Source organism: Micromonospora sp. NPDC047134 (assembly GCF_040643455.1).
Taxonomy (GTDB): Bacteria; Actinomycetota; Actinomycetes; order Mycobacteriales; family Micromonosporaceae; genus Micromonospora.
In genome coordinates, this window is record NZ_JBEYUI010000015.1 from 1 (window position 1) to 114,447 (window position 114,447).

Genomic DNA, 114,447 nt, shown 5'->3' on the forward strand with positions numbered 1-114,447 from the left:
GCTTCCGCAACCCCGAAAACCAGCGATTACGCACCCGCACCGCGACAACCCGACGCCACCGCGGACACCTCAACCCCGCCTAACTTCGAAGAGCCGTGATGAGTCAGCTCTGCCGCGCGCCGACAGGTCCGGCCGACTCATTCCTGTTGGAAGGACCGCAGTGTCGGCGTGCATCGAGCGGTCGACTTCCTGGAGATCCAATGCCGGCTCCAGGTGTCCCGCCCGGGTACGTATTTTCTCGCCGACTTCCACAAGTCGAACAACATCCCGTAGATCGTGGCGAACTTGATCGCAAACGGGCGCCCGGGCTGCTCCGGCGATGTCGATCTCGCATTCGCCCGCAGTGGATTCGGCCACCGGCCCACTGCCGGCCCGGCGGCGAGGCCTGCCTGGCGGGCGACCGCGACGAGCAGCCCTAGGATCACTGTGCGCGCTCGGCCGCCAGACTGACCGCCTGCCGGTTGCGGCGATCCCGACCGAAGCGATGATGTAGCCAGCAAACCAGCCTGGGGACACTAGGCCGACCAGGAATTCCCGCCAACGGAGAGGCCGGAAGTCGAAACAACCCAATGGGCGGAGTCGACCCTCCGTCAGGGCCCTGGGAACGGAACGTGACAGAGAATTGCCGTATTGGCCCATTCTGCGCAATACGACATCTTTTGGTACCAACCGGGCCCAAGTCGCTCTAGATTCGGCAGCAGCACAAGCCGAATAGAGCTGGGGGTCGAAATGAACTCGCACGAATGGGCGTGAGTCCTGCTTCTCGATGAGAAGCAGGCGCAGTACGCTTGCGGAGCGCAGCCCCTCGGTGACGAATGGGGATGACGGTTGACTTCGCAAGACCGACAGACCGGGACCGATCGGCGGCTACGGCCGCTAGTCGGTCTCGTCGTCGTTATGGCCGCAATCGCCGGCGCCGTCTCGGTCGCCCACCTGCCCAACTACGGCGCCCTGAGGGCCACCCTCCTCTGGCCCGTACTGATCACCCTGGTGGCGCTCGGCTTCATCTTCAAGGTCCGGATCCGGATCCGCTCCACCAACCACCACATCGCCTGGACCGAGACGGCGATCGTGATCGGCCTGGTGGTGGCACCCCCGTCCGTGGTCATCCTCGCCACCGGCTTCGGCGTGGCGATCGCCACCACCCTGATCCGGCTCCCGCCGATCAAACAGTTCTTCGGCATCGGCAAGAACATGCTGGTCGCCACCGCCGCCAGCCTGGTCCTCCAGCTGTTCCAGTGGCCCCCGACGAACTCCGACATCGCCAGCACCATCGTCCCGCTGACGGCCGCCTACCTCGCCGCCGTACTGCTCGACGAGTTCGTCACCCTGCCGGTCATCGCGATGGCCACCGGCACCTCGCTGGGAAAGTTGTTCCGCGAGGACTGGGGCCTGCGGCTGGCCGCCACCGTCACCCGCCTGGTCGTCATCATCGGCACCGTCCTGATGATCAAGACCGACATCCGGATGCTCCTCGCCGTACCCCCGCTGGTCCTCTGCCTGCACCTGCTCTACCTGGCCCGGGTCCGCACCCGCACCGAGCAGCAGGCCTGGCAGCGCCTCGCCCAGACCACGGACGCCCTCAATGTCGTCAAGCTGGACGAGGTCCTCACCACCGCGGTCACCCGGGCCGCCGAACTCTTCTCCGCCGACGAGGTGGAGGTGGAACTCCGCGACGACGCCCGGCTGGTCCGGGGCAGCAGCGAGGGGATCAGCTACGACGGCCCCACCACCGAGGCCCCCGCCACACCCGGCACGGTCGTGCCCGCACCCCTGGAGGGACACGACCGGTCCATCGACGTGGGTGAGCTGCGGCTGCGCTTCCGGGGCACCGTGCAGCTCAACGAACGGGAACGCTACACCCTGCGTACCTTCGCCTCGGCGCTGTGCACCGCGGTGCGCAACGCCCAGGCGTACGCCGAACTCGCCCGGGTGGCGCAGGCCCACGCCCACGCCGCCGCCCACGACGCGCTGACCGGGCTGGCCAATCGGCGGCAGCTGCTCGACGAAGGCAACAAACAACTGCACCAGCGGCACGCCGACGGGGTCACCGCCCTGGTCCTCATCGACCTCAACCACTTCAAGGAGGTCAACGACACCCTGGGGCACGCCGCCGGTGACCAGATGCTGATCCAGGTGGCCGAACGACTCCGCGCCGCAGCCAGCACAGGCGACCTGGTCGCCCGGCTCGGTGGCGACGAATTCGCCGTACTGCTGCGCACCCTGCCCGCCCCGGCGGTGGCCGCACCCCGGGCCGAGACCCTGCTGGCGGCGCTGCACGAACCCTTCCACATCGAAGGCCTCCAGATCAGTGTCGAGGCCAGCGGCGGTATCGCCGTCGCGCCGGCCGCCGGCGGGATGGTCGAATTGCTGCGCCGCGCCGATGTGGCGATGTACCAGGCCAAACGGGCCGGGCAACGGGTCGCCACCTACGCATCCGCCCGGGACACCGCCGACCTGGGTCGACTGGCCCTGGGCGGAGAACTGCCCCGCGCCGTCGCCGACCAGGAATTCATCGTCAACTTCCAACCCATCGTCGACCTCGGCACCGGCGAGGTGATCGCCGCCGAGGCACTGGCCCGCTGGCGGCACCCCGCCCACGGCATGATCGACCCACTGCGGTTCCTGGAGACGGTCGAACGATCCGGGCTGCTCCCCGCCTTCGCCGAGGCGATCCTCGACCAGGCACTCATCGCCGCCGGCACCTGGCGCGACGCCGGCTTCGACGTACCGGTGGCGGTGAACGTCTCCCCCCGCAGCCTGCTGGACGCCCGATTCCCCGGAGCCGTGCTGGCCCGGCTGCGCGCCCACGACCTGCCCCCGGACCGGCTGATGCTGGAACTCACCGAAACCCTCACCCTCAGCCAACTCGACGTGGTCGACCAGGTCCTCACCCGGCTACGCGACTCCGGCGTACGCCTGGCGCTGGACGACTTCGGGACCGGCTACTCCTCCCTGTCCCTGCTCTCCCGGATCCCGGTCCACGAACTGAAGATCGACCGCAGCTTCGTCACCGCCATGGAATCCTCCACCGAAGCCGCCGCCATCGTCCGCTCCACTCTCGACCTGGGCCGAAGCCTCAATCTCGCCGTGGTCGCCGAAGGGGTGGAACGGGAGCCGCAGCGCCGCGCCCTCTGGGAACTCGGCTGCGTCGCCGGTCAGGGACACCTCTTCGCCCGCCCACTGGCCGCCGGGGCCCTGCTGGCCACCCTGCAACGCGGCACCGCCGGCCGTCCAGGTCACCTGGCGACCGCACTGCACGACGCCGGCGCGGTGGTCCGGCTGGCACCCGGACGCCGTCAGGGTGGCCGGGGCCGGCCACCAGCCGGCCTGACACACTCACCCGGGTGAGTATCGCCACCGCCATCCCCTCCCGCCCGAAATGGTGGCACCGTCTCGACTCCACCGGCGGAGGCCTCGGCCTGGACCTCGGCCTCTACGCCGTCTCCGCCGCCTTCGCGGCAATCACCGCGGCAACCTCCACCCTGGTCACGCACCGACACTGGGGCGGCCTGGCCGCCCTCGGCTACCTGACCGCCGCCCTCCTGGCCACCGGCCAACTCCTGGTCCGTCGCCGGCGCCCCGACTCCGCCCTTGCCGCAGGGTCGGCCCGCTGGCTGGTCACCGGACTGGCCTGGGCCACCACCGCACTGCTGCCGCTGACCTGGCAGAGCATCCAGCGGGCAGCCGGGCGCACCGACCGGGCGCAGGAGGAGGTGCTGGTCGTCGAGGACTCCGGTCGTCGCCTGCTGGAGACCGGCACCCCGTACCTGGGCCCCGACTCGATCGCCGCCCTGCCGCCGGGCGAACAACTGCTCGGCTACACCCCGTACCAGCCGGGCATGGCCCTGTTCGGGCTGCCCCGCGCGCTGCACGAAGCCTGGTGGACCGACGCCCGGGTCTGGTTCACCCTCGGCACCGCCCTGGCCCTGATCCTGGCCCTGCGTCTGCTGCTGCGGCCCACCCCCACCGGGCCGACGGGCGATCCGGCCACCCTGCTGCGTGCCGTGCAGGCCGCCACCGTACTCCCGGTCTGTGCCCTGACCCTGGCCACCGGCGGGGACGACCTGCCCGTCCTCGCCCTCTGCCTGCTGGCCCTGGCCTTCGCCGCCACCGCCCGACCCGGCTGGGCCGGCATCGCGGTCGGGGCGGCCGGTGCCCTCAAGCTGTTCGCCTGGCCGGTCGCCGCGGTGCTGGTCATCTGGGGCCTCACCCGACGTGCCGGCCTGCGAGTCGCTGCCGGCGCGTTCGGGCTGCCCGCCCTGGCCCTGCTACCCACCCTGCTGGTCGACCACGAAGCCCTCGTGGAGAACGTGCTGCGCTTCCCCCTCGGACACGGCCTGGTGGCCAGCCCCGCCCAGTCACCCTTCCCCGGATACCTGATCGCGGCCAACGTACCGGCCGGTCGCCTCGTCGCCGCCGCGCTGCTGGTCGCGGCCGGCCTGGCCATCGCCGTCCGACTCGCCCGCCACCCACCCCGCACCGCCCGCACCACCAGCCTGATCTGCGGGTACGGGCTACTCACGGCGATCCTGCTGATGCCCACCACCCGATTCGGCTACCTGCTGTATCCGATCGCATTCCTGGTCTGGGCCCTGGCACTGGACCCTCCCCGGATCCGGCAACCGGCGGACGAAGAGGCCCCACGAGGCGTACACCTGAGAACATGAGCACCTACCGCGACCGCAGCGACGCCGGTCGGGCACTCGCCGAGCGGCTCACCGCACTGACCGGCCGAGCGGACGTCACCGTGCTCGGCCTGGTACGCGGCGGAGTGCCGGTCGCCCGGGTCGTCGCCGAACGCCTCGGCGCCCCGCTGGACGTGCTCGTGGTCCGCAAGCTCGGAATGCCCTGGGCACCCGAGGTGGCCTTCGGCGCCCTCGGCCCAGGCGGGGTACGAGTGCTCAACGACCCGGTCGCCCGCCAACTGAACGCCGAGGACATCGCCGAGGTCCAGCGGCAGGAGCAGGCGGAACTCGACCGCCGGGAACAGCTCTACCGCGCCGGCCGCCCACCACTGGACCTGACCGGTCGTACGGCTCTGATCGTCGACGACGGCCTAGCCACCGGGGCGACCGCCCGAGCCGCCGTCCAGGTCGCCCGGCAACTCGGCGCCCGCCGGGTCGTCCTCGCCGTGCCGGTCGGCGCCCAGGAAGCCTGCGAGCTCCTCAACGCCGAGGCCGACGAGGCGATCTGCGCCCGGCGACCAGCCGACTTCGGTGCGGTCGGGGCCTACTACGACGACTTCCACGAGATTTCCGACGAGGAAGTCACCGAGGCGCTGACCGCCACCGCATGAGCCGACCAGGTACCTTCGATTCATGAGCCTGACCTGTCCCAAGTGCCGCGGAGACATGCGCCAGTACGAGCGCAGCGGCGTCGTCATCGACCAGTGCGGCGAGTGTCGGGGCATCTTCCTCGACCGCGGTGAGCTGGAGAAGCTGTTCGAGGCCGAGGCCAACTGGAACGCCCAGCAGACCCCGCCCGCGCCGCAGCCCACCCAGCGGGTCACCCCGCCGGGCGGTTACCCGCCGCCCCCGCCCGCCCCGCACCAGCCGGGCTACGGCGCGGTGCCCCCGCCCCCCGGCTATCCCGCGCCCGCCCCCATGTACGGCCAGGGGCAGCAGCACTACGGCTACCACGGGCACTACCGGCGTAAGAAGCGCAAGAGCTTCCTCGACGACATGTTCGGCTGAGCCAGCCCACGACCTCCGCTCCGGTGCCGGATCAGACGGCGCCGGAGCGGGGGCGCTGTAGGCAGGAAGTCCTGGCCGCCTCGACGGCCCGCAGGTCAGACGATGGCCATGTCCACAAAGCGCGACAGGTGCAACTGGGCCGCCACCGTCACCGTGTCGGTCGGGCCATTTCTGTGCTTGGCAACAATGAAATCCGCCTCCCCCGCCCGCGGCGACTCCTTGTCGTAGTAGTCGTCACGATGCAGCAGGATGACAACGTCGGCGTCCTGTTCGATCGAGTTGTGAACGGCAATTCCGTTGGCGACAAAATTGTGCGTACCCAGCACGGTCGCGTCAAAGACCTCCTGCTCGCCGATCGGTTCGATGGATACGATCTCGTCCCAGAAGATGTCGTTGGTGGCGTGCAGGTCGAGATCGACTGCGTCGAGCACCTGGGCGATGCTCGCCAGCCGTGAGCGGCTCGGTGATCTCTTCCACATCGCACTACCGCAAAACTGTGTGCCAACCGCCCTGGCAAACTCGCGATGGGTCATGCCCCGGTCAACGAGGATCTCGCGGACTCGTTCCCAGACCTCGCGGGGCACGGTGTCGACGTTCGTGTTGCTGTTCGTCAACTCCAAGGCAGCGAGCAACCGCCCACAGTTGATCGATCGATTTCCGTGCACACCAATTTCACGCAGGAACCGCAGTTGATCGTCCCGCCCAGAGACATCGAGCGTGTACTGAGTGCGGTGACGTGCCACCGGTACGGCCTTCAAACGCGCGGTAATGCCATACCGAAGCAACAGTCGAGAGACATCCTCAAGCAGTCGTCGACTCGTTGACGAGTAGTAGATTCGGCCACCGCGCCCGGACTTATTGACGTGAACGCACCCATCGGTGGCCCACAAATGCCGGACAAACAGTGTCACCTGTTCCTTGGGCAGGCTGAATACCTGCTGCGGCACGAACTTTTCGTGCGACCTGAGCCCGAAGAGACCGAAACCGTCAAGCCATTCAGCAATCGGATTGCGTCGGCCCCGGGCAAGCCGATAGGGAGCAGGTAGCCGCAGGGTGGTGACCCGAGCCGCCGGATAGTCATCCCGGACAGCCGTGACGCCGAAGTGCTTGGCCGCCTCGGCGACCGCCTGCAGGTTGGCTTCGTCAACGCTGGCATATCGCACCGGCTGACGCTGGACGAACGACCCGTCACCGAGCAGGTGAGCAAGCAGGATCACCTCCGGTTCAGCCATAGGTCGAACGCTCAACGGTGGCGGTAGGTGTCGAGGCGTGGCGAGACGCGTACCCGCGGTCAACTCAGCGAGCGGCATCCAGCCGGCGAAGGTGAGAAACGGGTGGTTGGCCGTCGCGTCGATCTCTTTGCCCGACGCCAGCTTCATCCGGAACACCGGTCGGCGTCCACTCGGGAAAACGTGCGTCATCGTGCGTGGGGTGTATCGCAGGCTTTCGTCCAGCGCCCAGACGGGCACATCTCTGGCCCCCTGCGCCAGAAGCTGACCGAGAGTGACTTCGGAGTTGTCGTCGGCGCGGATGAGTCGGGTTTCGGCCGTCAGGCAGCCCGATTCACGCAGGTCGGACAGCTGTGGCCGCTTGTCGGTGCGTTGCTCCGGGCCACGGTTCAGCTGGCTGACCGCGATGACCGGGCACTCGACCTCCTTGGCCAGCAGCTTCAGTCCCCGGGACAGGTCCGCGACCTCCTGCTGCCGGCTCTCGGTGCGCTTCGGTGAGGTCATCAGCTGGAGGTAGTCGACCACGATCAGCTTGAGGTCGTGTCGCTGCTTGAGGCGGCGGGCCTTGGCCCGGATCTCCATCAGGTTCATGCTGGGGGTGTCGTCCACGAACAGCGGAGCCTCGCTGATCTCGCCCATGCAACGGGCCAGCTTGGTCCAGTCGTCGTCGGAGAGCTGCCCGCTGCGCAACACGTGCAGAGGCACCCGGGCCTCGGCCGAGAGCAGTCGCATGACGATCTCGACCTTGCTCATTTCCAGCGAGAAGATGGCCGCTGCCTGATTCGCCCTGATGGCAGCATTCCGGGCGAAGTCCATGCTCGCGGTGCTGTTGTGAGTGGGAATCATCGACCGACCGGCCAGGTACAGATGGTCCTCGTTGTCGACCGTCACGCACCGCACCGGGACGCTCGGCACCGGGCGCACGTCCACGATGTAGCGGGACCGGGTACCCGCGCGACCGACCGCAGATCGGCGCGTCGCGTGCGACTCGCGCTTCCGGGTCAGCCGGAACACCTCGTCCGAGGTCGAGAAGTTCAGCGTGAAAGCCGTCGAGCTCTCGGGAGTGCGACCGCTGACTCGCCTACGGTTGATCGAGCATCGATAGCCCAGGCTGACGACGAGCTCGTACACGTCCGCGGCCATCCGCTCCGAGGTGGTGGTGTATTGGACGGGTCCGGCCGGCGCGACGGTACCGTCGGTGTCGAGCAGTCCGGCCAGCAACTGCCGTCGCTGCTCCTCCGATGCTCGGAGGTAGGGCTGCGGAATGTGCTTGTCGTTCAGGACACCTGCGGCTCGGAGCAGGCCGGTGATCGCGGTTCCGCTTCCCGGGGTGACCAGGAAGCCATCGGCTTCGACGTACTGGGCGATCTCCGGGTCCGCCGACGTGAACCGGGCACCTGCGGAGTGCCCGTCACCCAGCCACACCCCAAGGGTGTACGGGGGGATCGGCAGATCCTCGCGGGCCGGCAGGGACAGCGGCCGAGCATTGTCCACCGCGTGGTTCGCGCGCCCGTCAGCCGGATGCCGCAGGGTCGCGGCGATGTGCTCGGTGGTGACGGCCCGAGGGTGTGCCACCGTCGTCTCGCTGTTCATGAGCCGATTCACCCGGCTCAGGTGCGCGTCGAACAACGCGTGGGCGCTGTAGGCGTCAACCGTCCGACGCCAGGGCCTGCCGTTGCGGGAGTACTGACGTTCGACCGTGCCGGCGACCCCGACCTTGGCAGCCACGACGTGCAGGATGTTCCGGAACTCGGAGCCGGCGATCTCCACGGCCTCCCGGTAGGTGACGAGTCGGTCCGGGGCGGCGACGACGGCCCGGTGTACGGCTACCGCCTTGGACGGAGCGTCCCACTGGTGACGCGGCCGGAGCTCATTCTGGCGGCGCGAGGCCCTGGTGGTCGTCGTCCACAGGTGCTCGGCATCGGCGACGATGACCGAACCGTCGGAGAACTCGACCTCGTAGCAGGGGCGACCGTGGCGGACCTCGAAGGCGTGTGTGACGGTGGTGGGTCGGCCGTCCGCACCGATCAACTGATCGCCGACCTGCACCTCGCCCATCGTCGTCCAACCGGTCGGAGTCGGCAGGGGTGTGTCGAGGGCGAGTGCCTTTCCGAGACCAGGTCGGCCCGCCACGATGATCAATTGGCCGGCGTGCAGGCCGTTGAGCAGTCGGTCCAGGTCGGTGAAGCCGGTGGGTACCCCGGTCATCACCCCGCCCTGGGCGCCGACGGCCTCGATCTCGTCGAGGGTCGGCTGGAGCATGTCGGCTAGTACGGCGAAGTCCTCGCTCACCCGCCGCTCGGTGACGTCGTAGACGGCCTGCTGGGCCAGGTCGACGATGTCGTCGACGTCTCGGCTGCCGCCGCTGGCGGTGCCGTAGCCGAGCTGGACGATGCGGGTACCCGCCTCCACCAGGCGCCGCAGCACGGCGCGCTCGCTGACGATCCGCGCGTAGTAGGCCGCGTTCGCGGCCGTGGGCACGCTGGCGATCAGGGTGTGCAGGTAGGGCGCGCCACCGACGCGGGCAAGGTCACCGGAGTCCGCCAGGGCCGCCGCCACGGTGATCGCGTCAGCGGGCTCACCGCGGCCGTAGATCTCCAGGATTATGTCGAAGATGGTGGCGTGCACCGGCCGGTAGAAGTCGTTGGTCTTGAGGATCTCGACGACGTCGGCGATGGCGTCCTTGGACAGCAACATGCCGCCCAGAACGCATTGTTCGGCGGCGATGTCCTGCGGCGGGGTCTTGTCGAAGTGGCCGTCTGATTGCGGCGGGCCGGATGATGGACCGCCCCTGAACGGCTCTGTCCGCATGTCGTCGGTGACCGACACTGGCCCCCCTCCACTGCGTCGGTGCGGCTCCGGGCAGGCTCGCCCGGGGTACCACCAAGGTTGACGTCCGCGTCGATCGGGGGCCATCGGGCGGGCGGCTGGGGCCACCATACGGAACCCGAGGTCAGGCACTCAACCGCAGCGGTGGACGAGCCTCGGGACAACCTGTGGACACCGGTGGGCAGAGCTGTGCGCAGGTTGTGCACAGGGTGTGGATAACCGTTGAAGATCCTCCCGTACATCCACTCTGAGCTGCACAAATGCAATCCACAGCCTGTGGACAAGAATTTCCGGGTAGGGCTTTGTCCCGATACTCCCGTAGGATCGGTGCCTACGGCTACACCTGGACAATCGGTGGCCTACGGCTACACCTGGACAGCGGATTGCACTTTCGGTTGAGAAGGGTCACGCTCCGGCCGTGAGTTACCGGGACTGGGCACGCGGGGAGGATGGCCCGCGTGAGCGACGGCCGGCCGCGTCGTGGGCCGATCCCGTCGAGAGCGGTCCGGAGGATCGCTACGACTCCGCCGTCGAGCGTTACCGCACCCCGAGCCGCCGCCGGGCCATCGAGCGTGGGCAGGAGGAGCCGGCCGAGCCGTACCTGCCGCGATGGGCGCTGGAGTCGGGCGTACGCAGCGTAGACGGTGGCGGCCGGCACGCCGCCCCGGACGACGATGACGCCGACGACGAGGCCGGTCCCCGCGATGCGGGCAGTCGTCGTACCCCGGAGACCACCGGCCGTGGCCGGCGGGCCGCTCGTTCGGCGGAGCGTGACTTCCCGTTCGCCGCTCCGGAGTCCTCCTCGGATCACATCCGGGAGTGGCGGTTCGACCGACCCCAGGACGACGGGTACGTCGGCAGTCGGCGGGCGGCCGACGATGACCCGGTGTCCGGTGTGGCGCCGCGGAGCCGGCCCCGTCGGGCCCAGTCCCGGCACCGCCAGGTGACCTGGTCGGACCTGCCCGAGGAGAGTGAGCAGCCGACCGGCTCAGAGCCGACCGCCACGGAGCCGGCGCAGCGTCGTCGTCGCGCCCCGGAGTCCGCTTCCGCCCCGGCGGTGGATCCGTGGGAGCGGGCGGCGGAGCCGTGGGAGCGCCGGGCCAGATCGGAAGGCGTACGGCCTGCGGTCGATCCCTGGGACGCTTCCGGTCTGCATGCCTGGCACCAGCCTGCCGAGGCCGGTATCCGGGGGGAGCCGACTTCCGCCGACCCATGGGACGCCGACAGCACCAATCAGTGGCTGCGGACCTCCGGCTCGGATCAGTGGCTTGAGCCGGACCAGACGGGTCAGTGGGAGGGTGCGGCGGCCGAGACCGACCAGTGGGATCGGCGGCGTGGCGGGACCCGGTGGGAAGGGTATTCCGGGCCGGATCAGTGGGACCGTACGCAGCCTCCGGGTTCGCGAGCCACCTCGGGTGCCGGGCAGTGGTCCTGGGCTGAGCCAGAGCCGGAGCCGGCGCAGGAGGGTTTCTGGCCGGGCACCCGGTTGGCCGGTGACGATCCGCGTTGGGTGGAGGCTAGTGCCTCGGCACCGAGATCGCCGGTCGTCGGGTACACCGCGCCTCGTCCGCGTACGGCTGCCCGGCCGCGCCCGGTCGCGGCGCCTGCGCCTCGGCAGACGGGTATGGCCTCGGTACGGCGGCGCATCGAGGCGGTCGGTACCGGCGGGTGGAGCCGGCGGCTGGAAGACGACCTGCTGGACCCGGATCCCGGGGCGCCCTGGCTGCCGCTGCTCTACACCGCGGGCTGCTATCTGCTACCCGCAGTGGTGATCTTCATCTGGCTGCTGACCTTGGATGGTGCGCCGCCCACGGGCTGTGTGACCGACATCAGCGGCGGGGGTTGCGAGTCGCCACGGGCCCGGGCCTTCGGAGCGATGGTGGCGGGAACCCCCCGCTTCGGACTGGCGTTGGTGAGCAGTCTGGTGGTCGCCATGTTGTTGCGGCGGGTCGGTACCACCTGGAAGCCGACGACGGTGGCGCTAGCGGCGGCGGTGGTCGGTGGCGGCCTCTCCACGGTGTTGATCAGCGCGGTGACCGGCCAGCCCATCGGCTGAGGGGCCGCCGCACCGGCGGACCCGGGCTTGCCTCGCGCCGCCGATGGTGCGCTCAACGTGACCGGGCCTGCACCGTGCTGGTGCAGGCCCGGTCAGTTGCCGTCTTGCGGGGTCAGCCCTGCACGACGTTGAGGTTGAACGTGGCGGTCACCTCGGGGTGCAGCTTGATCCGCACCGGGTGCGACCCGATCGACTTGATGTGACCGGACACCTCCAGCCGACGACGGTCGAGCGACGGGCCGCCGGCCGCCTTGACGGCGTCGACGATCTCGGCCGGGGTGACCGAGCCGAACAGCCGACCGCCCTCGCCGGCGCGGGCCTTGAGGTTGACCTTGAGTGCCTCGAGCTGGCCCTTGACCTCGTTGGCGTGGCCGAGGTCGCGGATCTCCCGGGCCGAGCGGGCCCGCTTGATTAGGGTGACCTGCTTCTCGGCGCCCTTGGTCCAGGCGATCGCGAAGCCCTGCGGAAGGAGGTAGTTACGGCCGTAGCCGTTCTTGACCTCCACGATGTCGCCCGGGGCGCCGAGCCCGGACACTTCCTGAGTCAGGATGATCTTCATGTCGGCACCTCCTCTCAGCGGGCCGTCGCCGTGTACGGCAGCAACGCCATCTCACGGGCGTTCTTGACCGCGCGGGCGATCTGCCGCTGCTGCTGCGAGGTGACGCCGGTCACCCGCCGAGCGCGGATCTTGCCGCGGTCGGAGATGAACTTGCGCAGCAGCGCGGTGTCCTTGTAATCGATGTAGGTGATCCCGTCCTTGTCGAGCGGGTTCACCTTCTTCTTCGGCTTGCGCAGTGCCGCAGCCTTCGCCATTGCTCTTGCTCCTGGTTTACGATCACGGGCGCTCGGCGCCATTAGAACGGTGGCTCCTCATCGAAGTTGCCGCCACCCGAACGTGAGGGTGCCGGTGCGGCCGAAGCCCAGGGGTCGTCGAAGTTGCCTCCGCCGCCGCCCTGGCCACCACCACCGCCGCCGCCGAAGCCGCCGCCACTGCCACCGGAGCGGGACATCTTCTGCACCTTCGCCGTGGCGTAGCGCAGGGATGGGCCGATCTCGTCGACCTCCAGCTCGATGACGGTGCGCTTCTCGCCCTCGCGGGTCTCGTAGGACCGCTGACGCAGCCGGCCCGACACGATCACGCGGGCGCCGCGCTGAAGCGACTCCGCCACGTGCTCCGCGGCCTGACGCCAGACGGTGCACGAGAGGAACAGCGGCTCGCCGTCCTTCCACTCGCCGGAGGCCTTGTCCATGAACCGGGGCGTCGAAGCGACCCGGAACTTGGCGACCGCGGCCCCGGAGGGGGTGAACCGCAACTCGGGGTCATCGGTCAGGTTGCCGATGACCGTGATGGTGGTGTCTCCTGCCATGACCATCTCCTCGCGCACTCATACGTATGCCGTACAGGTTCTCAGAACCCTCCGACAGCACGGATGAGGCTGATCCGGGTGGGGGCTGGGTGGATTGCTTAGCGCATCTCCGGCCGGATGACCTTGGTGCGCAGCACGGACTCGTTGAGCCGGAGCTGACGGTCCAGCTCCGCCACGGCCTCCGGCGTCGCCTGAAGATCGACGACGGCGTAGATGCCTTCGGCCTTCTTGTTGATCTCGTACGCGAGGCGCCGGCGGCCCCACACGTCGGTCTTCTCCACCGAGCCACCCGCGGTCCGGATCACGTTCAGGTACGTGTCGAGCGACGGGGCGACGGTGCGCTCCTCGAGGCTGGGGTCGAGGATCACCATGATCTCGTAATGACGCAAGACTTACTCACCTCCTGTGGGCTATGCGGCCACGGTCCTTCCGTGGCAGGAGGTCGTGCGTCGTGGCCCGCCCCGACCAGGGGAACCCGATGCGGGAGCGGACAACCTGACCAGAATACCCGGCCCAGACGATCACCAGCCGCGAGGTGACCGTGCACAGCGAGCCGGGGGTCCGGGTCGACGTCGCTGTCGACCCGGACCCCCGGTTCAGATGACCGCGAGGCGCCTCGTCCGCATTCCTTGGGTGGGACCTGGGGAGGAACGACCACACCGATGAGGTTGGACCGGAGACGCCCCGCGGAGCTTTATCATGTTGTTATCTGACGTTATCGCTGAAGTCAGTGCTTCGCAGGCGAAATCCCAGAATTACCGACAAATTCCTCTACCGCCGGTCGTCGATGCTCGCCACCGACCAGATTGCAGTTGTCGACATCCACCGGGATCAACGACTCCGGTCAGCCACGGTGACGCGATCCGGTGGTGGGTCACCATGCCTGTCAGGTACGCGACGTAGGCTCCCCTGCATGCGTATCGGAGCCCACGTCGATCCGACCGACCCGCTGGCGGAGGCGACTGCCCGAGCGGCCGACGCCGTGCAGTTCTTCCTCGCCGACCCCCAGGGTTGGAAGGCGCCACAGCCGCGTGACGATGCGGAGCGACTGCGCACCGCCGAGGTCGAGGTCTATGTGCACGCGCCGTACGTCATCAACGTCGCCACCGGCAACAACCGCATCCGGATTCCCAGCCGCAAGTTGCTGCTCGCCCACGCCAAGGCGGCGACGGCCATCGGCGCCAAGGGCCTGGTGGTGCACGGTGGGCATGTCAACGCCGGTGACGACCCGCAAACCGGCTTCGACAACTGGCGCAAGGCCCTGGCCTACGCCCAGGAGGCGGGCGGCTTCGGGCTGCCGGTGCTGATCGAGAACACCGCCGGCGGTGAGAACGCCTGCGCTCGACGGCTCGATGCCCTGGCCCGGTTGTGGGACGCCGTCGGTGACCACGAGGTCGGCTTCTGCCTCGACACCTGCCACGCCCACGCCGGTGGCGAGGAACTCCTCGACCTGGTGGATCGGGTCAAGGCCATCACCGGGCGGATCGACCTGGTGCACGCCAACAACTCCAAGGACGGCTTCGGGTCCGGTCGGGACCGTCACGACAACCTGCGCGGCGGGACGATCGACCCGCAACTGCTGGTGGCCGTGATCCGGGCCGCCGGAGCCCCGGTCATCGTGGAGACCCCGGGCGGCACCACCGGGCAGAGCGATGACATCGCCTTCCTGCGCACCCAGCTCGACCCGGAGACGGCGGTGCGATGACGACGGACCAGTCCTCCTCCGGCAGCCCACGGCCGACCGCCGGTGACGATCCGCTCCGCAGAGATCCCGCCGAGGGGCGGCCCGACACCGAGTCGGTAGCGGATACGTCGACCTCCGGTGGCGAGAAGCCGGCCCAGGTCGACCCGGACCCGAAGCAGCCGAAGTCCGATCGCACGGCAGCGCAGCCCGCCAACGGCAACGGCCGCAAGCCTGCCGACAAGTCGGGCGAGGCGAAGACGGGCAAGGGCGCCAGCCCCACGGCTTCCTCGGACGCCGGTGCGAAGAAGGCCTCGGGGCAGCCGGCCGGCAGCACGGACCAGGCCGGCACGAGCAACGAGCCGATCCCCGGTGCGGCCAGGAAACCAGGACCCGGTGACAGCGCGGAGCCGCCGACCGGCAGGGGCAAGAAGCCGACCGGCGACGGCGAGAAGCCCGCAACCGGCAAGGACAAGCCCGAAGACGACGCGGCCAGCAAGGACAAGAAGCCCGAGGACGATGCGGGCAGGAAGCCGGGGACCGACGAGGGTACGAGCGACGGCAAGGCCGAGGACAAGGATCCGTGGGCCGCGTTCGGGCCCGCCCCCGAACCGAGGCCGAGATGGTACGGGCGGCTGGCCCGCCGGTCCGGTCGGCTCCTGATCCACGAGTGGACCCTGGCCGTACTCGGCTCTCTGGCGTTGGCCGTGCTGATGACCTGGCCGACCCTGCGCTATCCCCGTCACACCCTGCCCCACGACTACTGGGACCCGAGCCTGCAGGCCTGGCAGATGGCCTGGTCGGGGCAGGCCCTGCGCACCGACCCGGCCCAACTGTGGCACTCCAACGCCTTCTTCCCGGAGCGGTGGAGTTTCGCCTTCTCCGACACCCTGCTCGGCTACGCGCCGGCTGGGCTGATCGGTAGCGGGCCCGAGGACGCCCTCCTCCGGTACAACATCATGTTCGTGCTGGCCCACGCGCTGGCCACCTTCGGTGCGTACGTGCTGGCGCGTCAGCTCGGTGCGGGCCGGATCGGTTCTGCGGTGGCCGGGGTCAGCTACGCCTACGCCCCCTGGCTGTTGTCCCAGGCGGGACACCTGCACGTCATCTCCAACGGAGGCATTCCGTTGGCCCTGGCCATGCTGGCCCGGGGGCACGGTTGGTCACTGCGGCACGGCTACCGACCCGAACACCGGCATGAGGGCTGGGTCTACACCGGCTGGTTGGTCGCCGCCTGGCAGTTGAGCCTGGGCTTCGGCATCGGCCTGCCGTTCGCGTACGTCCTCGCGGGCACGGTCCTCGTGGCCCTGCTGATCTGGTTCGCCAAGCGGATCTTCTGGCGGGTCAAGCGACCCTTCGGTCAGCGGCTGTTCGCGGCCGACCTGATCGGCGGGCTGATCTTCGCCGGGGTCGGTGTGCTGCTGGCCATGCCCTACTTCACGGTGGCGCAACTGCATCCCAACGCCGAGCGCAGCATCGACGACATCGCCGCCTTCTCGCCGCCGGCCAGCAGCTTCGTCACCGCCCCGGGGGAGTCCCGCATCTGGGGTGGGCTGCACGAGGGAGCCCGGGCCATCCTGCCGTGGCACCCGGAGATGACCCTGCTGCCCGGCTTCGCGCTCTACGCGCTGGCCCTCGGTGGCCTGTTCTTCTCGATCTGGACCATCCGGCAACGGCTGTTCCTGCTGGCCGGGGTCCTGGTGGCGATGATCCTGTCGATGGGCACCCGGTTCTTCGGCGGCGACTTCACCTACGGACCCCTGTTCGAGTACCTGCCCGGCTGGAACGGCATCCGTACCCCCGGTCGGCTGATGCTCTGGGCCACCCTGCTGCTCGGGTTGCTGGCGGCGGGTGCGGTGAGCGCCTTCTCGCAGCGGGTGCGGGAGGTCTACGCCGAGCGGATCCCGTCCTGGCCCAGCCCGTGGCTGCGGCTGGCCACCCTGCTGCCGTTGCTGCTGGTCATCGTCGAGGGCACGAACACCACCCCGCATCCGGTGGTGCCGAAGCAGCCGGCCGCCATGCGGACCGTCGACGGCCCGTTGCTGGTGCTGCCCAGCAGCCAGAACCACGACCAGCCGGTGATGCTGTGGTCCACCACCCGGTTCCAGGACGTCGTCAACGGCGGCAGCGGGTTCACCCCTCGCCAGCTCAACGACGTCCGCCAGGTGACCATGACCTTCCCTGACCAGACCAGCGTCGACTACCTGCGCACCCTAGGCGTACAGAATGTGCTGGTGCTGCGCGAGGAGATCGCTGGTACGCCGTGGGAGGTCAGTGTCGACGCGCCCCTGGACGGGTTGGACATCACCCGCGAGGAGATGGGCTCCGTCGTCCTGTTCCGGCTCTGAGGCTCCGGGGCACCCCGGCGGGGTGCCCCGGACGCTCAGGTCGTCGGGACCGGGGTGGGCGTCACGGCCGCCGGGGCCTCTCTACGCTGGCGAAAGCGGTCGAGCCAGGGCGCGTCCGGGGTGCCGTCGAGGAGACCCCCGTCGGGGTCGTCGGCGTAGTTGCGGCGTACGGCGTCCTGCTCGGGGTGCAGGATCTCCCGGACCACGAGTACGCACAGGGCCACCACGGTGCCCAGGCGCAGGCTGGCGGCCAGCACGAACACCCCTTCCGGGATGACCGGGGTGCTGGTCGCGGAGCCGAGCAGTTGGCCGTAGAAGGCGACGAAGTAGCCGACCTCGGCGATCTGCCAGGCGATGAAGGCTCCCCACTTGGGTCGGGCCAGCACCAGCAGCGGCAGCAGCCAGAGCACGAACTGCTGCGACCAGACCTTGCTGAAGATGAGGAAGGCGGCTACCACCAGGAAGGCGAGTTGGGCCAGGCGGGGCCGGCGCGGTGCGAGCAGGCCCAGGGCGCCGATGGCCAGACAGGCCAGCCCGAACAGCGCGTACGACAGGTAGTTCAGGGTGGGGATGTTCGCGTCCAGCCACTGGAAGGGGCCGATGGCGGCCGGGTCGCCGAACTTGCCGTCCAGGTAGCGGGCGATGTACCAGAGGGTTCCCCAGTCGATCGGGCGCTCGGTGTTCAGTTCGAAGAACCGGTTCCAGTTCTCCCGGTACGGAATCGCCGCCGGGAGGTTGACCAGCACCACCGTCACCGCCGCGGTGATGATGGGCACCACGGCGGCCCACACCCGGTTGGCGCGGATGGCCAGCACCAGAATCGGCCCCAGGATGAACAGCGGCCACATCTTCGCCGCACCACCCAGCCCTATCAGCACTCCGGACAGGGCCGCGAGTATCAGCCCGGAGCGGCCGTCGCGGGTACGCGCCCAGACCAGCAATCCCAGGGCGGCCAGGCCGATGGCCAGGAAGTCCCAGTTGACGGTGGCGGTGAGCAGCAGCGCGGGGGAGAGCGCGAACAGCGCCGCGTCCCAGGGTCGTCGGCGGCGCAGTGACAGCAGCACCATGACGGTGGCCAGCGCCAGGGCACCGAGCACGAGTGCGTTGAGGTTGTAGAACCACTGCCCCTGGTTGATCTCCGGGTTGCCTTCACCGGCGGCGTGCACCGGCAGCCCCAGGGCACCCATGAAGTACCCGGTCAGCACGGGGTACTCGACGGGGTGGTCCCGGTAGGGCACGGCGCCCTCGTTGAGCCGTTCGGCGTAGTAGAGCGCCAGCACGTCCGTGTAGCAGAACCGGGTGTACTGCTCGTTGTCCGTCCAGGCACCGTCCTGGCAGGGCGATTTCTGTACCCAGTGCAGGACGAGGGTCAGGCAGGTCAGCGCCAGGACGATCCGTACCGCGTTCCAGAACCGCCCGCCGCGTTGGCGGTCGCGGCTGACGGCGTGGTCACCCAGCGGACCGCCGATCAGGCCGGACAGCCCGCGAACGAAGCCGTCGGAGCGGGACGGGTGGTCGATGGCATCAGGTTCATCGATGCCCGGCGTCGACTTCGTGCTCATGACCGTGCATCCTGCCGTATCAGTTGCCCGGGTAGAAGCCGAAACCGCCCCGACATCACAGATCGCCGTCCGGCCGCCGGTATGACCCTTGCCGGAAACCGCCGTGGGCGGCCGGACAGGTGTCCGGCCGCCCACGGGTCGAGATGCCTAATCCCGATCTGTCGATCTCGTTGGTGGCAGCAGCCCGCCACCCCCACCACCCGGTCGGGTGTCGCCAGGGCCCCCGGGCAGGGGGTTGGTCGGGGTGCCACCGTTGTCCCGGCCGCCGCCCCGGTTGTCGCCGCCGCCGTTGTTGCCCCCGCCCAGCCGGCAGAGGAAGTCCGTCGGCTCGCAGTCGGGCTCCTCGTTCTCCGGAGGGGCGGGCCGGATGCCGTTGCCGGCCTCCTCGTCTCCGATGCCGGTGATGCTGGGCAGGTCGGAGGGTTCGTACCCCTTGAGGGCCTGCTCCATGTACCGCTTCCGCAGCTGGGCGGGCAGGCTGCCACCGCTGATGTTGCGGCCGTTCCCGTCGACGATGGCCCGCTTCTTGGTGTCGCGGCTACCGATCCACACCGCCGTGGCGACGTTCTTGTCGTAGCCGACCATCCAGGCGTCCTGGTTCTTGCCGGTGTCGCCGAGCTGCCAGGTACCGGTCTTGCCGGCCAGGGGACGGTTCTGCACGCTGGCGTTGTTCTTGCCCGGGATCTCCTTGAGCACGGCGGTCACCTCATCGGCGACCTCCGGACGGATCACCTGCTGCGGCTTGAGCTTCTCGCCGGTGCCCGGCACCTTGTCCCACTTACCGGTTGCCTTGTTCAGCTTCTCCACCGTCCGCACGAAGTGCGCCTTGTTGTACTTGCCGCCGTTGGCGAGGGTGGCTAGACCGTTGGCGTGGTCCAGCACGGTGATCCCGTACTGGCCGTAGGCGACCACCCGGTCGAAGTGCTTCGGCGCGAGGTCCTCCGGCTTGTTCTTCATCAGGTCGAAGGGCTTCGACTTGTCGTCCCACATCGTGCGGACGCCGGCCCGTCGGGCCATGTCGACGATCTTGTCCGCACCGATCTTGTCCGCGATGTGGAAGAACGGAACGTTGTACGACTGGATCGTCGACTGCTCCAACGAGCACCACTTGTCACACTGCCCGCGCAGGTCACGGTTGGCGTTGCCGATCTGATCCTTGTAGCCCTCCGGCTTGAACGGCGTGGCGTCCCAGTGCGACTTGACCGAGATGCCGGCGTCGACGGCCGCCGCCAGGGTGTAGACCTTGAACGTCGAGCCCGGCGGGTGGCCGCCGACCAGGTTGCCGTTCTGGTCGGTGTTCATGCCCGCGTAGTCATAGTCCGCGCCGCTGTTGCCGCCGTAGTAGGCCAGCACCCGGCCGGTCTTCGGGTCGACCGAGACCACCGCCGGCATGAGGTTCTTCGGCTGATCGGCCAGGAAGGCGCCCTTACGGCCGACCTGGGCGACCTCCTCCAGTGCCTTCTGCATCTTCGGGTCGATGGTGGTGGTGATCCGGTAACCGCCTTCGCGCAGTTCGTTCACGCAGGTCGGCTTGCCCTCTTCACCGGTCTCGGTGCAGATGCCCCACTCGGCCATCTCCTTGCGGACATAGTTGATCACGTTGCCGCGCGGGGAGGCCACACCGAAGCCGTTGTCCTTCTTGACCTTCTGGACCTTCGGGTACTCGGTCGGGCGCTCGGGCTTACCCGGCACACCCAGCCAGCCCTCGTCGACCATGCCGTTGATCACGTACTCCCAACGGATCTTGGCTTCGGTCGGGTTGACCTCCGGGTCGAACCCCTTGTGACCGGCGCTGGCCACGGGCTGCTTGATCAGGGCGGCGAGCACTGCTGCCTGCGCCACGTTCAGCTTCTTGGCGGTGGTGTTGAAGTAGGTCTGCGCCGCCGCCTCGATGCCGTACGCCCCGCGACCGAAGTAGATCACGTTGAGGTAGTTCTCCATGATCTCGTCTTTGGTGAACTGGTCGTTCAGCTTCGAGGCGAGGATCGCCTCCTTCACCTTCCGGGAGTAGCTGACGTCCTGGAGGTTCTCGTAGGCGTTGCGGGCGTACTGCTGGGTGATGGTCGAGGCACCCTGCTTCTCGCCGCCGGAGAGGTTGTTCCAGGCGGCCCGGGCGATGCCCTTGTAGTCCACACCCGAGTGCCGGTAGAAGTTCCGGTCCTCGGCGGCGGCGACGGCATCGCGTACGTGCTGGGGGATGTTCTCGATGGTGACGAAGGTGCGGTTCTCGTTGCCGAGCTTGGCCACCAGGGTCTTGCCGTCCTTGGCGTAGACCGTGGTGGACAGCGGCAGCGGGATCTCCTTGGGCAGCACCACGTTCGTCGAGTAGTAGGTGAATCCGACGACGCCGATGCCGGCCAGCATGATGAAGACCGCGAAGCTGGCGATCAGCAGGTTCATCCGCTTGCGCCGACGGGCCCGGACGCTCGCCTTCGGGTCGCGCCCACCCCGTCCGAGACCGCCGGGTCCACCCGGACCACCGGGACCGCCTGGCCCACCCGGGCCACCGGGGCCACCGGGGCCACCGACGCTGGCCCGCGCCACCGCGGCCCGACCGCCCACCGAGGCCGAACCGACACTCGCCCGCCCGGCCGGGGCCGCGCCCACGGCGGCGGCTCCTACCGAGGCCCGGCCCGCCGGCCCGCCGTGCGCCGGCGAGACCGGCACGGAGGCCCGACCGGCCCAACCCGGCGCCGGTGAGACCGGCACGGAGGCCCGACCACCGGGAGCGGGTGAGACCGGCACGGAGGCCCGACCACCCGGAGCCGGTGAGACCGGCACCGAGGCCCGACCCGATCCGGAGCGACCGACCGAGGCCGAACCGGCGGGTCGACCCGGCGGCGGTACGCTCGCCGAGCCGCCGACAGAGGCACGCCCGCCGACCGAAGCGCGAGCCGAATCGCCCGCACCGTCCGGTCCGGTCGACCAGTGGACTCCGCGCGGGTCACCACTCGGGCCGCGGTACGCGTCGTCCGCCTGCCCCGGGTCGTCCTGGCCCGGTATCCGGGCCCGGCCGCGCGAGGAGCTGGGATCACCGTACGAGTTCATTCCTCACACCCTGCCGTCGCAGTGGGGCGCTGTCGCGCCGCCACCGGTTTGCCGTGAGATGCGACACCCGCGCGCACGGCACGGGGGTGCCGTGGAGCGGGTATCAGATCCGAATCATTCGGACCATTCGCACTTATGAGCTGTCGGTGACCCCGGCCAGTTATCTCACGGCCGGAGTCGGCCGATCGCGCTCGAATCACCGTTGGGCCTCTCGCCTTCGCCGAGCATTCGCGCCAGCAGCGGCGGCTACCCCACCGGCCGCTTCCTGCTCCGCCTCGCTGTCGGTCAGTCCGTCCCGCCCGAGCAGGTACTGCTCCACCAGATGGTTCCAGTCACAGCCGAGGCACACCTCCACCACGAACACCTGGAACTCACGCAGCGTCATCGCCAACATCGACAACTCGGCCACCGTCCGGGCCTGGCCGGCGGACTGCTTGAGTTCGTCGCCGTAAATGTAGTGGACGAGGGTGAGGTTCTCGCTTCGGCAGATCGGACACCGCTGGTCGGTGGGCTCGCCGTGGAACCGAGCCGCGTTCTTCAGGTAAGGAGAGGCGTCGCAGAGGTCATAGGTGCCGACCCGACCGGCGACGAGTTCACGCAGCAGCGCTCGCCTCCGGAGCGAGTAGTCGACCACCTGCCGCTGCGTACGCATGCGGCAAAGGGTACGCGGTCTCGTCAGACGAGGCGACCACCGTCACGATCTGTGATCGGCACACCTCGGATACGAGGGTTTACCGGAAGGGGTTTGCCCCAGTCGAACCGAGACGCTACGGTGCGATGTATCGGTCCGATACATCGTGTGGTTAGCGATCCACGCACAGGGTAATGGGGAGGGTGGCCCGATGCTCGAGCTGGCCATCCTCGGCCTCCTCCAAGAGGCACCCATGCACGGCTACGAGCTGCGCAAGGAGCTCACCGCCAAGCTTGGGGCGATCCGGGCAGCTATCAGTTACGGCTCGCTCTACCCCACCCTGCGCCGTCTGCAGGCGGCAGGCTGGATCACCGAGGCCGCCGAGACACCCGCCACCGCCGAGGAGGTTCCCGCGCTGACCAGCCGACGAGGTCGGGTGGTCTACACCATCACCGCGGAGGGCAAGGAACGCTTCGCCCAGCTCATCGCGCAGACCGGACCGGAAACGTACGGCGACACCGGATTCGGCGTGCATTTCGCGTTCTTTTCCCGAACCGACCAGGCGACCCGACTGCGCATCCTGGAAGGTCGCCGCCGCACGATCGAGGAACGTCGTGAAGGACTTCGCGACATGCTGGGCCGAGCGGCCGAGCGCCTCGACGCATACACGCTGGAGCTGCAACGCCACGGCCTGGAGGCCTGTGAGCGTGAGGTCCGCTGGCTGGAGGAGCTCATCGCCAACGAGCGCTCCGGCCGTGCCCCGACGGTCCCGAACGACGGGACGGCCGGCGGCCGACGAGAAGACAACAGCCCGCCTCCGCCTGGAGAGTCCAGGAAAGAGCGGCCGTGACAGAGAAGAAGGAGGCACACGCGATGGGCTCCGTCCGCGTCGCCATCGTCGGTGTGGGTAACTGCGCCTCGTCCCTCGTGCAGGGCGTCGAGTACTACCGGAACGCCGACCCGAACGACCGCGTCCCGGGTCTCATGCACGTCACCTTCGGCGACTACCACGTCTCGGACGTGCAGTTCGTCGCGGCGTTCGATGTCGACGCCAAGAAGGTGGGCATGGATCTCGCGGAGGCGATCGTCGCCAGCGAGAACAACACCATCAAGCTCTGCGACGTGCCGCCGACCGGCGTCACCGTCCAGCGCGGCCCGACCTTCGACGGTCTCGGCCAGTACTACCGCGAGATCGTCGAGGAGTCGGACGCCGAGCCGGTCGACGTGGCCAAGGCGCTGCGTGACGCCCAGGTCGACGTGGTCGTCGCCTACCTGCCGGTGGGTTCCGAGGACGCCGCCAAGTACTACGCCCAGGCCGCGATCGACGCCGGCTGCGCGTTCGTCAACGCCCTGCCGGTCTTCATCGCCTCCGACCCGGAGTGGGCGCAGAAGTTCACCGACGCCGGTCTGCCGATCGTCGGTGACGACATCAAGAGCCAGGTCGGCGCCACCATCGTGCACCGGGCCCTGGCGAAGCTCTTCGAGGACCGCGGTGTCGAGCTGCTGCGCACGTACCAGCTCAACTTCGGCGGCAACATGGACTTCATGAACATGCTGGAGCGCAACCGCCTGATCTCGAAGAAGATCTCGAAGACCCAGTCGGTGACCTCCCAGGTGCCGCACGAGATGGCCAAGAGCGACGTGCACATCGGCCCGTCCGACCACGTGCCGTGGCTGGACGACCGCAAGTGGGCCTACATCCGCCTGGAGGGTCGCTCCTTCGGTGACACCCCCCTCAACGCCGAGCTCAAGCTCGAGGTGTGGGACTCGCCGAACTCGGCCGGTGTCATCATCGACGCGGTCCGCGCCGCCAAGATCGCCCTGGACCGGAAGATCGGCGGCCCGATCCTGTCGGCCTCGTCGTACTTCATGAAGTCCCCCCCGGTGCAGTACGCCGACCACGACGCGCACGCCGCCGTCGAGGCGTTCATCGCCGGCGAGATCGAGCGCTGACCCGCTGAAGTAACAGCACCGCCGAGGGCCGGGTCCGCATGGACCCGGCCCTCGGCGTTTCTCGCCTCAGCTCGACTCCGCCAGGTACGGCGACAGCCGCATCGCCAATTCCTCCGCCGAATCGACCTCGCCACTGGTCAACGCCATCCGCTCCTTGGCTGGCATGTTGAACGTGAGACCTGATCGGCTGCGGAAGACCCTCATCGCGGCCCAGGCGCAGCGGTCCTCCCCATGTAGATCTTGGTACGGGGATGCCCCTCTGGGGGCAGTTTCGTACCAAGATCCGCAAGAAGGACAGTTAGGACCAGGTGAGGGGGAGAGCGACCGCAGCCTCCAACTCCAGGAGCTTGATTTTGCGGGGTAGGCCGCCGCCGAAGCCGACCAGCTTTCCGCCGGCGCCGATGATGCGGTGGCAGGGCACGATCACCGGGATCGGGTTGCGGTTGCAGGCCGCACCGACCGCGCGGGCCGCGCCCGGGTCGCCGAGCCGCCGGGCCACCTCGCCGTAGGTCAGCGTTTCGCCGTACGGGATGCGGGTCATCTCCCGCCACACCGCCCGCTCGAATTCTGAGCCGCCGGGCACCGTCACCGGCACACCGAAGTCGGTCAACTCTCCGGCGAAGTACGCCCGTAACTCCGCCACGGCCTGCCGAGCCACCTCACCGGTTGGCTCGGTCGTGGCGTTCTCGACCGGGCCGAAGCGGGTTCCGCACACGCTTCCCGCACCGGTAGCCACGGAAAACGCCCCGATGGGCGAGTCCATCACTGTCCACCGCACATCCCTATCATCGCTCATCCGCCCTCACCCCCGCCCATCTCAGGCGCGGCGGGCTGGGCGCGGGCGGGTGGGGAAGAAGGGGGAACGCCCGCCGGAGCTCCCTCAAGGGGTCGCTCCGGCGGGCGCCGGCGTGCTGCTGTGGATCAGGCGGTGGAGACGGTGAAACGCTCTCCGGTGCCCAGTCCCAGACCAGGAGACGACCACTTGATCGTCTTGTTCGAGATCAGCTTGCTGGTGCCGGACGACCCGGCGGAGACCGCCTGTTCGTCGCCCGCGGCCATGATGAAGACGGTTCCGTCGATGTTGTAGTTGACGAAGGCGTACGTCTCCCAGAGGCCCCGCGACTTGCTGGTGGCGATCAGCGGCTTGGTGCCCTTGCTCGCCGCGGTCACGTACCTGCTGTTGGAGTGGGCACGGATGCTGAAGAAGCCGTCGCCCTGGCTGATGACGTCGAACTTCGTCGACTTGGTGACCGTCTTGCTGCTGGCGACCAGCGGCTTGGTGCTGCTGGCGGCCACCACGTACTTGCCGTTTGCCTTCGACTTGATGCTGATGATCGGCGGCGCCGCGTCGATGGTGAACTTCTCGTTGGTGCCGATGGAGGTCTTGCTCGCCATCATCGACGACTTACCGGAGCTCGACGCGGTGACGTACTTATTGTTGATCTTGGACTTCAGGCTGACCGTGCCGTCGGTGTGGTGAACGAGCGTGAACTTCGCCGACGTGACGATCGTCTTGTGGCTGGCGATCAGCGGCTTGGTGCCGTTCGACGGCGCCACCACGTACCGCCCGTTTACCCGGGAGCGCAGTGCGACCAGGCCGCTGCCCGCATCGACGAAGTCGAACCGCTGCGCGGTCCCCATGCTCGACCCGTTGTTGACCAGCGGCTTGGTGCTGCTGGCGGCGGTGACGAACTTGCCGTTGGAGCGGGCCTTGAAGCCGTGCGAGAAACGCGTCGGCGCGATCGAGCCGACCGTCAACAGCCGGTCGATCGAACCCTTGGTGTCGTAGACCCCACCGGCGAGCCCGGTGGTGACGATGCGGTCGCGCACCTGCTTCGGAGTCCAGGACGGGTTGCTGTGCAGCAGCAGTGCCGCAGCGCCCGCCACATGCGGGGCGGCCATCGAGGTGCCGCTCGCCGTCGCGCTGCCGGTGTTGTTGCTGTGCCGCGCCGAGACGATGCTCGCGCCAGGAGCGAACACGTCCAGGCACTTGCCGTAGTTCGAGAACCAGGTGCGCATGTTGATCCGGTCGGTGGCACCCACCGTGATCGCGTCCGGCACCCGAGCCGGCGACACCTGGCAGGCGTCCATGCCTTCGTTGCCGGCGGCGATCGAGTAGGTGACGCCAGCGGCGATCGAGCTCTTGATGGCGTCATCGAGCACCTGGTCCGGCCATCCGCCCAGGCTCACATTGGCCACCGCCGGCACGCCCTTCTCCTGGGCGTCGTTGGTCACCCAGTCGACGCCCGCGACGACTCCCTCGGTGTCGCCATTGCCGTCGCAGTCGAGCACCCGCACGGCGACGAGCTTGACGCCCTTCGCCACGCCGTACTTCGTGCCGCCGACCGTGCCGGCCACGTGCGTGCCGTGACCGTTGCAGTCCTGGGCGATGTCGTCGTGGTCGACGTAGTCGTACCCGTGGCTGGCCCGGCCGCCGAAGTCCTGGTGGTCGATGTTGATACCGGTGTCCAGGACGTACACGGTGACGTTGCTGCCCGTGTTCGGGTACTTGTAGCTGTTGTTCAGTTTGGGCGAGGACTGGTCGATCCGGTCCAGGCCCCAGGACGGCGGGCTGCTCTGGGTGCCGCTGGCCGAGACCCGGCGTACCGGCTCGACGCGGGCCACGGCGGGGTTCTTGGCGAGCTTCTCCGCCTGCTTCGCGTTCATGGCGACCGAGTAGCCGTTGAGCGCCTTGCCGAACACCCGCCTAACGGTGCCACCGTTGGCCTTGGTGAGCTTCGAGGCGGCGGCCCGGGCGCTGCTGTAGCCGACCTTCTGGTCCTTCAGGACGACGATGTAGCGGTCCGGCACCACATTGGAGCTCGCGCTGCCGTGGACCTGGGACCATGACGGCTCGGCGGAGGCGGCACCGGCGGAGACGACGGTGAGGATGGACGAGGCGGTAGCGAGAGCAAGCCCTGCTACCGCCGAGCGGCGCAGTACGCCACGACGCTTCACTGGATGAACTCCCCGTGCGTCATCGGACACACCTATGGGCGGCCCGGACGGATAGTGGATCGTCCCGCTTCGACGGTCGAACAAAAGCGGACGTGCCAACATCATGTGACATCGACGCCACTGAAGGCGTCAGCCGTTCGGTCGAAACGTTGGCGTCTCGGCGTATCGACCGTCACCCGGCAAACCCCACAGTGGAGCGATCCGTCAGCCGAGGATGCCCTCGTCGCGTGCCCAGCGCAGCAGTTCGACCTCGGCCGTGTCGCGGTCCAGGGGCCCGCGTTCCAGGCGCAGGTCCTTCAGGTGCTTCCAGGCCCGCCCGACGATCGGCCCCGGCGGTACGCCGAGCAACTCCATGATCGCGTTGCCGTCCAGGTCGGGGCGGACCCGGGCCAGGTCCTCCTCGGCGGCGATCCGGGCGATCCGCTCCTCCAGGGCGTCGTAGTCCGCCGCCAACTGGGCCGCCTTGCGCCGGTTGCGGGTGGTGCAGTCCGACCGGGTCAGCTTGTGCAGCCGGGACAGCAGATCACCGGCGTCGGTGACGTACCGGCGGACCGCCGAGTCGGTCCACTCGCCCCGGCCGTACCCGTAGAAGCGCAGGTGCAGGGCGACCAGGGCGGTGACCTTGGCGGTGATGTCCTTCGGGTAGCGCAGGGCCTTCATCCGGGCTTTGGTCAGCCGGGCCCCGACCACCTCGTGGTGATGGAAGCTGACCCGGCCGTCCGACCCGACCGCCTTGGTGGCCGGCTTGCCGACGTCGTGCATCAGGGCCGCCATCCGCAGGATGAAGTCCGGCCCGTCCTGCTCGTACGAGATGGCGTTGCGCACCACCGTGAGGGTGTGCTCGTAGACGTCCTTGTGCTGGGCGTGCTCGTCGATCTCCAGCTTGAGGCCGGTCAACTCGGGCAGGAAGCGCTCGGCCAGCCCGGTGTCGACCAGCAGCCGCAGGCCGGTGATCGGGTCGGCGGCACAGAGCAGCTTGGTGAACTCGTCCCGGATCCGCTCGGCGGTGATCCGGTCCAGGTCGGCCGCCATCCGGGTCATCGCCGCGTACACGTCCGGGTGGACCGCGAAACGCAGCTGGGCGGCGAAGCGGGCGGCCCGCAGCATCCGCAGCGGGTCGTCGCCGAAAGACTCGGCCGGGGTGCCCGGGGTACGGACCACCTTCGCGGCCAGGTCCGCCAGGCCGCCGTGCGGGTCGGTGAACCGGTGATCCGGCAGGCTCACCGCCATCGCGTTGATGGTGAAGTCCCGCCGCCGCAGGTCCTCGGTCAGGCTGGTGCCGTACTCGACCACCGGGTTCCGGCTCACCTGGTCGTACGACTCGGCGCGGAAGGTGGTGATCTCCAGCCGCAGGCCGTCGCGCTGGCAGCCGATGGTGCCGAACTCGCGGCCGGTCTCCCAGATGGCCTCGGCCCAGCCGCGCAGGATGCCCAGGGTCTGATCCGGGTGCGCGTCCGTGCAGAAGTCGAGATCCTCGCCGAGGCGGCCGAGCAGGGCGTCGCGTACCGAGCCGCCCACGAGATGCAGTTCGTGACCGGCGGCGGCGAACCGGCGGCCCAACTCGTCGGCGACCGGGGAGACCCGGAGCAGTTCGGCGACGGCGTTGCGCTGAGCGGCGCTGAGTTCGCGGCGGTCGGTGGCGTGGGATGCGGCGGCGTCGGACATCGGATCAGCAGCCTATCGGTCCTGAGGGGCATCTCCTCCGCCGGGCGCGGGTAACGGGCCGAGGTTGACTAAGGTCTGTGGCGTGCGGGCCGGTGCCGGCTCCGGCCTATCCCCTTGGAGGCACAGATGAGCGGCGGGCTCTACCGCAGCGCCAACGCCCAGCAGGGCGGTGCGCCCGGCGGCCGGCCGGGTGACGGCGCGACGTTCATCTCCGCCGATCCCCTCAACCAGCCCGCCGCCGAGTCGGTCGCCCCACCCCCGGAGCAGGTGGCCGAGAGCAGCGCCGCGACCAACAGCGCGGTCATGGCCATCGGCAGCCTGGTCAGCCGGGGTACGGGTTTCCTGCGTACCTTGGCGATCACCGCCGCGCTCGGTTCGGCGATCGGTGACGCGTACACCACCGCTCAGATCCTGCCCGGGATGGTGTACGAGTTCCTGCTCGGCGGCATCCTCACCAGCGTGCTGATCCCGGTGCTGGTGCGTCGGCGCAAGTTCGACCCGGACGGCGGCCAGGCGTACACCCAGCGGTTGCTCACCCTGGCGGTGGTCGCCCTCGGCGCGGCGGCCCTGCTGGCGGTCGCCATGGCACCGGTGCTCACCTGGTTGTACGCCAGCGACGAGGCACCGGCCGACTACCAGGCGCTGGTCACCTCCCTGGCCCGGTTGATGCTGCCGATGATCTTCTTCACCGGCCTGAGTGCGCTGATCAGCGCGGTACTCAACACCCGGGGGCACTTCGCCGCCCCGATGTGGGCACCGATCCTGAACAACATCGTGGTGATCGCCACCGCCGGCCTCTACATCGCGATCTTCAGCACGGACATCCTCGCCCCGGACGAGATGACCACCGGGCGGATCCTGCTGATCGGCGGCGGCACCCTGCTGGGGGTGGCCGTCCAGGCCGCCGGGTTGCTGCCCGCCCTGCGCAAGGTCGGCTTCCGGTGGCGGTTCCGGTTCGACTTCCGGGCCCTGGGGCTGGGCGAGCTGGGCCGGCTGGGCGCCTGGATGTTCTGTTACGTGGCGGTCAGCCAGATCGGGCTGATCGTGGTGTTCAACCTGCTGAGCCGCACCAGCGGGCAGGCCGCCGGGGCACTGATCTACAACAACGTGTTCCTGTTGCTGATGATGGCGCACGGCATCATCGCCGTCTCGATCATCACCGCCCTGATGCCCCGGATGAGCGCCGCCGCCGCAGACGGCCGGTTCGCCGACCTGGCGGCCGACCTGTCCCGGGGCACCCGCACGGTCTCCGCGGTACTGGCCCCGATCGCGATCTGCTACGCCGTGCTGGCCACCCCGATCGCCTTCACCCTGTTCCGGTGGGGGGCCTTCACCGACGAGAACGCCCGGGCGACCGCCCCGGTGCTGTTGTTCGCCGCCTTGGCGCTGGTGCCCTTCGCGGTGAGTCAGCTGTTCACCTTCGCCTTCTACGCGCTGCCGGACACCCGCACCCCGGCTCTGATCAACATCCCGGTGGTGGCGCTGCGGGCGCTGGTGCAGATCGGACTGTTCGCGGCCTTCTCGGCCAGCTTCGCGGCCTCCGGGATGATGATCGGCAACACGATCTCGTACCTGGCCGCCGCGATCGCCTCCGCCTGGCTGCTGCGGCCGAAGGTGGGTCGGATCGGGCTGGGCGGCATCGTGCGCACCCTGGGGAGGGTGGCGGTGGCCGCCCTCGGTGCCGCCCTGGTCGGCCTGCTGGTGGTAGCTCTGCTGCCCGGTGGCGACACGCCGACCCGCCTGGAGGCCCTCGTCCAACTGGTGGTGGGCGGCGCGGTGATCGGTGGTACCTATCTAGGTCTGGCGATGGTCCTGCGGATCTCCGAGATCACCGATGTGGTCGCCATGGTCCGGCGCCGACTCGGACGCTGATCGCCGGATATTCACCGAGCGTGATCGAGGATCACCAGGCTGGGGATGGGCCTGTGGATAACTCCGCGCGTCGCCGCTCAACTACCGGATCGGCCTGTGGATAACCAACCGGAAGTCGGAGTGTGGTCGGCCGATCGACGGGAACCCCGCGGAGACCTGACCCACCGCCTACTGCCTGTCCCGCCCCGGCGACGGCTGGTTGTCGGCGGCCTCTAGATTGGCTGGTACATGTACCAGCAACGTGGCTGACATCGGTCGCAACCGGACGAGTACGCCCTACTGGGGACTCCCCTGTTGGTCACGGCGGGAAGATGACATGTCGGGGAGACGGCCAACCCAGGTAAGGTCGCTCTCGACGGGTACGGCAGGCACCGGCTCGCGTCGGAACCGGTCGCCCCGTGCCAGACGAATGCGGAGCGGGAAGTCACATGCCCAGCAGCGCGGGTCCATCGATCGACAAGATCACCGAGGGAGGACGGGTGACCCAGGTCGGCGAGGGTCAGGACGCGGACGAGACCACTCCGCCCGTCATGACCTTCGGTGCTCCGACGACCGGTGAGGTCCTCGCCGAGCGTTACGAACTGGTCGAGCACATCAACAACGACAGTGCCGGCCGGTTGGTGTGGCGTGGGGTCGATGTCGTGCTGCGCCGTCCCGTAGCGGTCGTGATGCGCTACCCGGGTGGCGATTCCGCCACCGAGATGCTCCAGGCCGCGGTCGCGGCCAGTCGGGTCATCCACCCCAATCTCGTCGGGGTCTACGACGCGATCGACGAGGCCGAGCGGGCCTACGTGGTACGCGAGTGGGTCGATGGCCAGTCGCTGCGGGAGCTGGTCTCCGACGGCCCCCTGGACGCCGCGCGGGCCACCGCGGTCGGCAACGCCGTCGCCAGCGCTCTGGCGGCCGTGCACGCCACCGGCATGGTGCACGGCAACGTGCACCCGGGCACCGTGATGATCAGCGATGACGGCCGGGTGGTGCTGGCGGACGCCCGTACCGACGGCGCCGACAGCCAGGAGAACGACGTCCGAGCGGTCGGCGGCCTCCTCTACTTCGCCCTGACCGGCTACTGGCCGCACACCGAGGCTCCGCTGCGGGGCGCCACCGCCGGGCACGGCCGGGCGGGGATCCCCGACGCGGTGCGGGACGCCAACGGTACGGCGGCGGCTCCCCGTCAGGTCCGGGCCGGGGTGCCGGCCTACCTGGACGACCTCACGATGGACCTGCTCGACGCCGACATCGCCCCGCCCTCCTCGGACGTCCTGGCGGCCGAACTGGCCCGGCTCGACGTGCCCGAGGACGACTACCTGGACACCCACGGTCCGCTGCGCTTCGCCGCCGAGACCGGCGAGGAGCCCTCGCCCCTGGCCGCCGCCGGGGGCCGAAAGGTCGCCCTCGGCATCGCGGGTCTGTTGGCGGTAGCCCTGGTGGGACTGCTCATCGGCATCAGCACCCTCGGCGGCGACGAGGACGAGCCGCAGACCAGTCCGGTCGCCGCCCCCAGTTCCAGCGCCCCGCTGAGCGAGGAACCGGCGCCGCCGCCGGTCCGGGATTTGAAGATCAGTGCGGCCCGGATCATCGATCCGGACAGCCGGGACCGGGCCGAGGTCCGCGACGCCGAGAAGGTGTTCGACGGCGACAAGGACGAGGGCTGGTCCACCCAGACCTACCGTGGGGCCAGCAACTTCGGCAACTACAAGCGCGGCATGGGGGTCTGGATCGACCTGGGTGGCGAGCACACCATCAAGTCGGTCCAGGTGAACCTCTCCGACACCGGGGCCTCCGCGGAGCTGCTCACCGGCACCATCGACCAGCCCTCGACCAACAAGGGCGACGACGAGATCCTCAAGGCGTACAAGAAGAACCCGATCGGTCAGCCCTTCGAGGCGCACGACGGCACGACGATGACCTTCAACGGCTTCGACGCCGACAAGAAGTACCGCTACCTGCTGTTCTGGATCACCGACCTGCCCCCGAACGGCAGTGGCTACAAGGTCGGGGTCAACGAGATCACGGTCCAGGGGTCATGAGCCGGGTCCGACCGGACCGGTGCCCCGACCGGGCCTGACGATGGCGACGGCGAGGGGCGGTGCCGGTTCCGGCCGGACGGGTGCAGCGGCGGTGGACGCGACGGTCAACGACCTCGACCTGCTGCGCGCCCATGTGGCCGGTGATCGCCATGCCTTCGGTGTGCTGTTCCAACGGCACCGGGACCGGCTCTGGGCGGTCGCCCTGCGTACCCTGGGCGACCGCGAGGAGGCCGCCGACGCCCTCCAGGACGCCATGCTGTCGGCGCACCGGGCGGCCGACCGGTTCCGCGCCGACGCGGCCGTCACCACCTGGCTGCACCGGATCGTGGTGAACGCCTGCCTGGACCGGATCCGTCGGCGTCAGGCCCATCCGACCGTGCCGCTGCCCGACGGCACCCGGGAGCCGCGTGAGGGGCACGGCACCGGCGGGGTCGAGCCGGCCGCACCCGTACGCGACCACGACACCGCCCTGACCGTCCGGGCGGCCCTGGCCACCCTGCCGGTCGAGCAGCGGGCCGCGCTGATCCTGGTGGACGTGCAGGGCTACCCGGTGGCCGAGGTGGCCCTGATCCTCGGCGTGGCCGAGGGGACGGTCAAAAGTCGGTGCGCCCGCGGTCGGGCCCGGCTGGCGGTACTCCTCGGCAACCTGCGAACCGGGAGTGACGAGCCGGCCCCGGAAGTGCCGGCGGTCACCGGAGGGAACCCGGGAGCCCGGCGGGGCGTCCGATCGGGGTCAGGACGGTCCTGGGGGCCGGATGTCGACCAGGAGGAAGCGTGACTGCCGAGGAGTTCAGCGAGGTCGACCACGACCTGCTCGCCGACTACCTCGGCGGTGCCCTGGAGGGCACTCCGGAACAGGACGAGGTGGCCCGGCTGATCGCCCAGGATCCGTCCTGGGCTCAGGCGTACGCCCTGCTCGCACCGGCCGTCGCCGAAGTCCGCGCCGATCTGCTGGGCTGGGGCGAACCCACCCTGACCATGCCGGTCGACGTCGCCGACCGGATCCTCGCCGCGCTGGACGCCGCTGAGCTGCCGGCCGGCCCTGATTCACCGGCCCCGGACCTGCCGGGCACGGAGGTGGACCACGCCGGAGGTGGGCTGCCGCCTCTGGTGCCGGCCCAGCCGCTCGGTGGCCGCCGTCCGGAGGGTGCACCGCGACCTGGTCGAGACCGCACGGCCACCCGGCCGGGTCGGCGAAGCCGCCGCTGGGCCCGGATCGCCGGGCCGGTGGCCCTGGCTGCCGCGGCGGTCGTCGGCCTGGGGGCCCTGCAACTGGCCCGGCCGGACTCCGGCGGAGACACGACGGCGGACACCGCGCTGAACGAGCCGGTCACCAGCCCGTACGTCCACGAGGGCCAGGAGGGTCCCGAGCAGGCCGCAGCCGGTGCCGAACCACACCGCGCCCCGGTCACCCAGGGCACCCCGCAGCGGTACACCGCCCGGGACTACACCCCCCAGGAACTGACCCAGGAGCCGGAGGCGAGGATCAGCGCCTTCGCCGGTACCGCAGCGCCGGACGCCGGTGACGAGCGGATGGCCGGTCCGGCCGACCTGGCCCGGCTCGACGACCAGTCGGCGCTGGCCGCCTGCCTGGCGGACATCGGCACCGAACACGGTGCCCGGCCGTTGGTCTTCGAGGACATCGAGTACGCCCGCTTCCAAGGGCTCCCGGCGCTGGTGGTCCGGTTCGTCGACGCCTCCGGTGCCCGCTGGGCGTGGGTCAGCGGTCCCGAGTGTGGTATCGCCGGGTCCGGCTCGGACAGCCGCTATCGGACGCGGGTAGGGTGAGTCCGCGGCCGCCGAGAACTTTGGTCGCCCCCGTGACGCGACCCACCGGATGACCGGCTCGGGAATCTCCGGTTCCTACGATGACGTTCTGCAAGTCAGTTGCCGCCGCGTCGGCACTCGGCTCGACATCGGCACATCCGCCGGTGCCGACTAAGTCAACACGATTGGGAGACGGCAGTGGACGAGGTCCGCAACCTCATCATCATCGGCTCCGGGCCGGCCGGCTACACCGCGGCGGTCTACGCCGCCCGGGCCAACCTCAAGCCTTTGATCATCGAGGGCGTCCAGTCCGGCGGCGCGCTGATGACCACCACCGAGGTGGAGAACTTCCCCGGCTTCGCGGACGGCATTCTCGGCCCCGAGCTGATGGACAACATGCGCAAGCAGGCCGAGCGGTTCGGCGCGGAGTTCCTCACCGATGACGTCACCCGGGTCGAGTTGACCGACACCGGCCACCCGGGCGCGGTGAGCACGGTCTGGGTCGGCGAGAGCGCCTACCGGGCCCGGGCGGTCATCCTCGCCACCGGCTCCGCCTGGCGTCCGCTGGGCGTACCGGGTGAGCAGGAGTACCTGGGCCACGGCGTCTCCTCCTGCGCCACCTGCGACGGCTTCTTCTTCCGTAACCAGCACATCGTGGTGGTCGGCGGCGGTGACTCCGCGATGGAGGAGGCCGACTTCCTCACCCGTTTCGCCGAGTCGGTGACCATCATCCACCGCCGGGACTCCTTCCGGGCCAGCAAGATCATGGCCGAGCGGGCGCTGAGCAACGACAAGATCAAGGTCGAGTGGAACACCGTGGTGGAGGAGATCCTCGGCGCGGACGGCAAGGTCACCGGAGCCCGGGTCCGCAATGTGCACACCGGCGAGACCAAGGTGCTCGACGTCACCGGCGTCTTCGTGGCGATCGGCCACGACCCCCGCAGCGAACTGTTCCGCGGGCAGGTGGCGATGGACGACGAGGGGTACGTGAAGGTCGAGGCACCGAGCACCCGGACCAACATCCCGGGTGTCTTCGCCGCCGGTGACCTGGTCGACCACACCTACCGGCAGGCCATCACCGCAGCCGGCACCGGTTGCGCCGCCGCACTCGACGCAGAACGCTTCATCGCCACGCTGCCCCAGGGCTGAACGAGACACACCGAAGCAGGAGGAGCCAAAAGTGGGAGCAACCAAGTCGGTCACCGACGCTAGTTTCGTTGTCGACGTACTCCAGTCCGACAAGCCGGTCTTGGTGGACTTCTGGGCCGAATGGTGCGGACCGTGCCGCAAGGTGTCGCCGCTGCTGGAGGAGATCGCCGGTGAGATGGGCGACCAGGTCAGCATCGTCAAGCTCAACATCGACGAGAACCCGGAGACGGCCCGCGCCTACCGGGTGATGTCGGTGCCGACCCTCACCGTGTTCAAGAACGGCCAGCCGGTGCAGTCGATCGCCGGCGCCAAGCCCAAGGGCGAGCTGGTCAAGCTGATCCAGTCGGCCCTCTGAGCTTCGCAAGCCCCGTCGTCTCGACCCCGTGTCCGGTCCGCCGGAACGGGGTCGAGGCGTTTTGCATCCCTGCGGATCGCCAGCGCATAACCTCGAACCGGGAGGCCGCCGGAGGCCGGTGACCACCTGGTCCTCGTCACGGTGCAGCCACCGCCGTCAGGCCTGGCCAGCCACCGACCGTACAGAGGGGGTCGTGCGTGCGTCCGATCCGTCCCGGTGACCGGGGACCCGCGGTGATCGAGATCCGTGCGGTACTCACCGGCCTGGACCTCCTCTCCAAGACCACCGGCCCGTACGACGACGAGTTCGACGCCGCCACCGAGCGGGCGGTACGGGCCTTCCAGCAGTCCCGAGGGCTCAGCGTCGACGGTCGGGTCGGTGCCGAGACCTGGCGGGCCCTGGACGCCGCCCGCTGGCGCCTGGGGGCCCGCACCCTCTACCACGCGGTGCCGGTGCCGCTCACCGGTGAGGATGTCCGGTCGCTGCAGGAACGACTCCTGGAGATGGGGTACGACGCCGGCCGAGCCGACGCCATCTACGGCATCCGTACCTCCCGGGCGGTGGCCCAGTTCCAGCGGGAGGTGGGGTTGACCCCGGACGGCACCTGCGGCCCGCACACCATGGGGGCGCTACGCCGACTCGGCCGCAAGGTGGTCGGCGGTCGACCCCAGTGGCTGCGCGAATCCGACGCCATCCGGCAGTCCGGTCCCACCCTGGTCGGCCGGACGGTGGTCATCGACCCGGGCCACGGCGGCACCGACTGCGGGGTGGTCGTACCCGACGGGCCCCTGCGGTGGACCGAGGCGGACCTGATGCACGACCTGGCCAGCCGGCTCGAGGGTCGGCTCGCCGCCTCCGGGGTCCGGGTGCAGCTCACCCGGGGGCCGGCGCCGGAGACCTGCCTGCCCGACATCGACCGGGCGCATCTGGCCAACTCCCTCGGCGCGGACGTGTTCGTCTCCCTGCACACCGACGAGCACCCCAATCCGGCTGCCGAGGGGGTCGCCACCTACCACTACGGCACCGACAACGGGGTCACCTCGGCCACCGGGGAACGGCTGGCCGGGCTGGTGCAGCGGGAGATCGTGGCCCGCACCGGGCTGCGGGACTGCCGTACCCACGCCAAGGCGTGGGACCTGCTGCGACTCACCCGGATGCCGGCGGTACGCATCGAGGTCGGTTACCTGACCTCACCGACGGATCGCGCCCGGCTGATCGAACCCCGGTTCCGGGACACCCTGGTCGAGGCGATCGTGGCGGGGGTGCAACGGATGTATCTACCGGACGAACGGGACGTACCGACCGGATCCCTCGATGTCAGTGAACTGCGGGCCGCCGTGGCCGCCGGAAACGTGGTCGACTGACCGCCGCCGTCCATGGCCCTCAGACGGTGGTCGAGCGGGTGGCCGGGGTGGGGCGTACCGGGCGCAGCAGGGACTCCGGGCTCATCGAGCCGAGCAGCTTCTCCAGCGCGTATTCCACGTCTGACTTCCAGCTCAACGCCGTCCGCAGTTCCAGACGCAGGCGGGGATAGCGGGGGTGCGGCCGGACGGTCTTGAAGCCGACCGAGAGGAAGAAGTCCGCAGGGGCGACGCAGGCACCCGCCGGGTCGGCCGCGTCACCGAACTTGGCATCGCCGAAGGCCTCGATCGCCTTGATCCCCCGCTTGGTCAGATCACGGGCGACCCCCTGCACCAGCATCCGGCCCAGCCCGCCGCCGGCGAAGGCGGGAACCACGTTCGCCGTCATCAGCAGCGCCGCGTCGGCGGAGACCGGCGAGGTCGGAAACGCCATCGAACGGGGCACGTACGCCGGTGGGGCGTACATGACGAACCCGGCCGGCATCCCGTCGACGTAGATCAGCTTGCCGCAGGAACCCCACTCCAGCAGGGTCTGCGAGACCCAGGCCTCCTTCTCCAGGCCAGGGTCACCAGCCGCACAGGCACGGTCGGCGGAAACCGGATCCAGCTCCCAGTAGACACATTGCCGGCACGGACGGGGCAGGTCCTCCAGGGTGTCCAGGGTCAGGCTGACCAGACGTCGCGACATTGAGTGCTTCCCCACACTAGGCTCGGCAATGGGACCGGCTCGGACGCCACTCCGCCGCATCCCCGCCCCGACGAGCGATCGTACGCCGCCGATCGGCGACGCGGGAGAGGACAGCTGAACGCCCACCTCAGGGCGGTTGCAGGCCGGTCCGGTATGTGGACGGGCGAAGAATCACACGAGCCGTCGGCGCTGTCCGGCGGCTAGGATCGGCACTCGGCGCGCCGTGCCGCCATGGTCGCCGCAGTCCCGGGTATCCGGGGCGGGAGCCGTCTGCGCAGCATCGAGGTGATGTCATGACCGGCACGACACTCGACGATTACACCGACCGGTACGCCCGCCGGGTGCGGGGGATGACCGCCTCGGAGATCCGGGCCCTGTTCGCGGTCGCCAGCCGACCGGAGGTCGTCTCCCTGGCCGGTGGTGCCCCGTACATCGCCGCGCTGCCGCTGGACGCGGTGGGTGAGATGCTCGGCCGGCTCAGCAGCGAGCACGGGGCCACCACCCTCCAGTACGGCATCGGCCAGGGCACCCTGGACCTGCGCGAGCGGATCTGCGAGGTGATGTCCCTCTCCGGCATCGACGCGGCCTGCGGGGCTTCACCGGACGACGTGGTGGTGACCGTCGGAGGGCAGCAGGCTCTCGACCTGGTGGCCCGACTCTTCCTGGACCCGGGTGACGTGGTACTCGCCGAGGGACCGACCTACGTCGGCGCTCTCGGGGTCTTCCAGGCCGCCCAGGCGCAGGTCGTGCACGTACCGATGGACGAGGACGGGCTGATCCCGGAGGCCCTGGAGACGGCCATCGCGGAGCAGGCCCGGGCCGGTCGGCGGGTCAAGTTCCTCTACACCATCCCGACCTACCAGAACCCGGCCGGAGTGACGCTGACCGAGGAGCGCCGGGAGCGGGTGCTGGACATCTGCGAACGGGCCGGTCTGCTGGTGGTCGAGGACGACCCGTACGGTCAGCTGGGTTTCGAGGGGTCGGCCCCCGCACCCCTGCGGGCCCGGCGCCGCCACGGGGTCTTCTACCTCAGCACCTTCTCCAAGACCTTCGCCCCGGGGCTGCGGGTGGGCTGGATCCTGGCCCCACACGCCGTACGCGACAAGCTGGTCATCGCCAGCGAGGCCCAGATCCTCTGCCCCAGCGCGTACGCGCAGGCGGCCGTCAGCACCTACCTGAGCACCATGCCCTGGCGTGAGCAGCTCAAGGTCTACCAGGAGGTCTACCGGGAACGGCGGGACGCGATGCTGGCCGCCCTGGCCGACCTGATGCCGGCCGGGACCAGGTGGACCAAACCGGCCGGTGGCCTCTTCGTCTGGGCCACCCTGCCGGACGGGCTGGACTCGAAGGCGATGATGCCGCGGGCCATCGCCGCCCGGGTCGCCTACGTGCCGGGCACCGGTTTCTACGCCGACGGCAACGGGGCCAGCAACATCCGGCTGAACTTCTCCTTCCCACCCCCGGAGCGGATCCGGGAGGGGGTGCGCCGGCTGGCCGGCGTGATGGAGCAGGACATCGCCATGCGGCGGGTGTTCGGCACGGTTGGCGGGCCGGGCACCCGGCGTGGCCAGGCCGGCTCGGACACCCCGGGACCCGACTTGGCATGATGCCCGACATGGGTGCTGCCGCTGCCGAAGGAACTGACGTGTCCGGTCCCACCGCCGAAGACCTGCACGTGGTCGTCCTGGCCGGTGGCCTGTCGTACGAACGGGACGTGTCGCTGCGCTCGGGCCGCCGGGTGCTGGACGCCCTGCGGTCGGTCGGGGTACCGGCCGAGTTGCGCGACGCCGACGTGGCCCTGCTGCCGGCGCTGGCCGCCGATCCGCCGGACGCCGTGGTGATCGCCCTGCACGGGGCCACCGGGGAGGACGGCTCGCTGCGCGGGGTGCTCGACCTCTGCGGGATCCCGTACGTCGGGTGTGACGCCCGGGCCTCCCGCCTGGCCTGGGACAAGCCCTCGGCCAAGGCCGTGCTCCGGGAAGCCGGCATCGCCACCCCCGACTGGGTGGCCCTGCCTCACGACCGGTTCAGCGAGTTGGGCGCGGTGGCGGTGCTGGATCGCATCGTCGACCGGCTGGGGCTGCCGCTGATGGTCAAGCCCGCCCAGGGCGGTTCCGGCCTCGGCGCCGCCGTGGTCCGGGACGCGGGGTCCCTGCCGGCCGCCATGGTCGGTTGTTTCGCGTACGACCCCACCGCCCTCGTGGAGCGCTACGTGCCCGGCATGGACGTAGCGGTCTCCGTCATCGACCTGGGCGACGGGCCCCAGGCTCTGCCGCCGGTCGAGATCGTGCCGCGCAACGGCGTCTACGACTACGCGGCGCGCTACACCGCCGGCCGGACCACCTGGCACACCCCCGCGCGACTGGAACCGGCCGTCGCCGAGGCGGTGGGCGAGGTGGCGCTGGCCGCCCACGCGGCCCTCGGGCTACGCGACCTCAGCCGGGTGGACCTGATCGTCGACGCGGCCGGACAGCCGCACGTCCTGGAGGTCAACGTCTCCCCGGGGATGACGGAGACCTCGCTGCTGCCACTGGCGGTGCAGGCGGCCGGGCTGGACTTCGGCCGGGTGATCGGGTCCCTGGTCGCCCGCGCCGCAACTCGCCGCTGACCCCTCCACAGCACCTGGCCACGGGCGCCAGCTACAGCGTGGGCTCTTGGGCCAGCTCGACGGTCCCCCTAGCCCTCCGGAGTACCCGGTTGCGTGCCCGCTCGGTCTGGATGATTCCTGGCACCGCTAGCGCACGCTTGCTGGGCGTTCGCGCACGCCTAGGGGTGCCGTTGCCTCACGCCTGCGGGTGCCGTTGACTTCACGTCGTTCGTTCACGGCCTGCGGGCCGGAGGTTGCTCACGCCTGCGGGCCGGGGTCGCTAAAGGCGGCCGGCCGGGTTTGCTCACGCCTGCGGGCCTGAAGTCGCTTTCTTACTCCCAGCGGTAGGCCCGGTCGGGGTCGCCGCATCGGCCTCCTCGGTCGGCAGTTCTTCCGGCTCGGCCGGGACTTCCTCAGCGTCGGACCCAGCCTCCTGTTCCGGGATGCTGCGCTGCGGTGGCAACGCCTCGGCCGCCTCGGCCGAGGGGGTGGTGGCCGGCGCCTCGGTAGCGGGCTCGACCACTCCGCCCGGCGCATCGGGAGGCTCCGCGGTCTCCCCGATGGCGTCCAGCAGCGACCCGCCTTCGGTCGGTTCACCCTTGGCCGGGGCGGACTGCGCGGCGAGGCTGGATGGGGCCTGCCACTGAATTCGGGGCGGCTCGGCCAGCGGACGTCCACCGAACTCCGCCAGCCAGGCGGCCACCAGGGCCAGGTTCTCCCGCCACTTCTCCTCCGAGATGGGCGGCAGGATCGAGTCCCAGAGGGAGAGGAAGGTTCCCCGCAACTGGAGCCGCCCGTACGGACGGGCGAGGAACCACATGTGCAGGTGAGCCGAGCCGTCTCCCCAGCGGTTGACATGGACCCGAGCCACCCCGTCCAGGGACCGGATGGCGCGTTCCAGTCGGACGGTCATCACCCCCAGCTCGGCGGCGAGGAGGTTGGGCAGGTCCCCCAGGTCCAGGTGGGATCGGGATTCCAGGATGAGAACCATCGGCAGGCCGGTAGGGCGGTCCATCGCACGTACGCGCCACCGCTCACCGACCCAGATGTAGGCGTCGTCCGGCGCCTGGCAGGCGGTGCATTCCCGGTGCGCCTCGCCCTTGCGGGGCGGCTCTACCGGAACGGGATCGTCGAGGCGTTTGACCCGCAGGTCACCCTCGAAGGGGAAGGACGGCCAGTGGGTGAAGTCCGGAACTGAGGGAGGGGTGTCGGGCACGAGGCTGACCCTAACCGAGTCCGGCACCCCTGTCCCCACCCGAATCGAGTTCGCCTCAGCCGGTGGTCTCGGTGTCGACTCGGGCCGCCCCTGGCCGTTGTCCCCAGGGATATCCACAGGCTGTCCGATGGTCTCGGCAGACCGGCAAGCCCTGCCTCAACAAGGGCTTTCGGTAGTTGTTCCACGTGAAACGGCGCCGGGCTGTGGATAACGGGTGTGGATAACATTTCCGGGTCTGGACGACCTGTAGGGGCGACATCCGCCCGGATCCGGAGGCCCGTTTCACGTGAAACCGAGCACCGGCTCGATGCGATTCTTGGGCGCCGGGGAGACCGATCGTCGTCCCTCCTGCGACGCCCGCTGACGGAGTGCCGACCCTTCTAGGTAACGCGGGTGTCTGGCTGGTGACGACCCGCCTGGGACGGCGGACGTGAAAGAGGCCGACCAGCCTCCGGTCCCGGCCACTCCACGAGAGCTAGGCCGTTCTGCGGGCAAGCAGTTCGACAGGGATCGTGGCCGACAGGTCACCTGCGCGCGACGGCGGGCCGCCCTGCGGTCTCGCGGTGGTCCCGGCGGTGACCGCCGGATCGTGGCCGCTGGTCGCCCTGGGGCCACCCGAACGATGGTCCGGCATTCGAACCCCACCCCACTGCCTTCACTCAGCCTGGCTCCCGCTCAGGCCGCCAAAGCCAGCTTCATGTCCTGGGTGGGCACATGCCCGTCGTCGATAGGGCCTGACTCCCGTTCACCCCTGGCTCTTACACCCCCTGGCCCCACTCTCGGCCTGCCGGCGGTCTCCGCCGATGGGGCCCGACGGAGACCGCCCTGGCTCCCGCTGAGCCTTGGCCTCACTTCCTCTAGCAACCCATGTCCAGCCCGGCACACCACTCGACTGTCCGCCCCGCACCTACGCACCCGGCGTTGGTGGCTTGGCCCGGCACGCCCCTCAGTGAGACGCCCGATCGGCAACTCCGAGACTGATCAGGTTCGGCACGGTCCGCATGCGGTGCTCCGGTGGCCTCCGCCGCGAACCTGCTGGCCCGCCCTCGGCTGAGGAAGGAGCCTTCCGGCGCCCAGGCGACGACCTCTGCGGCGTTTCACGGGAAACGGGCCCGGAACGGTTTCACGTGAAACTGGCCCAGCAGAACGGCCGCACCTTCCGAAGAAGATGCGGCCGTTGTCGGGGGGTCGTCGCCCCTCAGCCCTCCGGCTGATTCCGGTCCACCCCGATGAGGTCGACGATCCGCTCCAGGTCGTCGACCGTGGCGAACTCGATAGTGATCTTGCCCTTGCTCCGGCCGATGTCGACCTTGACCCGGGTGTCGAAGCGATCGGAGAGCCGGTCGGCCAGATCATTCAGCCCGGGGGCGTGCGGCTTGGCCCGACGCTTGGCCGGCTCCTTCTTCCCGGTGCCCTCGCTCAGCGAGAGCGCGACGATCTCTTCCGTCGCTCGTACCGACAGGCCCTCGGCCACGATCCGCAGCGCCAACTGCTCCTGGGCCTCGGAGTCCTCCAGACTCAGCAGCGCCCGAGCGTGCCCCGCCGAGAGCACCCCGGCGGCTACCCGGCGCTGCACCGGTGCCGGCAGGTTCAGCAGTCTGATGGTGTTGGAGATCTGCGGTCGGCTGCGGCCGATCCGGCGGGCCAGCTCCTCGTGGGTGGCCCCGAACTCCTCCAGCAGCTGCTGATAGGCCGCGGCCTCTTCCAGCGGATTCAGATTGGCCCGGTGGATGTTCTCCAGCAGTGCGTCCCGGAGCATCGCATCGTCGCGGGTGTCCCGGACGATCGCCGGGATGGTCTCCCGCCCGACCGCCTGGGCTGCTCGCCAGCGCCGCTCGCCCATGACGAGTTCGAACTTCTCGTCGTCGAGTTGCCGGACCACGATCGGTTGGAGGAAGCCGACCTCCCGGATCGAGGTCTTCAGCTCCTCCAGGGCCTCCTCGTCAAAGACCTGCCGGGGCTGTTTCGGGTTGGGCACGATCGAGTCGACCGGGATCTCGGCGAAGCGTGCGCCGGGCACCGGGCTCAGGATCGGATCAGGGGCGATCGCCGGAGCCGGCGACAGCACCACAGGTGCCATCTCGACGGCCTGCGCCGCGCTCGCTTCGGCCGGGATCACGGCAGAACCAGCACCGGCATCCGGTGCCGGTCCGGTCGGAATCAGGGCCCCCAGGCCCCGTCCCAGACCGCCCCGAGGACGGTTCTTCATGCCACGCCTCCCAGCGCCTCATCCGCACTACGCATTCCGGCTCACCGGCTCCTTGACGCCCCGCTCGGCGATCTCCTGAGCGGCTTCGAAGTAACTCGTCGCCCCCCGCGATCCGGGATCGTAGGTCATCACCGACTGGCCGTAGCTGGGCGCCTCGGAGACCCGGACGTTACGGGGGATGACCGCCTGCAGCACCTTGTCACCGAAGTGGTTCCGCACATCCTGCTCGACGGCGTCGGCGAGCCGGGTACGCCGGTCGTACATGGTCAGCAGGATGGTGGACACCTCAAGCCGCGGGTTGAGGTGTTGGCGTACCAGATTGATGTTGTTGATCAGTTGGTTCAGCCCTTCCAGCGCGTAGTACTCGCACTGAATGGGAATGAGAACCTCCTGGGCGGCCACCAAGGCGTTCACCGTCAACAGGCCCAGCGACGGCGGGCAGTCGATGAAGACGTAGTCGAAGTGCCCGGGGTAAGCGTCGATCGCCCGGGCCAGCCGGGACTCGCGGGCCACCACGGAGACCAGTTCGATTTCCGCGCCGGCCAGGTCGATCGTGGCCGGTACGCACCAGAGGTTCGGGATGCCCTCGACCCCCTGTGCCACCTCCTCCAGGGGCACGCTGTTGATCAGACAGTCGTACACGTCCGGCACCCCGGTGTGGTGCGGAACGTTCAGCCCGGTGGAGGCGTTGCCCTGCGGGTCGAGGTCCACCACCAGTACCCGGTTGCCGTGCAGGGCCAGCGCCACTGCCAGGTTGACCGTGGTCGTGGTCTTCCCCACGCCGCCCTTCTGGTTGGCGACGCACATCACCCGGGTCCGTTCCGGCCGAGGCATGGTCACCTCGCCACTGGGATTCAGGATCTGCACGGCGCGCATCGCCTCCATAGCCAACGGTGGGTCATCCTCTTCGCGCGTCGGGGTTTCACGTGAAACGTACGCGGCCTCGGGTGCTGCCGGCTCGTAGGGGCCGGCGGGCGTGTCGGACGCAGGCCGAGGGTCCGGCACGGGCTGGTACGAGGGTGCCGCCTCGAAACGTGCCGAGGCCGAGGTGTTTCGACGGATCGGAATCACCCGCGCCTCCGGGGTGGCATTGCCCGGGCGAGCCGCTGAATCCGGCCCCTCCCGACCCGCCTCTCCGCTGCGCGGCCACGGCGCATCCGCTGGGGACTCCTCCGCGTGAGGGTCTGACGGGTTCGACCCGGCCCCGGAGGACCGCCAACCCGGGTATTCGGTTTCACGTGAAACAGGGTCACCAGCGGACCCGGTCACGCGCGGATCGTCATACCTGCCGTCGTCATGCACCTGTCATCCCTGCCCGCTTCGGATGGTCGGTCCGCACCCGTCAGCCGGGCCACTCGCGTTGTCTCGCAGAGGTGTCGCCCGGCAGGAGGGGCAGGCCAAGAGAAGATCCATCGCCGCCCGCTCCAACACTATCGACGCGCGGCCAGCCTACGGCCCATGGGCGTGGCCGGTCCATGTTGGGTTCGCAACCCGCCGGATTACACCCACATTGACCGCTGCCCGGCGGGGAACATGAGCCCCGTTCACCGCTGCGGGCGGGACCTCTTTCCCCGGGCCTTCTTGACCGCAGCACGGGCCGCAGCACCCACCAGACGGTCTCGCGCGATCTCGACCACCACGGTGGGCGGGTCGATGATGCCCTCGCCGCACCGGTGCAGCACGGGCTCCGCCCCGCCCAGGCGATGCACCGCCGGAGCGTGTTCGACGATCTCCTCTGCCGCCGAGGCGCCCTTGAGGGCCACCAGCCGGCCACCCAGCACCGCCAGCGGCAGGCACCAGGCGGCCAGTCGGTCCAGGGGCGCCACCGCACGGGCGGTCACCACGTCGGCCTGCAACGGGTCGGGTCCCGTCGCGGCCTCCTCGGCCCGACCTCGCCGCACCTCAACGTCCAGCCCCAACTCCTCCACCGCCTCGGCGAGGAAGGCGGTGCGACGGGCCAGTGGTTCCAGCAAGGTCACCCGCAGGTCGGGACGGGCGATGGCGAGCACCAGCCCGGGCAGTCCCGCCCCGGACCCCACGTCGATCACGGTGGCGCCGTTCGGAATCAACTCACCCACCACCGCGCAGTTCAGCAGATGCCGGTCCCAGATCCGAGGTGCCTCGCGGGGCCCGATGAGGCCGCGTACGACACCGTCGGTGGCCAGCAGTTCGGCGTACGCGGCAGCCAGATCGAGCCGATCACCGAAGAGTCGCCCGGCCGCCCCGGCCAACTCCGGTGGCAACACCGCCACAGCCGGGTCGGGCGAGGCAGGGTGTCCGGGCCGGACAGCCGGCGGCCCGGGCGGCGTGCCACCCGGGCCGGTCGGGACACCCTGGAGGTCGTCTCGGTTCACCCGCTCAGTCCGCGGGGCGGACGACGATCCGCCGGTTGGGCTCGACACCTTCAGACTCGCTCTCCACCCCGTCGATCGCGTTCACCACGTCGTGCACGCACTTACGCTCGAAGGCGGACATCGGCTCCAGCCGCACCGCCTCGCCGTGCTCCTTGACCTTCTCGACGGCGTTACGCGCCACCGCGGCCAGTTCCTTGCGCCGGCCGGCCCGGTAGCCACCCACGTCGAGCAGCAGTCGGCTGGGTGACCCGGTCTGCCGGAAGACGGCCAGTCGGGCCAACTCCTGGAGGGCTTCGAGGGTGGCACCCCGCTGACCGACGAGATTCTGCAGGCGGCCGCCGACCACCTCGACCACCGGTCGACCACCGGACACCAACTCGTCGATGTCGCCGTCGTAGTCGAGGATGTCGAGGAGCCCCTCGACATAGTCGGCTGCGATCTCACTCTGCCGGAACAGGTCGCCCTCACTCTTGGACGGCGCCGCCTCGGTCGCCTCAGGCTCGCCGTCTACCGGAGCCGCCGCAGTCGGCTCCTCGTCCGTGGGCTGGTCGGCGCGGGGGATGCTGGTGTCGGTCACGGTTCATCTCCGTACTCGCTCGGCCGGACCTGCGGTCCGCTGGTTCCCCGGGGCCGGCGGGACCTCGCCGGTGCCCACGGGCACGTCTGTAGGGGCAGTCTCGCCCCTCCACCGCGACCTGCGCGGCGCTTCCCGCCTGCGGCGCCGGCCTCTCGGCGGCAGCACGTCACGCGACGGGCCGTCACCGGCTTCCCGGCGACGGCCCGGAGGGTTCAGCCCTGCCGCTTGGCGGGGCGGCCCTTCTTCGGGTTGGCCGGCTTGGCCCCCGGCTTCGGGCCGGCGACCTTCGGCGCGGCCGGCTTGGTCGGCTCCGGGGCGGGCTTGCTGCGGCCGAACAGGCCGGTGGTCTTCGCCGGCTGCTGCTTGCCGGTGCCCGGCTTGCTGGTAGCGGTCACCGGCGGGGGAAACTTCCGCAGCACCCACTGCTGCTGGCCGAGGGTGAAGAGGTTGTTGGTGACCCAGTAGATGATCACACCGATCGGGAAGATCGCGCCGGAGACCAACAGGGACAGCGGGATGCCGTAGAGCATCAGGCGCTGGATCATCCGCTGCTGGGGGTCCTCCGCCCAGCCCGTCTTGAGGATCATCTGACGGCTGGTGAGGTAGGTGGTGCCCATCATCACCAGCACCAGCACACCGGCCATGATCTTGACGGTGGTGCCGTTGGCCCCGAGCTGGGCCAGCTCCGCCGCCGTGGAGCCGAACTTGCTGGCGATCGGGGCGGTGAACAGGGTGGCGTCCGAGGCGCTGTTGAACTGCTCGACCGTCCAGCCGTAGATGTCCTTGTTGGTCTTCCCCGGATCCGGGTTCAGCCGGCGCAGCACGTGGAAGAGGCCGAGGAAGACCGGGATCTGGAGGAACATCGGAAGGCAGCCCATCAACGGGTTGGCCTTTTCCTTCCGATAGAGCTCCATCATCTCTTTCTGGAGCGTCTCCCGGTCACCCTTGTGCTTCTCCTGCAGGGCCTTCACCTGCGGCTGAAGCGCCTGCATCGCCCGCTGCGACTTGATCTGCTTGACGAAGATCGGGAAGAGGATCACCCGGACGGTGACCACCAGGAAGATGATGGCCAGGATCCAGGACCAGTTGGTGCCGATGACCGTGGTGTCCGGAACCCCGATGGCGTCCCAGGCCGAATGCCAGGCCAGCAGGATCCACGAGATCGCGTAGTAGATCCAGTCGAGACTAAACACTCAGGCTCCAGTCACGTCGGCAGCTCGGCGGTCGCCCGGCTCCGGTACCGGGTCGTATCCACCAGGATTGAATGGATGGCAGCGCGACAGTCGCCGGACCGTCAGCCCGGCTCCCCGAAAGGCGCCGTGTCGGGTGACCGCCTCCAGGGCGTACGCGCTACAGGACGGGTAGAACCGACAGCGGGCCGGCAGTGCCGGACTTATCCACCGACGGTACGCGATGATGGGCAGGGCCAACATCCGGGCACCGAGGCTGGTCGGCGGGCCCACCGGCGGCTGGGTGCTCACCGTCGCCGCCCCCGGCTGGTCCGGGCGGCGCTCAGAGCGTCGTCCAGGTCGGCACCGAGGCGCTGGTAGGTGGCCTCCGCGGCGGCCGGCAGGGCCCGTACGACGAGGGTGCTCCCGGGCGGTAGGTCCGCCAGCCGCTCCCGGACCAGATGCCGCAACCGGCGACGGACCTTGTTCCGGACCACCGCCGGCCCCACGGCCTTGGAAACCACGAAACCGGCACGGGACACCGGCGCGGAGTTCTCCTCCGTGCCACCCCGTGCCGGTTCCGGCGTTACGTCTGGTGTGCCTCCGGTAACCGCCGGTAGTGTCAGATGCACCACCAGGGTGCCTCGACCAGCCCGACGGCCACCGCAAACCGCTGCGGCGAAGTCGCTGCTGCGCCGCAGTCGATGCGCGGCTGTCAGCACGACTGCCAGTTCCCCGGGAGCGGGCCCGGTCGGCCTCAGGCCGACAGGCGGGCGCGACCCTTGGCGCGACGGGTCGAAAGGATGGCGCGGCCGGCCCGGGTGCGCATACGCAGCCGGAAGCCGTGGGTCTTCGCGCGCCGGCGGTTGTTCGGCTGGTAGGTGCGCTTGCTCACGTCAGGCTCTCCGTTGTCGGACGGCCACGGCATCAGTCGCCGAGGTCATGGTGGGCCAGGCCGCCGCGTGGCGGCCTCGATCGGTGCTGCCCGGACGGGTGCGACGAGCGCACACTCCGCGACATCTCAGGAACGTCGGGAGCCCTCACAGGCAGCGAGCACCCATCACCCTAGCAGAGGGCGTGAGAGCAGCCCCTCCAGCGTAGGTCGGGGTGCAATGACCGTCAAACCAGCGGGACCCGTACGGTCACCTGGGACGAAGGAGGACCGAAGGGGCTGTTTTCACTGATGCCGACAAGGTGCCAGGCGCGTCGACGGTTGATGATGCGGCGACATCGCTGTTACCGTGCCCGATTGCGGTCAGCGTCTCCAGGTCCGGGATGTCGCCGGCAGGGCAAGACCGGACACGGTGGTGAATCGTTCGGCACGGTGAACCCCGCTTCAGCACCCGGCCATGGCAGGGGGTAGGTCCGACCCACGCCCGGCAGGCGGCCACAATCGGTCGGTACACAGGCTGTGGATAACTTGTGGAGAACGACCGGGTGGGACGACGGGTGGGCTACCGGTCACACCTGCCCGGCACTGGGCCTCCCGGATGGCCGGGGGGACAGCGGCATCCGGGAGCAGAGGCGAGGGGGTGGCACGACGGTGGCCGGTACGACCGACCTTGCCGCGGTGTGGACGGCGACCACGGATGAACTCGCCGACGAGATCATCTCCGCGCAGCAGCGGGCGTACCTGCGGTTGACCCGGTTACGGGCCATCGTCGAGGACACCGTGCTGCTGTCCGTGCCCGACGCCTTCACCCGAGATGTGATCGAGTCGCGGTTGCGGCCGGCCATCACCGAGGCTCTCACCCGCCGACTCGGTCGACCGATCCAGGTGGCGGTCACCGTTCGGCTGCCCGAGGACGGCCGTACCGAAGGCACGGTCTACCGCAGCGCTCCGGAGCCGGGCGCGGGAGCGCACGACGGCGGCCCGGTCGACTTCGACGGCCCCGCCGCGCCGGACGCGCCGACCGAGGACCGCCAGCAGCTGCCGCTCATCCCCGAGCAGCACCACCCCCACCGGTTCGATCGCCCGGCACCGGAGGCCCCCCACCCCGCCGACGCCACCGCCGGCCCGCGTACCGGTCCGCCCGTGGCCGAGGGTCAGGAGACCCTCTTCGGTACGGCCTTCGTAGAGCCGAGCCGGCCGGGTGACGCTCGGCGGCCGGCCCAGCGACTCGGTTACACGGAACAGGCCAGCCGAGTGGATCCGCCGCCCAGCGGCCCGCACGGATTCAGCGGCCGGTACGGCGAGCCTCCCCGCGACCAGCACCTGATGCGCCCGATGCCGGGCGACGGCGGCACGGACAGCGGTCCCGGTCGTAGTGGCCAGGATCACCGCTCCCGCGACGACCGGCGGCTGCCGGCCGGTGCGGACAGCGGCGGTAACCGGCTCAACCCGAAGTACATGTTCGAGACCTTCGTCATCGGCTCGTCCAACCGCTTCGCCCACGCCGCCTCGGTCGCGGTGGCCGAGTCACCGGCGAAGGCGTACAACCCGTTGTTCATCTACGGCAGCTCCGGGCTGGGCAAGACCCACCTGCTGCACGCCATCGGGCACTACGCCACCACCCTGGGCAACGCCCGCTCGGTCCGGTACGTCTCGACCGAGGAGTTCACCAACGACTTCATCAACTCCCTGCGGGACGACAAGACCAGCGCCTTCCAGCGCCGCTACCGCGACGTCGACATCCTGCTGATCGACGACATTCAGTTCCTGGAGAACCGCGAGCGGACCCAGGAGGAGTTCTTCCACACCTTCAACACCCTGCACAACGCCAACAAGCAGATCGTGATCACCTCGGATCGCTCGCCGAAGCAGCTGGCGACCCTGGAGGACCGGCTGCGGACCCGCTTCGAGTGGGGCCTGCTGGCCGACATCCAGCCGCCGGACCTGGAGACCCGGATCGCGATCCTGCAGAAGAAGGCGGCGCAGGAGCGGCTGTACGCCCCGCCGGACGTGCTGGAGTTCATCGCCTCCCGGGTTTCCAACTCGATCCGGGAGTTGGAGGGGGCCCTGATCAGGGTCACCGCCTTCGCCAGCCTGACCCGCTCCAGTGTCGAGCTGTCCCTGGCCGAGGAGGTGCTGCGGGACTTCATCCCGGACGGCGCCGGCCCGGAGATCACCGCCGACCAGATCATGGTCTCCACCGCCGACTACTTCGGTGTCAGCCTGGAGGACCTGCGGGGCCACTCCCGCTCCCGGGTGCTCGTCAACGCCCGCCAGGTAGCCATGTACCTGTGTCGCGAGCTGACCGACCTGTCGCTGCCCCGCATCGGCCAGGCCTTCGGTGGCCGGGACCACACCACCGTCATGCACGCCGACCGGAAGATCCGCCAGCAGATGGCCGAACGGCGCTCGCTCTACAACCAGATCGCCGAGCTGACCAACCGGATCAAGCAGAACACCTGAGAGACGTACGTCTCCACAGCAGCCCGGCCGGGACCACCCGGCCGGGCTTTCTGGTGCCGCAGAGTTGACTCTCGACGAGGTGTAGACCACAGCATCGAGGCCGTGACCCCACAGGCGCCCACTCGTTGTCCACAACTCCTCGCCCACAGGCTGTGGATAACCACGCGCTGCATATGGCCGGTTACCCACAGGCTGTGGAGAAAAGCTGGGGACAAGGTTGTGGACGCCTGTGGACGCCTGGGGACAACCGCTCGCTCTGTCCACCGCCCAGGACCCCCCTGTGGGCAACCTGTTGAAGGTTCTGGGGAAAACGAGCCTGATCCGCTCCACCCCGATCCACAGGGCTGGGGAGAAAGTCGGTGGATAACCGGTGGATAACCAGTGGACGACGGTGGACAACTGGGGACGCGGAGAGCACCTGTGGACGAAGCAGCAGGTTGTACCCCGGGTTGTCCACAAGAAACCCACCGGCCCGCAACGCTCTGACCAGGGCAGACGAGAGTTCTCCACAGTTTGCACAGGTGCGATGAAGACGATGGGTTATCTCTTCTAAAAGAACGAAAACCAATCATCACCGTTGGACTTCCTGTGGATCGTCTCGATTGCTGCCGCAGACCGCGTCAGCATCGACACGATCCGCGGGGTCGGACACACAGCCGATACCCTCGCGCCCTAAGGTGCGAGGGGTACCGCACGCCAGGCGGGTCAGTGGGCAGCGGCCGGCATGAGAGAGTTGACGACGTCGACGTCGACGCGGAGGCATTGATGAAGTTCCGAGTGGAGCGCGACGCGCTCGCCGAGGCCGTGGCCTGGACCGCCAAGAGCCTGCCCAACCGGCCGTCCGTGCCGGTGCTGGCCGGCGTGATGCTCCGTGTCACCGACGGCACCCTGCAGGTTTCCGGCTTCGACTACGAGGTCTCCAGCCAGGTGACCGTGGAGGTGCAGGGCGACGCCGACGGCGCCGCGCTGGTCTCCGGCCGCCTGCTGGCCGAGATCACCAAGGCCCTGCCCGGCAAGCCGGTGGACATCGCCGCAGTGGGGGCACACCTCGAACTGGTCTGCGGCAGCGCCCGGTTCACCCTGCCCACCATGCCGGTGGAGGACTACCCCACCCTGCCGGAGATGCCGGAGAGCGCCGGCACGATCGACGCGGCCGCCTTCGCCGCAGCCGTCGCCCAGGTGGCCATCGCGGCCAGCCGGGACGAGACCCTGCCGATGATGACCGGGGTCCGGGTCGAGTTGTCCGGTGGCACCCTGTCCATGCTCGCCACCGACCGCTACCGCCTGGCGCTGCGCGAGATGGAGTGGAACCCGGACGACCCGCAGATCAGCATCAACGCCCTGGTGCCGGCCCGCACCCTCAACGACACCGCCAAGGCCCTCGGGCCGCTGGGCGGCCAGGTCACCATGGCCCTGTCCCAGGGCTCGGCCGGCGAGGGGATGATCGGATTCTCCGGCGGCACCCGGCGCACCACCAGCCGGCTGCTCGACGGGGCCAACTACCCGCCGGTGCGCTCGCTCTTCCCCGCCAGCCACAACGCCGAGGCCCGGGTGCCGGTGAGCACCCTCATCGAGGTCGTCAAGCGGGTGGCCCTGGTCGCCGAACGCACCACCCCCGTACTGCTCAGCTTCAGCGCCGACGGGCTGGTCGTCGAGGCCGGCGGCACCGAGGAGGCCCGGGCCAGCGAGGCCATGGAGGCCACCTTCACCGGCGAACCCCTGACCATCGGTTTCAACCCGCAGTACCTCATCGACGGGCTGTCAAACCTCGGCGCCCAGTTCGCCGTACTGCAGTTCGTCGACGCCTTCAAGCCCGCGGTGATTTCCCCTGCCGGCGAGGATGGCGAGCTCATCGGTGGGTACCGGTACCTCATCATGCCGATCCGCGTATCCCGCTGATCGCAGAGCACCAGCACCCCACGAAAGGTAACCACGAGATGCAGCTCGGCCTGGTAGGCCTCGGTCGGATGGGCGGCAACATGCGCGAGCGACTGCGCGCCGCCGGACACGAGGTGGTCGGTTTGGACCACAACGCGGAGCTGAGTGATGTCGCGAACGTCGCGGAACTGGCCGAGAAGTTGGCGGCCCCCCGCGCGGTCTGGGTGATGGTGCCCGCCGCCGTCACCGACGCCACCATCGACGAACTGGCCGAGGTGCTCGGCGAAGGCGACATCATCATCGACGGCGGCAACTCGCGCTTCAGCGACGACGCCCCGCGCGCCGAACGCCTCAACAAGCGCGGCATCGGCTACGTCGACGTGGGGGTCTCCGGGGGTGTCTGGGGCCGGCAGAACGGCTACGGCCTGATGGTCGGCGGCTCCGAGGAGCACGTCGAGCGACTCATGCCGATCTTCGAGGCCCTCAAGCCCGAGAGCGAGTACGGCTTCGTGCACGCCGGTCCGGTCGGTGCCGGCCACTACGCCAAGATGGTGCACAACGGCATCGAGTACGGCCTGATGCACGCCTACGCCGAGGGCTACGAGCTGATGACCGCCTCCGAGCTGGTCACCAACGTGCCCGGGGTGATCAAGTCCTGGCGGGAAGGCACCGTGGTGCGCTCCTGGCTGCTGGACCTGCTCGACCGGGCGCTCGACGAGGACCCGGAGTTGGCCCAGCTGACCGACTACACCGAGGACACCGGCGAGGGCCGCTGGACGGTCGACGAGGCGGTCCGCCTGGCCGTACCCCTACACGTCATCACCGCCTCGCTGTACGCCCGGTTCGCCTCCCGCCAGGAGGAGTCGCCGGCCCTGAAGGCCGTCTCCGCACTGCGCCAACAGTTCGGCGGCCACGCCGTACGCAAGCGCTGACCGGCACCCGGCCCCCGTGTACGTCCGCCGGCTCGAACTGGTCGACTTCCGCTCGTACGAGCGGATCGGTGTCGACCTCGAACCGGGACCGAACATCCTGATCGGCGCCAACGGGGTCGGCAAGACCAACCTGGTGGAGGCGCTCGGCTACGTGGCGACCCTGGACTCCCACCGGGTCGCCACGGACGCGCCACTGGTCCGGATGGGTGCCTCCACCGCGGTGATCCGGTGCGCGGTCGTACACCAGGGTCGGGAACTGCTCGTCGAACTGGAGATCGTGCCCGGTAAGGCCAACCGGGCCCGACTGGGCCGCTCCCCGGCCCGCCGCGCCCGCGACGTGCTCGGCGCACTACGGCTGGTGCTCTTCGCCCCGGAGGATCTCGAACTCGTCCGGGGCGACCCCGCCGAACGCCGCCGCTACCTCGACGACCTGCTGGTGCTGCGCCAACCCCGCTACGCGGGCGTACGCGCCGACTACGACCGGGTGGTCAAACAACGCAACGCCCTGCTGCGTACCGCGTACCTGGCCCGCAAGACCGGCGGCACCCGCGGCGGGGACCTGTCCACCCTGGCCGTCTGGGACACCCACCTGGCCCGACACGGCGCCGAACTGCTCGCCGGCCGACTGGAACTGGTCGCCGCGTTGACCCCACACGTCGCCAAGGCGTACGAGGCGGTCGCCGCCGGGCGCGGGGCGGCCACCATCGCCTACCGGCCCTGTATCGAGCTGACCGAGCCGATCACCGACCGGGAGAACCTCGCCAAACTGCTCGCCGCCGCCCTGGAGCAGCAACGTTCCGCCGAGATAGAGCGGGGCACCACCCTGGTCGGCCCGCACCGCGACGACCTCACCCTCAGCCTCGGGCCGCTACCCGCCAAGGGGTACGCCAGCCACGGCGAATCATGGTCGTACGCCCTGGCGCTGCGGCTGGCCGGCTACGACCTGCTGCGCGACGACGGCATCGAACCCGTACTCGTCCTCGACGACGTCTTCGCCGAACTGGACGCCGGCCGCCGGGAACGGCTCGCCGAACTGGTCAGCGGGGCCAGTCAACTGCTGGTCACCTGCGCGGTCGCCGACGACGTACCCGAGGCCCTCCGCGGCGCTCGGTACGAGGTGGCGGAGGGGACGGTACGACGTGCCGGATGAGTCGAAACACCCCGCCGAGGGCGGCGACCGGACACCGGGCGGGACTCCCGAGGTGCCGGAGGGGGTGTCCGGGCCGGAACTGGCCCGGGCGGTGCTCGACGCGGCCAAGGCCCGCCGGGCCGCGGCCGCACGCCCCCGCCGCCGTACCACCGACGGGGCCGGCGGTGAACGGCGGCTGCGCGGCTACTCCGGCCCCGGACCGGACCCCCGCGACCCCCAACCCCTCGGTGCCGTGCTGAACCGACTGGTCAAGGCGCGAGGTTGGCAGCAACCGGCCGCCGAGGCGACCGTCTTCGGGGCCTGGGAACGGGTCGTCGGAGCGGAGGTGGCCCAACACAGTCGACCGGTCAAGCTGGAGAACGGCGAACTGACCGTGGAGGCCCGGTCCACCGCCTGGGCCACCCAACTGCGCCTGCTCGCCGGCTCCCTGCTGCAACAGATCGGCCGTGAGATCGGCCACAACGTCGTACGCAAACTGCACATCCACGGCCCGGCCGCGCCCTCCTGGTCCCGGGGACCCCGCCGGGTACGCGGCCGAGGCCCCCGCGACACCTACGGCTGACGGCCTACGGCTGGACCGCCCGGCGCGGCGCCGCCGAGTCCGCGTACACCGCGAAGCCCCGGTCCGCGCAGCGCCGGTAGAAGGCCGCCACCACACTCAGCTCCGCACAGGTGAAGGTCCACTGGGGTGCGGCCCCGCTGTCGTCGCGCAGCGCCTCCAGCCGACTGTCCAGCCAACGCAGCTGCTGCTCGGCCAGACGACCGTCGGCCAGCAGCGAGCGCAGCACCACCCCGACGGACTCGAAGCTGACCGCCTCACCGTGCGGCCGGTGCGCGGCGACGAACCGCTCGATGCCGCCGGCGATCCAGGCGCACCCGTCCGGGTCGATGACCGGATCCTCGTCCTCCGCCGCCGCCTCGGTGGCGTAGAGCACCCCGTCCAGACCGAGGATCAGATCCACCACCTCGGTGTACGCGGTCGCCCGGACGGTGCCGGTCTTCGCGATCAGTTCCGCTAGCGCGGCGGTCGGCGCCGAGATCCCCGGCACATCGACGATGTCGCCGAAGTCGACGAACTCGGCCGGTGCGACCGGGTCGTAGAAGCGGCCGGTCCGCGGCCACTGGACCGCGACGTTGTCCAGCCCCATCTGGTGTCCACCTCTCACATGCACAGGTCGAGTCTGATCGGGTCGATCGTCCGGTTCCGGCCCAGAAAGATCAAGGCCGACCGTTGACCCTGGTGCCGGAAAAAGCCCGCCGTGGACGGTACCGGCTCCGGGTCGGGGAGTGTCGGACCCCCGGCCTGCATCGCCGTCACGCGGCAGATCGGCTGATCATGCCTTGGCGTGTAGGGGGAGTCGCAGACGGCGCGGTTCGGCCCGCTACGTGAATCTGAGCCCGCGCGAAGGGGTGCCGAGTGGTGGTTCTATCGCCCCCGCACAGTAAGATTGGCGTGAGACGAAGACCCGGTGCGGAGCGACGCTTCGTGGGCCCGGTGCGGGCCGGCGAAACTTGTCCGACTCGGGTCGAGCCGATCGCGATCCGCGGGCAACCGCGGCGACCGGCGCGTTCGACCCGTACTCCGGAATTGTCCCAGGTACCGGTCCGCGCGCCGACGTCGCGCCCTGTCCGCCGAACCCGCGTCCGACGTGCCTGACGGCACGCTCGGGTGCGAGAAAGTGGCCGAGGGTGGCAGCGCAGGAAAATCAGCAGTACGGGGCCGAGTCGATCACCGTCCTCGAAGGGCTGGAGGCGGTCCGCAAGCGGCCCGGTATGTACATCGGCTCGACCGGCGAACGCGGTCTGCACCACCTGGTGTGGGAGGTCGTCGACAACGCGGTCGACGAGGCGATGGCCGGATACTGCGACACCATCGACGTCGTGCTGCTCGCCGACGGCGGGGTCCGGGTCACCGACAACGGCCGGGGCTTCCCGGTCGACCTGCACCCCAAGCTGAAGAAGCCCGGAGTCGAGGTCGCGTTGACCGTGCTGCACGCCGGCGGCAAGTTCGACGGCAAGGCGTACGCCGTCTCCGGCGGCCTGCACGGCGTCGGCGTCTCCGTGGTGAACGCGCTCTCCACCAAGATGGCCGTCGAGATCCACAAGGACGGCTTCGTCTGGCGGCAGCAGTACGACCACTCCAAGCCCAGCACCCTGGAGAAGGGTGAGCCCACCGACCGCACCGGCTCGGCGGTCTCCTTCTGGCCCGACCCGGACGTCTTCGAGACGGTCGACTTCGACTTCCAGACCATCTACCGGCGCCTTCAGGAGATGGCCTTCCTCACCCGCGGCCTCACCATCCACCTGCTCGACGAGCGGGTCGCCGAGGACGAGGACGGCAAGCCGCGCGAGGTCACCTTCAAGTACGACGGCGGCATCGCCGACTTCGTCCGCCACCTCAACGCCTCGAAGACCCCGATCCACAAGACCGTGATCGAGTTCGGTTCCGAGGAAGAGGGCATGTCCCTCGAGATCGCCATGCAGTGGAACGAGTCGTACGGCGAGTCGGTCTACACCTTCGCCAACAACATCAACACCCACGAGGGCGGCACCCACGAGGAAGGCTTCCGGGCCGCGCTGACCAGCGTGGTCAACCGGTACGGCGCCGACAAGAAGCTGCTCAAGGGCGATGAGAAGCTCTCCGGTGAGGACATCCGCGAGGGCCTGGCCGCGATCATCTCGGTCAAGCTGACCAACCCGCAGTTCGAGGGTCAGACCAAGACCAAACTCGGCAACACCCCGGTCAAGAGCTTCGTCCAGCGGGTCTGCAACGACCGGCTGGTCGACTGGCTGGACCGCAACCCCGCCGAAGCGAAGATCATCATCACCAAGGCCTCCCAGGCCGCCCGCGCCCGCATCGCCGCCCAGCAGGCCCGCAAGCTGGCCCGCCGCAAGTCGCTGCTGGAATCCGGCTCGATGCCCGGCAAGCTGGCCGACTGCCAGTCCACCGACCCGCGCGAATCCGAGGTCTTCATCGTCGAGGGCGACTCGGCCGGCGGCTCGGCCAAGCAGGGTCGCGACCCGCGTACCCAGGCGATCCTGCCGATCCGCGGCAAGATCCTCAACGTGGAGAAGGCCCGGATCGACCGGGTGCTGAAGAACAACGAGGTCCAGGCGCTGATCACCGCCCTGGGCACCGGCATCCACGACGACTTCGACATGGAGAAGCTGCGCTACCACAAGGTGGTGCTGATGGCCGACGCCGACGTCGACGGCCAGCACATCCAGACCCTGCTGCTGACCCTGCTGTTCCGGTTCATGCGGCCGCTCGTCGAAATGGGCCACGTCTACCTGGCCGCCCCGCCGCTCTACAAGATCAAGTGGAACAAGAAGGGTGACGACGCCCAGTACGCCTACTCCGACCGGGAGCGCGACGGGCTGATCGCACTGCGCCAGCAGAAGAAGCCGAACGCCAAGCCGGACGACATCCAGCGGTTCAAGGGCCTCGGTGAGATGAACTACCCGGAGCTGTGGGAGACCACGATGAACCCGGCCACCCGTACCCTGCGCCGGGTCACCCTGGACGACGCGGCGACCGCCGACGAGTTGTTCAGTGTGCTGATGGGTGAGGACGTCGAGGCGCGCCGCTCATTTATCCAGCGCAACGCCAAGGACGTCCGCTTCCTGGACATCTGACCGGCCCGGCGGCCGGCCTGAGTCGATCCCGCGCCGGCCGTCGATCCACAGAGTTATCCACAGCTTGGCCGCTATCCACAGCTGTTATCCACAGCACAAGTACGACTCTGAGTCTGATAAGGGTAAACAGTGACCGAATCTCCCGAGTCCACACCCAACGAGCCCGAGGTCCCCGAGGCGCTGGCCGCCGTCGTCTCGCACGACCGGATCGAGCCGGTCGGGCTTGAGGTGGAGATGCAGCGCTCCTACCTCGACTACGCGATGAGCGTGATCGTCGGTCGGGCGTTGCCGGACGTCCGGGACGGGCTCAAGCCGGTCCACCGCAAGATCCTCTACGCCATGTTCGACTCGGGCTACCGGCCCGACCGCGGCTACGTGAAGTGCTCCCGGGTCGTCGGCGACGTGATGGGCCAGTTCCACCCGCACGGCGACTCGGCCATCTACGACGCCCTGGTCCGGATGGCCCAGCCCTGGTCGCTGCGCTACCCCCTGGTCGACGGCAACGGCAACTTCGGTTCGCCGGGAAATGATCCAGCTGCGGCGATGCGTTATTGTCTGACCGGAGATGTCCGTATTCGTACTGTCGACGGCAGTGTGCGGATCGGGGACGTGGTCCCGGGCGCAGCGCCGAGCAGCGAGACCGACATCGACCTCAAGGTCCGCGACCGCAACGGCGACCTGGTCCGGGCGTCGAAGTTCTTCCACTCCGGCGAGCACCCGACGCTTCGGCTGCGCACCCGCGAGGGGTACGAGCTGACCGGTACCCACAACCACCCGGTGCTCTGCCTGGTGGACGTGGCCGGGGTGCCGACCCTGCTCTGGAAGCTGCTCGCCGAGGTCTCCCCGGGCGACCGGGTGGTCCTCCAGCGCAGCGTGCCCGACGAGATCGGCTACCCGATGCTGGAGCACGTCGAGGCCGCCGTCCTCGCGGGCGCCTTCGTCAGCGAGGGATGGGTCTCCGAGAGTCGCGCCGGCTTCAACAATGTCGACCGCGAGTTCTTCGTCCGCGTCCTGGCGGCCTACGACCTCGCTGTCGGTGGCCCCCGGTACGTCTCCGAGCGGGTCATCGCCTCCGGCAGCGTCCTGCACGAGCTCGACATCCAGGATCTGTCCGCGCTGCGGGCCAGCGTCCTCGGTGAACTGGTCGGCGCGCGTAGCGCGGGCAAGTTCGTGCCGGAGTTCGTCTGGCAGGGGCCGGCCGCGATCAAGCGAGCGTTCCTCCAGGCCCTCTTCGAGGGGGACGGCTCCTCCTCGCTGCTGCCCCGCAACACCATGCAGATCTCGTACTCCACCCGCAGTGAGCGGCTGGCCCGCGAGGTGCAGCAGTTGCTGCTGGAGTTCGGTGTCGTCAGCCGGCAGTGCCGGTACGACGACGGTGAGATCAAGGTCGTGATCACCAACCGCCGCGACGCCCGGATCTTCGCCGCTCACGTCGGCTTCCTCGGCCGCAAGCAGGCCAAGCTGGAGTCGGAGCTGGCCTCCGTGCCGGCCAGCAGCACGGCCCTCTCCAGCGACCACGTGCCGCTGGTCGGTGACTTCATCCGCGAGCACGGCGCCAGCCGCTGGACCGAGCGGGACTGGCTGCGCCGGCACAACGTGGACCGGATCGAGCGGTGGGAGCGGGACCGCGACGAGATCGCCGCCCGGATCACCAACGCCGAAGTGCTCGACGTGGTCGAGCCGTTGGTCGACGGCCGCTTCTACTACGCCGAGGTGGCCGAGGTCGCCGACGCGGGCGTGCAGCCGGTCTACAGCATCCGGGTGGACACCGACGACCACTCGTTCGTCTCCGACGGGTTCGTCAGCCACAACACGGAGTGCAAGCTCGACCCGCTGGCGATGGAGATGCTGCGGGACATCGACGAGGACACCGTCGACCTGCAGGACAACTACGACGGTCGGGCCAAGGAGCCCACCATCCTGCCGTCGCGGATTCCGAACCTGCTGGTCAACGGCTCCGAGGGCATCGCGGTCGGCATGGCCACCAAGATCCCGCCGCACAACCTGCGGGAGATCGGGGCGGCGGTGCAGTGGTGCCTGGAGAACCCGGAGGCGGACGAGCCGACCACCCTCGAAGCGCTGCTGGGAATCGTCAAGGGCCCGGACTTCCCCACCTACGGTCTGATCGTCGGCCAGGCGGGCATTCAGGACGCGTACCGGACCGGTCGTGGTTCGATCCGGATGCGGGCCGTGGTCGAGGTCGAGGAGGACAAGCGCGGCCGGCCGGCCCTGGTGGTCAGCGAGCTGCCGTACCAGGTGAACCCGGACAACCTGGCCGAGCGGATCGCTGAGCTGATCAAGGAGGGCAAGCTAGCCGGCATCGCCGACATCCGCGACGAGTCCTCCGGGCGTACCGGTATGCGGATCGTGCTGGTGCTCAAGCGCGACGCCGTTGCGAAGGTGGTGCTGAACAACCTCTACAAGCACACCCAGCTTCAGGAGACCTTCGGCGCCAACATGCTGGCGCTGGTCGACGGGGTGCCGCGCACCTTGAACCTGGCGCAGTTCCTCCGCTACTACGTCGAGCACCAGATCGAGGTGATCCGGCGGCGGACGGCCTTCCGGCTGCGCAAGGCGGAGGAGCGGGCGCACATCCTGCGCGGTCTGTCCAAGGCGCTGGACGCCCTGGACGAGGTGATCGCTCTTATCCGGCGTTCGCCGACGGTGGAGGACGCCCGGCAGGGCCTGATCCGGCTGCTGGAGATCGACGAGATCCAGGCGACCGCGATTCTGGACATGCAGTTGCGTCGGCTGGCCGCGTTGGAGCGGCAGCGGATCCTCGACGACCTGGCCAAGTTGGAGCTGGAGATCGCCGACCTCAAGGACATCCTGGCCAAGCCGGAGCGGCAGCGGCGGATCGTCTCGGAGGAGTTGGGTGAGATCGTCGCGAAGTGGGGCGACGATCGGCGTACCCAGATCATCCCGTTCGACGGCGAGGTCTCCATGGAGGACCTCATCGCCCGGGAGGACGTGGTGGTCACGATCACCCGTACCGGGTACGCCAAGCGGACGAAGGTCGACCTTTACCGCTCTCAGCGGCGTGGTGGCAAGGGTGTCAGCGGGGCGACTCTGCGGCAGGACGACATCGTCAGCCACTTCTTCGTGTGCTCTACGCATGACTGGATCCTGTTCTTCACCAATAAGGGGCGGGTCTACCGGGCCAAGGCGTACGAGCTTCCTGAGGCCAGTAGGGTGGCCAAGGGTCAGCATGTGGCGAACCTGCTCGCCTTCCAACCGGATGAGCAGATCGCGCAGATCATCGAGATTCCGAACTACCAGGTGGCTCCCTATCTGGTCCTGGCGACGAAGAACGGCCTGGTGAAGAAGACGCGGCTTGAGGAGTTCGACTCCAACCGGTCCGGCGGCATCATCGCGATCAACCTGCGCGATGAGGACGAGCTGGTCGGTGCTGCGCTGGCCGGCCCCACCGATGATCTGCTGCTGGTCTCCAAGAACGCCCAGGCGATCCGGTTCAACGCCACTGATGAGGCGCTGCGGCCGATGGGTCGGGCCACTTCGGGTGTGATCGGTATGCGGTTCAGCGATGATGACGAGTTGTTGGCCATGGAGGTCGTCCGGGAGGGCCTGGACGTCCTGGTGGCCACGAACGGCGGGTACGCGAAACGTACCCCGATCGAGGAATACCCGGTGCAGGGCCGGGGAGGTAAGGGTGTGCTGACTGCGAAGATCACCGAGCGGCGCGGTGGTCTGGTCGGCGCTGTGGTGATCGACCCGGACGACGAGCTGTTCGCCATCACCAGCAACGGTGGCGTCATCCGGACTCCGGTGAAGCCTGTACGCCGCACGCGTGACAGGAACACAATGGGGGTCAAGCTGATGGACCTTCCGGATGGCGTGACTATCGTGGCGATTGCTCGCAATGCCGACGAGCCTGACGAACAGGACTAGTTGAATGACGGAGACACAGGCGAAGTCGGGGAACGCGGGGACCTCGGCCAACCCGGTCGACGAGGAGGCCGCGCAGAACGGCACGCCAGCGACCGGCCGTGCGGCCGTAGGCCGGGCCACCGTTCCCGCCGACGCGCCTGCCCCGAAGTTCACTCGGGCTCCCGGTATGGCCCCGCCGCCTGACAAGCCCGGTGAGGATCAGGCGGCCGAGGCGGGGGCGGACGAGAAGTCGGGCGGCGAACCTGCCGCTGCGGCGGGGTCCGCCGGCGCCGGGGGTAAGCCCTCGGTCACCCAGCCGATCGCCACCCGGGCCGCCAGCCAGCCCGCCTCGGCGGGCACCACGGGTGTGTTGCCGACGACCGGTACGGGCATGACCGGCAGCCAGCCGCGGGTGACCGGGCTGGCCCCGAAACCGGACTCCTCCCGGCCGCTGAGCACCGGTCGTCCGGCCAACGGGGGCGGACTGCCTCCGGGGGTCGGCACGGCCGCCGTGGGAGCGGCGCGGGTGGGTGAGGCGGTACGCGCCGCCCGTTCCTCGGTGAGTTCGGCCGCCTCGCGTGGACCCCGCCGGGCCCGGCTGAACCTCAAGCGGATCGACCCCTGGTCCGTGATGAAGTTCGCCTTCGCCGTGTCGGTGGTGCTGTTCATCGTGATCGTCGTCGCAACCTCGGTGCTGTACCTGGCCTTGGATGCGATGGGCGTGTTCTCCAGCGTGAACGACAGCCTGAGCGATCTGGTCAACGCCGGTGGTGGTCAGGGCACCAACGGCTTCCAGATCACCGCCAAGGGTGTGATCTTCAGCTCGATGTTGATCGGGGCGGTCAACGTCGTGCTGTTCACGGCCCTGGCGACCCTCGGTGCCTTCGTCTACAACGTCTGCGCCGACCTGGTGGGCGGCATCGAGCTGACCCTCGCCGAGCGCGACTGACAGTTCTTCTGGACATCTCAGCCGGGCCGACCTCCAGGTCGGCCCGGCTGAGATGTCTCCCGCCACGTCAGCGCCGCGCCGGACGTGGGGCGCCGGCGCACGGCGCTGACGTGGGCGGTGACCCCGCCGTTACGCCGAAACGGCGGGGTACGTGGCGCTGGGAAGCCACCGTTTCGGCGAAACGGAGTCGATCTCCGTGCCTGGTCGTCCCCGAAGGCGCGGGAGTGGGCAGGAGCCTCCCGCAGCCGCCCGACCGGACTCCGCCGGCACAGGTATCTCGGTGGGCTCGGCGCCTGCTCTCCGGTAGGTTCAGGGACGACGGCGTTGAGCAGGCTCCAGGCCGACCCCCGATTTGGGGCGGCGTGGGCGGATGGGTTAATGTTGCTCGTCGCTACGCGGGGCTATAGCTCAGTCGGTTAGAGCGCAGAGCTGATAACTCTGAGGTCGCTGGTTCGATTCCAGCTAGCCCCACCGCACTTGGTCCGACGGCCACGTCGAGCGTGAGGGGTAACCCCGATGTTCAAGAAGCTGCTGATCCTGGCCGGTGTCGTCGGTGTGGCCGCCGTGGTGGCCATGAAGATGAAGGAAGCCAACGACGAGCGCGCCCTCTGGCACGAGGCGACCACCTCGCCGGACCTGCGCTGACAGCGTAGGCTCCGACCGCCCGGCGGCTCTGGCCGCCACGGGGCCCTAGCTCAACTGGCAGAGCACTGCCTTTGCAAGGCAGGGGTTAGGGGTTCGAGTCCCCTGGGCTCCACCAATACCACCCGCTACCTGCGGTTTCTCTTTTGAGTTGATCGACTAGTACAACGTCAGTACAGATCAGTTGTGATCTTGATTGGCGAGGGCCGACCGCAGGACGCTCCCGACGATGCCGCGCGACCGGTCTCGCTTCGGCCACCAATGGACGTACGTTTCCAGCGTGATCCGCAGGGTCTTGTGTCGCAGCATCCGCTGTACCTCCTGCGGTTCGGCGTGGTTGGTGATCAGCGTTGTGGCGAAGAAGTGCCGCAGAGCGTGGAAGGTGCCGTGCTCCTTCGGCCAGCCGGCAGCCGCACGCCAGTCGGCCCACTCCCGCGACCAGGTTCGATCGGTGAACGGGTTTCCGCGGGTGGTGGTGAACAGCAGCGGCACCGACCGACGTACCGGGTTGCCCGGGGTGAGGTCGACCAGTTCGACCGGGACGGGCGGGAACTCCCGGACGTGCTCGGCGAGGACCTGGCCGACGACGGGATCCAGGTCGAGGGTGCCGGAGGAGCCAGCTTTGGGCTCGCTGAGATAGAACCCGTCATGCTGGCGGGGCGCGTACCGGAGTTGCTGCACGACGTGCAGCTCGCTGTGCTCCTGGTCGATGCAGCGTGGACCGTCTTCCACACCGAGCGCTTCACCGAGGCGGTAGCCCTGACCGGCGCCGAGCCAGATTGCCGCCCGGTAGCGGGCCGGTACCACGTCGAGCAGCGCCAGAACTTCACGCTCGGTGGGAACCCACTTCGGTGCCCGAGAGTAGCCCCGGAGCACCTGGGAGAGCTTGACGCCATCACAGGGGTTGTCCGGGATGATTTTGTCGGTGACGGCGGCGTTGAGCACCGTGTCGAGCAGCTCGAAGTACAGCTTGAGCGATGTGGACGGCGTACCTTCGGCCAAACGGCGAGTCAACCACTCCAAGACCGAGGTCAGGTTGATTGCCCGCAGCGGACGGTCACCGAACGCCGGGTAGAGGTGACACCGAAGGTTCGACTCGACCCGCTTGCGGGTTTCCAGCGCCCACCCGACCTCACGGGAGAGCCGCCAACGGTCCCCGTAATCCCGGAGTGTCAGAAGCCGTTCGGACTGCTGGACCTTGGTTTCCTCGGCCACACCGGCACGGGCGCGAGCATCGAAGGCTTCCGCGTCGGCCTTCCGCTCGAAGAACCGGGTACGTGGATCTCCCGTAGCGTCAGCGAACCGGACCCGCCACCGCTTTCCCTGCCCGTGCCGGCGGGAAGGCAGCCGCTTGCCGTCCGGACCGCGCTTGTTCAGGTACCAGAGGTCATCGACTGGCATTTCAACCCGCCTGCCCGTCAAGCCAGGCCCGCACGTCGGCGGGGCGGTATCGGAGGTGACGCCCGACCCGACAGGCGCGAGGACCCGTACGGCGGTAGCGCCACTGGTAGAGAGTGCCGACCGGGACACCCAGGAACGCCGACACCTCCTGGACTGTCCAGAGCCGTTCCATCGTCGGGGTCATCGGTCCTCCTGATCGGTCGAGACGGGCGGGGCAACCGGCGAGCTGTCCTGTCTCGCCTTGTCACGGGCAGCGAGTAGTGCCGCCTTCCACTGCGCACGTTGGGATAAGGCACGCAGGAGCCGGTGTTGCAGGGGCGGCACGTCGGCGTCATCGGGCCGGGCGAGTTCCCACGCGTACGCGGGCGGCTGGTCCTGGTAGACGGGCTCAGCGTCGGTGGCGCCGGTGGTGACGCCGAGGAGGTTGCGGACCCAGGCGCGGGCGTCGGCGCGGTGGTCGGCGAGGGTCTTGCCGGACCAGTCGCGGGAGACGAGAATTCGCCGCCCGCCGATGCCGAGGGTGGCCCGTTGGTGCACCTTGCCCTTGCACCGGCCTGCTTGGAGTCGGCCGTGGGCTTTCTTGGGTTGGATGCCGTAGAGCAGCCAGTTGGCGCACCGCTCGTTGCAGGGCGTGACCCGTAGTTCCTGCCAGAGCCGGTCGAGGTGATCCCGCTGCCGGTCCGTCTCCGTCTTGTGGCAGTCCGCGGCCGACTTGGTGATGTACTTCGTGATGTAGCCGATGGTCCGCTGGGCGTGGACGGTGCCGGGGGTGACGCCTTCGGCGTGGACTTGGGTGCCGAAGCGGACGACGTGTGCGGGTTGGGCGTCGGGGTCGGTGTCGATGAGGTCCAGGGCGTCCGCCCATGACGGCAACGCCTGGCCGGTGTCGGGGTCGACCCAGGCGGCGTGGTCGTTGTCCCAGCGCGGTGGTCGGTCGAGGGTGTACCGCGGTTGGTCGGCTGGTGGCCACCAGACTTGGTGGTAGGTGGCGGCGGCGACCTGACGCAGGACCGCCCGGGGGATGGTTCCCCGGATGGCGAAGTGCGCGTGTGGGGCGAGACGGCGTTGGGGTTCGACGCATCCGGCGTATTGGACGTTCCAGCCGACGCAGCGGCGGAGATTTTGCCAGAACCGGTCGAGGAGTCGGGCGAAGTGCACCGCATCCCACGCCGCCCGCCGGTACTCATAGCTGGCCGGGTCGACCGGTGTCCCGTCCGGGAGGACCCGGCCGTAGGAGCCGAGGGTGAGCGACAGCCACATCGACGGCCGATGCTGCGTGCCGTCCGGCGCGGTGTAGACGCGGCCGAGGGTGCGGGGTTCGACTTTCTTGCGGGGCAGGTCGGGCGCGTCCTGACGCCGCCGAGTCGACCGGGTACGCCGGGCGCCGGAATCCTCTTCGTCGTGGCCGGGGGCGATCTGCCCCCGCAGTCCTTCGACAGCCGTGGCCGCTTCGACTTCCGCGATGGCCTGGTCTATGGCGGGGATCTGGTCGAACTGGCCGGAGCGTTGCGCTTCCTCGCGGGCGAACTCCAGATGAGCACGCAGCATGACCAGCTCGCGTTGCGCCTCGGTGGCCGGGTTCGGACCGGACGGGTTCGGTTCGTCGGCCCGGTGCCAGCCCTCGCGGATCTGGGTCTGCCGCAACCGCCGGGCACGCTTGGCACACGGCGAGCACTTGTCCTCCCGCGTCGACCCACACGGCAGGTCGATGACCTCGGTCAAACCGGAGTGCAGGTCGGTACGGCGCAGGGTGATCGGGCGCAGGCACACCCCGTACTCGGCGGCCATGTCGGTGAGCACCTGTCGGGACATGGGCAGAGCGAGACGGGCGGCACGGGAACCAGGCGCCGGCGCGACGGTGGCGGGCAGGTCGGTTGGGGGTGGGGTGTCGGGGGTGAGGCCGGGCAGGGTCGGGGCGGTCAACGGGTCACCTCCGGAAGGTCGAACAGGGCAGGTTGGTCACCGATCGGTGTGGTGCGGGCCGGGCCGATGTGGGAGGCCCAGCGGATAGCGGCAGGGTGGTGACGGGTGCAGGTGACCTCGGCGCGGTAGTGGCCGGTGCCGGGGTGGCCTGCTTCGATCGGGGCGGTGGCTGGCCCACCGCAGCGGGCGCAGTAGGTGGGCCAGCCAGCCACAGCGGTCAGTGCTTGCAACCGGAGCAGTGCAGCCCGAGACAGGTCGACTTGCGGGAGCGGAGTAGGACGGCGAGGACGAGCAGGACCAGGACCACACCCGCGATCAGCGGCGCCGCCGAGCGGACCGCGGTGGCGAGCTGGGTAGCGGCGTAGCCGACACCCGCCACAGCGGCGACAGCGGGGATGGTGGCGGCGATGACGTGCCCGCGTCGCAGTCGACGCACCACCGGCGGGGCCGCGGTGGGGGTGTCGAGGAACCGAACGGTGACCGTCACCCGGTCCGGGTTACCGGACACGGATTGTGGGGCGGTCATGGACAGCAGCCGTCCGGAGTCCCGAACCAGCGCAACGGTCGCGGCGACCTCGGCGGGGGTGCCGACGACACGGCGGGCCAGCACGGCGGGACGGCGGTGGGACTGGCGGGCGAGGTGGGTGCGGGTCATCGGGTCACCTCCGAGGCGAAGACGTGGCCGTTACGCGGGGTCTGGACAACCGACGACACCAGCGCGGACTGAACAGCAACCGGGGCCGGGGTTGGAGCCAAGACGGCGGGTGCCGGAGGGGCGGCCGGGGTCGGATCAGTCGGCAGGTCCGCGGGTTCCATCTCGGCCGGTTCGTCGGCAGGCTCCTCGACACGGCGCACCGGGGCGGGTGGTGGCTTGGGGGTGCCGGTGAGGACGAGTTTGGACAGGGCGAGGAACGCCAGCGCGGGCACCGACGACAGCAGCCGTGAGGAGAAGCTGTCGTTGGCTACCGCGATCTGCGCGGCCAGCGATAGCGCCACCGCGGCGACGAGTAGGACCAGCGGGTAGGCCACGGAGGCGCGCGGGTCGCGGCGGCGTCGACGGCGGATGACCAGCAGCGCGGCGGCGGGCATCAGTTCGGAGATGACGGCGTTGGACCAGCCGAACCAGTCCCCGGTCCCGGCCGGGGCGTGGGCCATGGTCCAGTCCTTGACGTGGGTGAACGATGCGGCACCGGCCATGCCGCCCACGGCCAGGAGGATGAGGACCAGGGCGACGCCTTCCAGCCGTTCGGCGTTCACGAACCGACGCACGACGTCACCTCCCGCTCAGCCGAGACAGTCGGCGTCGGGACGGGCGTGGGACGTAGCCAGGCGCGGAGGTTCCGCAGATAGATCGCGCCGTAGACGAAGCAGGAGACGAGGAAGCCCCACTGCTCGGTGACCAGGGAGTAGGCCAGCCACAGCCCTTGGGCGGCCAGGCCGACAGCCCAGCCGGTCCAAGAGCGTTTCCCGGCGAGGTAGAGGCCGGTGACGCCAACGGCCATGAGCAGCCAGGACCACAGTTGGTGGCTCATAGGGGTGCCTCCCAGGCGTTGAAGTCGAGGTTTCGGCAGACGGGGCACGGGATCTTCCAGATCCGGTCGGCCGGTGAGGTCTGCTCGTGGGTGGCGTTGTCGCGGATGGTGGGGTTCCAGACCTGGACTTCTCCCCACTGGTGGCACAGGCCGCAGTCCTCGGGGTCGGTCACGAGTTGCAGCGGGCCGCCGGGGCTGTGGATGACGACCGTGACCGGGGTGGGCGTGGTCTGGGTGGGTGGGGTGTTCATGCGGCCCATCCCCAGGCTTCGGCGTCTTCAGCGGCGATCTCGGAGTGTTGGCGCAGGGCGGCGGCGATGATGTCGGCCGCGTGCGGGTCGGGGGTGCAGTAGGGGCAGTGCTGCTCGGGTTCGGTGTGGGCGAGGTCGAGGCAGGTGCGGCGGATGGGTCGGCGGGCGAGTCGTCGGGTACGCATCGGAGAACTCCCGGAGGTCAGCGGTGGGTGGGGTTGATGTGCACGCGGATCCACTCCGGCGGCTCGCCCGTAGAGGCGACGGCTTCGGAGAGGCACCGCCACAGCGCCCACGCCTCTGCCGGGGTGAGGTACATGCGGCGACGACCGGACCCGACCGCCAGGTACAGGTCGGCGTCGGGGGTGACCCGGACAGTGACCGGCACGGATGCCTTGTCGACGTGCGGGGCACGCAGCCGGTAGAAGCGGCGCGGCTCCGGCTGGTCGGGTTCGTCGGCGTACGGCATCCGGGTGGGCGTGCCCTCGGGCAACTCGTTGGTGGTCATCGCGGGTCACTCCCGTTCGTGAGGTCCAGGGCGTTGAGCAGTGACGGGGGCAGCAGCGGCGCGGCCTGCTTCGGCGGTGTCGGCCGGTAGGTGTGCCTGCCGTTGCTGTTGGTGGGGGTCGGCTTGGCCGGGGCCGGGGCGGGGATGTCGACCGGTTCCGGCTGAACCTCCGGCGGAGCCGGGAAGGTCGAGGCCATGTCCCGGATCACGTCATCGGGCAGGTAGGAGAACCGCACCCGTGCCGGTTCCGGCTGCCCATCGAGCAGGACATAGGCGACGCCCTTGGCCGAGGTGGGGATCTGGTCGGCCAGTGCTCCCCGGTCGCGGGCGCCGTCGCCGAGGAGGAGGTCGACGTGGGCGCGTTCGGTGAGGCCGAGGGCGATGCGGGTGGGGAAGAAGTCCCGCACGGAGACGACTTCCTTACGCGGGTCCTGGGTCGCGGCGACGACCAGCACCCCGAGCCCGGCACCCTGGGTCAGCAGCAGCCCCAACGCCTGGGTGATCCGCTGGCGGATGTCGCTGTCGGGTAGGAACGCCAGCAGGGCGGCGATCTCGTCAATCACGACGACGATCAGCGGCTCATCGGTGGTGGGTGTGTGGACCCGCACCTTGCCCCGCAACGCCTGCTGACGGGCCCGCATCCGGGTCACGGCGTCGTCGAGGAGGTCGGCCATGCGGGTCCAGTCGTCATCGACGTACCGGGAGAACAGGGGCCGGCCGATGGCCAGTTCCATGCCGCCTTTCGGGTCGATCGCCCACACCCGCACCAGCCCCGACCGGATACCCGCAGCGAGGGAGCGCAGGAGGGACCAGATGACCGAGCCCTTGCCCATCCGGGTCGCCCCGCCGATCAGCACATGCGTGGCCAGCAGCCGCAGGCAGTACACGGCCAGGTCTTCCCGCACACCCAGCGGCAGGGCGGTGAAGTCCGGCCGGGCGGGGACGGGCAGGGGTGCGACGATGCGGGTCAGCGGGTCGCGGCGGATGAACACCAACCACACGTGCCGGGGCCGGTCGCGCAACCGCACTCGATCCATCAGCCGCAGCAGCCACGCCAGCCGGCCGGTGCGGGTCGGGGGTGCCTGACGGCGGCCGGAGAAGACGCGGCAGTGGCGGGTGCCGAACGAGTACGCCAGATCCCGCGCGGCCTTGTGGTAGACCTCCGGGTTCTGACCCTTCGGCATCCGCACCACCAGTTCATCGGTGGCATACGAGCACCGCACCGACAGCAGCCGCGGTAGCACCTCGCCGCCGTCGTACTTCTTCACCAGCCCGCACAGGGACATGACCTCGTGCCACTGCCTGCGGTACACCCACCACCGCCGCCACACCGTCACCGCGCGAAGTGCAACGAGGTGGTGAAACGACTCCCGGCCCTTCCACCACCACACGCCACCGCCGGCAGCGGCGACGAGTAGGGCCAGGAGGTGTGGCCACCAGGCGTGCGACCGGTAGACGTCGACGGCGACCAGGACCAGGACGACGACGGGCCAGGCCCGCCAGTGCCGCACCGCAAACACCAGCAGACGCGCCAGGCCAGCGGTGAGGCGGACGAGCAGGAACAGGCCGGTGACAGTCCAGACCAGCGGCCACGGGGCGGTGATCTGAAACCGGCGGAAGTTCACCAACGGTGCCCTCACCGCGACCACCCCCGCACGTCCCCACCGGCAGCCGCCACGATCAGCACGTCGGCGTGACACGGCTGGGTCAGCGGACACCAACAGGCCAGCGACCGGCCCGCCAGATCACGACGAACCCGCGCCAGCAGCACCGGGTCAGCCACCAGCCACGCGGCGAACTTCGCCACCGCATCCGCCCGATCGACCGCATCCACCCCGACGGTGAACGGGTTACCGAACCGAGACGGCCGACCGACGTAGACCGCACCAGTCGGCATCCGCCAACCCGCCGATCGGCGACGCTGCACACGACGAACCCCGGCGGCCATCACGCCACCGCCTTACGGGCCTGCTCCTGCTGCTCGACCCACGCCTCAGCGCAGACCTTGTGCACCGGCGTGCCCTTCGGGCTCCGGCAGATCGCCGGTTTCCCGCACAACACACACGGGACCGGATCACCGGCACCGCCGGTCCGGGTCCAGTCCAGTTCTCTTGGCATGATGGAACCGCCCTTCCAGGCCGAGCGAGGTTTTGAAGGGCAGCGGGGCGGTCAAGCTTTCCTAGGGCCAGGACCGCCCCGCGCCACGATCAGTCAGGCCGCCGCCTTCACGGCAGGCACCGACAAGGACTCACGAGCCGCGGCCAGCACACCGGCCAACCGATCGATTTCGGCTCGGGGTAGGAACACGTCCACGCTGTTGCCGATCTCGCCCAACTTGAGCACCACCCGGTTCTCGTCGGGGTGGGACCGAAACGACAGCTCGGTGTCGGCATAGATGTGAACGTCCGCCGAGACGTGGACCATCAGGCAGCCTTACCGCGCGTCTCGGCCAGGGTCTTCGGCGCAACCATCGCGGTCGCCCGGTACGAGAACGCCAACCGGCCGTTGCTCCCCACGTACGGGGTCACGGTCAGGCCCTCGAACTCCACAGGCTGGAACGGACCCACCGGCGGAACCGGCTGCACATCCGCCAGGATCTTGATCGCCACCTCACGCGACCGGGCACCCAACTCCGGGTCCATGTCCATCACCCGGCACTGCCACACCCGCTGACCCGTCACCTTGTCCTTGGACGGCGTCCGCTGCCGGGTCGCCTCGTTGAAGTCCTGCGCCTCCGCAATCGAGTCCGGCACGAACACCGCACCATGCGGGAACACCGCCGCGAACGGGACCGAGAACCGAGTTCCACCCCTCAGGGCCATGACCTACTCCTTCGCTGCTGCGACTTGACCGGCAACCCGGTCTATGTGACGCAGTGAACCTAACAACTGATATGCATTCAAGTCAACTGTTAGGTAGGAAGTTCTTGCGCAGCGCCACTGAGCAGGCAGAACGCCTTTCATCTGTTAGGCCCTGGTAGCCTGCAATCAGTCCGAACAGTTCGGACAGCCGAACAACCGGACCAGCCCGAACAGTGCAAACCCGACCAGCAGGGAGCACCGTGATGACCTCTCCCCACGGCCGTATCGAGCGGCCGGAGGCCCGGCATCAACAGGTGGCGCGCAACATCCGCAACGAGATCGAGGCAGGTCGGCTTGTCCACGGCACTGCTCTGCCGTCAACCAGGAAGCTCGCCGAGGAGTGGGGCGTCAGTGTCTTCACCATCACTGAGGCGATGAAGGTCTTGGCTGAGGAAGGGCTCGTCATCAACGAGTCCCGGTCCAAGCGCGTAGTGAACGCTCCTGACCAACTACGCCGTAGCGAGGTCCGTCCGCAGAGGCCCCGCGTGATCCTGATCGGCGGGTACCCAGGCAGCGGCAAGACCGAGTTGGGCCGCATCCTGGCGCGCGAGACGGGCTGGCCGATGCTCGACAAGGACACGCTGACCCGGCCGGTCGTCGAAGCGGCCCTAGAGACACTGGGCCAATCGCCACACGATCGGGAGTCGCAGACGTACCTGAACACGATCCGTCCGAGGGAGTACGAGGCCCTCCAGGACGCGGCCAGCGAGAACGTGCAGTGCGGCAACAGTGTGATCGTTACCGCGCCGTTCATCCGAGAGTTCAATGACCCCGCCTGGATGGCCCGGACCCGCGCCTACTACGAGGCAGCGAAGGCGATCCCGACCGTGGTCTGGGTGTACTGCGACGGCGATACGATGCTGACCTACGTACGCCGCCGAGGAGCTGCCCGCGACGCCTTCAAACTGGCGGATTGGGACCGGTACCTGAGCGGCATCAACCTCGACTTCCGCCCGCCGGGTGAGCACTTCGTGGTGGACAACTGCGCATCAAGCCGGCCCCTGCAGGAGCAGGCCAAAGAACTGGTGAAGGGCATCCTCGCGGACGAGGCACCCTGATGCGTGGCGTGATCCTGTACGGCCCGCCCGCGGCTGGTAAGGACACCGTGACCACCGCCCTGCATGAGCTCGATGCCCGCTTCACCCTCTACCAGCGCATGAAGGCCGGACCGGGACGCACCACCGGCTACAGGATCACCGACGCAGCAACCCTCGACCAGCTGCATCAGCGTGGCGAAGTCATCTGGGAGAACCACCGGTACGGCGCCCGTTACGTGGTTGACCGCCCATCGCTGGTAGAGCAACTGTCGGCCGGGGTGCCGGTCGTGCACCTGGGCCAGCGTGCCGCTGTCGCTGCGGTCACCGCCGCCGTTGCCGATGCTCGGTGGTTGGTTGTCTACCTTTGGTGCCCACGAGACATTGCCGAGCAGCGGATCATCTCCCGGCACACTGGCGACACAGCCGCACGTCTCCGCGCATGGGACGACACCGAGCCGCTAGCCGAGCGTGATCTCTTTCTGAACACCGCCGAGGTGTCCCCGCGTATGGCGGCCGAGGCGATTCACCATCACGTCCTGGGCGACGCACACTCGGCGGCACCCAGCAGTTGAAGCCGGGCCGAGATAGCGGTGATGGGTAGCGAGGGCAGGAGAGGCAGTAGGCCGGTCGGGCAGATAGCCAGGGGAGCACTCGGACTCAACGGAAGACGATCCCAGGAGACGGCAGCGCGCGACCACGGCAGGACAGCTCGTTCCGGACGGACGCCGTTGCGGGTCACGGGTTGCTCGGTCGTTGCGGGTGTACAGGTGCCGGTCGGGTAGGCGGGTGTCGTGGTTGGCCTTGGTCGGCTCGGAGCTTTCTGTGATCTGTTGCCGAATTGGCCTGTACTAGATCAAGCGCGCTCCGCGCGGCGCGGGCCGGGCGCGGTAACCGGCTCCTGACGGAGCCGCCGCCCCGCCCGCCTTCGGCGGCGGGGCGGTAAGTCAGCCGGCCCGAAAGCCACGCCCGCCCCGCGCGTCACCCACTGGTTCCGTGAAGGGAACCGGTGACGAGTCCCGGAGGTCGACCGGGACCAGGACGACAACGTCCTACCTCACGTCACGCATTCAGCCTCACGACGGGAACCGCGGACCGGTCGACGGCGGGGCCGGTCGAGTTGCCGAACGGAATCACGTCGGCCGCTCAGGGGTCCGAGGTGGGAAAGAGGTGAGGGTGAGAAAGGGGGGCGGAGGATGGAGCGGGGTTGGGGTTAGGGCTTGTGCCTCCGGCGGGGGCCAGACGACTCCGAGATGGAGTTGCCGAACGGTTCCGGGGCCGTGGGTGGTAGTGGTTGGGGGATGCCATCCCGCCTACCGCCGACCCAGGCGAGCCGAGCAGACCAGGGCCAGGGTGCCAAGGTCGTTCGTCCGGTAGGGCGCTCCACCTTGTCACCCTGGCCCTGGCCCGCTCCACGGGGTGTGGGTCGGCGGCAGACGGGATGGCTAGGTAGGTGCATCCATCGTGCATCTCAGGGCACGAGCCGCATGAGGCAACGGGGAACGCCGCCTCGTAGACTATCGAGGTGCCGACTCCGCCGCCCGCCGCCCATATAGCCGTCCTTAGCGACGCCAGGGCCATCGCGTGGGTACTAAGCGAGGGCCGCATCGCCTTCAATCTCCGGTTGAAGAGAGCTTTGGCGGGCCTGAGCCTCGGTTCCCCACTCTTTCTCTACGTGACTAGCCGTTGCTTTCGCCCCGTGCCTTTCCGCGGAAAGTCTGGCCTGATCGCGAAGGTAGGCGTAACGAGCCCGGTAACTCGGCTCGATCAGCCCGTTGTTTTTGGCAACAGAAATTTCGGCATGGGCTGCAGTGTTGAGATTCTGCAGTTGTTGGCTCCGTCTCAGATGGTGACCCTCGGGCCGCTAGTACCAGAGCTGGATGCCTTCCACGGGGCATGGCATTTGCGGCTGCGTGCAGGGTTCATTCCGCTGAACGAGCATGACTACCAGCTTCTGGACGAAAAACTATCGGGGGAGTCCACGAATCTGCGGGACGCCGTAGACGCCTATGCGGCACTCGCGAAACAGCGCGAAAGAGTAGCAGCCGTCCATTAGCCATCCTCAGGATTCTGAGATGATGCGCTTCGCGAGCTCGGCTACTGTCACCTCTTCCACCCGAGCGCGTGCAGACAGCTCGTCGAACTCCCGGACTTCACTTTGGCCTGACCAGCTCAGGTGCAGACGTCTTTCCGGGACCGTTGCCACATGCAGGTATTGCTGCGGTGACCCCCAGAGGCACGTTTGGCATTCGGAAGACAGACGGAGATCCCAGTTGGGGCAGTTCTCGCAGGCCCATGACTTCGCCCTGTTGCACGAGGGACACAGCGGCATGAAGTCCTCTGGGACGAGCTCTTGTGCCTCTCCGGACACTCGATACGGGACTCGATGGTCTGCCTGCAGCTCCTTTGTAGTGAATTTCCCGTTGCACACAGCGCAACGATAGGACCACTGCGCGCAGAGACTCTCCTTAAAGGCCTTAGGAAGTTTGCGCCGGCCAATCAAAACTGCATCACCAATTGCAGGGACGAGTTCATAGCGGGCCATCTGGCGGCCACCGACCACCACCATCGTTTTCGCTACCTTGACGCCAGCATCCTTGAGGTCGGCGATGGCACGCGGAGGGTGGTCGTAACCCATTGCCTTTAGGTCTGCGGTTGTTACAAAGCCTTGACTAAACATTTGCTCGACGGCCTTCTTGGCTCGAAGGCTCAACGGCCGACTCAGGACCCAAGCTTTGAAGTCCTCTGGATCAGGGCTTGCCATGGACCGACACTCTAGCCGCTCCCATGTGCAGTATGACGCTCAGGGTAGTAGTGGCATTGCCTCTGCAGGACGAAGCCGCTCAATCGCCTTAGCGACACCACCCAGCCTAGAAACAAGCGCTGGCGACAGATACAGAGATTCCACGGTATGCGCGGTTTCGCCGTTTAGAGTAGCTTGCGACGATTTTCCCGCGTATAGATGGAGATGCTCTAGGTCTAGCACCTCGGTCAGTGGTCTCCCATATGACTTCGTGCCTGTGGTGCCGTCGTATGACAGGATGAAGGAGACATCGCGATCAATCGCGTTACGTAGAGTTGCGATGAAGCTTTCACGAGAGATTCCCGCCATGTAGCGGTGATCTCGGGTATTCGATACTCCCTCGTAAGGGGGGTCCATGTAGACGACGTCGCCGCTGCCGGCGGCTTCCAAGGATTCTGCGTAGTCTCTTGCAAGTGCCGTCGCGCCTGCGAGGGTTTTTGATGTCGCCAGCAGACGTGGCCTCATCGTAGTCGGCTTGGCGCCTAGTCGGCGATGATCTGCACCCTGGTTGAACTCTCCATAGCGGTTGTATCGAACGGCAGCCTTAACGCACCGGGCTAGGAGATACAGAAGGAAATGCGGCTCGTGTGTCGCGTTGAACTTAGTTCGAACCTCATCGTAGTAACGCCTTGGATCGGGGAGTTGCTCGTTCCACATACTCTCGTAGTCGTCCGCCAAGGCCGCCGGGTCTGTCAGAATACGTTGCCATAAGGCCATTAGCGGCTCGTTGATATCACTGATCTCAACAGCCTTTGGTATTGCAAGATGCGCGGCTGCGATAGACACCGCAGCCGAGCCGGCAAACGGCTCTATCAACCGCCCCGTGTCGCCGGGAAGAAGCAGAACAATGGCGTGGGCCAACCGCCGCTTGCTGCCCTGATAGGGAATAGCGTGGGGCGCGGCGTCGAGGGAAGGCAGCCGTCGGGGAGCAATCGGGGCTGGCGTCATGGTGCACAGTCTGCCCCAGTGAGTGGCGTAACCGGCCGCCGGCCCGCAGGATACTTGGTGCGTGATCTCGCTCGGCATGAAGGTGATGAATCCTCTCGGATAGATGAGCCTGATGACTGGGGCCGCGCACGTGAGCGGAACGCGACCACGGACACGCCGGCCGAGCCGGGCTACGTATCAGAAGTGTGGGTGCACGGCCGCCCGTACAGCCAAGCCCGCCGACGGACACAGCCCAGGACCGACGGCAGACGACACGGCGAGCAGACGTGCGACGGTCCCTGACGGTGGGCGACAGTATCTTGATCTTTGCAAGGCATGGGCACCGCCGATGCGTCTAAAGATCAACTAGTACATCGCCAGTACAGATGAGCGCCGCAAGCAGTGTGAAACGTCGAGAGAGGCTGACCGGTCGGAGCGAGGTCGGACCGGCGATCGGTCCGCTTCGACCCGATGCGAGCCAGGCTCGCGGCTTAGGGGTTCGAGTCCCCTGGGCTCCACCAGCACTTTCCTTGGTTGACCTCGTTCCGAGTACAGCCAGCCGCTTACTTCGCGCGCACAGGAACCGCCCCGTTGACCATGAGGTTGACGGCAGTGTGGAGATCAACGAATGCCGTCAACCTCATGATCAACCCGCTGTTAGTGGGTGGAGTTCGGGGTTAGGGGGCGGTGTATACCGCTAGGGCCCAGGAGGCGGGGGAGGCCGAGGGGATGTCGGCGAAGGTGTCCAGCTGTCGCCAGGCGAGCCGGAGTTGGTTCCCGGTCCGGGGCAGCCAGGCAGGGTCGATGGTCCGGGTCAGGTCCTGACCGTGGCGGTGCGGGCAGAGAAGGAACTGAGCGTCCTGGGTTTCCGGGGTGTCGGCCGCGTTGCCGCCGGTACGGGTCCACGACAGGTCCAGTTCGAGCGCGGAGTTTGCGCTGCTGGTGTGCAGGACCGCTAGCCGGCAGGAGGCGCGTACCACTATGGGTTGGGAGGTCGCCGGCACCTGGACGTCCACCGAGTCCTGGAAGGTCGTCCTCAGCGTGACCAGGTGGACCCGGTCGTAGGTTGCGCCGTTCACGGTGATCGACTGCGGCAGGTCGCTGGTGTTGGCGGTGGGCGGGAGGGTGAAGCCGATGATCAGGCCCGCGGCCAGGGCGACAGAGACGACGGCGACGGCCGCGACACCGATCAGCCACCGGGGTCTGTTGCCCTGCCCGATCACCATCATCCGAGTCTATGGGCGAGGTCGTTCGGTTCGTCGAGCCCGATTCACGCGTTTCTTGGTCAGCCAGCGCATGACGTCCAGGGCGTGTGCCGCCGGGTAGCGGATCGGATGGAAGACATGCTCGATCAGGTCGTCGGCGACGATCAGGGTGAGTCGTTCGTACAGGGTCATGTCGCCGGCGGTGAAGGTGGGCAGGCCCAGGGCGGCGGCCAGGGTGAGTCGTGGGTCCGGGATCAGTGGGTACGGCAGCCTCAGCCGGTGTACGAGTTCCCGCTGGTAACCGGTGGACTGTGCGGACAGCCCGTAGACCCGGTCGGCCCCGGCGGTGCGCAGTTCGGCGTGGTGGTCGCGGAACCAGGTGGGTTGTTCGGTGTCCCGCAGCGCGCCGGTCACCTCCAGCAGGCTGTTCGGCAGGTCCAGGCCGGGGCGGCCGGTGAGGGGGTAGATGAAGATGACGCTTCGCCCCGGGCCGAGGGCGGCCAGGTCGACGGGTCGGCCGTCGGTGGCGTAAAAGTGCAGTGCCGGCAGGGGACGGCCGATCAGGTCATGCGGGTCGGTGCCGGTGGGTGACCGGGCGGGTACGAGGAGGCTGGCTGCCGCGTCCAGCCGGGCGTTGAGGGCGTCTCGTTGCGCGGTCAGTTTGCCGATGCGTTCCTGAAGTGCGGTGACGGTGCCGCGATAGGTGGCCAGTGCGGCGGCGCAGACATCGTCCTCGTCGGCTCCGGCGGCGATGGATTCGACGAAGGGTCGGGTCTCCTCGACGCTGAGTCCGAGGGCCATGAGTTCCCGGATCTGGGTTACCAGCCGGACCGCGATGGGGTCGTACTCGCGGTAGCCGTTGCCGAGACGGCGGGGGACGACCAGCCCGACGGACTCGTAGTACCGCAGGGCTCGGATGGTCGTTCCGGTTCGGCGCGCCAGCTCACCCACCCGCACGAGCCGATGCTAAACCCGCACCCTTGGGTACGGGTCAAGGTCGTGGGCGGACTTGACCCGTACCCCGAGGTGCGGGTTTAGCGTGCCCCGCATGAGGGGTGGCGCAGGTGACTTCGACTACGAGACCAAGGGCCAGGGGTACGCGGCGCAGCGGCGTACCGATCCGCGGATCGCGGAGCTGGTCCACACGGCGTTGGGTGAGGCCCGTACGGTCCTGAATGTGGGGGCGGGGGCCGGTTCCTACGAGCCCACCGACCGGTACGTGGTGGCGATCGAGCCCTCGGCCCGGATGCGTGGTCAGCGGCCGGCGACGACGGCGCCGGCGTTGGATGCCACTGCCGAATCCATCCCGTTCGACGATGACGCCTTCGACGCGGTGATGGCGACCGTCACCGTGCACCAGTGGGCGGACACCGCCCGGGGCCTGGCCGAGATCCGCCGGGTCGCGCGGGGCCCGGTGGTGGTGCTCACCTTCGACGGTACGGCCCTGGATCGCTTCTGGCTGGCCGAGTACGCCCCGGAGTTGATCGCGGTGGAGCGCCGACGTTACCCGGCGATCAGCAGTATCGCGGCGGCCATCGGCTCCCAGGTGGAGGTCGTCGAGGTGCCGATTCCGGTGGACTGTGTGGACGGTTTCACGGAGGCCTTCTATGCCCGTCCGGAGCAGTTGCTCGATCCGGCGGTGCGGGCCGCTCAGTCGGCGTGGGGATTCGTCGACGAGGCGGCGGCGAGCCGGGCGGTCGAGCGGCTGCGGGCCGACCTCGACTCGGGGGCGTGGGAGGCCAGGTACGGGCATCTGCGCCACCAGCCGACCTTCCACGGCTCGCTGCGACTGATCGTGGGTCGGCCCTGAGGTGACCTGGGAGTCGACCGGTGGTGGCAGCGGATGTGATGAAGGGTCGGGGGTGCGGCGTCGGGTGACCGACCACCGGCTAGCGTCGGGGGCGTGAACAGCGGCTCTCCTCGTGTCCTGCCCGCCGACGGTGATCTCGCCGAGGCGGCGTCCGTGCTGCGTACCGGCGGGTTGGTGGCCTTTCCCACCGAGACCGTCTACGGCCTGGGGGCGAACGCGTTGGATGCGCGGGCCGCGGCCCGGATCTTCGAGGCGAAGGCGCGGCCCAGCTTCGATCCGCTGATCACCCATCTGGCGGAGGTGGCCGACCTGGAGCCGCTGGTGGGGTCGGTGCCGCCGGCGGTGGCCGCGTTGGCGGCACGGTTCTGGCCGGGTCCGCTGACGCTGATCGTGGACCGGCCGGAGGTGGTGCCGCCGATCGTCACCTCCGGGCTGGCGACCATGGCGGTACGGGTGCCGGACAACGAGTACGCGCGGCGGCTGATCGCGGCAGCGGGGGTACCGGTGGCCGCGCCGAGCGCCAACCGGTTCGGTCAGCTCAGCCCGACCCGGGCCGAGCACGTGGTACGCGGACTGGGCGCCGCCGTGGACGTGGTGCTCGACGGTGGGCCGACCCGGTGCGGGATCGAGTCCACGATCGTGGACGCGCGGGGGGATCATCCGGTGGTGCTGCGGCTCGGCGCGTTGCCGGTCGAGGAGGTGGAGAAGGTCACCGGCCCGGTGATCATTCGGCTGGGCAACTCGGGCCAGCCGGTGGCGCCGGGTGCGCTGGCCGCGCACTATGCCCCGCGTACGCCGTTGCGGTTGCTGGCCGCCGGTGAGCCGCCGGCCGAGGGCGGAGAGCGGCGGGGTTACCTGGCCTTTCGGGACCGGCCTGCGGGCGACTGGGCGGCGGTGGAGGTGCTCTCGGTCTCCGGTGACCTGACCGAGGCGGCGGCGCGACTCTTCGAGGCGCTGCACCGGCTGGACGCGGCCGGCGTCGGCGAGATCGTGGCCGAGCCGGTGCCGGAGAACGGTGTCGGCCGGGCGGTCAACGACCGGCTGCGGCGGGCCGCCGCCACCTGGCGGCCCCACTAGGCCGGGTGGACCGGGCCGGCCGGCTCGGGCGGGCGGCGCGGAGCCGGTGGTCGGCAGTGTCCGTCGAGTGCTCCCCACATCCGGTGTACCGATCGGTACAGAACGTGGGCCAGCTCACCAACCGACCGGTACAAAACCCTGCTACGGTTGACCCAGAACCGAGCGGTACAAAACGCGGACATGTGTCCGCTCCGCTCGGACGGTCGATCGGGGTCAACCGGTCGGCGCCAAGAGAACGGAAGAATGATCATGGGCTCTGTTGCGACTGACTCGCGTATGTCTACCCAGGAACTGCGCGACTTCTACCTGCGGTATGTCGAGTTGGCGAACAAGCGTGAGTTCGAGCGCATGGCTGATTTCGCCCACGAAGAGGTCATCATGAACGGCACCCCGGTCAAGATGGCCGACATGGTGGCCGAGTTCTACAAGCACGTCGACGCCGTGCCGGATCTCCACTGGGAGATCCAGGAGATCGTCGTCGAGGGCGACCGGATCGCCGCTCGTCTGATCGACACCGGGACGCCGGTCAAGGAGTGGAACGGCCTGAACCCCACCGGGGCGTCGGTGACGTTCGCCGAGACCGCCTTCTACCAGCTCGAGGACGGCAAGTTCAAGTTCATGTGGTATCTGATGGACACCGACTCGGTGCGGCGACAGCTCGCCGGCTAACTGGTGCGGACCGGCTCGGCCCCGCCGTCCGGCTCGGGTGGACGGTGGGGTGTTCCGTCGGGCTGCGGCAGCCGGGCCACCAGGCGGGTCAGGGCGCCGTTGGCGAAGGTGGCGCCAAGGGCGGAACCGGTGGCGATGGTCCACCCGACCGGCCCGAGCGGGGTGCACCCGAAGAACTGACTGACCCCGGGGGTCTGCACCACCGCGGCCAGCGCGCCGAACGAGACGGCAGTGGAGGCGAGCACGGTGGGACTGGTGCCGCCGGCCAGCACGGTCTGCCCTAGTTGGGTACCGACCAGGGAGACCAGGGCGATCGTGCTGGCGCGGCGGCGACGACCGGTGTAGCGGGCCAAGGTCCAGCCGGCGGTCGCGCCCAGGGTGGTGGCCGCCGCCCGCAGCCCGATCTCCTTGGTCATGGTCTGGCCGAGGGAGGTGTCCGGGCCCTCGCGCAGCATGTCGTCGGCGTGCTCGTCGGCGGGTGGCCGGACGGCGATGGCCATCGCGGGGGCCATGTCGGTGAGCAGGTTGACCAGGAGCAGTTGGCGTCCGTTGAGGGCGGCCTGACCGGTGGCGGCGGCGGTCAGCACGCTGAAGGCGATCTCGCCCAGGTTGCCGCCGACCAGGATGCTCAGGGCGTGGCGTACGGAGGACCACATCGCGCGGCCTTCGACCAGGGTGGCGATGATGGTCTCCAGCCGGTCGTCGGTGACGACCAGGTCGGCGGCGGCCCGGGCGGCCGGGGTTCCTCGTTGGCCCAGGGCGATGCCCACGTCGGCCAGCCGGATGGCGGGGGCGTCGTTGGCGCCGTCGCCGGTCATCGCCACGGTCCGCCCGCGCTTCTGCAACGCCTGGATGATCCGGACCTTGTGGGTAGGGGTGCAGCGGGCCACCACGTCGGTGGCGGTAAGGCGGTCGGCCAGGGCCTCGTCGTCGAGGTGGTCCAGTTCGGTGGCGGTGACGACCCGTTGGGCATCGCCGTCGCTGATGGTGGCGGCGATCGCCTCGGCGGTGGCCGGATGATCACCGGTGATCATGATGGTGTGCACCCCGGCCTGCCGGATGCGGTGGACGGCCGGTGCGGCACTGGCGCGTACCCCGTCGGCGATGGCCAGGAATCCGGTGAAGGTCAGGCCGGTCACCTCGTCGTCGGTGATGTCGGGATCGGTGACGATGCATTCGGCGACGGCGAGGATGCGGTGCCCGGCGCCGGCGCGTTCGCTGAGTTGCCGTTGGAGGTCGGCTCGGCCGGCCTCGTCCAGGGGCTCCTCCCGACCTCCGGTGCGGTGGGTGGCGCACCGGGGCAGCACCTGCTCGGGTGCGCCCTTCACGCTGAGCAGCAGTCGGCCCTGGGTCTGCCCGACGCTGGCGTGGTAGCCCCGGGAGGGTTCGAAGGGCAGCCCACCGGCCGCCCGCCAGTCCGGGGCCGCCTCCTGCTCGCAGACCCCGACGGCGCGGGCACCCTGCAGCACCGCCCGGTCGGTCTGCATGGCCAACTCTTTCGGATCATCCGCGGTGGGGGTGGCGCGCAGTGCGGCCGCCAGGGTCCGCCGCAACCGGTCGTCGAGTTCCTCCGGGCGGGCGTAGCCGTCCGCATCGCCGACCCCGGCCAGCACCAGGTGTCCTTCGGTCAGGGTGCCGGTCTTGTCGAAGCAGAGCACGTCGACCCGGCCCAGGGCCTCGATGGTGCGCGGGTTGCGGACCAGCGCGCCGTGCCCGGCCAGTCGCCGGGCGGCGGCCAGTTGGGCGGCGCTGACCAGGAAGGGCAGCCCCTCGGGCACCGAGGCCACGGCCAGGTTCGCGGCGGTCGCGGCCGTCTGGGCCAGGGGTACGCCGCGCAGCAGCCCGGCCCCGACCACCGCGACCGCCGATCCGGCGGCCAGGGGGATCGCGGCGCGGGTCAGGTTGCCCAGTCGGGCTTCCACCCCGCTGGCCGGTGGTGCCTGTCGGGCCAGGGCCAGACTGCGTCCGGCCTCGGTGTCGGTGCCGATGGCCACCACCACTGCGGTGCCCTGTCCGGCGGCGATGGTGGTCCCCTCGTAGAGCATCGATCGGCGTTCGGCGACGGCTGCGGCGACCACCGGCTGGTCGGTCTTGGCCACCGGTAGGGACTCGCCGGTCAGGGAGGACTCGTCGGCCTCCAAGCCGACGGATTCCAGCACCCGGCAGTCGGCCGGTACGGCGTCGCCGGATTCCAGCACGATCACGTCACCGGGTACGAGGTCGTCGGCGGGTACCACTCGTTCGGTGCCGGAACGGCGGACCCGGGCGGTGACGGCGGACCGGGACAGCAGTTGGGCCAGGGACTTCTCGGTGTTGCGCTGGTGCACGGCGCCGATCAGGGCGGAGCCGCCGACCACTCCGCCGACCAGGGCCGCGTCTACCAGGGAGCCGAAGTTGGCCGACAGGGCCGCCCCGGCGATGAGGACCGGGGTGAGGGGGTTGACCAGTTCCTCGGCTACCGCCCGGAGCAGTCCGCCCGGCCCGGCGGCCTCGGCGGGACCGGCGGCCTGGCGCTGGTCGGCCTCGGTCTCGGTCAACCCCTCCGGGCTGCTGCCGAGCTGATCCAGCACGGTCGGCACCGGCATCAGGTGCCAGGCGGTGATCGCCGGGGCGGGTGTCTCGGCATGTTCGGAGAGCCGGGAGGCCCGCCACACCCCGTGACCGAAGGCCAGGGCCGCCGCGCCGTTGACCGCGGTCAGGGTACGGATGGGCAGGGCGGCCCGCTCGGCGGTCAGTGCGCTCAGGGCGCCGAGACCGGTGCCGGCCAGGCCGACGCGCAGGTTCTGGGCGGTCATCCGGCGGGCCACCCCGGCGGCCTCGATGATCAGGGCGGCGATCCGCAGTTCGGTGCCGATCAGCAGGTGGGCGCCCCAGGGCGGCAGGGCCTGCGGGTCGGCCACCCCCAGGCCGCAGTCTGCTGCGGCCAGCGCCGCCCGGTCGCCGGAGACGAGCATCACCATGGCGCCTTCGCGTTGCAGCCGGCGGATCGAGGCGGCCAGTTGGTCACCCCCGGGCAGCAGAGCGTCGGCGGAGGCGTGCCGTTGCGCGTCGTCGCCGGCCACGATGAGCCGCAGCCCGGCCTGCCGGGCGACCGCCGGCAGGCTGTCCACCCCGGGGGCGGGTTCGGGTTCCACCCGCAGCACCGCCGCCAGGGTGCCGCCCTGGGCCAGGCCTAGCAGGTTGCCGCCCCGCTCGCGCAGCCGACGGCTCTCCTCGGTGTCGCCGGGGTCGTGGGCGTCGAGCCGGTCCAGCGGGCCGAGTTGCCAGCCGTCGCGTCGGCGTACCTCGTCGGGGGCGTCCGGCTCGAACAGGGCGAACGCCCGCGTGGCCACCTGGGAGGTGTCCGCCCCGGGCAGCGGGGCCAGGTCGGCCAGGACGCCCCGGTCGGTGCCGAGGACCCGGGTGTCCAGCACCAGGGTGTCGATCCGGTCGAGTTCACGCAGCACGCTTCGGTCCATCGCGATGACCCCGCGCTTGGCCAGGATCCGGCCGAGCTGGGCGCCGTAGCCTTCCCGACCGCTGCCGGGGGCCTTGGGCAGCGCGGACAGGCCCAGCGCGGCGGCCCGTTTCGGGCCGATCACCGGGCTGGCCGCGGCGAAGGCCGCCACCCCGGCGCCGAGCATCCGGGTCTTGTACTGGTCGACGGTGCTGTCCGGCTTGGGGCAGGGGCGCTCACCGTCCGGGTTACGGGCGACGGCCCGATCGGGTTCGCCGGTCAGTCGGGGCTCGGCCTTCTCCCAGGTGCGCAGCTGGGCCAGTCCTTCCCCCCACTGCACGATCCGCTGGGCTCCGTCGAGCACGATGCCGGTCCAGCCCCCGGCCAGCCCCTGCACCACCGCCTCGGCCAGGGGGAACAGCAGGTCGGCGCGGGGGTCGCTGCGGATGCCCAGTCCGGCCAGGGTGTGCAGTTTGGGGTGCAGGTCCGCCGCGCCGAGCAGGCCGGCCACCTCGGCGGGGATGGGGGTGATGGGCAGGATGCGGGTGGCTGCGGAGATGGTCAGGCCCAGGGCGTCGGAGGCCAGGGCACCGAGGGTACGGGCGGTTCGGGGTCCCTCTTCGGGCGGCTGCGGGGGTGGGATCTCCGGGTCCGGCTCGTGCGGGCAGGTGCGTTCGGTGTGGGCGATGGTGGCGATCAGGTCGCGTACTCTCGGCCCGGGTGTGTCGACGGCGACGATGACCCGGCCGGAGGGGGCGTTGACCCGGGCCCACTGCACCCCGGGCATCCGTTGCAGGTCCGTCTCCACCTGGCGGGCCAGGAGGTCGCCGCCGTCCTGGCAGACCCCGTGCACCTCGATGTGGTGGCGTCCCGGCCGGGACCAGACCCGTCGGCTGCTCAGCCCGATGGTGCGGGCGAACCTGCTGACGGTGGCCCCGGCGTCCCGGGCGACATCCTGCACCAGCGGTACGTCGACCGGTGGCCGGAGGCGGCGGAGCAGACCGCCGAGCGATGTCATCGACGGCCGGGACGGATCGGGTGGTCGATCAGCCTTCCGCTGCTTCTGCCGTACCCCATCTCGCCTCCTACCGGTCGGGCCCGGCGGCCTGGCTTCCCGCCGGGGCGTCCCTTATGCCCGTCCGGGTGGGGGAAGTTTTCCGGTTCGGTCGGGCATGAGCTGGTTCGGTGAGTGGAATGCCGGATGACGACGGGCACGGGGAGGTCTGGATGAGGGTTGGCCGGTCGGGTCCGGCGGTGATCGGCCGCCGATGAGCTTCCTGACCTTGCTGCCCCTGGCGGTGGTCATGATCGCCGGAACCCAGTTGGTGGCGGCGGTCTTCTTCGCCTCGTCCGACCGACCCCGGGCCGCCTCGTGGGGCTATCTGGCCGGTGCGGCGATCGTGGTGGGCGGCGGTACGACAGTGGCCTGGGCGGCCCTGCGGCTGTTCCGGATCAGGTTCTCCACCGGGACGGAACGCGACGGGGTGGAACGGACCATCGACTGGCTCGTCCTCGGACTGCTGGTGGTGCTGGCGATCGCGGTCTTCCTGCTTCGTCACCGGGGTCCGCCGAGCTGGATGGGTCGGCTTCAGCACGCCAGCCCCGGGTACGCCTTCCGGGTCGGCCTGCTGCTGTTCCTGGCCAATCCGACCGACGGCCTGACGATGATCGCGGTCGGTGCTACCGCCGCCCGTCATGATCAGAGCTGGTGGCACCTGCTGCCGTTCGTGCTGCTGACCCTGACCCTGCTCGCCCTGCCCCTGCTCGCCCTGCTGCTGCTGGGCGACCGGGCCCGGGTGCTGCTGCCCAGGATCAGGACCTGGGCGGACACCCACTCGTGGATCGTCAGCGAGGCGGTGATCGCGCTGTTCTTCCTGCTCACCGTCGTCGACCTGGCCCGGTGACACCTTCGGGGGAACGGCGCCGAGGCGGGCCTGGTCCCCGGTCGGTCCGACCTACGGTCGAGTCATGCTCACGTTCGTCGTCACCAGCGTTCTGTACGTCTGTGGATTCGTCTTCCTGTACGGGGTGATCCGGCTGGCCGTCCGACACGCCCTTGAGGACGCCGAGATGCGCAGGGTGCAGACCCAACGCGCGGAGGAGGCGGCCGCGGCCCGGGATCGGGCCCTGCTGCACAAGCACGGCTTCCTCAACAACGGCTGAGACCGGCCAGTTCGGGGAGACCGGGTGATTCGGGGCGGCTGCCGGCGGCCTGACCTGCGGCGGATGCGACGATCTCAGCTGTGATGGGAACGTTGAAGACCGAGCCTGCCCGTACCCGCCCCGACCTGCTGGCCGCGCCGGTGGCCGCCGCGCTGGCCGCCTGGCCGGCCGACGCCGTGGAGGTCGACTCGGTGCTGGTGGCACCGATCGACGCCGAACTCGCCGACACCGCACAGTTCTGTGCCGCGTACGAGGTGGGGCTGGACGAGTCGGCCAACTGCGTCGTGGTCGCCGGCAAGCGGGAGGGGGTCACCCGGTACGCGGCCTGCCTGGTGCTCGCCACCACCCGGGTGGACGTCAACGGGGTGGCCCGCCGGGCTCTGGACGTGCGCAAGGCCAGCTTCGCCCCGATGGCCGACGCGGTCGAGTTGACCGGGATGGAGTACGGCGGGATCACCCCGATCGGCCTGCCGGCGCAGTGGCCGATCCTGGTCGACGCGCGGGTGGTGGCCGCGCCGTACGTCATCGTCGGTTCCGGCGTACGGCACAGCAAGATCGCGTTGCCCGGGGCGGCGCTGGCCACCCTGCCCAACGTGCGGGTGGTGGAGGATCTGGCCAAGCCGGTCTAGATACTCATCCTGCTCGATGTTGTTGCACGTGAAACATCGGGCGGCTCAGGCGCCGGCGGCCTCGCGCTTCTCGACCTCGGCCAGGGCGGCCAGCAGGGTGGCCGGCTCCTGGGCGCCGGCGACGACGTACTTCCCGGCGAACACGAAGGCGGGCACGCTGGTCACCCCCATCTGGCGGGCGGCATCCAGCTCGGCGGTGAGTTCGGCGACCCCCTGGTCGGAGTCGAGGAAGCTGCGGACCTCGGCCCCGTCCAGGCCGACCTCGGCTGCCAGGGTGGTCAGGGCCTCCGTGGAGCCGATGTCCACCCCGTCGGTGAAATGGGCGCGGTGCAGCACCTCGACCATCTCAGCCCCGCGACCCCGCTCCGCGGCCCAGTCGATCAGCCGGTGGGCGTCGAAGGTGTTTGCCGCGATCGCCCGGTCGAAGCGGAAGTCCAACCCCAGACCCGCGCCGATCCCGGCTACCCGGTCGACCATCTGCCCGACCCGAGCCGGTCCACCGAACTTTGCGCTAAGCGCCTCCAGCAGGGGCCGGGGCTCCGTCACCGGGGTGGGATCGAGCTGGAAGGGCCGCTGCCGGATGGTGACCGGGCCCTCGTAGGAGGCGAGGGCCAGGTCCAGCTTGCGCCGACCGATCCAGCACCAGGGGCAGACCACGTCGGAGTAGATGTCGATCTCCATAACCCGGGTCAACCCCTCGGTTCGGCGATCTGTTCCCGCACCTGCCGCTTGAGTCGACCCAGGATGGCGGTGCCGCCCCGCACCCGCAGCGGGGTGATCGCCTGCGCCAGACCCATCCGCTGGTACAGGTCGTCCGGCACGGCGAGCACCTGCTCGGCAGTGGCCCCGGCCAGCCCTTCGGCGAGGATGCCGGCGAAGGCCCGAGTGGTCGGCGCCTCCGGTGGGCAGTCGAACAAGGTCCGGACCGTGCCCTCGGGGGTCACCTCGGCGCGCAGGAAGAAGGGGGTCTGACACTCCGGCACCTGCTCCATGCCTTCGTGGCCCTCCTGGCCGGCGGGCAGCGGGGGCACCGCCTCGGAGTACTCCAGCAGCATCTCCAACACCACGTCCCGTGGCGCGGCGGCGAACTCGTCGACGATCTCGGCCAGCTTGCTCGGCATCTCGGGCATCCCGCCAGGCTACCGGCGTACCCCGGTCACAGGGTGGGGGCCTGCTCGCTGATCTGCCCTAGGGCGGACTGGGGGTCGAACTGCACCGCCAGGTCGCCGAGGGAGACGATGCCGACCAGCTTGCGTTCGACATCGCAGACCAGCACCCGGCGTACCCCCCGTTCGCGCATCAGGGCCGCCGCGTCACCGGCCGAGCAGTTCTGCTCGATCATCACCACCTCGCGGGTGGTGATCGAACCGATCGTCGTGGTGGTGGGGTCGCTGTTGGCGGCCACCGCCCGGACCACGATGTCGCGGTCGGTGAGCAGCCCGGCCAGGGTGGCCCCCTCGGTGACGACGACGTCACCGATGTCGGCCTCCTTCATCACCCGGGCCGCCTCGTCGAGGGTGGTTTCCGCCGGCAGGTAGATGACCTGTCGGGTCATCACGTCAGCGACGCGATAGTCGGACATGAGAGCCTCCAGAGAACGTTAGGTCGGTCGGTTTGCGGTACCCCGTTCTCCGGCTGCTACACCCCATCCGGCGCAGGCTCACCGGTCCTCGGTCAGATGGGGGAGCAGGTCGGCCAGCGGCAGTTCGGTGTGCTCGCCGGTGGCCCGGTCGCGTACTTCGACGTACCCCTCGGCCAGGCGGCGGCCGACCACGACGGTGCGGGGGATGCCGATCAGCTCGGCGTCGGTGAACTTCACCCCGGCCGAGACCCCGGTCCGGTCGTCCACCAGCACCCGCAGACCGGCCGCGGACAGCCGGGCACCCAGGTCGACCGCCGCCTCCAACTGCGGACCCTTGCCCGCCGCCACCAGATGCACATCGCAGGGTGCCACCGAGCGGGGCCAGACCAGTCCCCGCTCATCGTGGTGCTGTTCGGCGATGGCCGCCACCGCCCGGGACACCCCGATGCCGTAGCAGCCCATGGTCAGGCGTACCGGTTTGCCCTGCGGTCCGAGCACGTCCACGGCGAAGGCGTTCGTGTAGCGGCGGCCCAGCTGGAAGATGTGCCCGATCTCGATGCCTCGGCGCATCGTCAGCCGACCCTGGGCGCAGGCCGGGCAGGGGTCACCGGCGCGTACCTCGGCGGCCTCGACCGTGCCCTCGGGGGTGAAGTCCCGGCCACACACCACATTGGTGGCGTGCCGGCCCGGTTCGTTGGCACCGGTCAGCCAGGCCGTCCCCGGCACCACCCGGGGATCGACCAGGTAACGGATGCCCAGCTTGTCGAGCACCTGGGGGCCGAGGTAACCACGAACCAAATCGGGACGGTCGTCCCAGCCGTCGAAGATGTCCACAGTGGCGGGCGAAAGTGCGGCGGCCAGCCGCTTCAGGTCCACCTCCCGGTCGCCCGGCACCCCGACGACGAGGAGTTCCGCCTCCTCGACACCCGGACGACGCAGGGTCAGCACCACGTTCTTCAAGGTGTCGGCGGCCGTCCAGTCCGTCCGACCGGCCAGGGCCCGGTCGTTGGCCAGAGCTACCAGGCCGGCGATGGTCGGGGTCTCCGGGGTGTCGTGCACCTCGACGGCGGGCTGCCGGTGCGGGTCACCGGCCGGAGGTGCCGGGGTGGTGACCGCCTCGGTGTTGGCCGCATAGGCGCAGTCGGTGCAGCCGACGTAGGTGTCCTCCCCGACCGGGGTGGTCGCCAGAAACTCCTCCGAGGCGGAACCCCCCATCGCCCCGGACACCGCGTGCACCACGCTGTAGTCCAGGCCCAGCCGGTCGAAGATCTTCCGGTACGCCGCGCGGTGCCGGTCGTACGCCGCCCGCAGGCCCTCGTCGTCCAGGTCGAAGGAGTACGCGTCCTTCATCAGGAACTCGCGTCCGCGCAGCAGCCCGGCCCGGGGACGGGCCTCGTCCCGGAACTTGGTCTGCATCTGAAACAGCGTCATCGGGAGATCCCGGTACGAGGTGAACAGGTCCTTCACCAGCAACGCGGCCATCTCCTCGTGGGTCGGCGCGAGCAGGTGCTCGGCCCCGCGCCGGTCGGCCAGGGTGAAGATGTCGTCGCCGTACTCCGTCCACCGTCCGCTGGTGCGGTACGGCTCCGCCGGCAGCAGCGCCGGGAAGTGCACCTCCTGGCCACCGATCGCGGCCATCTCGGCCCGGACGACCTCGGCGACCCGGTCCAGCACCAGCTTGCCCAGCGGCAGCCAGGTGTAGCCGCCCGGCGCGGCCCGCCGCAGGTAGCCGGCGCGCAGCAGCAGCCGATGGCTCGGCACCTCCGCGTCGGCCGGGTCCTCGCGCAGGGTCCGGAGCAGGGTGGTGGACATCCGAAGCAGCATTGCCGCAGGGTACGACCGCAGGGGCGGTCTGGGCCAACGCATTGGGCCCTAGGGCTCGCTGAGCCCGGACCGATGCGCGATCACCGCCAGGGCGGTACGGTCCCGGGCGTTCAGCTTGGTCAGCAGGCGACTCACATAGGTGCGTGCGGTCGCCGGACTGATGAACAGGGCCCGGCCGATCTCGTCGTTCGTCTCCCCCAACCCGACCCGGGCCAGCACGGCCCGCTCCCGCTCGGTCAGCACGGCCAGCCGAGGATCGGGGCGGGCCGGTCGGGGCGCGGCGGCCAGCCGTTCCATCACCCGGCGGGTGACCGAGGGGGACAACAGGTTCCCGCCCGCCGCCGCCGTCAGCACCGCCCGGCGTAGCTCCTCCGAGGGGGTGTCCTTCAACAGGTAACCGGCGGCGCCCAGGCTGACCGCCTCGATGATGTCCTCCTCGTCGTCGAAGGTGGTGAGGATCAGCACCCGGGTGGCGGCCAACTGCTCGTCGGCCCGGATCGCCGCGGTGGCGGCCAGGCCGTCCAGCACCGGCATCCGGATGTCCATGAGTACGACATCGGGCCGGTGCTGCCGGGCCAGCCGCAGCCCGGAGCGGCCGTCGGCGGCCTCCCCGACCACCTCGATCCGAGGATCGGCCGACAGCAGGGTACGGATGCCGGCCCGGACCAGATCCTGGTCGTCGACGATCAGCACCCTGGTCATGCCGGCCCGACCAGCGGAAGTTCGGCGTGGACAGCGAACCCTCCCGGTATCGGGTCTGCGGTCAGCCGACCCCCCAGGCTCTCGGCCCGCTCCCGCATCCCGGCGATGCCGTGCCCGATGCTGGCCTTTGGTGCTTCGAGGCCCGGGTCGGCTCGGGCATCGGCGCCGGTGTCGGTGACCGACAGGGTCAGGCGGGCCTCGTCCTGGCGTACCCGGATCTCGACCCGGCTGCCGGCGGAGTGTCGTACGACATTGGTTATCGCCTCCTGCACGATCCGGAAGGCGGCGGCCTCCACCGGACCCGGGACGGGGGTGTCCAGGTCGACCCGGAGGTCTACATCGAACCCGGCGGCGCCGGCCGCCTGGGTTACCGCGTCGAGGTTGGCCAGCGAGACCACCGTGCGGCGCTGGTCCTCCGGTGAACGCAGCAGAGTCACCGTGCGGCGCAGGTCGACCAGGCTGCGGCCGGCCGCCGACCGGATCAGCTCCAGCGCCGAGCGGGCGGCGGCCTCGTCGCGGCCTAACGCCTCCCGGGCCACATCGGCGTGCAGGGCGATCACCGACACGGTGTGCCCCAGGGAATCGTGCAGGTCCCGGGCGATGGCCATCCGTTCGTGCTGGACCCGGGTGTGCGCCTCCTGCCGGTACCGCGCCGCGATCAGTTCGGCGATCCGCCGGGCGTCCGCCTGCGCCGCCCGGCGCGACCGCACGCTGTCGCCGAGAGCGATCGCCGCCCCCATCAACAGCAGGTGCCCGGCCAACTCGTAGCCGACCACGAAGGAGAAGTCCTGCCCCTCGGCCAGGCGGAAGACCACCGAGACCACGGTGACCAGCACGGCGGCGGTGACGGCGGCGGCCAGTCGGGCGTACTCGGCGGCGGAGAAGAGGGCGGCGGCGACCGGCACGGCCAATCCGATCGCCGGGTAGCCGACGGCGTAGTAGGCGCACAGGCCCAGCACCGTAGCGGCCAGCACCGGCACCGGGTAGCGGCGACGGGCCAGCATCAGCGCCCCGAGGCCGACGGCCCACAGGTACGCGACCCCTTCCGGCCCGTGTCGGCCACCCTCGTTGGCACTGATCACGATCGAGACGACGGCGGCGACACCCACACCTAGCAGGAGGTCGAGGACCCAGGGGCGGCACGCCTGCTTCCTCGCACGACCGGCCACGAACTCAGCGTACGGCGCGGGCCCGACCCGGTGGAGTCGTCAGGAGGCGACCCCGACAGTCGCCCACGGACGTACCCGGTCCGGTGGGAAGGATCAGGGGCGTTTGGCGAAGGCGATGAAGCGACGCCAGGTGGGTGGGTCGAAGGTGAGCACCGGGCCGGTGATGTCCTTGCTGTCGCGTACGCCGATCACGCCCGGCAGGTTGTCGGCGACCTCGACGCACTCGCCGCTGGCGCTGCGGCTCGACTTGCGCCAGGTCGCCCCGGTCAGATCGTCCACGAGTCCATCACTTCCTTCATCAGCAGCTCGGACTGCGCCTTGGGCAGGGCGACGCTGCGGATGCCCTCCCACCTCGCCAGCACAGTTGCCATCTCCTCGTTTTCGTCGATGGTCGCGCCACCGACGTGGTTCTCCAGGTGTCCGACCCACTCGCCCTCGACACCGCGGGCCAGGGTCAGCGGGCCGGCGTGGCCGACATGCACGCTCACCTCGGCGGGGATCAGGTGCACCAGCACACCGCCGCGTTTCACACAGTCGAGCAGGTGGTTGATCTGCTGGAGCATGATCCCTCGGAAACTCTCGTCGGCCCGGCGGAGCGTCGTCTCCTCGATCACCGCGATCAGCATCGGCGGATCGGGCCGGGTAAGGATGGCCTGCCGGTCCATCCGTACCGCCAGTCGCCGCTCCACCTCGTCGTCGCTGAGCAGATCATCGGCGCGGATCACCGCTCGGGCGTAGTGCTCGATCTGCAGCAGACCTGGCACCAGTGTGGGGTGATAGCAGCGCAGTTGACGGGCGGCGCGTTCGGCATCCAGCCACGGCCGCAACCAGCTCGGCTGACCGTGCAGCTCGGCGATGCGCAGCAGCCCCAGCAGCAGGCCGTCGCTGTCGAGCACCTCGTCGGCGCGTTTGAGGAAGAGTCGGTCGAAGGGGCGTTGCCCCAGCTCGATGGCGGAGATCTGGGAGCCGGAGAAGTGCACCAGCCTGCCGAAATCCTCCTGGGTCATCCCGGCGGCCAGTCGCAGCCTGCGCAGCTGGGCCCGGATCAGTTCGGCGGTCTGCTCCGATTCCACAGTGCCTCCACGATCTCTTGGCCGCTCCCACGGGGTTCCCGGGCCGGCGTGGAGAACACCCCGGCCCGCGCGTTTGCCTTCCGACCGTAGTCGTGCGATCAGCAGAATGTCACGTAGCGGTCTTGCTCCCATCCACCGGGGACGGGGTGGGGCTGCCCAGGGGTCGCCTCAGACCAGATGGGACGGGGCGGCCCCCGCAACGGTCAGCGGGATGCCCGGCGGGCCACCCGGAAACCGACATCGTCGACCGTGAACGTCGGATGGCTGCGACGGCGTACGGAGGCGCGGCAGCTCCACTGCTCGTCGAACCAGCCGCCGCCGCGCAGCACCCGGTAGCTGCCGTAGACCTCGGCGTCGTAGACGTCCCAACACCAGTTCCACACGTTGCCCAACATGTCGTACAGGCCCCAGGCGTTGGGTTGCTTGCCGGCCACCTCGTGGATCCGCTCGGCGGAGTTGCCGCGATACCAGGCGATCTCGTCCAACGGCCCGTATCGGGGGCCGGTAGTGCCGGCCCGGCAGGCGTACTCCCACTCGGCCTCGGTCGGCAGCCGGTATCCCTCGGCGTCGACGGTCCAGTCGACCTGCTCGCCCTCGATCCGGTACGCCGGTGTCAGACCCTCCTGTTGGGACAGCGCGTTGCAGAAGCGGATCGCATTCCACCAGGAGACGCTCTCGACCGGTAGCCGATCGCCGGTGGCCGCGCTGGGGTGCTCGCCGGTGACCTGTGCGTACTGCTCCTGGGTGATCGGGACGGCGGCGATGTCGTACGGCTGGAGTCGTACCGACCAGCGCCGCTGAGTACGCCGGTCCGACAGCGTCACCAACCCGGCCGGGACGGAAATCATGGCTAGCTGCGCCGTCACGAGCAGGGAGCGTACTCCAGTCGACGGGCAATGACCTCCGCCACGATCGCGTGTCCGGGGCAGCCGGACAGGCCTGCCGGGTGCCAGACTCTGCGACGTTAAGAAGGGGCCCTTCCCATACCGCAGGCGTTAATAAGGTGCCCTTCCTTACTCCGCTCAAGGGAGCAGTGGTGCGCTGGGGTAGTTATGTCGCGGTCGGGGACAGCTTCACCGAAGGCCTGGACGACCCGTATCCGGACGGCACCTTCCGGGGCTGGGCCGATCTGGTCGCCACCCGCCTGGCGGCCGAGGCCGGCCCCGATTTCCAGTACGCCAACCTGGCCATCCGGGGACGCACCTTCCCGAACGTGGTGGCCGAGCAGGTGCCCATGGCGTTGGCGATGAAGCCGGACCTGATCAGCTTCGCTGCCGGTGGCAACGACGTGCTGCGTCGTACCTTCGATCCGGATGCCCTGGTCAGCCGCTTCGACCAGGTGGTGGGCCGGCTGCGGGCGGACGGCGCGGACGTGGTGCTGTTCCGGTTCGCCGACGTGATGGCCCGACTGCCCGGTCAGCGGTTCATCGCCCCCCGGGTGGCGCTGCTCAATCGGGCGGTCGGCGAGACCGCCGAGCGGCACGGCGCCATCCTGGTCGACCTGTACGCCGACGACACCTACCTGAACCCGATGCTGTGGAGCACGGATCGGCTGCACCTGTCTGCGGTCGGTCACCGTCGGGTCGCCGCCCAGGTGCTCGCCGCCCTCGGGGTCGGCTGTGACGAGCAGTGGTTGCTCGTACCGCCCTCCCCGCAGCCGACGCCCTGGCTCTCCGCCCGGGCGGCCGACCTGCGCTGGGCCGGACAGCACCTGGCACCGTGGATCACGCGCCGGCTGACCGGCCGTTCCTCCGGCGACACCCGCACCGCCAAACGCCCCGCGCTCGGCCCTTTCTCGTCACCGCCGCCGCGCTGATCAGGAAGCCGCCGGCACGACGACTTCCTGATCAGACGAGTGGTGCCTAGGCGTGCGGCAGACGGTTGCGGCGTCGGGTCAGCAGCAGCATGAGGCCGCCTCCGGCCAGCAGGACCAGACCGATTCCGGCGATCAGGGTGGTCTGTGACCCGGTGATCGGCAGCTCACCCCCGCCCCCGTTGCCGCCGTCGTCCCCACCGCTGCGGGGGGCGGCGACCACGACGGAGAAACCGTCCTGGTTGTCGCTGGCATCCACATCCGCCGCCGGTACGGCCACCGCGTTCGCCGGCAGCGTGGTGCCCACCCGGTCGGACTTGGCGACGACCTCCTCGGTCAGGCCCTCGACCTGCACGGTCCCGCCCTTGAAGGTGACCGGGGCCTTGGCGTCGGCCGGCACGGTAATCAGGTTGTGCAGCTCGACCGCGGAGTGGATGTCGTCCTTGGGGTCGGTGTCCTCGGCGACCGGTACGAGGGCCAGGCTGTCGTAGGTGCAGACCGCCGAGCGTGCGTCCTCGTCGACCGCGCACTCCTTGGGAGGCTGGGTGAAGGCGGTGCCCTCGGGCAGGCCCAGGGTGACCTTGACCCCGCTGACCGCCTTCCGGCCCTGATTGACGATCCGGTAGCGCACCGCGGCCGTCTCGCCCGGGTTCAGCGGCCCGGTCGCTTCGAGCTTGCCGTCCGCCGCTACCCGCACGGACTGCTTCACGTCCGGGGCGATCACCGAAAGGTCAGCCCCGTCTTCGTCGACGATCTTGATCGTGAAGGTCTTCTTGACATCGGGCGACCTGACGTCGTCCCAGTACGCGTGCACAGTGACCACGACTGCGGCCTCAACCGGCTCCTGCTTGCGGATGCGCAGGTCCAGCGGCACCTCGACCGTCTCGCCGGGGCCCGGCGTGAACTCCGGATAATCGGATCCCTCGAGGAAGCAGTAGAAGTTGTCGGTCTCACCGTCGCACTCGCCGGTGTCAATGCGCGGCTCCGTCCAGTGGACGGAGGCACCCTGGATCGGGTCCTCGCTGCCGGGGGCGACGTTGAATTGCCACGCGGTCGGCGTCTCGTCGGCCGTCAGGTTGGTTAATCTGAGATATATTCGCTTCTTTTCGACTCCCACTGGGGCCGTAGTGCTGGTCAGATCGAAGTCGAACTTCGGCTCCGGATCCATTGCAGCGGCGGGACCAGCGGGAAGAGCTGTACCGGCGAGGACTAGTAGTGCGGCGGCCACCGTTCGTGACAGCCAGCGACGACCAACAGTCACAGCGAAACCTTCCAAGCGAACGGCACGTGTCATTGCCGACGATATTCGGCGAGGGCCCGGTCGCGCTGTCCCGTCATCGGAGCGGCCACCCGGCAGCTCACGACTGGGTACCTTGGGGACCATGCCTGTGCCGAGTGATCCCGACTCCCGACTCCAGTCCTACGCCGATCCCCAGCGGCTGGTCACCACCGAGTGGCTGGCCGAGCATCTGCACGACGAGGGTCTGGTCGTCGTCGAATCCGACGAGGACGTGCTGCTGTATGACACCGGGCACATTCCCGGTGCGGTGAAGGTCGACTGGCATCTGGAGCTGAACGACCAGGTGACCCGCGACTATCTGGATGCCGAACGGTTCGCCGAACTCTGCGCCGCCAAGGGCATCGGCCGTGACGACACGGTGGTCTTCTACGGCGACAACTTCAACTGGTGGGCCGCGTACGCCCTCTGGGTCTTCACCCTTTTCGGGCACGCCGATGTGCGCCTGCTCGACGGCGGGCGACAGAAGTGGATCGCCGAGGGGCGGGAGTTGACCCGTGACAAGCCGAACCGGCCCCGGGCCCAGTACCCGGTGCCGCAGCGCGACGACGCGCCGGTGCGGGCCTTCCGCGAGGAGGTGGCGGCGCACGTAGCGGCAGGTCGGCCGCTGGTGGATGTGCGTTCACCGGGTGAGTACACCGGCGAGATGCTGCACATGCCGGACTATCCGCAGGAGGGTGCGCTGCGGGGTGGGCACATCCCGGGTGCGGTGAGCAAGCCGTGGAAGTCCGCCGCCAACGACGACGGCACCTTCAAGTCGGCCGAGGAACTGCGCGCCATCTACGCCGATCAGCTCGGGCTGAGCCCGGAGGACGACGTGATCGCGTACTGCCGGATCGGGGAACGCTCCAGCCACACCTGGTTCGTGCTGCGCCACCTGCTCGGCTACCCCCAGGTTCGCAACTACGACGGTTCCTGGACCGAATGGGGCAACCTGGTGCGCGCCCCCGTCGTCAAGGGCCCCAACCCGACCTGATCCCTCGGGCCGATCGTCGAAGTCGCCGGGCGGGCCGTCCCCGGCGACTTCAACGATCGACGGGGATGTCGTCCATCAGATAGCGCTGGATGGTGGGGGCCAGCCAGCCGCGCAACTCGGCCAGGGAGATGTCGACCATGGGTGGTATGCGCAGGACGTAGCGGGTGAGGGCCACCCCGAGTAGCTGGCCGGCGATCAGACCGGCCCGGCGGGGAGCCTGGGTGGGATCGGCGATGACCCGGGCCACTGCCGTGCCGAGCTGGGTGGCGCAGATGGTGCGTAGCCGCTCCGCTCCATTGGGGTTGGTGGACGCCGTACGCAGCAGGGCGGGCAGGGTGTCGTCGCCCTCCCAGCGGGTCAGGAAGTGTCCGACGAGGGTGTCGCCGAGGCGCTCGGGGGGCACCCCGCCGAGGTCCGGCAGGCGCAGGTCGAAATCGGCCGCCGCCGCGAACAACCCCTCCTTGTTGCCGTAGTAGCGCATCACCATCGAAGGATCGATCCGAGCGTCCGCCGCGATGGCGCGGATGGTCGCCCGGTCATAGCCGTCGGCCGCGAATCGGGCCCGGGCCGCTCGCAGGATGGCCGCCCGGGTCGCCTCCGAGCGACGCGTTCCCCGCACCCCGGCTGCCGGCTGCGCCTGCGATCCACCCTGCCGCTGGTGTACGCCTTCCGTCATCTGACCGACAGTATGCCAACGATCGTTGACTTCCGGTTCCGGGTCGACTTACCGTCAGGTCAACGGTTGTTGGCAAACAGATGTTGGCAGATGCCTCGGAGGTCGCCATGCTGCCCGAACGAACGGATGTCCTGATCGTCGGCGCCGGCCCGACCGGGCTGACCGCGGCGCTCACCCTGGCCCGTCACGGTGTCCAGGCCACCCTGGTCGACGAGCGGAAACGGCCCCAGGTGACCTCCCGGGCGGCGGTGGTGCACGCGTACACCCTGGAGATGCTGGACCGCATCGACGCCGCAGCGCCCCTGGTGGCGCGGGGGTTGCCCTCCCGTCGGATCACCGTGCGGGACCGGGACCGGGTGCTGGTCACCGTGCCGTTCGACGGACTGCCGAGTCGACATCGGTACGCCCTGACGGTGTCCCAGTCGGTCACCGAGCAGGTGCTCACCGAGCAGCTGGCCGAGGCGGGCGGTGAGGTGCTGCGTCCGTACCGGCTGACCGGCCTGGATCTCGACGATGCCGGCGCCCTGGCGCGGTTCGACGGTGCCACCGTGCGGGCCCGGTGGGTGATCGCGGCCGACGGAATGCACAGCACCGTACGCACGGCGGCCGGCATCCCCTTCACCGGGCGGGCCGACACGGAATCCTTCGTGCTGGCCGACGTGCTCATGGACAGCACCATGTCCCGCGAAGGGGCCTCGATCTTCCTGGCCCGGGGCGGTCCACTGGTCTGGGTGCCGCTGCCCGGCGACCAGGTCCGCCTGGTCGCCACGGTCACCGACCCGCCGGCCGAGCCCGATGCCGCATACCTGCAACGGATCCTCGACGAACGCGGCCCGGCCGCCCGCCCCGACCGGGTACGCGAGGTGCTGTGGTCCTCCCGTTTCCGGCAGCACCAGCGGGTGGCCGAGACCTTCCGCGCCGGGCCGATCCTGTTGGCCGGTGACTCCGGTCATGTGCACAGCCCCGCCGGGGGGCAGGGCATGAATCTGGGCATCCGTGACGCGATAGACCTGGGGGAAACCCTCGCCGAGGTGCTGGCCGGGGGGCACGACCGGCTGCTCGACGAGTACGCCGCCCGGCGTCGTCCGCTGGCCGAGGAGGTGGCCGGCTTCGCCGGCCGGCTGACCCGGCTCGCCGTGGTGCCCCCGCCCGCCCGGCCGGCCCGGGACGTGCTGCTGCGCCTGGTCTCCGGGCTGCCCCCGGTACGCCGCCGGATCGCCCTGCGGCTGTCCGGGCTGCACCAACGGGCGTGACCTCCAGCGGCCGATCCGCCCGCTGAGCTGGTGCGGGTGCTGTTCGTGACCGGTCGTCGGCGGCCATCGCCACGTGGGCGTTCCCGGCAGGCGGACTGGCGGGTAACCAAGCCTGCCCCCGGTCATCGGCCTCGGTCTAGGCTTGCCCGGTGACGGTGGAGCAGCGGGCCCGCAGCGCGAACAGCGGGGCTACGGGGACGGGGCGGCGCCGGTCCCGCAAGGACGAGATCCTGGAGATCGCGGTGGGGCTGTTCGCCTCCCGCGGCTACCACGGGGTGTCGATGGACGACATCGGCGCGGCGGCCGGGGTGACCGGCCCGGCCCTCTACCACCACTTCGCCGGCAAGGAGGCGATGCTGGTCGCCGCGCTGGTGCCGGTGAGCGAGGGACTGCTCGACGGAGGCCGTCAGCGCGCCGCCGGCCACCCGGGCGATCCACGTGCCGCCCTGGAGTCGTTGATCGACTTCCATGTCGACTTCGCATTGGCCAATCCCGCAGTCATCGCGTTGCACCTGCACGAGTTGGACCGGATGCCCGAGGAGCCCCGACGGCGCATCCGGCGCCTCCAGCGGCTCTACGTGGAGGAGTGGGTCACCGTGCTGACCGCCCTGCACGACGGGCTGCCCGACGGGGAGGCGCGGGTGCTGGCGCACGCCGCCTTCGGCCTGATGAACTCCACCCCCTTCCTCGGTGGTGAGGTGGACCGCCGCCGCCGGGCCGAACTGCTGCGCGCCGCCACCCTGGCCGCGCTGCTGGCCCCCACCGGACCGGCCTGAGGTCTCCTCCCCGGGGCTCCAGCAAGAGGGCCCTTCCTTGCTCCATGGCGGTGGGCCTGCCTAGCATGCGGTCCCACCATCTGGACGCTCGGAGGACCCATGATCGAGTCGTTGCTGGTCGCCAACCGGGGCGAGATCGCCCGCCGGATCATCCGTACCGCCAGGCGGCTCGGCGTACGCGCGATCGCGGTGCATTCCGAGGCAGACGCCGATCTGCCGTTCGTGCGGGAGGCCGACGAGGCGGTCTGTGTAGGGCCCGCCAACCCGGCGCAGAGTTACCGCAACACCGAGGCGATCCTCGCCGCCGCCGCCTCGACCGGGGCCCAGGCCATCCACCCCGGCTACGGCTTCCTGTCGGAGAACGCCGACTTCGCCCGTACCGTCGAGGCCGAGGGCCTGGTCTGGGTCGGACCGGGGGCGGACGCGATCAGCGCGATGGGCGACAAGATCAATGCGCGGAACCTGATGGCCGCCGCCGGGGTTCCGGTGGCCCCCGGCACCACCGAGCCGGCGGCCGATCTGACGGCGGCGGTCGCGGCTGCGAACCAGATCGGGTACCCGGTCATGGTGAAGGCCGCCGCCGGAGGTGGCGGCATGGGCATGGGGGTGGCCGCCGACGAGAGCGCCCTGCGCACCGAGTACGACAAGGTGCGTGCGTTCGCGGAGCGGATGTTCGGCGACGGCTCGGTGTTGATCGAGCGCTACTTCCCCCGGGTACGGCACGTCGAGGTGCAGATCCTGGGGCTGGCCGACGGCCGGGTGGTGGCCCTGGGTGAGCGGGAGTGCTCCGTGCAGCGCCGCAACCAGAAGCTGGTCGAGGAGTCCCCCTCCCCGGCGGTGTCGCCGCAGCTGCGGGAGCGCCTGCTGGCCGCGGCGGTACGGGCCGGTGAGGCGGTCGGCTACCGCAACGCCGGCACGGTGGAGTGTCTGCTGGTCCCCGGCACGGACGAGTTCTTCTTCCTGGAGATGAACACCCGGCTCCAGGTGGAGCACCCGGTCACCGAGCTGGTCTACGGCCTGGACCTGGTCGAGGAGCAGCTGCGGGTGGCCGCCGGCCTGCCGCCCACCTTCGACCCGGACGCGCTGAGCCCGCGCGGCCACGCCATCGAGTTGCGGATCAACGCCGAGGACCCGAAGCGGTTCCTGCCCGGCCCAGGGGTGATCAAGACCTGGGTGGAGCCCACCGGCGAGGGGGTACGGGTCGACTCCGGCTACGTCGAGGGCAACACGGTCACCCCCTTCTACGACAGTCTGATGGCCAAGCTCATCGTGTACGCCGACACCCGCGAGGCGGCGATCGCCCGGGCCCGTACCGCCGTGGCCGACTTCGCCCTGTCCGGCCCCAAGAACAACCTCCCCTTCTTCACCGAACTCCTGGACAACCAGGAGTTCACCTCCGGCACCTACGACACCACCCTGATAACCCGCATGCGCTGAACTTTTTGATCAACAGGGGTCGGGTGGGTGGGGTGGGATGCTGGGAAAGGAAGCAGGGCTCGATGGGTGTCACAGTGAGGTGGCCAGGATGACGGAACTGCCGGGGTTTGTGTCCATCCGGGAGGTTGGACCGCGTGACGGGCTCCAGAACGAGGAGCCGATTCCGACCGAGGCTAAGGTGCGGCTGCTCGACGCGCTGTCCCACACCGGGGTACGGCGGATCGAGGCGGTGTCGTTCGTGCACCCGAAGGCGATCCCGCAGATGGCCGACGCCGACGAGGTGTGGCAGCGGGCGACGAAGGTCGACGGGGTGAACTACTCGGCGCTGGTGCCCAACTCCCGGGGCGCTCAGCGGGCCCTGGCCGCCGGGTTCACCGAGATCGAAGTCGTCGTCTCCGCCAGCGACACCCACAATCGGCGCAACGTCAACCGCGGCACGGACGAGTCGCTCGACGACATCGCCGAGCTGATCGACCTGCTGCACGGCGCCGGCGCCACCGCCGAGGTGATCATCGCTACCAGCTTCGGTTGCCCGTACGAGGGGGACATCGACCCCGGCCGGGTGGCCGCCATCGTGGACCGGGTGGTCCGTGACGGCGCCGACCGGGTGGCCTTCGGCGACACCACCGGCATGGGTACCCCCCGACGGGTCCGGGACCTGCTGGCCGCCGTACGCGAGCGCAACGCGGACATCCCGGTGCTGCTGCACTTCCACAACACCCGGGGTACCGCCCTGGCGAACCTGTTGACCGCGTTGGAGTTCGGGATCACCGAGTTCGACGCCAGCGTCGGTGGCCTGGGCGGCTGCCCGTACGCCCCCGGTGCCAGCGGCAACCTGGCCGCTGAGGAGGCGGTGCACATGCTGCACGACATGGGCATCGACACCGGCATCGACCTCGACGCCCTGATCGAGGCCGCCAAACTCGCCGAGGAACTGACCGCCCGCCGCCTCCCCTCCGGCGTCCTCCGCGCCGGCCCCCGCACCCTGCTGACCCCCCTCCCCTAAACCCACCCCCACCCTCCCCCCGCGATCTTGCAGTTTTGGTCGCCATATATCGCCATGAAAGGTGCATATGGGCGACACAAAGTGCAAGATCGCGGGAGGGGTCGCGGGGGTGGGGCAGAGGGCGGGGTGGGTGAGGCGTGGTGGGGGGTGGGGGCAGTGGGGTAGATTAACGATCGTTCAGGTCGGCTGGGGTGGGGAGCCGTGGTGACGGTAGACGGTGGCGCGCTGGAGCAACTCGGTAAGCGGGTTCGGGCCGGCGGTGCGGAGAAGTACCACGCGGCGAACGCGGCCAAGGGCAAGCTGTTCGCCCGGGAGCGGGTGGCGCTGCTGGTCGATGAGGGATCCTTCGTCGAGGATGGACTCTTCGCCAACGCCCTGGCCGAGGGCCTGCCCGCCGACGGGGTGGTGACCGGCACGGCCACCATCGACGGGCGTCAGGTCTGCCTGATGGCCAACGATTCCACCGTCAAGGCCGGCAGCTGGGGCGCGCGTACCGTCGAGAAGATCATTCGGATCATCGAGCGGGCGTACGACACCGGGGTCCCGATGGTCTACCTGGTCGACTCGGCCGGGGCCCGGATCACCGACCAGGTGGAGCTGTTCCCGGGGCGCCGGGGTGCCGGCAAGATCTTCTGGAATCAGGTACGCGCCTCCGGCTCGATTCCCCAGGTCTGCGCGCTGTTCGGGCCTAGCGCGGCCGGCGGGGCGTACATCCCGGCGTTCTGCGACGTGGTGGCCATGGTGGACGGCAACGCCAGCATGTACCTCGGCTCCGACCGGATGGTCGAGATGGTCACCGGGGAGAAGACCACCCTGGAGGCGATGGGCGGTGCCAAGGTGCACTGCGCCGAGTCGGGGGTCGGGCACTTCCTCTGCAAGACCGAGGCCGAGGCCCTCGACGTGGTCAAGCGCTACCTGTCGTACCTGCCGGCCAACTGGACCCAGCAGCCGCCGACGGCGGAGCCGGTCGAGGCGCCCGCCCAGGCGGACCTGGCCGCGTTGGTGCCGGCCAGCGAGCGGCAGGCCTTCGACATGCGGCGGTACGTCAAGGGGCTGCTCGACGAGGGTTCCTTCTTCGAGATCCAGGCGCTCTGGGCCAAGGAGTTGACCATCGGGTTCGGCCGGCTGAACGGCGAGGTCGTCGGCGTGATCGGCAACAACTCGATGTTCAAGGGCGGGGTGCTCTTCGTCGACTCGGCCGACAAGGCGAGCCGGTTCGTGCAGCTCTGCGACGCCTTCAACGTGCCGCTGCTGTTCCTGTCCGACGTGCCCGGATTCATGGTCGGCAGCGCGGTGGAGAAGCAGGGCATCATCCGGCACGGTGCAAAGATGATCACCGCGATCTCCGAGGCGACCGTACCCAAGATCTGTGTGGTGGTCCGCAAGGCGTACGGCGCTGGTCTTTATGCCATGGCCGGGCCGGGCTTCGAGCCGGACGCCACCATCGCCCTGCCCACCGCGAAGATCGCGGTGATGGGCGCGGAGGCCGCAGTCAACGCGGTGTACGCGAACAAGATCGCCGCGATCGAGGACGAGGCCGAGCGGGCTGCCTTCGTCGCCGCCAAGCGCGCCGAGTACGAGCAGGACATCGACATCGTCCGGCTGGCCAGTGAACTGGTCATCGACACGATCGTCGAGCCGCACGAGTTGCGCGCCGAACTGGTCCGCCGCTTCACCGCCGCCCGGAGCAAGGATCGGCACTTCTCCCGGCGTCGGCACGGCGTAACCCCCGTCTGAACCGGCGTACCCGCAGCAGTCAGCACCGGCACCGTCGGCGGCGCCACAAGCGCCCGACGGCCGTCCACACAGGAGGAACCCGATGGACTTCCGGCTCTCCGAGGAGCACCAGGCCCTGCGCGACAGCGTGCGGGACTTCGCCCGCGAGGTGGTCGCGCCGGTCATCGCCGAGCACTACGAGCAGCACACCTTCCCGTACGAGATCATCCGGCAGATGGGCAAGATGGGCCTGTTCGGCCTGCCCTTCAGCGAGGAGTACGGCGGGATGGGCGGCGACTACTTCGCCCTCTGCCTGGCGTTGGAGGAGTTGGCCCGGGTCGACTCCAGCGTGGCGATCACCCTGGAGGCGGCGGTCTCCCTGGGCGCGATGCCGATCTACCGGTTCGGCACCGAGGAGCAGAAGGCCCGCTGGCTGCCGAAGCTGCTCAGCGGCGAGGCGCTGGCCGGGTTCGGGCTGACCGAGCCGGGCACCGGCTCGGACGCCGGGGGCACGGAGACCCGGGCCGTGCTGGACGGCGACGAGTGGGTGATCAACGGTTCGAAGGCCTTCATCACCAACTCGGGCACGGACATCACCTCCATGGTCACCGTCACCGCGGTCACCGGCACCCGACCGGACGGCGCCAAGGAGCTGTCCACCATCATCGTGCCGAGCGGCACCCCGGGCTTCACGGTCGCCCCCGGCTACTCCAAGGTCGGCTGGACCGCCTCGGACACCCACGAGTTGACCTTCGACGACTGCCGGGTGCCGGCGGAGAACCTGCTCGGCGAGCGGGGCCGGGGCTTCGCCCAGTTCCTGCGCATCCTCGACGAGGGTCGGATCGCCATCGCCGCCCTGGCCGTGGGGCTGGCCCAGGGCTGTGTCGACGAGTCGATCAAGTACGCCCGCGAGCGGCACGCCTTCGGCCAGCCGATCGGCAACTACCAGGCGATCCAGTTCAAGGTCGCCGACATGGAGATGAAGGCGCACACCGCCCGGCTGGCGTACTACGACGCGGCGGCCCGGATGCTGGCCGGGGAGCCGTTCAAGCGGCAGGCGGCGATCGCCAAGCTGCACGCCAGCACGATCGCGGTGGACAACGCCCGGGAGGCCACCCAGATCCACGGCGGGTACGGCTTCATGAACGAGTACCCGGTGGCCCGGTTCTGGCGGGACTCCAAGATCCTGGAGATCGGCGAGGGCACCTCCGAGGTGCAGCGGATGATCATCGCGCGGGACCTGGGGATGTGAGCCGAGCCGAGCAGTCGAGGCCAGGGTTCGACCGGCCGTAGGTCCTGGCGCCGGCTCTGCGCGGCTGACCCCGGCTCATCCTGTCGGCTTTCCGCATCGACCGGTCGGGTGGCTGACGCTCGTGTGTCGGCTGTCGGTCCTGGCCCGTAATGTCCGTGGCCATGACGCTGGGTCATGACCCCTTCTCGGCCTCGGTCGAGCCGTCCGACCTCGCGCAGCTGCTGCGCGGCCACCGTCGAGCCGCCGGCCTGACCCAGGCCGAACTCGCGGCCCGGGCCGGTGTCGGCGTACGGACGGTCCGGGACCTGGAACGGGGACGCTCCCTGCGTCCGCAACGGACCACGATCGAGCTGCTGGCCGGTGCTCTGGGACTGACCGGTGCCGCCCGTACGACCTTCGTGGCCGCCGCTCGGGGAGCCGGTGACGACCCGGTCGGCTCCGGTACCCCGACACCACCCATTCCGCCACCACCCGAGCTGATCGGGCGGGAGGGCGACCTGGCCGAGCTGGTGGCCCTGCTGACCGGGCCGCACGGCCCTCAGGTGATCAGCCTGGTGGGCCTGGCCGGGGTCGGGAAGACCGCGCTGGCCCTGGCCGTCGGTCATGCCGTACACCCTGGGGAGACCCGGGGGGTGCAAATCGGCGTCGGATCGGATGTCGCCGAGGTGCTCGCGGCCGTGCTGGAGGTCTTCGGGGCCGCCCGGGTCGCGGACCTGGCCGCCCGGATCGGCGATCGTCCGGGGTTGCTGTTGGTGGACGCGGCCGAACGGGCCCCCGAGGCGGTGGCCCGGACGGTGCCCCGCCTCGCCGAGGCGGCGCCCTCCCTGCGGGTACTGATCACCAGTCGGCATCCGCTGGGGCTGCCGGAGGAATGGGTCCGACCGGTCCCGCCCCTGGAGGTGCCGGCGCCGGAGGTCATCGATCCGGCGACCCTGGCGGCCTGTCCGGCGGTGGCCCTGTTCACCGCCCGGCTGGCGCAGGTCCGCCGGGAACCACCGGCCACCGAGGAGTTGCCTGCCCTGGCCACCCTGGTACGACGAACCGGCGGGTTGCCACTGGCCATCGAGCTGATGGCGGCACGCGGTCGACTGCTCAGCCTGACCGAACTGCTGGACCGGTACGGCGACCGGGTGCTGGATCTGGACCTGGCTGTCCGCAGCGGCTGGCAGGGTGGGCAGATGCGGCGGGACGAGCCCCGCGTACCGGTGCAGGAGACGCTGCGCGACGCGGTGGCGGCCAGCTACCGACTGCTGGACGACGAGGAACGTGCGGCGCTGCGGCGGTTCGCCGCGTTCGGCAACCGGTGGTCGCTGGAACTGGCCGAGGAGATGCTAGCCGGCACCGCCATCACCGCCGATCCCGTACGGCTGCTCGACCGGTTCCTGGAACTGGGGCTGCTGAACCTGCGCGGGGATGCACCGCTGCGCTTCCGGTTGCTCGACGCGGTCCGGGACTACGCGCTGGAGCGCGCCTCCGGCGCCGGTGAGTCGACCCTCATCCGTCGTCGGCACGCCCGGGTGATCGCGCGATTCGTGGAGCGCACCGTGGCGGGACTGGTCGACACGGAGGCCTGTCTACTCGACGAGGTCCGCGGGGACATCGATGCCGCGCTGGCGTACGCCGCAGTCGACGATCCCGGCACCGCCCTGCGTCTGGCGGTTGGCCTGCCGCCCTGGTGGCGACGTCGCGGGCAGGAAGCCGTGGGGCGGGAGTGGCTGTCCCGGCTGCTGACCGATCCGGGTACCGCTGATGTCGATCCGCAACTGCGCGCCCGGGCGGCGCTGGAGGTGGCGGCGCTGGCCGGTGCGGGTGAGGCTGCTGGGGAGGAGTCGCCGAAGGGCCGGGATCGGTCGCGGCGACGGGGGGTGGTGGCGCGGACGAGGAAGCCCCCTGTTGTCACCCCTCGCTCATCGTCCGCGCCGGCACCCCCCTGCACGCCCCCGCGGACCCGAGACTAGCGAGACGGGGACAGGCCATCTGTCGGATTTGATGGTCTATCCCCGTTTGATCGATGGGTTCTGCCGCATTTTCTGCCGCTGCTGTCACCCTCGGCTGGTCGGCCGAACACCGGTAGTTCACAGCGGGGGTTGATCAGTAGCCACGGTCACGCGATGATCAACCTTCGGTGGGGCTGGTGTCCTCCGTACGGACGGACTCGTCGCTGCCGGCGGTCGCGCAGGGATGCACCGCATCTCGCACCCGGCGCAGGCCGTCGAGCAGTGCGCTCAGGGCTGCGGGATCCAGTTGGCCGGTGAACCAGTCCTCGATGAGTTGGAGGTGGCCGGGCAGGCATTCATCGAGTCGACGCAGGCCGGCGGGGGTCACCACGGCGAAGGAGCTACGTCGGTCGGAGGGGCAGGCCTGCCGGACGATCAGGCCGTCGCGCTCCATCCGGTCGACCACCCGGGTCACCCCGCTGGTGGACAGCGAGGTCTGGGCGGCGAGGTCGGTCATTCTCAGTTGGTTGTCGGGCGAGCGGGTCAGTCGGGTGAGCACCTCGAACTCGACCGAGGAAAGCCCGTGTTCTTCCAGCTGCGCGGCGAATCGTGCCGACAGCCCGGCGTGCACCTCGAAGAGGAGGCCGACAGCGGTGATGCGTGAGTCGTTGAACACGTTCGGGTTCACCAGGCCATCCTATCAGTACTTGACACACGGAATATTGCTGAGAGTATAGTTGCTGAGTCAGCCGTTGACTTGCCGAACATTATCCCTGGAGGAAGTTCCCATGACCAGCACCGAGTCGGTTACCCGCGAATGGAACGGCCTGACCATCCCGGCGGCCGGCACCTACCTCCTGGACGCCGCGCACAAGCGGGTCGGCTTCCTGGCCCGGCACATGATGGTCTCCAAGGTGCGGGGTGAGTTCACCGAGGCCACCGCGACCATCACGATCGCCGAGGAGCCGTTGGAGTCGACCGTCAGCGCGACCATCCAGGCGGCCAGCATCACCACCGCCCAGGCCGACCGGGACGCACACCTGCGCAGCCCGGAGTTCCTCGACGTCGAGAAGTTCGCCACCCTGGAGTACCGCAGCACCGGGGTGAAGTCCCACAGCGGCAACGAGTTCGTCCTCGCCGGTGAGCTCACCATCAAGGACGTGACCCGCCCGGTCGACCTCAAGGTCGAGTTCGAGGGTGTCGGTCGCAGCCCCTTCGGCCAGGACATCTTCGGCTTCTCGGCGAGCGCCGAGATCGACCGTGAGGAGTTCGGCCTGACCTGGAACGTCGCCCTGGAGTCCGGTGGCGTCCTGGTCGGCAAGAAGATCAAGATCGAGATCGAGGGCGAGGGCGTCCGCCAGGCCTGATCCTGACACCCGCCGGCAGGCCCGCGCTGAAGCTCGCGCGGGCCTGCCGGCGTTGTCCACCACGTCGCGCTGCCACCGGTGGCACGTGTCGGCGAAATGTCGGGAAAACCACGCCGGATGCCCCGGACAACCATGCGGGACGCTGTGGCAACCACGGGGCCGATGCTTAATGTCACAGATTGTTCGTCAGTTGGACCGTTGGCCACGACAGCCCGGCTGGGTAGGAAGTCTTCTAGCGCGTCCGATCGGGCCCGTCGCTGGTCAGAGCGGCGTTGCTGGGCGGTGGACTGCGGCAGGGAACCGATGTTCGGGGCAGCCAGGTTCGGCGCGTCAGCGAGTATGGTTCACACTGCGCTGCGGAACGGCACTGGTTCCGTCGCGTCGCGCCCCGGGAGGAACACATGGGCAGGGATGTCGACCGAGCCACATTCTCCCGTGAGGATCGGGTCCTCTACCGGCAGAAGGTCCGCCGCTGCCTGGATGTCTTCGCCCTGATGCTCGACGACTTCGGCTTCGACGCCGACCGGCCGATGACCGGGCTGGAGATCGAGCTGAACCTGGTCGATCAGGCGGCTGAACCCGCCATGCGCAACGAGGAGATCCTCGCCGCCATCGCCGATCCGCTGTTCCAGACCGAGCTGGGACAGTTCAATCTGGAGCTGAACGCGAGTCCGAGACTGATCTCCGGTGACGGCTTCGCCGACTACGAGCGGGGCCTGCTGGGCAGCCTCAATCGGGCGGGTGAGCGGGCGGCCCGCTCGGACACCCGGATCGTCTTGGTCGGCATCCTGCCCACCCTGACCGAGTGTCATCTGGTCGCCGACAATCTGTCCACGAACGAGCGTTACCGGGTGCTCAACGACCAGATCGTCGGTGCCCGGGGCGAGGACATCGAACTGGACATCCGCGGGGTGGAGCGGCTGCGTACCCACACCGACTCCATCGCCCCCGAAGCGGCCTGCACCAGCCTTCAGTTCCACCTCCAGGTGGCGCCGGACAGCTTCGCCGACTACTGGAACGCCTCCCAGGCGATCGCCGGAGCACAGGTGGCGGTGGGGGCCAACTCCCCCTTCCTGTACGGCCGGCAACTATGGGCGGAGACCAGGATCGCCCTGTTCGAACAGGCTACCGACACCCGCCCGGATGAGTTGAAGGCGCAAGGGGTACGACCCCGGGTGTGGTTCGGGGAACGCTGGATCACCTCGATCTTCGACCTCTTCGAGGAGAACGTCCGCTACTTCCCGCCGCTGCTGCCCATCTGCGAGAGCGAGGACCCGGTCGAGGTCCTGCACGCCGGCGGGGTGCCCGAGCTCGCCGAGCTGAGGCTGCACAACGGCACGGTCTACCGCTGGAACCGCCCGGTGTACGACATCATGAACGGGCGCCCACATCTGCGGGTCGAGAACCGGGTGCTGCCGGCCGGGCCCACCGTGGTCGACATGCTGGCCAACGCCGCCTTCTACTTCGGGCTGGTCCGGGGCCTGGCCGAGGCAGACCGTCCGATCTGGAGCCAGCTGACCTTCAGCTCCGCCGAGGAGAACTTCCACGCCGCCGCCCGACGGGGCATGGACGCCGTAGTGCACTGGCCCCGCCTCGGTGAGGTGCCGGTGACCAAGCTGGTCCTCGACGTGTTGTTGCCCATCGCCTTCGACGGGCTGGACGGCTTCGGGGTGGCCCCGGCCGAACGCGACCGGCTGCTCGGCATCATCGAGCAGCGCTGTCGTACCGGCCGTAACGGTGCGGACTGGCAGACCTCGACCGTGTGGGCCGCCCAGCGGCAACGGGGCATGGACCGGCGGGCCGCCCTGCACCACATGCTTCAGCGGTACGCCGAGTTGCAGGGCAGCAACGAACCGGTGCACACCTGGCCGATCGACTGACCTCAGCGGGCTCGCCGCGAGGGCCGGGCAGGTCCCCTCCGGGTCTGCGGCCCCTCCGGTGACCCCTCGGCCCCGGGAGTCGCATCCGACTTCTCCCGGACCCCGCCGGAGGTGATCTCCGCAGGCTCCGCCCCGGCCTGCTCATCCGACCTGGTGGGCTTGGCGCCGGCCACCCCGGCACCGTCCCCGGCCGCACCGGCGCTGTTCGCGGTCGCATCGGCGTGGTCGCCGGTCGGCTCGCCGGGGCTGTTGTTCTCGGTCGGCTCGCCGGTGACCCCGGAGGCGATGTCGTCGTCCCCGGAGCGCTGCCGAGGCAGCGGCGGGGTGGAGGGCTGATCGGCGACCGGCTGGTCCGACCGGCGTCGGGCAGCCCGCTGGGCGAGCGCGGCGACCAGGACGGATCCGCCGACTCCGACTATCGCCGCGTACGGAGCGATGAGGTGGGCGGACACCTGCTCGGGGCTGATCGCCGTCAACCTCGGTACGGCGAGGAAGTAGGCGATCGCCACCAGCAGAGGGCCGGCCGCACCGGAGGCGGTGGCGCCGACCCGCCGATCGGAGTCGCGTACCCCCCGCCAGGCGGCCAGGGCACCGATCGCCAGTGCCGAACCGAGCGAGAGGAGGGCTCCGGGCCAGTAGAAGTAGTCCCGGATCCAGAACTGGTCGCTGTCGGAGCTGAGCTGCCAGATGCCCAACTGGGCGGTGGTCAGACCCCGACCGGCCAGCACCGAGTCGACCACGGCGACGACCGCGAGCAGCCACAACCAGCCGGCGGTGGCGATCACATTGGTGGCTGCCGCCCGACAGCGCAGCGACCAGAGGGCCACCAAGGCACCCACCAGTACGCCGACTGCGGCGTACCCGGCGGCCATGTCCCGGGGCGCGGGGGTGTCCGGTACCACCGCGACCCGGGCGGGTACCGCGACCAGCAGCACGGTGATCAGTGCGCCCAGAGCGGCGGCCCCGGCCAACGCGATTGACCACCCGCCGTCACCGGGGCGTCGGCCGGTCTGCGAGGGTCGATCCGGGTCGCCTGTCGAGGTCGGGTCGGCCGGGCTGGGGTGCCGGTCGCGGAGCCGTTGGGCGCAGACCGCACCGAAGATGGTCGAGTTGGCGGCGATCCAGGTGGCCCAGATCAGACTGGCCACCCAGGCCGCCGTGCCGGCCGTCGGATCAGCCGGTGCCCAGTTCAGAATGCCCAGGCCGTACGCGAAACCCAGTTGGGCGGCACCGGCGCCGGCGGCTACGCCGGCTGCGGTGGCTATCGATCCTCCCCAGCCCTGTCTGGCCATGCCGGGCAGCGTAACCTCCTGTGCTCGGTGCGGCGAGTCGTGCGCCGTACCGGAGGGTGATGGTGACGGAGGGTGTCTGGCGTCGGTGATCACAGACGCCGATGATTGGGCGGTGGGGGCGATTCCCGGGTGTCGAGTACCGACCCGGAGGCCGGCAGCCTGGTGGAACGCGGTGTCGTAGTCGTGATCAATGTGATCGGGTCGCCACCGCCGACCGAGGTGCCGAACGTGCTGGGGACGGACTGCCGGGCGGCGGCCGACCTCCTGCGCTACGGATTCGTCCCCCGCCATCCGGCCGGGCTGGACGGCGCGGTCACCGCCCAGAAACCTGCCGGTGGCACCCTCGGCCGGTGGGACGACGAGGTGCGCCTCGTCTGCGGAACCCCGGGGGACAGCCCGGATT

General features: G+C 69.6%; 102 protein-coding genes, 3 tRNA genes and 1 pseudogene (1 of these 106 only partly in view). 51 read left to right on the top strand and 55 right to left on the bottom strand.

What is annotated here, in order from left to right; genetic code table 11:
- Positions 1-897: 897 nt before the first annotated feature.
- The 4 genes from ABZ795_RS18655 to ABZ795_RS18670 are packed head-to-tail and all read left to right on the top strand — an operon-like array spanning position 898 to position 5,696.
- Complete coding sequence (locus ABZ795_RS18655; protein WP_357531257.1) at positions 898-3,351, top strand: bifunctional diguanylate cyclase/phosphodiesterase; 2,454 nt, start codon at positions 898-900, stop codon at positions 3,349-3,351.
- Between the two features lie 2 nt (positions 3,352-3,353).
- Entirely contained in the window at positions 3,354-4,670 is a 1,317-nt protein-coding gene (locus tag ABZ795_RS18660) for a glycosyltransferase 87 family protein (protein WP_357531332.1), read from the top strand.
- Positions 4,667-5,299, top strand: a complete 633-nt coding sequence (locus ABZ795_RS18665; protein ID WP_357531258.1) for a phosphoribosyltransferase — start codon at positions 4,667-4,669, stop codon at positions 5,297-5,299. Before ABZ795_RS18660 ends, ABZ795_RS18665 begins: the two co-directional genes overlap by 4 nt.
- A gap of 22 nt (positions 5,300-5,321) precedes the next feature.
- Positions 5,322-5,696: a zf-TFIIB domain-containing protein gene (locus ABZ795_RS18670; RefSeq protein WP_327023541.1), complete on the top strand. Its 375-nt coding sequence runs from the start codon at positions 5,322-5,324 to the stop codon at positions 5,694-5,696.
- 95 nt (positions 5,697-5,791) lie between these two features.
- On the opposite strand, the gene ABZ795_RS18675 is transcribed toward ABZ795_RS18670, so the two are convergent.
- Positions 5,792-9,865 carry a replicative DNA helicase gene (locus ABZ795_RS18675; protein ID WP_357531259.1) on the bottom strand — a complete coding sequence of 1,358 codons (4,074 nt, stop codon included), beginning with the start codon at positions 9,863-9,865 and terminating at the stop codon, positions 5,792-5,794.
- Between the two features lie 307 nt (positions 9,866-10,172).
- Between ABZ795_RS18675 and ABZ795_RS18680 the strand changes: the two genes are divergently transcribed.
- On the top strand, positions 10,173-11,810 hold the full coding sequence (locus ABZ795_RS18680) for a hypothetical protein (RefSeq protein ID WP_357531260.1): 1,638 nt from the start codon (positions 10,173-10,175) through the stop codon (positions 11,808-11,810).
- Positions 11,811-11,922: 112 nt separating this feature from the next.
- Here the strand turns inward: ABZ795_RS18680 and rplI are convergent, their stop codons facing one another.
- The 4 genes from rplI to rpsF all read right to left on the bottom strand — a co-directional run bounded on the left by rplI (position 11,923) and on the right by rpsF (position 13,566).
- On the bottom strand, positions 11,923-12,369 hold the full coding sequence (rplI, locus tag ABZ795_RS18685) for a 50S ribosomal protein L9 (protein WP_013736574.1): 447 nt from the start codon (positions 12,367-12,369) through the stop codon (positions 11,923-11,925).
- Positions 12,370-12,383: 14 nt separating this feature from the next.
- Positions 12,384-12,623: a 30S ribosomal protein S18 gene (gene rpsR, locus ABZ795_RS18690; RefSeq protein WP_007073789.1), complete on the bottom strand. Its 240-nt coding sequence runs from the start codon at positions 12,621-12,623 to the stop codon at positions 12,384-12,386.
- A 41-nt stretch (positions 12,624-12,664) separates the two neighbouring features.
- Complete coding sequence (locus ABZ795_RS18695) at positions 12,665-13,195, bottom strand: single-stranded DNA-binding protein (RefSeq protein WP_357531261.1); 531 nt, start codon at positions 13,193-13,195, stop codon at positions 12,665-12,667.
- Between the two features lie 80 nt (positions 13,196-13,275).
- Positions 13,276-13,566 (bottom strand): 30S ribosomal protein S6, encoded by a 291-nt coding sequence (rpsF, locus tag ABZ795_RS18700; protein WP_013736576.1) that lies wholly within the window; start codon positions 13,564-13,566, stop codon positions 13,276-13,278.
- Between the two features lie 524 nt (positions 13,567-14,090).
- Here rpsF and ABZ795_RS18705 point away from each other — a divergent pair.
- A complete protein-coding gene (locus ABZ795_RS18705) occupies positions 14,091-14,882 on the top strand; it encodes a deoxyribonuclease IV (RefSeq protein WP_357531262.1) in 792 nt (263 codons plus the stop codon).
- Complete coding sequence (locus ABZ795_RS18710) at positions 14,879-17,206, top strand: hypothetical protein (protein ID WP_357531263.1); 2,328 nt, start codon at positions 14,879-14,881, stop codon at positions 17,204-17,206. The genes ABZ795_RS18705 and ABZ795_RS18710 overlap by 4 nt, the downstream gene beginning before the upstream one ends.
- Before the next feature lie 35 nt (positions 17,207-17,241).
- On the opposite strand, the gene ABZ795_RS18715 is transcribed toward ABZ795_RS18710, so the two are convergent.
- The 3 genes from ABZ795_RS18715 to ABZ795_RS18725 all read right to left on the bottom strand — a co-directional run bounded on the left by ABZ795_RS18715 (position 17,242) and on the right by ABZ795_RS18725 (position 22,468).
- Entirely contained in the window at positions 17,242-18,768 is a 1,527-nt protein-coding gene (locus ABZ795_RS18715; protein WP_327023536.1) for a glycosyltransferase 87 family protein, read from the bottom strand.
- A gap of 147 nt (positions 18,769-18,915) precedes the next feature.
- Positions 18,916-21,816, bottom strand: coding sequence for a transglycosylase domain-containing protein (locus tag ABZ795_RS18720; RefSeq protein WP_357531264.1), 2,901 nt, complete (start codon positions 21,814-21,816; stop codon positions 18,916-18,918).
- A 196-nt stretch (positions 21,817-22,012) separates the two neighbouring features.
- A complete protein-coding gene (locus ABZ795_RS18725; protein WP_357531265.1) occupies positions 22,013-22,468 on the bottom strand; it encodes a DUF5318 family protein in 456 nt (151 codons plus the stop codon).
- Positions 22,469-22,658: 190 nt separating this feature from the next.
- On the opposite strand from ABZ795_RS18725, the gene ABZ795_RS18730 reads away from it, so the two are divergent.
- Both ABZ795_RS18730 and ABZ795_RS18735 read left to right on the top strand, forming a co-directional pair.
- The gene (locus ABZ795_RS18730) at positions 22,659-23,297 is read left to right on the top strand and encodes a PadR family transcriptional regulator (RefSeq protein ID WP_327023533.1); all 639 of its coding nucleotides are present in this window, start codon (positions 22,659-22,661) and stop codon (positions 23,295-23,297) included.
- Positions 23,298-23,320: 23 nt separating this feature from the next.
- Complete coding sequence (locus tag ABZ795_RS18735; RefSeq protein ID WP_357531333.1) at positions 23,321-24,400, top strand: inositol-3-phosphate synthase; 1,080 nt, start codon at positions 23,321-23,323, stop codon at positions 24,398-24,400.
- A gap of 298 nt (positions 24,401-24,698) precedes the next feature.
- Here ABZ795_RS18735 and ABZ795_RS18740 read toward each other — a convergent pair whose 3' ends face one another.
- The 3 genes from ABZ795_RS18740 to ABZ795_RS18750 all read right to left on the bottom strand — a co-directional run bounded on the left by ABZ795_RS18740 (position 24,699) and on the right by ABZ795_RS18750 (position 29,023).
- Positions 24,699-25,178, bottom strand: coding sequence for a methylated-DNA--[protein]-cysteine S-methyltransferase (locus ABZ795_RS18740; protein ID WP_357531334.1), 480 nt, complete (start codon positions 25,176-25,178; stop codon positions 24,699-24,701).
- 143 nt (positions 25,179-25,321) lie between these two features.
- Positions 25,322-27,358 (bottom strand): S8 family serine peptidase, encoded by a 2,037-nt coding sequence (locus ABZ795_RS18745; protein ID WP_357531266.1) that lies wholly within the window; start codon positions 27,356-27,358, stop codon positions 25,322-25,324.
- Between the two features lie 204 nt (positions 27,359-27,562).
- On the bottom strand, positions 27,563-29,023 hold the full coding sequence (locus ABZ795_RS18750; protein WP_357531267.1) for a CCA tRNA nucleotidyltransferase: 1,461 nt from the start codon (positions 29,021-29,023) through the stop codon (positions 27,563-27,565).
- Positions 29,024-29,149: 126 nt separating this feature from the next.
- On the opposite strand from ABZ795_RS18750, the gene murJ reads away from it, so the two are divergent.
- From murJ to ABZ795_RS18785, 7 genes are all read left to right on the top strand, one after another.
- The gene (gene murJ / locus ABZ795_RS18755) at positions 29,150-30,895 is read left to right on the top strand and encodes a murein biosynthesis integral membrane protein MurJ (protein WP_327023528.1); all 1,746 of its coding nucleotides are present in this window, start codon (positions 29,150-29,152) and stop codon (positions 30,893-30,895) included.
- 428 nt (positions 30,896-31,323) lie between these two features.
- Complete coding sequence (locus ABZ795_RS18760) at positions 31,324-32,925, top strand: protein kinase family protein (RefSeq protein ID WP_327023527.1); 1,602 nt, start codon at positions 31,324-31,326, stop codon at positions 32,923-32,925.
- A 40-nt stretch (positions 32,926-32,965) separates the two neighbouring features.
- Positions 32,966-33,703 carry an RNA polymerase sigma factor SigM gene (gene sigM, locus ABZ795_RS18765; protein WP_327023526.1) on the top strand — a complete coding sequence of 246 codons (738 nt, stop codon included), beginning with the start codon at positions 32,966-32,968 and terminating at the stop codon, positions 33,701-33,703.
- Positions 33,700-34,713 carry a hypothetical protein gene (locus ABZ795_RS18770; protein ID WP_357531268.1) on the top strand — a complete coding sequence of 338 codons (1,014 nt, stop codon included), beginning with the start codon at positions 33,700-33,702 and terminating at the stop codon, positions 34,711-34,713. Before sigM ends, ABZ795_RS18770 begins: the two co-directional genes overlap by 4 nt.
- A gap of 177 nt (positions 34,714-34,890) precedes the next feature.
- Positions 34,891-35,841 (top strand): thioredoxin-disulfide reductase, encoded by a 951-nt coding sequence (gene trxB, locus ABZ795_RS18775; RefSeq protein ID WP_357531269.1) that lies wholly within the window; start codon positions 34,891-34,893, stop codon positions 35,839-35,841.
- Positions 35,842-35,872: 31 nt separating this feature from the next.
- Positions 35,873-36,196 (top strand): thioredoxin, encoded by a 324-nt coding sequence (trxA, locus tag ABZ795_RS18780; protein ID WP_327023523.1) that lies wholly within the window; start codon positions 35,873-35,875, stop codon positions 36,194-36,196.
- A gap of 197 nt (positions 36,197-36,393) precedes the next feature.
- Complete coding sequence (locus ABZ795_RS18785) at positions 36,394-37,560, top strand: N-acetylmuramoyl-L-alanine amidase (RefSeq protein WP_327023522.1); 1,167 nt, start codon at positions 36,394-36,396, stop codon at positions 37,558-37,560.
- A gap of 19 nt (positions 37,561-37,579) precedes the next feature.
- Here ABZ795_RS18785 and ABZ795_RS18790 read toward each other — a convergent pair whose 3' ends face one another.
- Entirely contained in the window at positions 37,580-38,245 is a 666-nt protein-coding gene (locus ABZ795_RS18790; protein ID WP_327023521.1) for a GNAT family N-acetyltransferase, read from the bottom strand.
- Positions 38,246-38,538: 293 nt separating this feature from the next.
- Between ABZ795_RS18790 and ABZ795_RS18795 the strand changes: the two genes are divergently transcribed.
- Positions 38,539-39,852 (top strand): PLP-dependent aminotransferase family protein, encoded by a 1,314-nt coding sequence (locus tag ABZ795_RS18795; RefSeq protein WP_357531270.1) that lies wholly within the window; start codon positions 38,539-38,541, stop codon positions 39,850-39,852.
- Between the two features lie 8 nt (positions 39,853-39,860).
- Complete coding sequence (locus tag ABZ795_RS18800) at positions 39,861-40,853, top strand: D-alanine--D-alanine ligase (protein WP_357531271.1); 993 nt, start codon at positions 39,861-39,863, stop codon at positions 40,851-40,853.
- A gap of 283 nt (positions 40,854-41,136) precedes the next feature.
- On the opposite strand, the gene ABZ795_RS18805 is transcribed toward ABZ795_RS18800, so the two are convergent.
- From ABZ795_RS18805 to rpmH, 9 genes are all read right to left on the bottom strand, one after another.
- The gene (locus tag ABZ795_RS18805; protein WP_357531272.1) at positions 41,137-42,048 is read right to left on the bottom strand and encodes a hypothetical protein; all 912 of its coding nucleotides are present in this window, start codon (positions 42,046-42,048) and stop codon (positions 41,137-41,139) included.
- A 1,198-nt stretch (positions 42,049-43,246) separates the two neighbouring features.
- Positions 43,247-44,257, bottom strand: coding sequence for a ParB/RepB/Spo0J family partition protein (locus ABZ795_RS18810; protein ID WP_357531273.1), 1,011 nt, complete (start codon positions 44,255-44,257; stop codon positions 43,247-43,249).
- 27 nt (positions 44,258-44,284) lie between these two features.
- On the bottom strand, positions 44,285-45,559 hold the full coding sequence (locus ABZ795_RS18815; RefSeq protein WP_327023516.1) for an AAA family ATPase: 1,275 nt from the start codon (positions 45,557-45,559) through the stop codon (positions 44,285-44,287).
- Between the two features lie 242 nt (positions 45,560-45,801).
- Positions 45,802-46,509: a 16S rRNA (guanine(527)-N(7))-methyltransferase RsmG gene (gene rsmG, locus ABZ795_RS18820; RefSeq protein WP_357531335.1), complete on the bottom strand. Its 708-nt coding sequence runs from the start codon at positions 46,507-46,509 to the stop codon at positions 45,802-45,804.
- 106 nt (positions 46,510-46,615) lie between these two features.
- A complete protein-coding gene (locus tag ABZ795_RS18825) occupies positions 46,616-47,188 on the bottom strand; it encodes a R3H domain-containing nucleic acid-binding protein (protein WP_327023515.1) in 573 nt (190 codons plus the stop codon).
- A gap of 212 nt (positions 47,189-47,400) precedes the next feature.
- On the bottom strand, positions 47,401-48,381 hold the full coding sequence (gene yidC, locus ABZ795_RS18830; protein WP_327023514.1) for a membrane protein insertase YidC: 981 nt from the start codon (positions 48,379-48,381) through the stop codon (positions 47,401-47,403).
- Positions 48,382-48,621, bottom strand: a complete 240-nt coding sequence (gene yidD, locus ABZ795_RS18835) for a membrane protein insertion efficiency factor YidD (protein ID WP_357531336.1) — start codon at positions 48,619-48,621, stop codon at positions 48,382-48,384.
- 44 nt (positions 48,622-48,665) lie between these two features.
- Positions 48,666-49,079, bottom strand: coding sequence for a ribonuclease P protein component (rnpA, locus tag ABZ795_RS18840; RefSeq protein ID WP_357531274.1), 414 nt, complete (start codon positions 49,077-49,079; stop codon positions 48,666-48,668).
- Between the two features lie 35 nt (positions 49,080-49,114).
- Positions 49,115-49,252, bottom strand: coding sequence for a 50S ribosomal protein L34 (rpmH, locus tag ABZ795_RS18845; RefSeq protein ID WP_007073824.1), 138 nt, complete (start codon positions 49,250-49,252; stop codon positions 49,115-49,117).
- A gap of 648 nt (positions 49,253-49,900) precedes the next feature.
- Between rpmH and dnaA the strand changes: the two genes are divergently transcribed.
- From dnaA to ABZ795_RS18870, 5 genes are all read left to right on the top strand, one after another.
- Positions 49,901-51,712 carry a chromosomal replication initiator protein DnaA gene (gene dnaA, locus ABZ795_RS18850; RefSeq protein WP_357531275.1) on the top strand — a complete coding sequence of 604 codons (1,812 nt, stop codon included), beginning with the start codon at positions 49,901-49,903 and terminating at the stop codon, positions 51,710-51,712.
- Between the two features lie 765 nt (positions 51,713-52,477).
- Complete coding sequence (gene dnaN, locus ABZ795_RS18855; RefSeq protein ID WP_357531276.1) at positions 52,478-53,611, top strand: DNA polymerase III subunit beta; 1,134 nt, start codon at positions 52,478-52,480, stop codon at positions 53,609-53,611.
- A gap of 38 nt (positions 53,612-53,649) precedes the next feature.
- Entirely contained in the window at positions 53,650-54,522 is an 873-nt protein-coding gene (gene gnd, locus ABZ795_RS18860; protein WP_327023508.1) for a phosphogluconate dehydrogenase (NAD(+)-dependent, decarboxylating), read from the top strand.
- A 16-nt stretch (positions 54,523-54,538) separates the two neighbouring features.
- On the top strand, positions 54,539-55,672 hold the full coding sequence (gene recF / locus ABZ795_RS18865; protein ID WP_357531277.1) for a DNA replication/repair protein RecF: 1,134 nt from the start codon (positions 54,539-54,541) through the stop codon (positions 55,670-55,672).
- Between the two features lie 52 nt (positions 55,673-55,724).
- Positions 55,725-56,234, top strand: a complete 510-nt coding sequence (locus tag ABZ795_RS18870) for a DciA family protein (protein WP_327027340.1) — start codon at positions 55,725-55,727, stop codon at positions 56,232-56,234.
- A 4-nt stretch (positions 56,235-56,238) separates the two neighbouring features.
- Here ABZ795_RS18870 and ABZ795_RS18875 read toward each other — a convergent pair whose 3' ends face one another.
- The gene (locus tag ABZ795_RS18875) at positions 56,239-56,820 is read right to left on the bottom strand and encodes a hypothetical protein (protein WP_327023506.1); all 582 of its coding nucleotides are present in this window, start codon (positions 56,818-56,820) and stop codon (positions 56,239-56,241) included.
- Between the two features lie 541 nt (positions 56,821-57,361).
- Here ABZ795_RS18875 and gyrB point away from each other — a divergent pair.
- The 6 genes from gyrB (at position 57,362) to ABZ795_RS18905 (ending at position 64,905) form a co-directional block, all read left to right on the top strand.
- Positions 57,362-59,308, top strand: a complete 1,947-nt coding sequence (gyrB, locus tag ABZ795_RS18880; RefSeq protein ID WP_327023505.1) for a DNA topoisomerase (ATP-hydrolyzing) subunit B — start codon at positions 57,362-57,364, stop codon at positions 59,306-59,308.
- Positions 59,309-59,437: 129 nt separating this feature from the next.
- Positions 59,438-63,217, top strand: coding sequence for an intein-containing DNA gyrase subunit A (gene gyrA, locus ABZ795_RS18885; RefSeq protein ID WP_357531278.1), 3,780 nt, complete (start codon positions 59,438-59,440; stop codon positions 63,215-63,217).
- Positions 63,218-63,221: 4 nt separating this feature from the next.
- On the top strand, positions 63,222-64,145 hold the full coding sequence (locus tag ABZ795_RS18890; protein ID WP_357531279.1) for a DUF3566 domain-containing protein: 924 nt from the start codon (positions 63,222-63,224) through the stop codon (positions 64,143-64,145).
- Between the two features lie 397 nt (positions 64,146-64,542).
- Positions 64,543-64,616, top strand: a tRNA-Ile gene (locus tag ABZ795_RS18895).
- Between the two features lie 45 nt (positions 64,617-64,661).
- A complete protein-coding gene (locus ABZ795_RS18900) occupies positions 64,662-64,790 on the top strand; it encodes a DLW-39 family protein (RefSeq protein ID WP_327023502.1) in 129 nt (42 codons plus the stop codon).
- Between the two features lie 39 nt (positions 64,791-64,829).
- Positions 64,830-64,905, top strand: a tRNA-Ala gene (locus ABZ795_RS18905).
- Between the two features lie 62 nt (positions 64,906-64,967).
- Here the strand turns inward: ABZ795_RS18905 and ABZ795_RS18910 are convergent.
- The 15 genes from ABZ795_RS18910 to ABZ795_RS18980 form a co-directional block, all read right to left on the bottom strand.
- Positions 64,968-66,188: a site-specific integrase gene (locus ABZ795_RS18910; RefSeq protein WP_357531280.1), complete on the bottom strand. Its 1,221-nt coding sequence runs from the start codon at positions 66,186-66,188 to the stop codon at positions 64,968-64,970.
- A gap of 1 nt (position 66,189) precedes the next feature.
- On the bottom strand, positions 66,190-66,372 hold the full coding sequence (locus ABZ795_RS18915) for a helix-turn-helix domain-containing protein (protein WP_357531281.1): 183 nt from the start codon (positions 66,370-66,372) through the stop codon (positions 66,190-66,192).
- The gene (locus ABZ795_RS18920; RefSeq protein ID WP_357531282.1) at positions 66,369-68,111 is read right to left on the bottom strand and encodes a replication initiator; all 1,743 of its coding nucleotides are present in this window, start codon (positions 68,109-68,111) and stop codon (positions 66,369-66,371) included. The genes ABZ795_RS18915 and ABZ795_RS18920 overlap by 4 nt, the downstream gene beginning before the upstream one ends.
- A complete protein-coding gene (locus ABZ795_RS18925) occupies positions 68,108-68,323 on the bottom strand; it encodes a hypothetical protein (RefSeq protein ID WP_357531283.1) in 216 nt (71 codons plus the stop codon). Before ABZ795_RS18925 ends, ABZ795_RS18920 begins: the two co-directional genes overlap by 4 nt.
- A 5-nt stretch (positions 68,324-68,328) precedes the next feature.
- Entirely contained in the window at positions 68,329-68,766 is a 438-nt protein-coding gene (locus tag ABZ795_RS18930) for a hypothetical protein (RefSeq protein ID WP_357531284.1), read from the bottom strand.
- Entirely contained in the window at positions 68,763-69,380 is a 618-nt protein-coding gene (locus ABZ795_RS18935; protein WP_357531285.1) for a hypothetical protein, read from the bottom strand. Before ABZ795_RS18935 ends, ABZ795_RS18930 begins: the two co-directional genes overlap by 4 nt.
- Positions 69,365-69,643, bottom strand: coding sequence for a hypothetical protein (locus ABZ795_RS18940; protein WP_357531286.1), 279 nt, complete (start codon positions 69,641-69,643; stop codon positions 69,365-69,367). Before ABZ795_RS18940 ends, ABZ795_RS18935 begins: the two co-directional genes overlap by 16 nt.
- Positions 69,640-69,894 carry a hypothetical protein gene (locus ABZ795_RS18945; RefSeq protein WP_357531287.1) on the bottom strand — a complete coding sequence of 85 codons (255 nt, stop codon included), beginning with the start codon at positions 69,892-69,894 and terminating at the stop codon, positions 69,640-69,642. The genes ABZ795_RS18940 and ABZ795_RS18945 overlap by 4 nt, the downstream gene beginning before the upstream one ends.
- Positions 69,891-70,079, bottom strand: a complete 189-nt coding sequence (locus ABZ795_RS18950) for a hypothetical protein (RefSeq protein ID WP_357531288.1) — start codon at positions 70,077-70,079, stop codon at positions 69,891-69,893. Before ABZ795_RS18950 ends, ABZ795_RS18945 begins: the two co-directional genes overlap by 4 nt.
- Before the next feature lie 17 nt (positions 70,080-70,096).
- On the bottom strand, positions 70,097-70,402 hold the full coding sequence (locus ABZ795_RS18955; protein WP_357531289.1) for a spread protein: 306 nt from the start codon (positions 70,400-70,402) through the stop codon (positions 70,097-70,099).
- Positions 70,399-72,042: an FtsK/SpoIIIE domain-containing protein gene (locus ABZ795_RS18960; protein WP_357531290.1), complete on the bottom strand. Its 1,644-nt coding sequence runs from the start codon at positions 72,040-72,042 to the stop codon at positions 70,399-70,401. The genes ABZ795_RS18955 and ABZ795_RS18960 overlap by 4 nt, the downstream gene beginning before the upstream one ends.
- Entirely contained in the window at positions 72,039-72,350 is a 312-nt protein-coding gene (locus ABZ795_RS18965) for a DUF4326 domain-containing protein (protein WP_357531291.1), read from the bottom strand. Before ABZ795_RS18965 ends, ABZ795_RS18960 begins: the two co-directional genes overlap by 4 nt.
- Positions 72,350-72,520 (bottom strand): hypothetical protein, encoded by a 171-nt coding sequence (locus ABZ795_RS18970; RefSeq protein ID WP_357531292.1) that lies wholly within the window; start codon positions 72,518-72,520, stop codon positions 72,350-72,352. Before ABZ795_RS18970 ends, ABZ795_RS18965 begins: the two co-directional genes overlap by 1 nt.
- A 93-nt stretch (positions 72,521-72,613) precedes the next feature.
- Positions 72,614-72,826: a hypothetical protein gene (locus tag ABZ795_RS18975; protein WP_357531293.1), complete on the bottom strand. Its 213-nt coding sequence runs from the start codon at positions 72,824-72,826 to the stop codon at positions 72,614-72,616.
- Positions 72,826-73,224, bottom strand: coding sequence for a transcriptional regulator (locus ABZ795_RS18980; RefSeq protein WP_357531294.1), 399 nt, complete (start codon positions 73,222-73,224; stop codon positions 72,826-72,828). The genes ABZ795_RS18975 and ABZ795_RS18980 overlap by 1 nt, the downstream gene beginning before the upstream one ends.
- Positions 73,225-73,466: 242 nt before the next feature.
- On the opposite strand from ABZ795_RS18980, the gene ABZ795_RS18985 reads away from it, so the two are divergent.
- From ABZ795_RS18985 to ABZ795_RS18995, 3 genes are all read left to right on the top strand, one after another.
- Complete coding sequence (locus tag ABZ795_RS18985; protein WP_357531295.1) at positions 73,467-74,321, top strand: GntR family transcriptional regulator; 855 nt, start codon at positions 73,467-73,469, stop codon at positions 74,319-74,321.
- Positions 74,321-74,872, top strand: coding sequence for a kinase (locus ABZ795_RS18990; RefSeq protein ID WP_357531296.1), 552 nt, complete (start codon positions 74,321-74,323; stop codon positions 74,870-74,872). Before ABZ795_RS18985 ends, ABZ795_RS18990 begins: the two co-directional genes overlap by 1 nt.
- Before the next feature lie 950 nt (positions 74,873-75,822).
- On the top strand, positions 75,823-76,353 hold the full coding sequence (locus tag ABZ795_RS18995) for a hypothetical protein (protein WP_357531297.1): 531 nt from the start codon (positions 75,823-75,825) through the stop codon (positions 76,351-76,353).
- Between the two features lie 6 nt (positions 76,354-76,359).
- On the opposite strand, the gene ABZ795_RS19000 is transcribed toward ABZ795_RS18995, so the two are convergent.
- Positions 76,360-77,061 (bottom strand): HNH endonuclease signature motif containing protein, encoded by a 702-nt coding sequence (locus tag ABZ795_RS19000; RefSeq protein ID WP_357531298.1) that lies wholly within the window; start codon positions 77,059-77,061, stop codon positions 76,360-76,362.
- 39 nt (positions 77,062-77,100) lie between these two features.
- Positions 77,101-78,048 carry a DNA adenine methylase gene (locus ABZ795_RS19005; RefSeq protein ID WP_357531299.1) on the bottom strand — a complete coding sequence of 316 codons (948 nt, stop codon included), beginning with the start codon at positions 78,046-78,048 and terminating at the stop codon, positions 77,101-77,103.
- A gap of 411 nt (positions 78,049-78,459) precedes the next feature.
- Here ABZ795_RS19005 and ABZ795_RS19010 point away from each other — a divergent pair.
- Positions 78,460-78,548, top strand: a tRNA-Arg gene (locus ABZ795_RS19010).
- Positions 78,549-78,704: 156 nt separating this feature from the next.
- Here ABZ795_RS19010 and ABZ795_RS19015 read toward each other — a convergent pair.
- Positions 78,705-79,253 (bottom strand): hypothetical protein, encoded by a 549-nt coding sequence (locus ABZ795_RS19015; protein ID WP_327023501.1) that lies wholly within the window; start codon positions 79,251-79,253, stop codon positions 78,705-78,707.
- 9 nt (positions 79,254-79,262) lie between these two features.
- Positions 79,263-80,189, bottom strand: coding sequence for a MerR family transcriptional regulator (locus ABZ795_RS19020; protein ID WP_357531300.1), 927 nt, complete (start codon positions 80,187-80,189; stop codon positions 79,263-79,265).
- Between the two features lie 91 nt (positions 80,190-80,280).
- On the opposite strand from ABZ795_RS19020, the gene ABZ795_RS19025 reads away from it, so the two are divergent.
- From ABZ795_RS19025 to ABZ795_RS19035, 3 genes are all read left to right on the top strand, one after another.
- Positions 80,281-81,042 (top strand): class I SAM-dependent methyltransferase, encoded by a 762-nt coding sequence (locus ABZ795_RS19025; RefSeq protein WP_327023499.1) that lies wholly within the window; start codon positions 80,281-80,283, stop codon positions 81,040-81,042.
- Positions 81,043-81,159: 117 nt separating this feature from the next.
- Positions 81,160-82,119 carry an L-threonylcarbamoyladenylate synthase gene (locus ABZ795_RS19030; protein ID WP_357531337.1) on the top strand — a complete coding sequence of 320 codons (960 nt, stop codon included), beginning with the start codon at positions 81,160-81,162 and terminating at the stop codon, positions 82,117-82,119.
- 276 nt (positions 82,120-82,395) lie between these two features.
- The gene (locus ABZ795_RS19035; protein ID WP_327023498.1) at positions 82,396-82,788 is read left to right on the top strand and encodes an ester cyclase; all 393 of its coding nucleotides are present in this window, start codon (positions 82,396-82,398) and stop codon (positions 82,786-82,788) included.
- On the opposite strand, the gene ABZ795_RS19040 is transcribed toward ABZ795_RS19035, so the two are convergent.
- Positions 82,785-87,242 (bottom strand): HAD-IC family P-type ATPase, encoded by a 4,458-nt coding sequence (locus tag ABZ795_RS19040; protein ID WP_357531301.1) that lies wholly within the window; start codon positions 87,240-87,242, stop codon positions 82,785-82,787. The two genes, ABZ795_RS19035 and ABZ795_RS19040, sit on opposite strands and share 4 nt — an antisense overlap.
- 250 nt (positions 87,243-87,492) lie before the next feature.
- On the opposite strand from ABZ795_RS19040, the gene ABZ795_RS19045 reads away from it, so the two are divergent.
- The 3 genes from ABZ795_RS19045 to ABZ795_RS19055 all read left to right on the top strand — a co-directional run bounded on the left by ABZ795_RS19045 (position 87,493) and on the right by ABZ795_RS19055 (position 89,016).
- Entirely contained in the window at positions 87,493-88,128 is a 636-nt protein-coding gene (locus ABZ795_RS19045; RefSeq protein ID WP_327023496.1) for a GAP family protein, read from the top strand.
- A 64-nt stretch (positions 88,129-88,192) separates the two neighbouring features.
- The gene (locus ABZ795_RS19050) at positions 88,193-88,387 is read left to right on the top strand and encodes a hypothetical protein (RefSeq protein ID WP_327023495.1); all 195 of its coding nucleotides are present in this window, start codon (positions 88,193-88,195) and stop codon (positions 88,385-88,387) included.
- An 83-nt stretch (positions 88,388-88,470) separates the two neighbouring features.
- The gene (locus ABZ795_RS19055; RefSeq protein WP_357531338.1) at positions 88,471-89,016 is read left to right on the top strand and encodes a YbaK/EbsC family protein; all 546 of its coding nucleotides are present in this window, start codon (positions 88,471-88,473) and stop codon (positions 89,014-89,016) included.
- Between the two features lie 45 nt (positions 89,017-89,061).
- On the opposite strand, the gene ABZ795_RS19060 is transcribed toward ABZ795_RS19055, so the two are convergent.
- The 9 genes from ABZ795_RS19060 to ABZ795_RS19100 form a co-directional block, all read right to left on the bottom strand.
- Positions 89,062-89,697, bottom strand: coding sequence for a DsbA family oxidoreductase (locus ABZ795_RS19060; RefSeq protein WP_357531302.1), 636 nt, complete (start codon positions 89,695-89,697; stop codon positions 89,062-89,064).
- Positions 89,698-89,705: 8 nt separating this feature from the next.
- A complete protein-coding gene (locus ABZ795_RS19065; protein ID WP_327023493.1) occupies positions 89,706-90,146 on the bottom strand; it encodes a SufE family protein in 441 nt (146 codons plus the stop codon).
- 26 nt (positions 90,147-90,172) lie between these two features.
- A complete protein-coding gene (locus tag ABZ795_RS19070; protein WP_327023492.1) occupies positions 90,173-90,598 on the bottom strand; it encodes a CBS domain-containing protein in 426 nt (141 codons plus the stop codon).
- 78 nt (positions 90,599-90,676) lie between these two features.
- On the bottom strand, positions 90,677-92,422 hold the full coding sequence (locus ABZ795_RS19075) for a proline--tRNA ligase (RefSeq protein ID WP_357531303.1): 1,746 nt from the start codon (positions 92,420-92,422) through the stop codon (positions 90,677-90,679).
- Between the two features lie 48 nt (positions 92,423-92,470).
- On the bottom strand, positions 92,471-93,124 hold the full coding sequence (locus ABZ795_RS19080) for a response regulator transcription factor (RefSeq protein ID WP_357531304.1): 654 nt from the start codon (positions 93,122-93,124) through the stop codon (positions 92,471-92,473).
- Entirely contained in the window at positions 93,121-94,293 is a 1,173-nt protein-coding gene (locus tag ABZ795_RS19085) for a histidine kinase (RefSeq protein ID WP_357531305.1), read from the bottom strand. The genes ABZ795_RS19080 and ABZ795_RS19085 overlap by 4 nt, the downstream gene beginning before the upstream one ends.
- A 93-nt stretch (positions 94,294-94,386) precedes the next feature.
- Positions 94,387-94,572, bottom strand: coding sequence for a DUF397 domain-containing protein (locus ABZ795_RS19090; RefSeq protein WP_327023488.1), 186 nt, complete (start codon positions 94,570-94,572; stop codon positions 94,387-94,389).
- Positions 94,560-95,366, bottom strand: a complete 807-nt coding sequence (locus ABZ795_RS19095) for a helix-turn-helix transcriptional regulator (protein WP_357531306.1) — start codon at positions 95,364-95,366, stop codon at positions 94,560-94,562. The genes ABZ795_RS19090 and ABZ795_RS19095 overlap by 13 nt, the downstream gene beginning before the upstream one ends.
- Positions 95,367-95,569: 203 nt before the next feature.
- Positions 95,570-96,214, bottom strand: coding sequence for an SUMF1/EgtB/PvdO family nonheme iron enzyme (locus tag ABZ795_RS19100; RefSeq protein ID WP_357531339.1), 645 nt, complete (start codon positions 96,212-96,214; stop codon positions 95,570-95,572).
- A gap of 188 nt (positions 96,215-96,402) precedes the next feature.
- On the opposite strand from ABZ795_RS19100, the gene ABZ795_RS19105 reads away from it, so the two are divergent.
- Positions 96,403-97,182: an SGNH/GDSL hydrolase family protein gene (locus tag ABZ795_RS19105; protein WP_357531307.1), complete on the top strand. Its 780-nt coding sequence runs from the start codon at positions 96,403-96,405 to the stop codon at positions 97,180-97,182.
- A gap of 46 nt (positions 97,183-97,228) precedes the next feature.
- Here ABZ795_RS19105 and ABZ795_RS19110 read toward each other — a convergent pair whose 3' ends face one another.
- On the bottom strand, positions 97,229-98,347 hold the full coding sequence (locus ABZ795_RS19110; RefSeq protein ID WP_357531308.1) for an LPXTG cell wall anchor domain-containing protein: 1,119 nt from the start codon (positions 98,345-98,347) through the stop codon (positions 97,229-97,231).
- Positions 98,348-98,561: 214 nt separating this feature from the next.
- Here ABZ795_RS19110 and ABZ795_RS19115 point away from each other — a divergent pair, with 214 nt between their 5' ends.
- Positions 98,562-99,452 carry a sulfurtransferase gene (locus ABZ795_RS19115; RefSeq protein WP_357531309.1) on the top strand — a complete coding sequence of 297 codons (891 nt, stop codon included), beginning with the start codon at positions 98,562-98,564 and terminating at the stop codon, positions 99,450-99,452.
- A 49-nt stretch (positions 99,453-99,501) separates the two neighbouring features.
- Here ABZ795_RS19115 and ABZ795_RS19120 read toward each other — a convergent pair whose 3' ends face one another.
- Positions 99,502-100,128 carry a TetR family transcriptional regulator gene (locus tag ABZ795_RS19120; RefSeq protein WP_357531310.1) on the bottom strand — a complete coding sequence of 209 codons (627 nt, stop codon included), beginning with the start codon at positions 100,126-100,128 and terminating at the stop codon, positions 99,502-99,504.
- A 107-nt stretch (positions 100,129-100,235) separates the two neighbouring features.
- Here ABZ795_RS19120 and ABZ795_RS19125 point away from each other — a divergent pair, with 107 nt between their 5' ends.
- The 7 genes and pseudogenes from ABZ795_RS19125 to ABZ795_RS19155 form a co-directional block, all read left to right on the top strand.
- A complete protein-coding gene (locus ABZ795_RS19125; protein ID WP_357531311.1) occupies positions 100,236-101,381 on the top strand; it encodes an FAD-dependent oxidoreductase in 1,146 nt (381 codons plus the stop codon).
- 149 nt (positions 101,382-101,530) lie between these two features.
- The gene (locus tag ABZ795_RS19130; RefSeq protein ID WP_357531312.1) at positions 101,531-102,157 is read left to right on the top strand and encodes a TetR/AcrR family transcriptional regulator; all 627 of its coding nucleotides are present in this window, start codon (positions 101,531-101,533) and stop codon (positions 102,155-102,157) included.
- Positions 102,158-102,256: 99 nt separating this feature from the next.
- Positions 102,257-103,594 (top strand): biotin carboxylase N-terminal domain-containing protein, encoded by a 1,338-nt coding sequence (locus ABZ795_RS19135; protein ID WP_357531313.1) that lies wholly within the window; start codon positions 102,257-102,259, stop codon positions 103,592-103,594.
- Positions 103,595-103,691: 97 nt separating this feature from the next.
- Positions 103,692-104,600, top strand: coding sequence for a hydroxymethylglutaryl-CoA lyase (locus ABZ795_RS19140; RefSeq protein WP_357531340.1), 909 nt, complete (start codon positions 103,692-103,694; stop codon positions 104,598-104,600).
- 204 nt (positions 104,601-104,804) lie between these two features.
- The gene (locus tag ABZ795_RS19145) at positions 104,805-106,337 is read left to right on the top strand and encodes an acyl-CoA carboxylase subunit beta (protein WP_357531314.1); all 1,533 of its coding nucleotides are present in this window, start codon (positions 104,805-104,807) and stop codon (positions 106,335-106,337) included.
- An 82-nt stretch (positions 106,338-106,419) separates the two neighbouring features.
- On the top strand, positions 106,420-107,568 hold the full coding sequence (locus ABZ795_RS19150) for an acyl-CoA dehydrogenase family protein (protein WP_357531315.1): 1,149 nt from the start codon (positions 106,420-106,422) through the stop codon (positions 107,566-107,568).
- A 161-nt stretch (positions 107,569-107,729) separates the two neighbouring features.
- Positions 107,730-109,370: pseudogene (locus ABZ795_RS19155) on the top strand (helix-turn-helix domain-containing protein); the annotation flags it as partial.
- A gap of 313 nt (positions 109,371-109,683) precedes the next feature.
- On the opposite strand, the gene ABZ795_RS19160 reads toward ABZ795_RS19155, so the two are convergent.
- Positions 109,684-110,193, bottom strand: coding sequence for a MarR family winged helix-turn-helix transcriptional regulator (locus ABZ795_RS19160; protein ID WP_357531316.1), 510 nt, complete (start codon positions 110,191-110,193; stop codon positions 109,684-109,686).
- Between the two features lie 100 nt (positions 110,194-110,293).
- On the opposite strand from ABZ795_RS19160, the gene ABZ795_RS19165 reads away from it, so the two are divergent.
- Entirely contained in the window at positions 110,294-110,872 is a 579-nt protein-coding gene (locus tag ABZ795_RS19165) for a YceI family protein (protein ID WP_327023476.1), read from the top strand.
- Between the two features lie 401 nt (positions 110,873-111,273).
- Complete coding sequence (locus tag ABZ795_RS19170) at positions 111,274-112,752, top strand: glutamate--cysteine ligase (protein ID WP_327023475.1); 1,479 nt, start codon at positions 111,274-111,276, stop codon at positions 112,750-112,752.
- A gap of 2 nt (positions 112,753-112,754) precedes the next feature.
- On the opposite strand, the gene ABZ795_RS19175 is transcribed toward ABZ795_RS19170, so the two are convergent.
- The gene (locus ABZ795_RS19175; protein WP_357531317.1) at positions 112,755-114,044 is read right to left on the bottom strand and encodes a hypothetical protein; all 1,290 of its coding nucleotides are present in this window, start codon (positions 114,042-114,044) and stop codon (positions 112,755-112,757) included.
- A 129-nt stretch (positions 114,045-114,173) separates the two neighbouring features.
- Here ABZ795_RS19175 and ABZ795_RS19180 point away from each other — a divergent pair, with 129 nt between their 5' ends.
- A protein-coding gene (locus ABZ795_RS19180) for a hypothetical protein (protein ID WP_357531318.1) crosses the window boundary here: on the top strand, positions 114,174-114,447 show its 5' portion. The gene runs 8 nt beyond the window's last position; only the first 274 of its 282 coding nucleotides appear in the window; the start codon lies at positions 114,174-114,176; its stop codon lies off the right edge, out of view.

What these genes read in the sequence shown, in the direction of transcription:
- sigM (WP_327023526.1), top strand. Translation starts at nt 32,966, where the DNA reads ATGGCGACGGCGAGGGGCGGTGCCGGTTCCGGCCGGACGGGTGCAGCG.
- ABZ795_RS18890 (WP_357531279.1), top strand. Translation starts at nt 63,222, where the DNA reads ATGACGGAGACACAGGCGAAGTCGGGGAACGCGGGGACCTCGGCCAAC.
- ABZ795_RS18675 (WP_357531259.1), bottom strand. Translation starts at nt 9,865, where the DNA reads ATGGTGGCCCCAGCCGCCCGCCCGATGGCCCCCGATCGACGCGGACGT.
- ABZ795_RS18670 (WP_327023541.1), top strand. Translation starts at nt 5,322, where the DNA reads ATGAGCCTGACCTGTCCCAAGTGCCGCGGAGACATGCGCCAGTACGAG.
- ABZ795_RS19080 (WP_357531304.1), bottom strand. Translation starts at nt 93,124, where the DNA reads ATGACCAGGGTGCTGATCGTCGACGACCAGGATCTGGTCCGGGCCGGC.
- ABZ795_RS18970 (WP_357531292.1), bottom strand. Translation starts at nt 72,520, where the DNA reads ATGCCAAGAGAACTGGACTGGACCCGGACCGGCGGTGCCGGTGATCCG.
- rpsR (WP_007073789.1), bottom strand. Translation starts at nt 12,623, where the DNA reads ATGGCGAAGGCTGCGGCACTGCGCAAGCCGAAGAAGAAGGTGAACCCG.
- ABZ795_RS18940 (WP_357531286.1), bottom strand. Translation starts at nt 69,643, where the DNA reads ATGAGCCACCAACTGTGGTCCTGGCTGCTCATGGCCGTTGGCGTCACC.
- ABZ795_RS19060 (WP_357531302.1), bottom strand. Translation starts at nt 89,697, where the DNA reads ATGGAGATCGACATCTACTCCGACGTGGTCTGCCCCTGGTGCTGGATC.
- ABZ795_RS19125 (WP_357531311.1), top strand. Translation starts at nt 100,236, where the DNA reads ATGCTGCCCGAACGAACGGATGTCCTGATCGTCGGCGCCGGCCCGACC.
- ABZ795_RS18930 (WP_357531284.1), bottom strand. Translation starts at nt 68,766, where the DNA reads ATGACCCGCACCCACCTCGCCCGCCAGTCCCACCGCCGTCCCGCCGTG.
- murJ (WP_327023528.1), top strand. Translation starts at nt 29,150, where the DNA reads ATGAGCGGCGGGCTCTACCGCAGCGCCAACGCCCAGCAGGGCGGTGCG.
- ABZ795_RS18980 (WP_357531294.1), bottom strand. Translation starts at nt 73,224, where the DNA reads ATGGCCCTGAGGGGTGGAACTCGGTTCTCGGTCCCGTTCGCGGCGGTG.
- ABZ795_RS19015 (WP_327023501.1), bottom strand. Translation starts at nt 79,253, where the DNA reads ATGGTGATCGGGCAGGGCAACAGACCCCGGTGGCTGATCGGTGTCGCG.
- ABZ795_RS18760 (WP_327023527.1), top strand. Translation starts at nt 31,324, where the DNA reads ATGCCCAGCAGCGCGGGTCCATCGATCGACAAGATCACCGAGGGAGGA.
- ABZ795_RS18725 (WP_357531265.1), bottom strand. Translation starts at nt 22,468, where the DNA reads ATGCGTACGCAGCGGCAGGTGGTCGACTACTCGCTCCGGAGGCGAGCG.
- ABZ795_RS18910 (WP_357531280.1), bottom strand. Translation starts at nt 66,188, where the DNA reads ATGCCAGTCGATGACCTCTGGTACCTGAACAAGCGCGGTCCGGACGGC.
- ABZ795_RS18875 (WP_327023506.1), bottom strand. Translation starts at nt 56,820, where the DNA reads ATGGGGCTGGACAACGTCGCGGTCCAGTGGCCGCGGACCGGCCGCTTC.
- dnaN (WP_357531276.1), top strand. Translation starts at nt 52,478, where the DNA reads ATGAAGTTCCGAGTGGAGCGCGACGCGCTCGCCGAGGCCGTGGCCTGG.
- ABZ795_RS18665 (WP_357531258.1), top strand. Translation starts at nt 4,667, where the DNA reads ATGAGCACCTACCGCGACCGCAGCGACGCCGGTCGGGCACTCGCCGAG.
- ABZ795_RS18800 (WP_357531271.1), top strand. Translation starts at nt 39,861, where the DNA reads ATGGGTGCTGCCGCTGCCGAAGGAACTGACGTGTCCGGTCCCACCGCC.
- ABZ795_RS18975 (WP_357531293.1), bottom strand. Translation starts at nt 72,826, where the DNA reads ATGGTCCACGTCTCGGCGGACGTTCACATCTATGCCGACACCGAGCTG.
- ABZ795_RS18720 (WP_357531264.1), bottom strand. Translation starts at nt 21,816, where the DNA reads ATGAACTCGTACGGTGATCCCAGCTCCTCGCGCGGCCGGGCCCGGATA.
- ABZ795_RS18795 (WP_357531270.1), top strand. Translation starts at nt 38,539, where the DNA reads ATGACCGGCACGACACTCGACGATTACACCGACCGGTACGCCCGCCGG.
- ABZ795_RS18945 (WP_357531287.1), bottom strand. Translation starts at nt 69,894, where the DNA reads ATGAACACCCCACCCACCCAGACCACGCCCACCCCGGTCACGGTCGTC.
- ABZ795_RS18705 (WP_357531262.1), top strand. Translation starts at nt 14,091, where the DNA reads ATGCGTATCGGAGCCCACGTCGATCCGACCGACCCGCTGGCGGAGGCG.
- ABZ795_RS19005 (WP_357531299.1), bottom strand. Translation starts at nt 78,048, where the DNA reads ATGACGCCAGCCCCGATTGCTCCCCGACGGCTGCCTTCCCTCGACGCC.
- ABZ795_RS19120 (WP_357531310.1), bottom strand. Translation starts at nt 100,128, where the DNA reads ATGACGGAAGGCGTACACCAGCGGCAGGGTGGATCGCAGGCGCAGCCG.
- ABZ795_RS19050 (WP_327023495.1), top strand. Translation starts at nt 88,193, where the DNA reads ATGCTCACGTTCGTCGTCACCAGCGTTCTGTACGTCTGTGGATTCGTC.
- ABZ795_RS19040 (WP_357531301.1), bottom strand. Translation starts at nt 87,242, where the DNA reads ATGACATCGCTCGGCGGTCTGCTCCGCCGCCTCCGGCCACCGGTCGAC.
- ABZ795_RS19110 (WP_357531308.1), bottom strand. Translation starts at nt 98,347, where the DNA reads ATGGATCCGGAGCCGAAGTTCGACTTCGATCTGACCAGCACTACGGCC.
- ABZ795_RS18735 (WP_357531333.1), top strand. Translation starts at nt 23,321, where the DNA reads ATGGGCTCCGTCCGCGTCGCCATCGTCGGTGTGGGTAACTGCGCCTCG.
- ABZ795_RS18750 (WP_357531267.1), bottom strand. Translation starts at nt 29,023, where the DNA reads ATGTCCGACGCCGCCGCATCCCACGCCACCGACCGCCGCGAACTCAGC.
- ABZ795_RS18900 (WP_327023502.1), top strand. Translation starts at nt 64,662, where the DNA reads ATGTTCAAGAAGCTGCTGATCCTGGCCGGTGTCGTCGGTGTGGCCGCC.
- ABZ795_RS19135 (WP_357531313.1), top strand. Translation starts at nt 102,257, where the DNA reads ATGATCGAGTCGTTGCTGGTCGCCAACCGGGGCGAGATCGCCCGCCGG.
- ABZ795_RS19100 (WP_357531339.1), bottom strand. Translation starts at nt 96,214, where the DNA reads ATGATTTCCGTCCCGGCCGGGTTGGTGACGCTGTCGGACCGGCGTACT.
- ABZ795_RS19000 (WP_357531298.1), bottom strand. Translation starts at nt 77,061, where the DNA reads ATGGCAAGCCCTGATCCAGAGGACTTCAAAGCTTGGGTCCTGAGTCGG.
- ABZ795_RS19150 (WP_357531315.1), top strand. Translation starts at nt 106,420, where the DNA reads ATGGACTTCCGGCTCTCCGAGGAGCACCAGGCCCTGCGCGACAGCGTG.
- ABZ795_RS19045 (WP_327023496.1), top strand. Translation starts at nt 87,493, where the DNA reads ATGAGCTTCCTGACCTTGCTGCCCCTGGCGGTGGTCATGATCGCCGGA.
- ABZ795_RS19175 (WP_357531317.1), bottom strand. Translation starts at nt 114,044, where the DNA reads ATGGCCAGACAGGGCTGGGGAGGATCGATAGCCACCGCAGCCGGCGTA.
- ABZ795_RS18655 (WP_357531257.1), top strand. Translation starts at nt 898, where the DNA reads ATGGCCGCAATCGCCGGCGCCGTCTCGGTCGCCCACCTGCCCAACTAC.
- ABZ795_RS18990 (WP_357531296.1), top strand. Translation starts at nt 74,321, where the DNA reads ATGCGTGGCGTGATCCTGTACGGCCCGCCCGCGGCTGGTAAGGACACC.
- ABZ795_RS18985 (WP_357531295.1), top strand. Translation starts at nt 73,467, where the DNA reads ATGACCTCTCCCCACGGCCGTATCGAGCGGCCGGAGGCCCGGCATCAA.
- ABZ795_RS19170 (WP_327023475.1), top strand. Translation starts at nt 111,274, where the DNA reads ATGGGCAGGGATGTCGACCGAGCCACATTCTCCCGTGAGGATCGGGTC.
- ABZ795_RS19055 (WP_357531338.1), top strand. Translation starts at nt 88,471, where the DNA reads ATGGGAACGTTGAAGACCGAGCCTGCCCGTACCCGCCCCGACCTGCTG.
- yidD (WP_357531336.1), bottom strand. Translation starts at nt 48,621, where the DNA reads ATGTTGGCCCTGCCCATCATCGCGTACCGTCGGTGGATAAGTCCGGCA.
- ABZ795_RS19025 (WP_327023499.1), top strand. Translation starts at nt 80,281, where the DNA reads ATGAGGGGTGGCGCAGGTGACTTCGACTACGAGACCAAGGGCCAGGGG.
- ABZ795_RS19065 (WP_327023493.1), bottom strand. Translation starts at nt 90,146, where the DNA reads ATGCCCGAGATGCCGAGCAAGCTGGCCGAGATCGTCGACGAGTTCGCC.
- ABZ795_RS19115 (WP_357531309.1), top strand. Translation starts at nt 98,562, where the DNA reads ATGCCTGTGCCGAGTGATCCCGACTCCCGACTCCAGTCCTACGCCGAT.
- ABZ795_RS18965 (WP_357531291.1), bottom strand. Translation starts at nt 72,350, where the DNA reads ATGGCCGCCGGGGTTCGTCGTGTGCAGCGTCGCCGATCGGCGGGTTGG.
- ABZ795_RS18710 (WP_357531263.1), top strand. Translation starts at nt 14,879, where the DNA reads ATGACGACGGACCAGTCCTCCTCCGGCAGCCCACGGCCGACCGCCGGT.
- ABZ795_RS18955 (WP_357531289.1), bottom strand. Translation starts at nt 70,402, where the DNA reads ATGACCACCAACGAGTTGCCCGAGGGCACGCCCACCCGGATGCCGTAC.
- ABZ795_RS18730 (WP_327023533.1), top strand. Translation starts at nt 22,659, where the DNA reads ATGCTCGAGCTGGCCATCCTCGGCCTCCTCCAAGAGGCACCCATGCAC.
- ABZ795_RS19070 (WP_327023492.1), bottom strand. Translation starts at nt 90,598, where the DNA reads ATGTCCGACTATCGCGTCGCTGACGTGATGACCCGACAGGTCATCTAC.
- ABZ795_RS18810 (WP_357531273.1), bottom strand. Translation starts at nt 44,257, where the DNA reads ATGAAGAACCGTCCTCGGGGCGGTCTGGGACGGGGCCTGGGGGCCCTG.
- ABZ795_RS18790 (WP_327023521.1), bottom strand. Translation starts at nt 38,245, where the DNA reads ATGTCGCGACGTCTGGTCAGCCTGACCCTGGACACCCTGGAGGACCTG.
- ABZ795_RS19035 (WP_327023498.1), top strand. Translation starts at nt 82,396, where the DNA reads ATGTCTACCCAGGAACTGCGCGACTTCTACCTGCGGTATGTCGAGTTG.
- ABZ795_RS19075 (WP_357531303.1), bottom strand. Translation starts at nt 92,422, where the DNA reads ATGCTGCTTCGGATGTCCACCACCCTGCTCCGGACCCTGCGCGAGGAC.
- ABZ795_RS18715 (WP_327023536.1), bottom strand. Translation starts at nt 18,768, where the DNA reads ATGAGCACGAAGTCGACGCCGGGCATCGATGAACCTGATGCCATCGAC.
- rplI (WP_013736574.1), bottom strand. Translation starts at nt 12,369, where the DNA reads ATGAAGATCATCCTGACTCAGGAAGTGTCCGGGCTCGGCGCCCCGGGC.
- ABZ795_RS19165 (WP_327023476.1), top strand. Translation starts at nt 110,294, where the DNA reads ATGACCAGCACCGAGTCGGTTACCCGCGAATGGAACGGCCTGACCATC.
- gnd (WP_327023508.1), top strand. Translation starts at nt 53,650, where the DNA reads ATGCAGCTCGGCCTGGTAGGCCTCGGTCGGATGGGCGGCAACATGCGC.
- ABZ795_RS18950 (WP_357531288.1), bottom strand. Translation starts at nt 70,079, where the DNA reads ATGCGTACCCGACGACTCGCCCGCCGACCCATCCGCCGCACCTGCCTC.
- ABZ795_RS18915 (WP_357531281.1), bottom strand. Translation starts at nt 66,372, where the DNA reads ATGACCCCGACGATGGAACGGCTCTGGACAGTCCAGGAGGTGTCGGCG.